Below are 113,198 nucleotides of genomic sequence, written 5' to 3'. Positions count from 1 at the left end.
CGATGCCATCCGGGAGGAATACGAGAACCTGTCGGACCTCATCAGGAAGTACCGGTTCGCGTACTACCAGGACGACGCGCCCCTGGTGTCCGATGCTGAGTTCGACACCCTGTTCCGCCGCCTGGAAGAAATCGAGGCGCTGCATCCGGAACTGGTGGCCAATGATTCGCCCACCCAGGAAGTGGGCGGGGAAGCCTCGGCAGCCTTTGCCGCCGTCGAACACCTGCAGCGGATGTACAGCCTCGAAGACGTCTTCTCCATCGAGGAACTCGAAGCCTGGCTCAACCGGGCCGAAGCCAGCATCGCCAAGCTGGGGGACGGCACCGCCAGGGCCGCCTGGCTGACCGAGCTCAAGATCGACGGACTCGCCGTCAACCTGCTCTACCGCGACGGGAAACTGGTCCGGGCCGCCACCCGCGGTGACGGCACCACGGGTGAGGACATCACCCACAACGTGCTCACCATCAAGGAGATCCCGCAGCAACTGAGCGGTGAAGGCTACCCGTCGGAAGTGGAAGTCCGCGGCGAGGTATTCATCCCCTCCAAGGCGTTCGCCGAATTCAACGAGGCCCTGATCGAAGCCGGCAAGGCGCCGCTGGCCAACCCCCGGAACGCCGCGGCAGGCTCGCTCCGGCAGAAGGACCCGGCCGAAACCGCCAAACGGCCTCTGAAGATGTTCGTCCACGGCATCGGCGCCCGTGAAGGCCTCGAAGCCCGCAGCCAGTCCGAAACCTACGCCCTGCTCAAGGAATGGGGCCTGCCCGTCAGCCCCTACTTCGAGATTTTGGAGGCCCGCGCCGATGTCCTGGGGTTCATCAGCAAGTACGGCGAGCAGCGCCACAAACTCCTCCACGAAATCGACGGCATCGTCATCAAGGTGGACCACTTCGCCACCCAGCGGGCCCTCGGCTACACCACCCGAGTGCCGCGCTGGGCGGTGGCCTACAAATACCCGCCGGAGGAAGTGCACACGAAGCTGCTCGACATCCAGGTCAACGTGGGCCGCACCGGCAGGGTGACCCCCTTCGGCATGATGGAACCGGTCAAGGTGGCCGGCTCCACGGTGGAGATGGCCACCCTGCACAACCAGGACGTGGTCAAGGCCAAGGGCGTGAAGATCGGCGACATCGTGGTCCTCCGCAAGGCCGGCGACGTCATCCCCGAAATCGTGGGACCCGTCCTGGCACTGCGCGACCAGCAGGACCCGCCCGTCCGCGATTTCGTGATGCCCACCGAATGTCCTGCCTGCGGCACGCCGCTGGCACCGGCCAAGGAAGGGGACGTGGACATCCGCTGCCCCAACGGGAAATCCTGTCCGTCCCAGCTCCGCGAGCGGGTGTTCCACCTCGCCGGACGGGGCGGGTTCGACATCGAGGCGCTGGGCTGGGAAGCCGCCATCGCGCTGACGCAGCCCACCGAGCCGGACGTGCCGCCGCTGACATCGGAGGCCGCGCTGTTCGACCTCACCCGGGAAGACCTCGCCGACGTGAAGATCCGGCGGGAGAAGCGGTCCAAGGGGGTTGCCACCGGCGAGTACGAGCTGGTGCCCTACTTCTACAGCAAGGGCACGGCCAAGTCCCCGTCGAAGCCCACCGCCAGCACGGAGAAGCTGTTCAAGGAACTGGAGAAGGCCAAGAGCCAACCGCTGTGGCGGGTGCTGGTGGCGCTGTCCATCCGGCACGTTGGCCCCCGCGCTTCGCGCGCTCTCGCCCAGGCCTTCGGCACCATGGACGGTATCCGGGCTGCCTCCGAGGAAGAACTGGCCCACGTCGACGGGGTGGGACCCACCATCGCTGCCGCGCTGAAGGAATGGTTCGCCGAGGACTGGCATCGCGAGATCGTGGACCGCTGGGCTGCCGCCGGTGTCCGCATGGAGGATGAGCGGGATGAGTCCACGCCGCGCACCCTGGAAGGGCTCACGGTGGTGGTGACCGGCTCGCTGCCCAACTTCAGCCGGGACGAAGCCAAGGAAGCCATCCTGATACGCGGCGGCAAGGCCTCCGGGTCCGTCTCGAAGAACACCAGTTACGTGGTGGCCGGTGAAAGCGCCGGCACCAAGCTGGACAAAGCGGAACAGCTGGGGATCCGCGTGCTGGACGAGGACGGCTTCCGGCTGCTGCTCGACGGCGGCCCCGCCGCGGTGGGGGACACCGCGGAAGCCGACGGCGACGACGCCTCGGAGGAGAGCGCCGCGTTGGAAGAAGAGAACGCAGCAGCAGTGGAGGAGAAGGCATGACCGGGCCGGAGGAGTTCCTGGACGTCGCGAAGGAAGCGGCCCGGGCCGGTGCCCGTGTCCTGTCCGGACGGAACGGCGAAGCACTGGGCGTCAGCAACAAGGGGGCGGCCGGCGACTGGGTCACCGCCTTCGACCTGGCGGCGGAAAATGCCGTGCGGGAGGTCATCACGGCCGCCCGCCCCGGGGACAGCATCACTGGGGAAGAACACGGGACCACCCGCCCCGCGAATCCCACCGGCTACCGCTGGTCCATCGACCCGCTGGATGGCACCACCAACTTCATCCGGAACATCGTCTACTACGCCACCTCCGTGGCAGTGGCCGATGCCGACGGCGCCTGGCTGGCCGGCGTCGTCAACGCCCCCGCCCTGGGCCGCGTCTACTACGCTGCCCGCGGCGCCGGCGCCTGGCTGGAGGAAGGCGGCCGGACCACCCGGCTGGACGGTCCGGTGCCGGGCCGGACGGGCCAGATCCTGGCCACGGGCTTCAGCTACGACCCGGCGGTCCGGTCCCAGCAGGCCGCCCAGTTCGCCGAACTGGCTGACGGCTTCGCCGACGTCCGCCGGCTCGGCTCGGCGGCGCTGGACCTCTGCATGGTGGCCGACGGGACGCACGACGCCTACGGGGAACGGGGCCTGAACGAGCACGACTTCTCGGCCGGTGCCCTCATCGCCGAGGAAGCCGGGTGCTGGGTGCGGCGTCCGCGGCTCACCAGTCCGCTGGACGGCGGCCCTTCAGACCAGGAACGGCTGGACGCCTGGACCTGTGCTGCCGGCCTGGAGCTTTCGGGCAGGTTCCCGCTCTGACCGTGGCACCGGTTCCGGTGGCACGCCCGGACTGGGCGGCATCCGCAGAGTGATAGTTCAATCACGGAAAACGCTGTTTCCGTCCGTCGGCACGCCCGGCAGCACTACCATTGACGGGTGCATCCGCAGATAACCATCCGCAGCGCCGTCGAACCGGATTACGACGCCGTTGCCCGCATCACCCGCGATTCCTACCTCGCCGCCGGCTACTTCGAGGACGCCGCGCACCCCTACATGGTCAAGGTCCAGGACGTCGCGGACCGCGCCGGCCAGGCGACCATCTGGGTCGCCGAACGCGGGGGAGCGGTAGTTGGATCAGTAACCCTGGCGCTGGCGGGCGAGCCATATGCGGACATCGCCCTGCCGGATGAGCTCGAATTCCGGATGCTGGTGGTGGACCCCGCCGTGCAGCGCAGCGGTGCCGGCCGGGCAATGGTGGAGGCCATCATCGAGCACGCCCGGTCCCTTCCCGGGATCAACGCAGTGGCCCTCACCACGGGCCAGACCTGGGAAAGCGCCCACGGCCTCTACCGCACCACGGGCTTCCGCCGGGTCCCCGAACGCGACTGGCTTGTGCCCGGAACCGACATAAAGCTGCTGGTTTACCGGCTGGACCTGTAGCCGCCCTACAGTGGTGCCGACCCGCATTCCACTGTTGAAAGGCCCCGCTATGCGCAAAACCTACGGCACCGGTTCCGTCTGGGAACAGTCCCTCGGCTACTCCCGCGCCGTCCAGGTGGACAACACCCTGTACATCTCGGCCACCGCGGCAAGCGGCGAAAACGGGATCGTGGGCGACGACTTCTACACCCAGACGCAGTTCATCCTGCAGAAACTGGGCGATGTCCTCGCCGATGCCGGGTTCGGCTACGAGGACGTGGTCCAGTCCAAGCTGTACCTGACGGACATCAGTCAGTGGGAAGACGCCGGCCGTGCCCACGGCGAGGTCTTCGGCGAGATCCGCCCCACCCTGTCCCTGGTGCACGTCCTGCCGTTCCTCGACCCGAAGATGCTGGTCGAAATCGAACTGGTGGCCCAGAAAAGCGCCTGAGCTGCCCTGACTGCCGGACCGGTGTCACGCCACCGGCAGGCCGTAGCGGTGCTCCGGCCTGCCGGTGGTCCCGTACCGGAGCTGGATGTCCACGGCGCCATCGTCCGCCAGCGATGACAGGTACCGTTGCGCCGTGGCCCGCGAAACGCCCACCCGCGCCGCGACCTCCGCAGCGGAGTACTGCTGGCCCGGTTCCAGCGAATCCAGCACCGCAGCCTCGGTGGCGGAGCGCGGTTTGGCCGACGGCGTGACGTCGCCCGGGATGAGCGACCTCTTGGCCCGTTCCAGGGACTCCTGGTCCATGGCCCCCGGCTGGGCCAGCAGCCGCCGGTACCTGGCATAGGACCGGAGCTGCTGTGACAACGCATCTGCCGTGAACGGCTTCAGCAGGTAACCCAGGGCGCCGCGGCGGAAGGCCACCCGGACGGATGCGGTGTCTGACGCGGCGCTGAGCATCACGGTGTCCACGTCCAGCTGCTGCAGCAGGTCCAGCCCCGAAGCATCCGGCAGGTAGACGTCCAGCAGCACCAGGTCCGGCCGGAGGCTGTGGATGGCCTGCAAGGCCAGTGACGCAGTCCCCACAGGGGCCAGCGCCAGGAATCCGGCCACCGAGTCCACGTAGGCGGCGTGCAGTTTGGCGACGTGGAAGTCGTCGTCCACGATCAGCACCCGGAAGTCGTCAGCCATTCTGGTCCTTTCCTTCATCGGAAGTCTGTGCGGCAGTGCCCGCGGTGGTGTGCGGCAGGGTGGCCATGAACACCGCGCCGGGCCCGCCGCTGCTGCCGCGGTCCAGGACCGTGACGTCTCCGCCCCGGCGGCGCGCCAGTTGCCGGGCGAGGGCCAGTCCGAAGCCCTGCCCGCCGCCGTTACGGTTGTTTCTGTTCAGCGCGCCCGTGGCGGTGGTGAACCCTTCGGCGAACACCGCCTCCGTGTCCGTTCCCTCGGCCAGCCCGTCACCCGAGTCCGCGACCACGACGTGCAGCGTCCCGCCGTCGTCGCCTGGCTCGTCCAGCACCTCAAGCTCAACCCATTTCTCCGCTGCAGCACCGGCCACGGCCGCGTTAACCGCGTTGTCGATCAGGTTGCCCAGCACCGTGGTGACGTCCTGCGCCTCGGTCACCTGGCCCCGGACCAGGGTTTCCGGACCGATCCGCAGGGACACGCCCCGTTCGTCAGCCTCCACGCCCTTGGCACCCACGAAGGCCTGGAGGTAGGGGTCCTGGAGCAGCTCGGCCTGCTCCACGGGGAACTTCAGCGGCCCGGTGGCGGCCAGGGTGGCGAGGTAGTCGCGTGCCTGCCGGTGCTGGCCGATGCTCATGAACCCTGCCAGCGTGTGGAGCTGGTTGGCGAATTCGTGGCGCTGGGCGCGGAGCGCGGTGGACATGGTGCCCACGGCGTCCAGCTGCCGGGTGAGTTCCTGGAGTTCGGTGCGGTCCCTAAGCATCACCACCCATCCCAGGTCCTCGCGCCCGTGCAGGGCCTTGCGGGCATTGGCCACCAGCACCCGCCCGCCGGCCACCAGCTCCACGGCATCGGCGGCCGGCCGGTCCGGGCTGGTCAGGGAGGTCAACTGGTCCGGCACCGGGGCATCCTCCCAGCGTGTGCCGGCCAGGTCCGGCAGCCCGAGCATGCGCTGCGCCGCGGCGTTGAACACGCTCACCCGGCCGTCTGCGGAGACGCCAATGACACCGTCGTCCACGCCCTGGAGCACGGCCACCTGGTCGTGGACCAGCGTGCTGATCTCCTCCGGTTCCAGCCCCAGCGTGAGCCGCTGCAGCCGGCGGCGCAGCAGGAACGAGCCCAGGATGCCAGCCAGCAGGGCGCCGGCGGCGGTCAGCGCCACGGGGCCGATGTCCCGGGCGACGCTCTGGCCCACCGTTTCCATCGAGTAGCCGACGCTGATCTCGCCCACCACTGTGGAGTTGTCCGCGGCATAGACGGGGACCTTCGCTCCCGCCGATGCCCCCAGCGTTCCGGTGTTCCGGGTGGTCACTTCCTGTCCCGACAGCGCCTCGGACGGATCGGTGCTGACCTTTTCGCCGAGCCGCTGGGGGTCCGGGTGGGCCAGGCGGATGCCCTCTTCGTCGGTGATCACCACGAACAGTGCCCCGGTGCGGGTGCGCGCCGCTTCGGCGGAAACCTGCAGGGGACCGGACGCCAGCTCAGACGCCGGGGGAGTGCCCTCTTCACCGCTGATGGCCAGCACATCGGCGCGCACCTCGGGATCCGAGGCCACCGTGCGTGCCAGCGTCAGGGCCTGGTTTTCCGCTTCGCTGCCCACCCGGTCATAAGTGAGCCAGGTATGGACCGCGGCGCTGAGCAGAACCACCAAAAGCACTACGCCCAGCTGCAACAGGAGGGTCTGGGTGGAGAACCGCAGCGGGGTGCGCGGCACGGAGCGCTGCATGATCCTCCTTGACTGGCACGGGCCTGGCGGCCTTCAACTACGGCGTCTCCTACGCGGGATCTTCAGTATGGATACCGCGTGAGCACAATGAGCAAAATGCTCCCAATAAGCAGTATGCCAATCAATTGAGCCAAAGGCACGGCCGTGACGTCCGCCACCCTACAGTCTGTAGCACGCATCACAACGCTGTGGTGCCGTTCACAAGAAGGAGCCGGCTGTGCTGGTAATACTTGGATTCGCCATGATCGCGGTGTTCATGGTGCTGATCATGACGAAGAAGTTGACGCCAGTGCTGGCGCTGATCATCGTCCCCACCGTTTTTGGCCTTTTCGCAGGTGCCGGCCTCGGCATCGGGGACATGGTCCTGGACTCGATGAAGTCCATGACGTCCACCGCGGCCCTGCTGATGTTCGCCATCATCTACTTCGGCCTGATGATCGACGTCGGGCTGTTCGACCCGCTGGTGAAGTTCATCCTCCGCAAGTTGGGCAACGACCCCGCCAAGGTTGTACTGGGCACCGCCCTGCTGGCCGCCGCTGTCTCCCTGGACGGTGACGGCTCCACCACCTTCATCCTCACCACCGCGGCCATGCTGCCGATCTACCTGCGCCTGAAGATGAGCCCCGTGGTCCTCACCTGCGTCGCCGGCCTCGCCAACGGCACCATGAACATCGTCCCGTGGGGCGGTCCCACGGCCCGCGCCGCCACCGCACTGAAGATCGACGTCAACGATGTCTTCGTGCCCATGATCCCGTCGCTGATCGGCGGCATCGTTGTGGTCCTCGTCTTCGCCTGGATCCTCGGCCTGCAGGAACGCAACCGCCTCCGCAGCACCCAGCCTGAAATCTGGGGCGTACCCGATACCGCAGCAGAGTTCGACGGCGGTGCTCCCGACGGCCCGGCCGCCGGTTCCGGCGCAGGCCGTGGAAGCAAGGGCAACACCCCCGGCGGGGCAGCCCCCGCAGGCGGTTCAGTCGACGGCGGTTCCGTGGCAGTGCTCGAACGCACCGAGACGCTCGTGGACGACCACGACGCCGCCATGGCAGACACTGCACTGGATCCCAACCGCAGCACGCTGCGCCCCAAGCTGTTCTGGTTCAACCTGGGCCTGACCGTGGCCGTCATGGCCATGCTCATCGCCGACCTCGTGCCGCTGCCCTACGTCTTCATGGTGGGCTCCGCCATTGCGCTGCTGGTCAACTTCCCCAAGGTCAAGGACCAGGGCGCCCAGCTCGTGGCACACTCCTCCTCGATCGTGGCCGTGGTCAGCATGGTCATGGCAGCGTCCGTCCTCACCGGCGTGCTCACCGGCACCGGCATGGTGGAAGCCATGTCCGCCTGGCTGGTGCAGATCATCCCGTCCAGCATGGGCCCGCTCATGGCAGTCATCACCGGCCTGCTCAGCATCCCCATGACGTTCTTCATGAGCAACGACGCCTTCTACTTCGGCGTCCTGCCGGTCCTGAGCGAGACCGCCGCGCACTACGGCATCGGCGCCGCCGAAATGGCCCGGGCCTCCATCACCGGTCAGCCGTTCCACATGCAGAGCCCGCTGGTGCCGGCCATCCTGCTGCTGGTGTCCCTGGCCAAGGTGGACCTCGGCGACCACCACAAGAAGGTCCTGTGGCGCGCCGCCGTGGTGTCCCTGGTCATGCTGGGAATCGGCATGCTGACCGGAGCCATCGGGATCGGTTAGTCTGTTGCTGCCTGCGGCTGGCCCTCCGGGGCCGGCCAACGGCAGCGAAAGGTGCCCGTCTGACGCCCGCTGGGGGCCGTCAGACGGGCATCTGCGTTTCCCCACTAGAATGGATCGGAAACCAATCCGAACTTTGCAGGGGAGATCCATGGCTGCGATCAACCGTGACGATGTTGCGCACCTCGCGCGGCTCGCTCACATCGAGATGAGTGCCGAAGAGCTGGACAGGATGGCCGGCGAGCTCGCCGTCATCGTTGATTCGGTCAAGTCCGTCAGTGAAGCCGCCGGAGACGACGTCCCGGCCACCTCGCACCCCATTCCGCTGACCAACGTCTTCCGTGAGGACGTCGTGGGGCACACCTTCAGCGCCGAGCAGGCGCTGTCCGGAGCTCCGGACTCGGACGACAACCGTTTCAAGGTCCCGGCAATCCTGGATGAGGCATAAAGACCATGACTGAACAGAACACCGCTGCCGAGGGCCTGATCCGCCTGTCCGCAGCCGATCTTGCCGAGAAGCTCCGCGCCGGCGAGGTCACCGCCGTCGAAGTCACCCAGGCGTACCTGGACCGGATCGCCACAGTGGACGGCGGGGAACGCGGCGTCAACGCCTTCCTGCACGTCAACGCCGAGGAGGCGCTCGCCGTCGCCGCCGAGGTGGACGCCATCCGTGCCGCCGGCGGAGCGGAAGCCGAAGCACTGCACTACCTGGCCGGCGTTCCCATCGCCGTCAAGGACCTGATCGTCACCATCGGGCAGCCCACCACGGCCGGCTCGAAAATCCTCGAAGGCTGGCACAGCCCGTACGACGCCACCGTCGTGAAGCGGCTGCGGGCCGCGAAGATGCCCATCCTGGGCAAGACCAACCTGGACGAGTTCGCCATGGGGTCCTCCACCGAGCACTCGGCCTTTGGACCCACCCGTAACCCCTGGGACCTGGACCGGATCCCCGGCGGCTCCGGCGGCGGTTCCGCTGCCGCCGTCGCCGCGTTCGAAGCTCCGCTGGCCCTAGGCACCGACACCGGCGGGTCCATCCGCCAGCCCGGCGCCGTCACCGGCACCGTGGGCGTCAAGCCCACCTACGGCAGCGTCTCCCGCTACGGCGCCATCGCCATGGCCTCCTCACTGGACCAGATCGGGCCCGTCACCCGGACCGTGCTGGACTCCGCACTCCTGCACCAGGTCATCGGCGGCCACGATCCCCGCGACTCCACCTCGCTGCCCGAGCCGCTGGCCGACCTCGTCGCCGCCGCAAAGACCGGCAACGTCGAAGGCCTGCGGATCGGCATCATCAAGGAGCTGCACGGCGAGGGCTACCAGGCCGGCGTCGAATCCCGCTTCAACGAATCCCTGGAGCTGCTCAAGGAAGCCGGCGCGGAAATCGTCGAGGTCTCCTGCCCCAACTTCCAGTACGCGCTCGGTGCCTACTACCTGATCATGCCGTCCGAGGCCTCCTCGAACCTGGCCAAGTTCGACGGCGTCCGTTTCGGTTTGCGGGTCCTGCCCACCGATCCGCCGCTCACCATTGAACGGGTGATGGCCGCTACCCGCGCCGCCGGCTTCGGCGACGAGGTCAAACGCCGCATCATCCTGGGCACCTACGCCCTGAGCGCCGGCTACTACGACGCTTACTACGGCTCGGCGCAGAAGGTCCGTACGCTGGTCCAGCGCGACTTCGACGCCGCGTTTGAGCAGGCGGATGTCCTGATTTCCCCCACGGCGCCCACCACGGCGTTCAAGCTCGGGGAAAAGCTGGACGATCCGCTGGCCATGTACCTCAACGACGTCGCCACCATCCCCGCCAACCTGGCCGGTGTCCCCGGGCTGTCCCTCCCGGGCGGCCTCGCGGACGAGGACGGGCTCCCCGTCGGTATCCAGCTGCTGGCCCCCGCCCGCGAGGACGCAAGGCTCTACCGCGTAGGTGCCGTGCTGGAATCGCTGCTGGAAGCCAAGTGGGGCGGACCGCTGCTCGCGCAGGCCCCCGAACTCGCCACGTCCGGCACCCTCGAAACCCAGGAGGCTAAATAATGAGCACCGACACCATCCTGAGCTTCGAAGAAGCCATGGAGAAGTACGATCCCGTCCTGGGGTTTGAGGTCCACGTGGAGCTCAACACCAAAACCAAGATGTTCTCCTCTGCCCCCAACGTGTTCGGCGACGAGCCGAACACCAATGTCAACGAGGTGGACCTCGGTCTTCCGGGCGTGCTGCCGGTGGTCAACCGGACGGCCATCGAGTCCTCCATCAAGATCGGCCTGGCGCTGAACTGCAAGATCGCCGAGTCCTGTACGTTCGCCCGGAAGCAGTACTTCTACCCGGACACCCCCAAGAACTTCCAAACATCCCAGTACGAGGACCCCATTGCGTACGACGGCTACCTGGACATCGAGCTGGCCGACGGCACTGTATTCCGTGTGGAGATTGAGCGCGCGCACATGGAAGAGGACGCCGGAAAGCTGACCCACATGGGCGGCGCGGCCGGCCGGATCCAGGGCGCCGACTTCTCCCTGGTGGACTACAACCGCTCCGGCGTGCCGTTGGTGGAAATCGTCACCAAGCCCATCGAAGGGGCAGGGTCCCGCGCACCGGAACTGGCCAAGGCCTATGTGGCAGCGGTCCGTGAGATCGTCAAGAACCTCGGGGTCTCCGATGCCCGGATGGAACGCGGCAACGTCCGCTGCGACGCCAACGTCTCGCTCCGCCCGCACGGCCGCGAACGGTTCGGCATCCGGTCCGAGACCAAAAACGTGAACTCGCTGCGCGCCGTCGAACACGCCGTCCGCTACGAGATCCAGCGCCACGCCGCCGTTCTGGACGCCGGCAACCCGGTGGTCCAGGAAACCCGGCACTGGCACGAGGACACCCGCACCACCACGTCAGGCCGGCCCAAGTCAGACGCCGACGACTACCGCTACTTTCCGGAACCGGACCTGGTCCCCGTGGTGGCGTCCCGTGAATGGGTCGAAGAGCTCCGTGCCACCCTCCCCGAGCCGCCGGCGGAGCGCCGCAAGCGCCTGCAGGCCGACTGGGGCTACTCTGACCTCGAATTCCGCGACGTGGTGAACGCCGGGGTCCTGGACGAGATCGAGGAAACCATCGCAGCCGGTGCCAGCGCCTCCGTGGCCCGCAAGTGGTGGATGGGCGAGATCGTGGGCCGTGCCAAGGCAGCCGACGTCGACCCCGGCCAGCTGGGCGTCCAGCCCGCCACCATCGTGGAACTCGCGCAGATGGTGGAAGCCGGCAAGATCAACAACAAGATGGCAGCCCAGGTACTGGACGGCGTCCTCGCCGGGGAAGGCACCCCGGCGGAGATCGTGGAGAAGCGCGGCCTCGCCGTCGTGTCCGACGACGGACCCCTGCTGGAAGCCATCGACGCAGCCCTCGCCGCGCAGCCCGACGTCGCGGACAAGATCCGCGGCGGCAAGGTCCAGGCCATCGGCGCGATCGTTGGCGGCGTCATGAAGGCCACCCGTGGCCAGGCCGACGCGGGCCGCGTCCGCGAGCTCATCCTGGAGAGACTGGGCGTCACCGCTTAGTAGCGTCACCCCCCCCAACTGGGTCGCAGTTATTGTCGTTTTGAGCCCTCAAAACGACATCTACTGCGACCCAGTTGGGCTTTAAGGACCCACTCGGGGGCGGTTGGAAAATACCCGTATCCACTGTCGCCGCACGGTCCTACACTGGATCCGTCGGGGCCTGCCGGGCGGCAGGCCGGGTGAAGGAAGTGGCGGACATGGGACCGAAGACCTTGAAAACACGGAAGGCACTCCTGGCGGGGGCCGTTGCCCTTTCGCTGACCGGAGCCGGCGCAGCCCTGGCATGGTCAGCGGATTCCCCCACGCCCGCCCCCACCCAGTCCGCGGCGCCTTCCATGCCCGCTTCTCCTTCCGCGCCCGGCGACGACGGCAAGCAGGCAAGGCCCGACAAAGCAGGGCGATCACAGTTCCAGCACGGCGAGAGCGTCGTGAAAAAGGCGGACGGAACCTTCCAGACCGTCCTCGAACAGCGCGGAACGGTGGAGGCCGTCAGCAGCACGTCGATCACCATTAAGAGTGAGGACGGCTTCACCCAGGCCTACACGGTCACCGCGGACACGAAGGTCACCAGGAACGGCACCATCGCGGACATCGCCACCGGCGACGTGGTCCGGGTCTCAGGTATCAGGGACGGCGGCACCGCAACCGCCCAGCGCATCGCCGAGGGCGGCGGAGACCGCCCTGGTCCGGGCCTGGGACGCGGCCATGGAAACGGGCACGGCGGAAACGGGAACGGACACGGCAAGGGGCATGGGCAGGGCCAGGGAAACCCCTCGGGCTCCGGCGCCTGATCCGCGCCCCTGCACCTGTCAGCCCTGCTTCACCAGCCCCGCCATGATGTCCTGCAGCGCCTCGCAGACCGTCATCACCGATCGCCGCTTCAGGTTTTCCGGGCGCGCCAGCAGATCGATCCGCCGCCGGGTGCTGATTCCCTTCAGCGGCCGCAGCACGATGTCCGGGTGCAGGACGGGGCCGGCGGTGTACCGGGGGAGCAGCCCGATCACGCCGCCGGCAGCCACCAATGCGGCGACGGTGGAGTAGTCGTTGATGCGGTGCACAATGGTCGGTTCCCGGCTGGACACGGCCGCGACGGCGGACAAGACATCGGCGGGGGAGTACCCGGCGTGGCTGGTCACCCAGGCCTCGCCTCCGACGTCGTCCGCTGTGACCGCCGCCTTGTCAGCGAGCGGATGCGCCGCGGGCAGGGCCACGTCCAGGGGTTCGTGCAGCAACGGCACCACCGTCACCCGCTCCGTGGGCCATCCCGGGCTGTGGTCCATCCGGTGGGCCAGCACCAGGTCATACCGGGCGGTGAGCGCGGGAAAGTCCTGCTGCGCCACGTCCTCGTCGGACAGTTCGAGCTGGGGCTGGCCCGGGCCCTCCAGGATCCGGGCCAGGGTGGCGAACACGGCCTGGCCGGCGCTGTGGAAGCCGCTGACGGTGACGCGTCCGCCGCTCGAGCCGTGGTAGCTGCCGATGGCTGCCCGGGCGTCCGCCATGGCACTGACGACGGCGGCCCCGGCGTCCGCGAGCACCTGGCCAGCGTCCGTCAGCACCAGGTTCCGCCCCTCCTTGCGCGTGAGCGGAACCTCCACGGAACGCTGCAGGAGTGCCAATTGCTGGGAGACAGCCGAAGGGGTGACCATGAGGGTGTCGGCCACCGCCTTGACGCTGCCGAGGGCTCCGAGTTCGCGCAGGATTTCAAGCTGGTGGATCTCCATCAGACCAGTCTACGCATTAGCGGTTACTACATCGTCGATTGAGAAAATTCCCATTGTGCTAAAGCGTTGCCGGGTCTCTAATGGGGGAAGGCAGGTTCCTGCCGAGCACGTGACGAAGAAGCGAGGAAGCCGATGAAGGCTCTGTACAAGGCGGGTCCGCAGGCCGGCTTCGAACTGGTTGACCGCCCGGAACCCGAAGCAGGCCCGGCCGATGTGAAGATCCGGGTGATGACCACGGGGATCTGCGGGACCGATCTCCACATCCAGTCCTGGGACGCCTGGGCGCAGGGCATGATCGAAGCCCCGCTCATTGCCGGGCACGAGTTCTACGGTGAAGTGGTGGAGGTGGGCGCCGACGTCCGCGATGTCAGGGTGGGGGACAGGGTCTCCGGCGAGGGGCACATCGTCTGCGGCATCTGCCGGAACTGCCGGGCCGGCCGCCGGCAGATGTGCATCCACACGGTAAGCGTCGGCGTGCAGCGTGACGGTGCGTTCGCTGAGTATGTCGTCATTCCCGAAACCAACGTCTGGGTCCACCACGATCCTTCGGTCACCCCCGAACTTGGCGCCATCTTCGACCCCTTCGGCAACGCCGTGCATACGGCGCTGAGCTTCCCGCTGGTGGGCGAGGACGTCCTCATCACCGGTGCCGGGCCCATCGGGCTGATGGCCATCGCCGTCGCCCGCCACGCCGGAGCCCGCAAGATTGCCATCACCGACGTCTCCAGGCCCCGCCTGGAACTGGCCGCCAAGCTGGGGGCTGACCTCACCATCGACGTCTCCGCCACCCGCGTCCGGGATGCCCAGCGCGAACTGGGAATGCGCGAGGGATTCGACATCGGCATGGAAATGTCCGGCCACCCCTCGGCCCTGCCCGAAATGATCGACAACATGAACCACGGCGGCCGGATCGCCATGCTGGGCCTGCCCAGCCAGGACATCACCATCGACTGGGGCAAGGTGGTCACCCACATGCTCACGCTCAAGGGCATCTACGGCCGCGAGATGTACGAAACCTGGTACGCCATGAGCGCCATGCTGTCCTCCAACCCCGCCCTGCACGCCGGTATCTCCGCCGTGGTCACGGACACCCTCCCTGCCACAGACTGGGAGAAGGGCTTCGAGATCGCCCGCAGCGGCAGCGGCGGCAAAGTTGTCCTCGACTGGACCCGACTCTAAGGAACCCCATGTACACCTCCATCAAGGACCAGCTCCGCGACGAACTGGAAGACATCCGCACTGCAGGGCTCTTCAAGAACGAGCGGAGCATCAGCTCGCCCCAGTCCAGCCACATCACCGCCGGCAGGATCGGTGCGCCCGGCGCGGACGTCCTGAACTTCTGTGCCAACAATTACCTCGGCCTGGCGGACCACCCGGACATCATCGGCGCCGCCAAGCACGCCATGGATGAACGCGGCTTCGGCATGGCCAGCGTGCGCTTCATCTGCGGCACCCAGGACCTGCACCTGGAGCTCGAATCCCGCGTCTCGCGGTTCCTGGGCACCGAGGACACCATCCTGTTCTCCAGCTGCTTCGACGCCAACGGCGGGGTGTTCGAATCGCTCTTCGGCCCCGAGGACGCCATCATCTCCGACGCCCTTAACCACGCGTCCATCATCGACGGCATCCGCCTCTGCAAGGCCCGCCGTTACCGGTACGCCAACCAGAACATGGCCGAACTCGAGGCGCGGCTGCAGGAGGCCTCCGACGCCCGCCGCCGCATCATCGTCACCGATGGTGTGTTCTCCATGGACGGCTTCCTCGCCCCGCTCGAAGCCATCTGCGACCTCGCCGAAAAGTACGACGCCCTGGTGATGGTGGACGATTCCCATGCCGTGGGCTTCATGGGATCGACCGGGGCCGGTACGCCTGAGCACGCCGGCGTTTCCCACCGGGTGGACATCTACACCGGTACGTTCGGCAAGGCACTGGGCGGGGCCTCCGGCGGCTACGTATCCGGCCGCTCCGAAATCGTGGCGATGCTTCGGCAGAAGGCCCGCCCCTACCTCTTCTCCAACTCCCTGGCGCCGGCCATCGTGGCCGCCACCATCAAGGCGCTGGACCTGGTGGAGAACTCGGCGGACCTCCGGAGCAGGCTCTTCGAGAACGCAGCGCTCTTCCGCCGCCGGATGACCGAGGAAGGCTTCGACCTCCTGCCGGGCGAGCACGCCATTGTCCCGGTCATGTTCGGCGATGCCGTCCTGGCCGCCAAGGTGGCCGACCGGATGCTGCAGCACGGCGTCTTCGTCACCGCCTTCAGCTTCCCCGTGGTGCCGCGCGGCGCCGCGCGGATCAGGGTTCAGCTCTCGGCCGCACATTCAGCGGACGACGTCGAAACGTGCGTCGGTGCGTTCGTCGCCAGCCGCGCGGAAACAGCCGCCTAAGGGCCTCTGAATCTTCCGGGTACCGGACGGGGATATCTCTGCAAGGATGATGGCATGGCAGCTCATTACGATGTCCTGATTGTCGGCGGCGGCATTGCGGGCCTATCCCTCGCTTCGGCGCTGGCAGGGAACTGTACCGTGGCCCTGGTGGAGGCGGAGCAGGAACTGGCGTACCACACGTCCTCCCGCTCCGCCCGCCAGCTCATCCCCAGCTACGGTCCGCCGGTGGTTCAGGAGCTGACCGCCCGGACCCTGGAGCTGATGGCCGCCCGCGATGCCGAACTCCCCGAGCCCGTCCTGACCCCGCGCAGCTTCATGCTCATCGGCACTGAGGAAGAGGTGAACGCGGAGGCCAGCGGCTCCATGCGGCCCATCACCCACGCCGAAGCGCTGCAGCTGTGCCCGGCGCTGGTCCCCGGATCCTCTGCCGCCGCCGGGCTGGATAACGGATCCTTCGGCAGCAACGCGCCCCTGCTGCTGGAGGACCACCGCCGGCGGGCCGTGGAGGCCGGCGCGGACATCATCACCGGAGCCAGGGTGCATTCCGCCCAGCACCTCGGTTCGGGCTGGCAGGTGGGTGCCGGCGCCGAGGGGTTCGAAGCCGGGGTCCTGGTGAACGCGGCGGGAGCCTGGGCCGACGAACTCGCCGTTATCAGCGGCGTGGAGAAGCTGGGTCTCCAGCCGTACCGGCGCACCGCCGCGATTGCCGCCGTCGAACGCCCCCTCCCGGAGGGCAGCCCCATGGTGGCGGCAGCGGACAATTCCTTCTACTTCCGGCGCGAAGGCGACGGCGTGCTGATCTCCCCGTCGGAACACGTGCCCAGCGGGCCTGAGGATGCCCGGCCCCGGCCAGGGGACGTGGAGCGGCTGGTGGGCCGGCTGAATGCGGTGACCACGCTGGGTATCTCCGGCATCCGCAAGGCCTGGACGGGGCTGCGTACCGAGGCGGCCGACGGTGTTCCCGTAGCAGGATTCGACGCCGAGGCGCCCGGCTTCTACTGGCTGGCAGGGCAGGGCGGTTACGGCTTCCAGACGTCGGCCGCCATTGCTGAACTGGCCGCGAAGCAGATCCTGGGCAGCACAACGGGCAACCCGGCAGGCCCGGGTCCGGAATCCCGGACAGCGCAGGCGCTCGCAGCCACACGCTGGTCCATCCGGCGCTGAAGAATATAGGCATGAGCATCCTGATCACCAACATCGCCGAGCTGATGACCCAGGACCTGGAGCACCGGGTCCTGAAGGATGCCGCGGTGGTGGTCGAGGGCGAACGCATCTCCTGGATTGGGCCGGCGGCCAGTGCACCCGCTGCTGACGACGCCGTCGATGCGGGGCGGCGCGCCCTGCTGCCCGGCTGGGTGGACTCCCACACGCACCTGTTGTTCGCGGGGGACCGGACGGCGGAGTTCGAGGCACGGATGGCCGGGGAATCGTATTCGGCCGGCGGGATCGCGGTGACCGTCGGCGCCACCCGGGCCACCTCCGATTTCGATCTCACGCGGCTTGCCCTGGGCAGGGTGGCCGAGGCCGTCTCGCAGGGCACCACCTACCTGGAGACCAAGACCGGCTACGGCCTTGACGTGGAGCAGGAGGCGCGCAGCGCCCGGATTGCCTCCACCGCCGCGGACCAGGCCACGTACCTGGGTGCCCACCTGGTTCCCGCCGGCCAGGACGCTGACGCGTATACAGACCTGGTGTGCGGGCCGATGCTCTCGGCGGTCCGGCCGTATGTGCAGTGGGCGGACGTGTTCTGCGAGAAAGGCGCCTTCACCGAGGACCAGTCCCGCCGCGTCCTGCAGGCCTGCAGGGATGCCGGGCTGGGGCTGCGGGTGCACGGCAACCAGCTGGGCGAGGGCCCGGGCGTTCGGCTGGCCGTTGAAATGGGTGCCGCCAGCGTGGACCACGTCAACTACCTCGCGGGCGCCGACATCGACGCCCTGGCCGGAACCTGGACCGGCTGGGACCCGGCCACCGGGTCTGGGACGCGCGGGACTGTGGCCACCTGCCTGCCGGCGTGCGACCTGTCCACCCGTCAACCGCTGGCCCCGGCCCGTGCCCTGATGGATGCCGGCATCCAGGTGGCCCTCGCCTCCAACTGCAATCCGGGCACCTCCTACACCAGTTCCATGGCCTACTGCGTGGCCACGGCCGTGCTGCAGATGCGGCTCAGCGTGCACGAGGCTGTGCGCGCCGCCACCTATGGCGGCGCGCTGGCGCTGCACAAGGATCGCGGCACCGATGCCGACGGCCAACGCGCCGTCGGTTCCATCGCCGTCGGACACCGTGCCGACCTGCACCTGCTGAACGCCCCCTCCGCGACCCATCTCGCTTACCGCCCGGGCATGCCGTTGACGTACGCTGTGTGGCGGGCCGGTGTCCGGCAACGTTAAACAGCGGAAGCATCCACCGCATTTTGACGTTAGATGATTATTTAGGGTCTGTTATGATCATGAAACGTCATCCGGAGCGGTGGCCGTTGTACCGAGAGGCCCCGCATGACCCGCACTGACCGCCTGACCGCCATCCTCGACTTGCTTGCCAGGACCGGCCAGGTGGAAGTGGATGAGATCGTCAACACCCTCGGGGTTTCGCCCGCCACTGCACGCCGCGACCTGGACAGCCTTGCCAAGCGGCGGCTGCTGACCCGCACCCGCGGCGGCGCCACCACCGGCGCCCTCGCCTACGACCTGCCCGGCCGCTACAACCGGGACGACCATGCCGAGGCGAAGGAGCAGATTGCCCGGGCCGCGTCTGCCCTGATCCGACCCGGCGCCGTCATCGGCCTGTGCGGCGGCACCACCAGCACGGCACTGGCCCAGATCCTGGCCACCCGCGAAGACCTGAACGCTCCGTCCAACCAGTCAACGCTGACCGTTGTCACCAACGCCATCAACATCGCCGGGCAACTGGCGGTACGGCCCAATATCAAGGTGATGGTGACAGGCGGCATCCTCAACCCTCGGTCCTACGAGCTGGTGGGCCCGTACACGGACATCATCATGCAGAAGGTGGTCCTGGACATCGCCTTCATCGGCGTGAACGGCATCGACCCCGAGGTGGGCCCCACCAACACGGGGGAGGGGGAAGCCTCGGTGAACGCGCTCCTGGCCAGCCGCGCCCGGGTGTCCTATGTCATTGCCGATTCCTCCAAGGTGGGGGTGCGTGCTTTCGCCACCATGGACGGCTATGACTTCACCCGCCTGATCACGGACGCCGGCATCTCGCCGCGGGACAAGGCCGCCTTCGAGGCCAAGGGCACCGAGGTCATCGTCGCCCCCGTGCCCTGACACGGCGGGGCCATCAGCCGCGGTCCAGAAACTGCGGGCAAGATGGGTACATGCTGGTTCCCTCCCGCCGCCGCCTGGCGTTCGAAGTCTGGATTGTCCTGGGCCTGTCCCTCGGCCAGTCCGCCGTGTACTCGGTAGTGCAGCTCCTGGACAAGATGACCCGGGCACCGCTGGCCGAGGGAACCTCGACGCTCAACCGGTCCCAGAGCACCCGCGAATACTTTGACCTGACCTATCAGCTCCTGGATATCTTCTTCGCCCTCGTCCCGGTCCTGCTGGTGCTGTACTTCCTGGCGGGCTCCAGGCAGGCGGCCTCCGGGGACCTTGGAGCGGGGTCCGGATCAGCCTTCACGAAACTGGGCTTCACCTTCGCCCGTCCGGGCAAGGACCTGCTCCAGGGGGTGGGCCTGGCCGCACTCATCGGCATCCCGTCGCTGGGACTCTACGCTGCCGGACGTGCCCTTGGAATCACCACCGCCATCATCCCCAGCGCCCTGGACGCCTACTGGTGGACCGTGCCGGTGCTGATCCTCTCCGCTATCCGGCACGGGATCGTGGAGGAAGTGATCGTGGTGGGCTACCTGATGGACCGCTTCGGCAAGTTCGGGTGGAGCGTGCCGCTGTCGATTGCCGTCAGTTCGGTGCTGCGCGGCAGCTACCACCTGTACCAGGGCTTCGGTCCCTTCATCGGGAACGTGGTAATGGGCATTGTCTTCGCCTGGATCTACACCCGGACCAAACGCGTCATGCCGCTGGTCATCGCGCACGCGCTGCTGGACATCGTGGCGTTCGTGGGCTTCAGCCTGTTCGGCAAGGCCGTCGGCCTGGGGTAGGCAGGTCTCGCCGGGGGAGTGGATTCGCCGGGAAACGGATTCGGCCGCTATCAGCAGGTGACGCCGTTGTCACAAGCTGATAGCGGCCGAAGCTGGTGCGGACAGGCGTCCGCGTCTGTGGTCCGGTGTGCAACCGGACCACAGGTGGAGGGTCAGAGGGTGACGGCTCCATTGGCGGTTTCGAACGTGACGGACAGGATGCCGGGGGTGCCGTGCGGGGCCACCCATTCGACAGCCACGTCCTCCAGCGGCTTCTCCACCGGCTCGCCCAGCCATTCGGTGACCCGCGAAGCGGAGCCGGCGATGGTCAGGCAGCTCATCTTGAGGCTGCTGTCATAGGCGTTGGACGGGTGCAGCGACGGGTCGCCTTGCCACTTGAGCATGTACGGGACCTGGGGGTCGGCGATGAGTCCCAGGATGCCGATCTGCTTCCACACCAGTTCCCGGCCGTCCGGGAACTTGCGGTTGCCGTTGACGGCCGCGCGGCCCAGGCGCTCCTCGAACGGGGCGAGGTCGTCCACTTCGACGCACCAGCCCATCCAGCCGCCGCCCGCCGCGGAACGGGCCCGTACGGCCTGTCCAAAGGGAGCCTTGTCCGAGGCGGGGTGGTCAAGGACCTCCACCACTTCGAGGTACTTGTGGCCCGCGAGCGGGATGATCATATTCCGGGTTCCGAACCGGGGATGTACCCCGCCTTTCACTGCCTCAACGCCGAGGGCAGATGCAATTCGTTCGGTAGTGGCCGCGAGGCCATCGTGTTCACAGGCGTAAGAGACGTGATCCATGCGCATGCCAACATCTTGGCACTTTGTGATCGGGCTCTCAGCTTAGGGTTGCCTTACTCGAAATTTCCATTTTCTTGGGGATCAGTTTTCCGCCCTGCCGGCAGCCGCGGAGACCATGTTCGTCACAATCCTGTCCGCCGCCGCCAAGGTGTTCCTACACTGGGCGCAGGTCATGAGTGCCAGCGCCAAGCCCCGGCTCGCTGGCCGGCAACCCTCCATCCGCGGTGGGGTGCCCCGGGTGAGGACCTGGTTGTCCGGCAACGGCCGGGCGGCAAGCGCGGCCCGCGGTGCTCACAGCATGCCGGGCCCATGTCAAAGGAGCCTTGAATGTCCAACGGTTGGTCCTTCGAAACCCGCCAGATCCACGCCGGCCAGGAGCCCGATGGCGCCACCGGCGCCCGGGCCCTGCCCATCTACCAGACCACCTCGTTTGTGTTCCCCAGCGCCGAAAGCGCGGCCAACCGGTTCGCCCTGGCGGAACTGGCCCCCATCTACACCCGCATCGGCAACCCCACCCAGGAGGCCGTGGAGCAGCGCATCGCCAGCCTCGAAGGGGGACTCGGCGCCCTGCTGCTCAGCTCCGGCCAGGCCGCGGAGACCTTCGCCATCCTGAACATCGCAGAGGCGGGCGACCACATCGTGGCCAGCCCCAGCCTGTACGGCGGAACCTACAACCTGTTCGCCCACACGCTGAAGAAGTTCGGCATCACCGTGACGTTCGTGGCTGACCCGGACAACCTGGACCAGTGGCGGGACGCCGTGCAGCCCAACACCAAGCTGTTCTTCGGCGAGGTGGTCTCCAACCCGCGCCAGGACGTCCTGGACATCGAAGGCATCTCCGGGGTGGCGCACCAGGCCGGCGTGCCCCTCATCGTGGACAACACCCTCTCCACGCCGTACCTGATCCGTCCCCTGGAATGGGGCGCCGACATCGTGGTCCACTCGGCCACCAAGTACCTCGGCGGGCACGGAGCGGCGATCGCCGGCGTCATCGTCGACTCAGGCAAGTTCGATTTCAGCAAGGACCCGGAACGGTTCCCGGGCTTCAACACCCCGGACCCCACCTACAACGGCCTGGTCTACGGCAGGGACCTCGGGGAAAACGGCCTCCTCGGCGCAAACCTGTCCTACATCCTCAAGGCGCGCGTCCAGCTCCTGCGGGACCTCGGCTCGGCCGTCTCGCCGTTCAACGCCTTCCTGATCGCCCAGGGCCTGGAGACGCTGAGCCTGCGCGTGGAACGCCACGTGGCCAACGCCACCGAGGTGGCCCGCTGGCTGGAACGCCGGGACGACGTCGAATCCGTCGCCTACGCAGGCCTGCCGTCCAGCCCCTGGTACGAGCGCGGCCGCAAGTACGGGCCCAAGGGGACGGGCGCCGTCGTCGCCTTCAACCTTGCCGGGGGAGCCGAAGCGGGGCAGCGGTTCGTCGACGCCCTGGAACTGCACTCGCACGTCGCCAACATCGGCGACGTCCGGTCCCTGGTGATCCACCCTGCCTCCACCACCCACAGCCAGCTGACGCCGGAACAGCAGGCGGTAGCGGGCGTGACCCCCGGCCTGGTGCGGCTGTCGGTGGGCATCGAGCACATCGATGACATCCTGGCAGACCTTGAGGCGGGCTTCCGGGCCGCCAAGGGCGCGGCCGGCTAAGCCAAAGACGTACGACGGCGGGAGGCCGGCCAGGCGGCCGGCCTCCCTTTCCGCCGGTCAGCCGTCCGGGAAAGGCAGCGCGGACCGCCAAGTCACAACCAGTCACATGCTTGGCCATCAGCGGGGGGTGTTTCGTACACTCGAACCAGGTCATGAGTGCCAGTGACAGCCCCGGCTTGCTGGCCGGCAACCCTCCTTCCGCGGCGGGGTGCCCCGGGTGAAGACCTGGCCTGCCGGTAAACGACGGCGGGCAAGCGCGTAGAAGAGGTCTTGCCATGACGGTTACCGTCGCCCGTACAACCGCACCCGAACACGGAATTGTCCGCTATGCCTCCATCGGTGGCCTGCAGCTCGAGGGCGGTGGATTCCTGCCGGACGTCACCCTGGCGTACGAAACGTGGGGGACCCTGAACGCCGATGGCAGCAACGCCATCCTGGTGGAGCACGCCCTGACCGGCAGCACGCATGTGACCCGCGGGGACACCGACGAGGAAGGCTGGTGGGAACACCTGGCCGGGCCCGGCGCCCCCGTGGACACTGACCGCTTCTTCGTGGTCTCCATCAACATTGTGGGCGGCTGCTACGGCTCCACCGGGCCGTCCTCGCCCGGCCCCGACGGCAAGCCCTGGGGTTCCAGGTTCCCCCTGGTGACGCTCCGGGACAGCACGGAAGCTGAAGCCCGCCTGGCGGACCAGCTGGGCATCAGGAGCTGGTACGCGGTGCTGGGCGGCTCCATGGGCGGCGCCCGGGCCCTGGAATGGGCCGTCACGTTCCCCGAACGGGTGCAGCGCTGTGCCGTCATCTCGGTGGGAGCCGCCAGCACGGCCGAACAGATAGCGTTCGCCCAGGCGCAGACCCTGGCCATCCGCCAGGACCCGAACTTCAACCACGGCGACTACTACGACGGTCCCTGCCCCGAGGACGGCCTGGCGCTCGCCCGCCGCATTGCCCACATCACCTACCGGTCGGCCGCCGAGCTGGAGTACCGCTTCGGCCGTGAAGCCCAGGCTTCGGAGTCGCCGCTGCAGGGCGGGGTCCTTGCCGGCAGGGGCCGGTACCAGGTGGAGAGCTATCTGGACCACCAGGGCAGCAAGCTCGTCCGGCGCTTCGACGCGAACAGCTACATCGCCCTCACCGAGGCGCTCATGAGCCACGACGTTTGCCGCGGCCGGGGAAGCCTGGCCGATACCCTCGCCCGGACCACCGCCCGGTTCTTCGTGGCGGCCGTGGAATCGGACCGGCTCTACTTCCCGTCCCAGTCACACGAGCTGGCCCGGGCCCTGCCTGGCGACGTCGAGGTCCACCTCATCCAGGCGCCCATCGGCCACGATGGCTTCCTTACCGAAATCGGCCAGCTGGGCGCCCAGCTCCGGGCGGAGTTCCTGGCCTAGCAGCGCGGCCCGCACATAAAACAGAGGCTTGTCCGCGGATCCGAACCCTCACGGGCAGGTGGCGCGAACAAGCCTCTGATTGATGATCCCGGGGACGTGATGGCGCCCGGAGGCCCTTAGAGGCTTTCTGCGGCGCAGGCTAGCCGTTCATGATTTCGCTGCGGCGGGCCATGTAGTCCTCCATGGACATTTCGCCGTTGCTGTACTTCTGGTCCAGTTCCGCGAGTTTCCGGGCCCGGAATCCCTGCGGGGCCGACGGCGGCGGGGGACTGGCGGGTGCTGCCCGCTGTTCCGGCGCGGGGTACCCGGGCTGCTGCTGGCCGGGCTGCTGCTGGCCGGGCTGCTGCTGGCCGGGCTGGGGCTGGTTGTAGGGAGGCTGGTTGAACTGCTGCTCCCCGTACGGCGGCTGACCGAAGGGCTGCCCGCCCTGGCCGGGGACCGGCGGCTGGCCGTACTGGTAGGGCCCGGGCTGGGGGACGTTCGGTGCCTGCTGGCCGATCTGCCGGAACCCGCCCGAGTAGTAGTCCTGCTGGGTGTAGCCATCGCGCGGCTGCCTGCTCTGCGGCCCGGCGGAACCGGGGAACTGGCCGCCCGGGTTCTGGCTGCCGGGATATTGGCCGGCACCGGGGAACTGCTCGGGGTACCGGCCGGGAAAGCTCTGGTCGTGGTTCCGCTTGGCCACCGATTTCCGGTACATGCGCATGGCCATCGGGATCACGAACGACAGGATGATGATCCAGAAAAACAGGTTACTCACGGTGCTGCGCCTCTCGAGTGGGTCTTTCCAGCTTAACGGTCACGGACCGCATGCCGTTCCGGCGGTCACCGGCAAGCTGCCCCAGACCAGACCAGACCAGACCAGACCAGACCAGACCAGCTCAGCGCCGCACTGCGTCGGCCGTCCCCAGCGGACCTTCCCCCGAACCCAGGGGAACGCCCGGTCCAAAGGCGGGACCCGGCGTCGGACGCTTGGCTGTGATGCCGTCGCCCGAGGACTGGTGGCGCAGGCGCCGCAGCACCCACGGCACAAAGTATTCGCGGGCCCAGACGAGGTCGCCCGTGCGGGCCTCCCGCCAGGTGCTCGGCGGCAGCGGCTTGGGGTGGCGGGGTTCGAGCGTGTGCTTCACGTTCAGGGACTCGAGCACCATGGCTGCGATGGTGTGGTGCCCCAGCGGAGAAAAGTGCAGGCGGTCCTGGTCCCACATCCGGGGGTCGCTGAGCTGCCGCAGGGACCACATGTCTGCAATCACGGCGTCGTGCCGCGCTGCCACGGTCCGCAGGTTCTCGTTATAGATGGCAACCTTGCTGCGGATCCTTCCCAGCACCGACGAGCCGGTATCGGGACCGTTGAACAGCACCACGGTGGCGCCGCCCATGGACAGGATCTGCACCACGGAATCCAGCTTTTCGGCCAGGGCGTCGGGGTCTCCGCCGGGGCGGATCAGGTCGTTGCCGCCTGCGGAGAGCGTCACCAGGTCGGGCTTGAGCTCCAGTGCCGGAGCGAGCTGCTGGTCGACGATCTGCTGGAGCAGCCGGCCGCGGACGGCCAGGTTGGCGTAGGCGAAGTCGGGCAGCGTCCGGCCCAGTTCTTCTGCCACGCGGTCGGCCCAGCCGCGGTAGCCGCCGGGGCTTGAGGGCTCGGGGTCGCCGATGCCCTCGGTAAAGGAGTCGCCCATGGCCACGTACCGGGTCCAGGGGTGGGAACCGGTGTCCGTGATGGGGCTTTGGAGGGGGCTTGCGTCAGTCACGGGTCCTATCCTGCCTTCCGCCTCGCTGCCTACGCGAACGTAGGTTGTTACTTTCGGGTAACTGTAAGAATGGAAACCATGACTGAAGCCGAAGTATTTCCTGCCCCCGTCGTCCTGTGGTCGCACCCTGAAGGCGAGCGGGACGGTAAACCCCTGCTGGTGCTCCTGCACGGATACGGCGCCAACGAGCAGGACCTGCTGAGCCTCGCGGACCTCCTGCCCGGCGGCTTCGCCGTCGCCTCCGTCCGTGCACCGATCGCGATGGGCCCGGGCTTCACCTGGTTCCCGCTGACGGCCTCGATCGACTATTCGCTGGACCGGGTCAAGAAGGCCTCCGCGTACGTCCTGGACTGGATCGACACCATCAGGGAAGGGCACCCCTCGGTGTCCCTGCTCGGCTTCTCCATGGGCATGGCCATGGCCACCACCCTCCTGCGGCAGCGTCCCGCGGACTTCGCAGCCGTCGTCGGACTTTCAGGGTTCGTGGTGAACGCCGGCAGCGACCCCACGTTCAAGGACGCCGAGCTGGACGGCACCGTGCCCATGTTCTGGGGCCGGGACCAGCAGGACCCGGTGATCACGGAGGACAAGATCGACTACACCATGGGCTGGGTGCGCAAGCACGTCAAGCTCACCAAGGTGCTCTACACAGGGATGTGGCACGGCATCAACCAGCAGGAGATTGGCCACGTGGGCGAATTCCTCACCCACGAGGTCCTGAAGAAATAGGACGGACGACGACGGGCGGCGGCCTTAGGCCTCGGGCGCGACCACCCGCACGGTCTGGCCGTTCACGGTGACGGTGTCGCCGTTGTGCAGCTGGCGGCCGCGGCGGTCGTCGATCTCGCCGTTGACCTTCACCAGCCCGTTCTTGATCAGCTCCGCCGCTTCCACGCCGTCCTCCACGAGGTTGGCAAGCTTCAGCAGCTGGCCCAGCCGGATCATGGTGTCGCGGATGGGGACGTCGTCAACGGGGATGCTCATAGAGCAATAATGCCTGACGTAAGGTGGATCCAATGACCTCCCCCTCCCGCCTGCCCGTACTTGCAGGCCTGCCGCTGGCGGTGGGCGCAGGCCTTGCCATTCCCGTCCAGGGCCGGATCAACGGCGCCCTGGGTGCCCGGCTGGACGACGGCATCAGCGCCGCGGTGGTGAGCTTCAGCACAGGACTGCTGGTCATGATCCTCATCTCGCTGCTGCTGCCGCGTGGCCGGGCCGGCCTTGCCCGGATCATTCCCGCCGTCCGCAGCCGGGCGTTCCCGCCCGCCTACGTCCTGGCCGGCGGCATCGGCGCGCTGTTCGTGTTTGCCCAGACCTTCACTGTCGGCATCCTGGGCGTAGCGCTCTTTACGGTGGCCACCGTGACGGGCCAGACGGTCAGCGGCCTGCTGGTGGACCGGCTGGGCCTGGGCCCCGCCGGCAAGAAATCCGTCACCGGCATCCGCATCGTCGGCTGCATCCTCACCATCGCCGCTGTCGCCTGGGCCGTGTCCCCGCGCTTCGCCACATCCGGCTCCGGCGCGGAGTCCGGCGGCGGGGCTGCCGCGCTGCTGCTGCCCCTCCTGCTGCCCGTGGTGGCGGGCTTCCTGATGAGTTTCCAGCAGGCGATGAACGGCACCGCAACCGTGCACTACGGCACCCCGATTGCCGCCACGCTGGTCAACTTCATCGCCGGCTGCCTGGTCCTGTGGACGGTGCTGGCCATCAAGGTGGTGGTGGCAGGCCCCGGAAACCCGCTGCCGGCGGAGTGGTGGTACTACCTGGGCGGCCCCATGGGATGTGTGTTCATTGGCCTGGGCGCCCTCCTGGTCCGGACCCTCGGCGTCCTGGTCACCGGCCTGGGCATGATCGCCGGGCAGCTGATGGGTTCGCTCGCCCTGGATGTCTTCGTGCCTGCCCCGGGCAGTGTGGTGGCCCTTCCCACCGTCCTGGGCACCATCCTGACCCTGGCGGCCATCATCCTGGCAACACTGCCGTGGCCGCGGGGCGCGCTCCGTGGACGTCGGCCGGTAGGCTAGGAAACGCAGCTTTCACGCATCCCTTCATCCGCCCCGCCAAGGCACCGGACGTGCCCCACATCCGGTGCAGTGCGTGGCCTGAAAACCGCGGACCGCACCCAGCGGCCCTGTAGAAATTGGAGTTACCCCCATGGCAGCAAAATCCGTCCTCGACCAGGTCATTTCCCTCTCCAAGCGGAGGGGCTTCGTGTTCCAGGCCGGTGAGATCTACGGAGGTTCGCGTTCAGCCTGGGACTACGGGCCCCTCGGCGCCGAACTGAAGGAAAACATCAAGCGTCAGTGGTGGCAGTCCATGGTCCGCGGCCGCGAAGACGTGGTGGGCCTGGACTCCTCGGTCATCCTCCCCAAGCAGGTCTGGGAAGCGTCAGGCCACGTTGATGTCTTCTCCGACCCCCTGGTGGAGTGCCTGTCCTGCCACAAGCGGTACCGCGCGGACCACCTCGAAGAAGAGTACGAGGAAAAGAAGGGCCGCCCGGCGGAAAACGGCCTGAAGGACATCGCCTGCGCCAACTGCGGCACCCGCGGCGAATGGACCGAACCGCAGGAATTCTCCGGCCTGCTCAAGACCTACCTGGGCCCGGTGGCCAGCGAGGAAGGGCTGCACTACCTGCGCCCGGAAACGGCGCAGGGCATCTTCGTCAACTTCAACAACGTCCTCACCACCTCGCGGAAGAAGCCGCCGTTCGGCATCGGCCAGATCGGCAAGTCCTTCCGCAACGAGATCACGCCGGGCAACTTCATCTTCCGCACCCGCGAGTTCGAACAGATGGAAATGGAGTTCTTCGTCGAGCCCGGAACTGACGAAGAGTGGCACCAGTACTGGATGAAGGAGCGCATGGCCTGGTACACCGGCCTGGGCATCCGTGAAGAAAACCTGCGGTTCTTCGAGCACCCGCTGGAAAAGCTCAGCCACTACTCCAAGGGCACCACGGACATCGAATACCGCTTCGGGTTCCAGGGCTCCGAATGGGGCGAGCTGGAAGGCGTGGCCAACCGCACGGACTTCGACCTCTCCACCCACGCCAAGGCCTCCGGAACGGACCTGAGCTACTTCAACCAGGCCACCAACGAGCGCTACACCCCGTACGTCATCGAACCCGCCGCCGGCCTGACCCGCTCCTTCATGGCGTTCCTGATCGACGCATACACCGAGGACGAGGCACCCAACGCCAAGGGCGGCGTCGACGTCCGCACCGTGCTCAAGCTGGACCCGCGCCTGGCGCCGGTCAAGGCCGCCGTGCTGCCGCTGAGCCGCAACGAGGCCCTGTCCCCGAAGGCCAAGGACCTCGGTGCCCAGCTCCGCAAGAACTGGAACATCGACTTTGACGACGCCGGTGCCATCGGCCGCCGCTACCGCCGCCAGGATGAGATTGGCACCCCGTTCTGCATCACCGTGGACTTCGACACCCTCGAGGACCAGGCCGTGACCATCCGCGAACGCGACACCATGAGCCAGGAACGCGTCTCCCTGGACAAGGTGGAGGGCTACCTGGCCGCACGCCTGATCGGCGCCTAGCCATGGCCATCGAATACCGCGAATGGCGGGACGGTGACGACCTCGCCCTCCTGGAGATCTGGGGCGGCCCGGAAACCGCGCAGGCCCGGCAGTTCCGCAGCGCCCTGGCGCCGTCCTCCAACGGAACCGGCGGCGCGCCGTGGCGGCGCTGCATCGTCGCCGAAGACGTGATCGACGGCGTCGGCATCCCCGTGGCCGCCGGCGTCGTCTATGAAGCGGCGCTGCACCCGGAACGCCTGTGGAGCTACATCGAGGTGTCCCGGGACCACCGGCGCAACGGCATCGGTGCCACGCTCCTGGCCATGCTGCGCCGCGAAGCCGGGAACGCGCCGTCGGGCGTTGCCAGGCTGCGTGCCAAGGTGGAGCCCGGCACCCCCGGCGACGCCTTTGCCGGGGCCGCCGGCCTCGCGCCCATCCAGCGCTCACGCCTGGTGGTTGTGCAGCCGGGCGCGCTGAAACTGCCGGTCTTCCCGGACACGGACCATGGCGGCCGGCCGGTCAGCGGCGAGAACGCCGGCTCCGACGTGGTGATGGACCTGGCCACCGGATCGGTTGAACTGACCGACGTGGTGGGGCGGTACTACACCGCCATCCATGACTGGGATTCGCCCGGAGTGCTGTCCGTCGGCCAGGTGCAGAAACTCTTCCTGGACGAACTCACCGGGGCCCACGGCGCCATCGTCCTCCGGGCGCAGCCCGAATCGGCGTTCGGCCAGGGCGTGGCCCCCAGCAAGAAGGGCCGCATCCGGGCATTCGCCGTCAGCTACGCCGCCCCGGCAACCCCGGACGCGGCGGACGCCGGTGAGGGCCCCGGGGGCCAGGATGCTGCCGCTCCGGGAGCACCCACTGACGTGTTCGTGGGCCATGACCCTGCCCTGGCAGCCGACGATGCCGCCGAGGCCGTCCGGGACATGCTGGCCCTCATTGCGTACCAGCACCCGGTGATGCTGGAACTCGACGATTCGATGGCTGCCTTGCGCGCCGCCGTCGAACCCCTGCTGGAAAGCGGGAAGGCCCGGCTGGCCGCGGCAGAGACCCTGGTGGTCGCTGACTAGCGAATCCCGGCCCGCAGCCCGACGCAGGTAGCGCCAGCTGCCGTTTTGATCCGTCAGAACAGCAGCTGGCGCTACGCGTTTAAGGGAGTGCAGGCCGGCCTGGGCCGGCTACTTTTTGCTGGGACCACGCCGGCGGCCGCGGGCTTCGTCGTCGCTGTCCAGGATTTTCCGTTCGGCGTCGGTAGGGGCGCCCCCGTTCAGGTGCGCAGGCATCCACCATGCCCGGAGCTCTGGCTGCAGCGGAAAGTCGGCGATGCACCAGTCGATCCCGTCCTGGAGTATGTCCCGCAGGGACGCCGTTGCCGCCTCGGCATCCACGTCCGGCGAATAGGCCAACGCGCGGCCCACATGGATCCGCACCGGTGCGCGCCAGGCCCGGCGCGGGGAGAACCCGTGGCCGCGGGTCAACAGGCGGTGCGCGCCCCAGACGGACACGGGAATCACCGGCACCCCGGCCTCGGCCGCCATCCGGACCGCACCGGTCCTGCAGCCGCGCACCGTGAAGCTGCGGCTCACGCCCGCTTCCGGAAAAACGGCCAGGTACTCGCCGGCACGCAGTTTAGCAACGGCTTCGTCGTAGGCTCCGGCCCTGTCGGTGTAGCCCACCACCACATGGCCGCTGGCGCTGACCGCCGGGCCCGCGAACCAGTGGTCGGCCGCACCCTGGTGGATCAGGAACCGCAGCTGCGCCCGTGCCTGTTTCCAGAGCAGCAGTTCGGCGACGGCGAAGTCCAGGTATCCGAAGTGCGTCACGGCAAAGACCGCTCCGGTGCCGGGGACCACCGCACGGGACACCCCGTTCCGCGGCCCCGCTGGAGGCAGGTGCCCGGTTCCGGTACTGATGACCCTGATCCGGAAAGCCCACCGGAGGAACAACCCGGTGCGGACGATCAGCCGGTAGAAGCGGTCATTGGGCGCCGGTCGCCAGGGCATGGCTGCCTCCTTCCGAGGGGATAGGACTGATGGCAGGGGAGGCCCCGTCTCCAGTCCCGTTGACGTCGCTGCGGCTCACAGGGTTACGTGCACGGACCCTTCGGGCAGCAGCTGGCCGAAGGCGCGGGCCGGGCGTACGGCGGCGCCGGTGCTTTCGGCAAAAGCCTGGATGACGAATCCGGTGGCCAGGATGTGCCAGATCCTGACCTTGCGAAGCATGAAGTGGCCAACGCCCTTGAGCGAAACGTACTGCATGCTGGCCGCCTCCGCGGAGGCGCGGCGCGCGAACGCCAACGACTGCCGGGGGCTGGTCATGTGGTCAGTGGTGCCGTGCACGATCAGGACCCTGCGGCCGGCAACCCGCTCGGCCGGCGTTTCCGGGCTCAGCCATGGGGCCAGGGCCACTACTGCCTGAACCTGCGGGTGGTCTGCGGCGCAGACGGCGGTCAGGCCGCCCATGGAGTGACCCACCAGAAAGACCGGAACCCCGGGGTGGCTTTCCTCGATCTGCTGCAGCGCCCACTTCGCATCCTGCAGCGGGGACATGTCGTTGCCGTTCCACCCGCGGACGCTGTTGCGGAGGGACCAGACGGCCAGCCCGTGCTTGCGGCCCGCGCGGTGCAGGTGCCGGGCGAAGGGAACCATCCTGGCGGGACTCAGGTGGCGCGCCTCCACGGGTTCCCTGCTGCGGGCCTTGCCGCCATGCAGCACCAAAGCTACCGCCCTCGTTGGTCCGGACGCCTCCAGGACGCTGAGTACAGGCCGGTGCAGGGGAACCACGGGCCGCTGCCCGGTCTGCACCCCGCCGTTATCCTTCATGCCACGGTTGCCCACGCCGGTACCTCCAAGTCCGAATGGTCCATTTATAAACCCTACGGTGCCCCACGTAGAGTTCAACGTATGAGGTTCAACTGCTGATGGGCGCAGGACACTCCCACGCTTCCACAGATCATTCGGAGCCGACGGTCCAGGCGATGGCTGCCCGCAGGAAGGCCAACCGCATCCTCGCCGCCATCCTGATCCCCATCACGCTGCTCACCCTCGCCGGGATGGCCATGCTGTGGCCGTCCGGAAGCAAGGACGGCATCTCGCTGGCCAACCCCTACTCGACGGCACCCGGGGTGACCTTCGATACAGGGACCATCAAGAACGTGGCAACGGAAAACTGCATGCAGGGCGTGGCCATCCAGGAGCAGGGGCAGGGCGGCCGGCCGCAGCAGGGATCGGGCCAGCAGCCCCAGGGCTCCAACTGCACGTTCGCGTTCACCGAACCGGACAAGGGCGGCAGCCCCGTCAAGGTGGTCATCAACCCGGACGTTGCCACGTCGCACGGCGTCAAGCCCGGCGACCGGATCCGCTACCTCAACCTTTCCAATGCCCAGGGCGCGGCTTCCACGCAGGGCTCGCCGGCGTACATCTTCGTGGACTTCGTCCGGACCCTGCCCATCGTCCTGCTGGCCATCCTGTACGCCTTCGTGGTCATCGCCGTGGCCCGCTGGCGGGGCCTCCGCGCCCTCATTGGCCTGGTGGGCGCCTACTTCGTGCTGGCCAGCTTCATGCTGCCCGGGCTGGTGGAGGGCAAGCCGCCGCTGTTGCTGGCCCTGGTGGGATCCACGGTGATCATGATCGGGGTGCTGTATTTCGCCCACGGTTTCTCCGCCCGGACCTCCACCGCATTGCTCGGGACGATGTTCGGGCTGGCGATCACCGCCCTCCTGGCCTGGTGGGCCACCAGCGCCGCCAACCTCGCCGGGGTGGGTAACCATGACGCCACCACCCTGATCAACACGTCAGCGAACATCTCCATTTCGGGGGTGATTTTGTGCGGGCTGATCATCTCCGGGCTCGGCGTCCTCAACGATGTGACCATCACCCAGTCCTCAGCCGTTTGGGAACTCTACGAACTGGCGCCCAACAGCAGTGCACGCAAACTGTTTACGTCGGCCATGCGGATCGGCCGCGACCACATCGCCTCCACCGTCTACACCATCGCGTTTGCCTACGCCGGAGCGGCCCTGCCCATCCTCATCATCGTCATGCTGTACGACCGGCCGCTGGGGGAAACCCTCACCAGCGCCGAACTCTCCGAGGAAGTCATCCGGACCCTCGTAGGATCGATCGGCCTGGTGCTGGCCATCCCGGTGACCACCCTCATCGCCGTGCTGGTGGTCAAGGCCACCGGCATCCGGCAGGAAGCTCCCGCCGTCGTGACCTCTGGCGTCAACGGTGCGACGGGCACGCCGCGGACTTCGCCGTCCGGCTTCCGGCAGCGCGCAACAGGGGCGTGGACGGACGACGGCGGGGAGTTGCCTTCAGGGGACGAAACCTTGCCCGCCCGCCGGGGCCGCAGGGCCGACCGCGGCTGACGGCTCCTACTGGTAGTCGGCCAGCCAGAGGTCCGGGCCGAACACCTCGTACTGGATGTCCCTGGCCGGTACGCCCAGGCCCACAAGGGCGCTGCGGACCGATTGCATGAAGGCCACCGGGCCGCAAAGGTAGTACTCGGCGTCGGAAGGCAGTTCCACGTCGCGGACGTTCATGAAACCCGTGTGCACGTTGGCGTCGGCCGCGCCGCCGTCCCCGTTCAGGAACCATGCGTTGAGGGACGCGTCCGGCAGGGCCGCGATGTCCGCCGTGACCTGGTTCCGCAGCGCAAAGGTCCCGGGGGAGTCGTCCGCATGCAGGAACGCCACCTTCCGCTGCGAGCCGGCTTTCACCAGGTGCGACAGCATTCCAGCCATGGGGGTGATGCCGATGCCGGCGCTCGCCAGCACCACCGGCCGGTCCGTGTACTCCAGCACCACGTCGCCGAACGGGGCAGACAGGGTCACCTCGTCGCCCACGTTGACGTGATCGTGCAGCAGGGTGGACATCTCGCCGTCCGGTGTCCCGGCCGCTGAGCCGTCGCCGCGGACGCGCTTGACCGCGAACCGCCGGTGCTGGCCGTCGTCGGCCTGGGTGAGGCTGTACTGGCGGGGCTGGAGGACGCCGTCGGGCATCTCCATCCGGATGGTGACGTACTGGCCCGGCAGCGAGGGCTTGACCGCGCGTTCGTCCGTGCGCTCCACGACGAAACTGACCACGTCGTCGGTCTCCAGGATCTTCTCTGCCACCCGCCAGGTGCGCCAGATGGTCTCCGGGCCCATCCGGACTGCGTCGTACAGCCCGCGTTCCTTGTTGATCAGCATGTTGGCCATCAGCCAGTACACCTCGTCCCAGGCCGCGGCCACGTCGGGCGTGACGGCGTCGCCCAGGACATCCACGATGGCCCACATCAGGTTGTCATGGACCACCTGGTACTGGTCCGGAGCCAGCCCCAGGGAGACGTGCTTGTGCGAGATCCGGGACAGCAAATGGTCCGGCAGGTGCGTGGGATCGTTCACCAGGAACCCGGCGAAAGCGGCCACCGAGCCTGCCAGTGCCTGCTGCTGCCGCCCGTCCGCCTGGTTGCCGCGGTTGAACAGGCCGTCCAGCAGTTCCGGATGCTCCTGGAACATATGGGTGTAAAAGCGTGACGCGATCTCCCGGATGTTTTCCCCGACGACGGGCAGCGTCGCCTTGACCACCGGCAGTGAAGTGTCTGAGAGCATCGTTACTCCTCGTGGTTAGCCAGGCCCGGCCGGACCCGTTCGGGGCCACGTTAACACCGCCGGCAGGCCGGCAACAGGACCGATCGGCACTGGTGCCGGCACCCGATTTGGCCGGATTTGCAACAATGGAACAGTGACTGTTGCAGCAACCCCACCCGTCGCCCGGCTGGAACTCCCGCCCCTGAAGCTGGGTCCCCTCACCGTGGACACGCCGGTTATCCTGGCCCCCATGGCAGGGATCACCAATTCCGCTTTCCGCCGCTTGTGCCGTGAATACGGCGGCGGCATGTACGTGGCCGAAATGGTCACGTCCCGCGCGCTGGTGGAGCGGACCCCCGAGTCCCTCCGGATCATTTCGCACGACGACGACGAGAAAGTCCGGTCCGTCCAGCTCTACGGGGTGGATCCCGGCACAGTGGGCGCGGCCGTCCGGATGCTGGTGGAAGAAAACCGCGCGGACCACATCGACCTGAACTTCGGCTGCCCCGTCCCGAAGGTCACCCGCCGCGGGGGCGGTTCCGCCCTGCCGTGGAAGATCGACCTCTTCACCGCCATCGTGCAGACCGCCGTGCGGGAAGCGTCCAAAGGCAACGTCCCGCTGACCATCAAGATGCGCAAGGGCATCGACGATGACCACCTCACGTACCTCGACGCCGGCCGGATCGCCCGCGATTCCGGTGTTGCCGCCGTCGCGCTCCACGGCCGAACCGCGGCGCAGTTCTACTCCGGCCAGGCGGACTGGTCGGCCATCGCCCGCCTCCGCGAAGCCCTGCCGGACATCCCGGTGCTGGGCAACGGCGACATCTGGTCCGCCGAAGACGCCGTGCGCATGGTCCGCGAAACCGGCGTGGACGGCGTGGTGGTGGGCCGCGGCTGCCAGGGCCGGCCGTGGCTCTTCGGCGACCTGCAGGCAGCGTTCGAAGGCAGCGACGTCCGCCACCGCCCCAACCTGCGCCAGGTGGCCGAGGGCGTCTACCGGCACGCCGAACTGATGGTGGAAACCTTCGGTGACGAGGGCAAGGCGCTGCGCGAGATCCGCAAGCACATCGCCTGGTACTTCAAGGGCTACGTGGTGGGCGGCGAACTCCGCACCCGGCTGGCGCTGGTGACCAGCCTCGAAATTCTCCGCGACACCCTCGCCGAGCTGGACCTGGACTCGCCCTACCCCGGCGGCGACGCAGAAGGCCCGCGCGGACGGGCCGGGTCACCCAAACGGCCCGCCCTGCCCAAGGACTGGCTGGATTCCCGGGCGCTGAACGATGCACAGTCGCGGGACATCGCCGCGGCAGAACTGGACGTTTCCGGTGGCTGAGGTTCCCGTAGCTGAAACTCCCGCCGGCCCCGCCCTGGCCGGAGCGTTCTCCGGCTATGGCTCCCGGGACTCCGCCCGCTGGGTGGAGGAGCCGCCCAAGAGCACCTACCGCTCGGACTTCGAACGCGACCGGGCCCGCGTGCTGCACTCCTCGGCCCTGCGCCGGCTGGGGGCGAAGACCCAGGTGGTGGCCCCGGATACGGACGACTTCGTCCGGACCCGCCTCACCCACAGCCTCGAGGTGGCCCAGGTAGGCCGCGAGCTGGGCCGCGCGCTGGGCTGCGACCCGGACGTGGTGGACACCGCGTGCCTGAGCCACGATCTCGGGCACCCGCCGTTTGGCCACAACGGTGAATCAGCGCTCAATGAGGTGGCGCATGCCATCGGCGGGTTCGAAGGCAACGCCCAGACCCTCCGGCTGCTGACCCGGCTTGAACCCAAGGTGCTCACCGCCGGCGGCCATCCCGCCGGGCTGAACCTCACCCGCGCGAGCCTGGACGCGGCGTCGAAATATCCCTGGTCCGCACTCGACGCGCCGGTGATCCACGGCCGGCGCACCAGCAAGTTCGGCGCCTACGAGGATGACCTTCCCATCTTCAACTGGATCCGGGAGGGTGCGCCCGAGCGGCGTTCCTGCCTGGAGGCCCAGGTGATGGACCTGGCCGACGACATCTCCTACTCCGTCCACGACGTGGAAGACGCCATTGTTGCCGGGCACTTCCAGCTGCGGTGGATGGATAACCCGGACCATCGCGCCCGCGTGGTGGGCTACGCCAAGCAGTGGTACCTGCCGCACAACGACCCCGCCGCCATCGACGCCGCACTGGCCCGGCTGGAGGCCACCGACGTCTGGGTGCGGGAAGCGGACGGCAGCCGCAAGTCCATGGCTGCCCTGAAGAACATGACCAGCCAGCTCATCGGCCGGTTCTGCCAGAGCGCCCTCGAAACGACGCGCTCGGTCTACGGGCCGGGCCGGCTCACCCGCTACAGCGCCGAGCTCATGGTTCCGGACGAGACGGTCATGGAGATCGCCGTCATGAAGGGCATGGCCACCACGTTTGTCATGACCACCGAGCACCGGCAACCCATCTATGAACGCCAGCGCGAGGTCCTGCATGCCCTGGTCACGGCCCTGAGCGCCACCGGCGACCGGAACCTGGAGCCGATGTTCGCCGCAGACTGGCGCGATGCCGGGGATGACGGTGCCCGTCTGCGCGTGGTGATCGACCAGGTGGCGTCGCTGACCGACGGGTCCGCCCTGGCCATGTACGAGCGCCTCGTGGGGAGCCTGCCCTCGCTGTGGTGAGCGGAATGATACGAGGGGCCGGGCTGTCAGCGCACGGGACTAGGATTACTCTGTGGCTGGCCTGATCAAACGTGAAGATATCGACGAAGTACGCCAGCGCACGGACATCAAGGAAGTGGTGGACGGCTACGTCACCCTCAAGGGTGCCGGGCTGGGGACGTGGAAAGGCCTGTGCCCTTTCCACGACGAGCGCTCGCCGTCGTTCACGGTCCGCCCGCAGGTAGGCAGGTACCACTGCTTCGGCTGCGGCGAGGACGGCGACGTCATCGCCTTCGTGCAGAAGCAGGACCACAGTTCCTTCCACGAGGCAGTGGAAAAACTTGCCGCCCGCATCGGCTACGAGCTGCGCTATGAGGACGGCGGCACCGGGCCCAACCGCGAGGAAGTGGGGCGGCGCCAGCGGCTGCTGGACGCCCACAAGATTGCCGATGAATTCTTCCGGGCCCAGCTGCTGACCCCCGGCGCCGCCGAGGCACGGAACTTCCTCTTCGGCCGCGGGTTCGACCGCGCTGCCGCCGAGCACTTTGGCTGCGGTTACGCCCCGCAGGGCTGGGACGCGCTGCTCAAACACCTGCGCGGCCGCGGCTTCACCGATGCCGAGCTCAAGCTCACGGGGATGTTCAGCGAAGGCAACCGGGGCATTTACGACCGCTTCCGGGGACGCCTCATCTGGCCCATCAAGGACATCGCCGGTGACACCATAGGTTTCGGCGCGCGCAAGCTCTACGAGGACGACCAAGGGCCCAAGTACCTCAACACCCCCGAGACCACGCTGTACAAGAAGTCCCAGGTCCTCTACGGCATCGACCTCGCCAAGAAAAGCATCGCCAAGGAGCGCCAGCTGGTGGTGGTGGAGGGCTACACCGACGTGATGGCCTGCCACCTTGCAGGAATTACGACGGCGGTAGCCACCTGCGGCACGGCGTTCGGCACCGAGCACATCAAGATTGCCCGGCGCCTGCTCTCCGACGACGGCACCGGGGGAGAGGTAGTCTTCTGCTTCGACGGCGACGCCGCCGGCCAGAAGGCGGCCCTGCGTGCCTTCGAGGAGGACCAGCGGTTCACTGCGCAGACCTACGTGGCTGTGGAACCCACCGGCGCCGATCCGTGCGACCTTCGCCAGGCCCGTGGGGACGCGGCCGTCCAGGCCCTGATCAGCAGCCGCCGGCCGCTCTTCGAATTCGCCATCCGGGCGTCGCTGAAGCGCCACAACCTGGACACCGTGGAAGGCCGCGTCGCAGCGCTGCGGGAAGCCGCTCCGGTGGTGGGGCAGATCCGCGACGCCGGCATCAGGCCCGCCTACGCCCGCGAGCTGGCGGGATGGCTGGGCATGTCCGTCGAAGAGGCCAACAGGGCCGTGGCCGTCGCCATGAAACGCGCGTCTGGGGGCCCACAGGGGGGTGCAGGGACCGCCTCGGCACAACAGGGCGGCCACGCTGCCGGAAGGCCCGCAGAAGCCGGCGGGCCCGGCGTTGCTGCCGGACCGGCGTCGGGCGCCGTCCCGTCCTATCACCGCCCCGACCCGCGGGACCCTGTGGCCTCCATGGAGCGCCAGGCGCTGGAGGTGGCGCTGCAGGAGCCGGCGCTGCTCTCCGGGGCAGTCTGGGACCGCTTCGCCGCCGCCAGGTTTGCCACCCCGGCCTTCCAGGCCGTGCATGACGCCATGCGCGCCACCGGCCCCGGCATGGTGACCGACCCTGCGCGCTGGGTTGAGCACGTGATGCATGAGGTCCCGGAGCCTCTGCGGCCGCTGGTGTCCGAGCTGGCGGTGGTGCCTTTGCCGGCGAGCACTGAGGAAGGTGTGCAGAAGTACTGCCGCGACATCCTGTCGCGCCTGTTCGAGCTGCAGATCACCCGGGTCAAGGCGGACAAGATGGGCCAGCTCCAGCGGCTCGATCCCGCTGCAGACCCTGAGGCGTTCCAGCGGCTCAACCGCGAGCTGATGATGCTCGAGATGGAGCGCAGGTCACTGCGCTCCGATGCCTGACCTGGTGGCTGGCGCGATGCCTGTCCCGATGGCGGTGCAATGCGCCGATTTCGCTTCCAGCCGGGGTGTTTGCTAGGCTAATACCCGCTTCATTCCTCCTTAGCTCAATTGGCAGAGCATTCGACTGTTAATCGAAGGGTTGCTGGTTCAAGTCCAGCAGGAGGAGCTGCCAATCCCCGTTCCGGTCTTCCGGAACGGGGATTTTTTTGGCTCTTTTTCCCTTCCGGAACAGGCCGGAAGGCGGGGGATTCCGCCGATTTCACTTTTGCCGGAATCCTTTGCTAAGGTCGTACCTGCTTCATTCCTCCTTAGCTCAATTGGCAGAGCATTCGACTGTTAATCGAAGGGTTGCTGGTTCAAGTCCAGCAGGAGGAGCTTGCACGGAAAAGCCCCCGTCCTCCACTTGAGGACGGGGGTTTTTGCCTCCTCACACAAAGTCCATTTCAACCTGCAGGAACCTCTCCGCCTCCGCTATCGCGGCCAGGAACGCTTCCTGTTCGGTGGGGGACCTGCGGGGCTGCCGGGGGCTCCATTCATGCGGGGCAGAGTGGATCCGGACGAAGCCCGCATCCGGCGGTGCGTAGAAAATGCCGAACCGCTGCACGGGCCACTCCGGAGAGGTTTCCGGCGCCACCAGCAGCGCGGCTTTGAACGCTGGGTTGAACCATTGGGCGATGGGCCGGCGGCGGTCCTCGGTGAAGAGCCCGGCAGCGTACAGGGCGGCCGACTGCTCACCCATCTGGGCGCACGCCCGGTCCCACCACAGGGGCAGGATCCGGGCATCGCATCGCTGCCATGTGGCCGGTAGCTGGGGTCGATCCTGCCAACTGGGCACGGACACATTTTATCGCGCAGCCAATTGCCCCGGTACAGCCACGCGGCTGCTGCCTCCGGCAATTGCTGCAGGCGCCGTCCCAACCGGGATTCAGCGCCGGTTCCGGCTGCCCGGGTTGACGCGGTAGAGCAGCGCCGCGCCTGCCAGTGAGCCAAGAATGATTCCCATCGCCGGGTTGCCGGCGGCGCGTCCCGCAAAGTAGCCCGCGACGGCGCCCAGCACCGCCCCGAGGAAGAGTCCCCGTCCATTCCGGTGCGGCCGGTGTTTCATGTCCTCATCATGTCAGGTGATGGCCGGGACCGTGCGGGGACGGACCACCAGCCACAGGGCTGCCATGGCCAGCAGGATGCAGACGGCCTGGACCCCTCCCATGCTGGCGCTGCTGATGCCCAGCCACCCGACCACGGGGGAGATGAGCCCGGCCATCATGAAGGTGGCGGCACCCAGCAGGGAAGCGGCGGTGCCCGCCTGCGAGGCATGGTTCGCCAACGCCAGGACCTGCACGCAGGGGAACATGAACCCGGTCCCCAGGATGTAGAACCACAGCGGCACCATCACGCCCCACAGGCCGAAGCCCAGGAGGTCGAACACCACGATCAGGAGGGCCATCAGGAACATCCAGGCCGTGGCTGCGGCGAGAATCCACTGCGGCGGGACGCGCCTGATCAGACGTGAACTGGTCTGTACGCCGGCCACGATGCCCAGCGAGTTGATGCCGAAGAGCAGCCCGTACTCCTGGGCTGAGAAGCCGAACATGCCCTGGAACAGGAACGGCGAGGCCGAGAGGTAGGTGAAGAGTCCGCCGAAGTTCAGGCCGGCCACCATCAGCAGGCCCACGAAGATCCGGTCGCTGAACAGGACCCGGTAGCGCTGCCGGGCCGTCATGCCGCTTTGCCCCCTCTTCTCAGGCGGCAGCGTTTCCCGGACCAGGACCAGCGCTGCCACGATCACCAGGGTGCCGTAGGAGGCCAGGAACACGAAGATTCCGGGCCAGGGCATCACCAGCAGCAGTTGCGATCCGATTACCGGCGCCAGGATGGGCGCCAGGCCGTTGACCAGGGCCATCCTGGAAAACATTTTCACCATGGCATAGCCGGAAAACAGGTCGCGGACCATGGCCATCGCCACCACGCCGCCGCCCGCAGCGCCCACACCCATGAGCACGCGGAAGATCCCCAGGGTGGTGATGTCCGTGGACAGCGCCGCGCCGATCGACGCGGCGATGTGCAGCGCTGTGGCCATGATCAGCGGGTTCCTGCGGCCAAACTTGTCACTGAACGGACCCACCACCAGCTGGCCGAACGCGAAGCCCAAGGTGGTTCCTGCCAGGGTGAGCTGCACCTGCGCCTCGGTAACCCCGAGGCTGGCCTCCAAGGCGGGGAAAGCCGGCAGGTACAGGTCGATGGTGAAGGGCCCCAGGGCGGTCAGGGCGCCGAGGAGGAAGATGTACAAAAGTCTGCGGCGGTGGCTGAGCAGGTCGCCCGGATTGGAAGCAGTGGTCACGGATGTCCATCCTAGGCCCGGCACCCCATGATTTGCAGCGTTGTAATCAGGGCCGCCCGGCAAGCCCCGAAGTTCGCCCTGAACCTGAATGGTAGTTTTGTGGCGGGGACTGTGCCTGTGCACATTTCCCGGGACAAACGATGCCGGATCGAGCACACAAACCAGTTAGGCGGAACCGATGAGCGGACGTCACAGCGGGCAGACCAGACCCGGATTGCGCATCACCGCGCTGCCCGGAACGGTCAAGCTCCTTGCCAGATTGGCGCCCCGCCAGATCAACGACGAGATCGCGTTCGCCAAGATCGAACTCAAGCGCAAAGGCGTGCAGGTGGGCGTCGCTGCCGCCTTCTTCGCCGTTGCCCTGGTCTTCCTGGCCCTCCTGGTGGTCGGACTGATCGTTGCAGCCATCATGGGCCTGGCCACCATCATGCCCGCCTGGCTGGCGGCCCTGCTGGTCTCCGCCGCGTTCCTGCTGATCGCCCTGGTAGGCGGCCTCATCGGCCTGGCCAGGTTCAAGAAGGCCATGCCCCTGCTGCCGGAAGAAACCATCCGGGGCATCAAGCACGATATCGGCGTGGCCAAGGAAGGTTCGGCCTTCAACCCTGCCGTGCTGGACCCGGCAAGCCCTGAGGCCAAGGCCGCGAAGGCAGCCAAGGAAGAGGCCGCTGCCAAGGCGAAGGCCGAGAAGGCTGCCAAGGCCGCCGAGCACGACAAGGAATTCCCGCACGCGTCGGAGCCGGAACTGTCCCGGCGCCTGAGCCAGCGCCGCCAGCACCTCACCGAAGTCCGCGACAACCTGGGAACGGAACTGGACGTCAAGACCCAGGGCAGGTACCTGCTCGCGGTTGCCCAGGACAAGGCCCGGCAGGGCCAGGCATTGGCCGGTCGCGGGAAGGACGCAGCAGCATACAAGCTCGCTGGCCTGTCCGAATCCTCCGGCGGGCTGCAGGACCGGTGGAAGCCGCTGGCCGCACTGGCTGCCGCGGGTACTGTCCTGGTGGTCCTGCTGCGGAAGCTGATCCGCACCTACTAGGACCAACCCGCCGGGCAGGTGCCCGGCAAGCAGCTCCATGAACATTTCGGGCCACGAGGTGGCGGGCGGCTCAGCAAGCGCCGGCAGGCCACTGCCCGGCAGGGACCACGCCGCAGGGCGGCAACAGGAAGGGGGACAGGTGAAGTTCATTGGTGCCGGTTCCCGTCCGGACCGCCCCCAGGTTGACCATGACATCGTATTCACCATCCCCAACCTCCTCACCGTGGTGCGGTTCATGGGGGTTCCGCTCTTCATCTGGCTTGTGCTGGCGCAAAAGGAATACGGCGCCGGTGTGGTGGTCCTGGCGGTCATGGCATGCACCGACTGGGTGGACGGCTACGTTGCCCGCCGGTTCGACCAGGCTTCCCGGCTGGGCCGGGTCCTGGACCCCATCGCGGACCGGCTGGCGCTCCTGGCCGTAGCCGTCACCCTGGTGATTGCCGGCGTCGTGCATTGGCTCTACCTGGCGGCGCTGGTCATTCCGGACGCCGTGCTGCTGGCGCTGACGCTCTCACTCTTCCGCGGCCACCCTGACCTCCCCGTCAGCGCGGTGGGCAAGGTGCGCACCGGCCTGCTGCTCCTCGGCACCCCCATGCTGGTGCTTTCCAGGCTGGACACCGGCTTCTCCCACGCCCTCTTCATCGCGGCGTGGATCGTGCTGGGCCTGGGCCTGGTGGGCCACTGGATTGCCGCCTACAACTATGTCTGGGCCATGCTGCGCAAGGGCAGGGCTCAGACAACGCCCGACGGCGGGACCTCCTGATGATATGGATGGCCGTCCTCCTCGCCGTGCTGGGAGCGTTCTGCCTCGCCCTGGGAGCCCAGCGCCAGGGCAGTGCCGTGAAGGCCGATACCGGGGGACTAGCCCTGAGTTCGAACGGATTCCTGCGCCTGCTGCGGAATCCCCGCTGGGTGTTCGGCCTGCTGCTCCTGTGCGCCGGGATGGCCATGAATGCGGTGGCACTCGTGTCGGCGCCGCTGACCGTGATCCAGCCGATCGGCGCCATCGCCCTGGTGATCACCACCATCGTGAATGCGCGGGACCAGGACCTCACCATCAACCGCGCCACGGTGGTGGCCATTACTGCCTGCGTAACGGGGTCCGCACTCTTCGTCCTCCTCGCGGTCAACGTCACCCAGGAGAACCACCACGTCAGCCCCGAAGACGAGCTGACCATCGTGCTGCTTCTCGCCCTTGCGGTGGGCCTCTTCGGGACCCTGGCGGTGATGTTCCGGCACCGGATGAACGCCTTCATCTACATCCTTGGCGCCGGTGTGCTCTTCGGCTTCGTTGCGGTCCTGACCCGGATCATCGGCAAGCACCTGCTGGACCCCAACGGACTGTTCCTGCTGAACGTGCAGTGGTACTCCGTGGTCGCAATCATCGCCGCCGGTGGCCTGGGGTCCTGGTTCGTGCAGAGCGCGTACTCCTCGGGTCCGCCGGACCTGGTGATCGCCGGCCTGACGGTCATTGATCCCATGGTGGGAATCGCCATCGGCATCATCATCCTGGGTGAACTGCGCCCCGACGTCCACGCCGTCATGGCCATTGCCATGGGAACCGCCGCGCTCCTTGCTATCGTTGGGGTTATCGCCCTTTCGCGGCACCACCCCGAGGTCACCAAGCGCAAGAAGGACGCACGGAAGTCCCCGGGCAGGCCGTCCCACTAGCCCCATCCGCCCACCAGCCATCCAGCCCATGAGGCCCAGCCGCGCCGATGCCGGCGGCCAACCGTGCAGCCAGTCAACGCTGTCCGCACCGTGACCATCAGGAGCCCTCCACGTGACCACGCCAGCCGACCAGCCACTGACCATCCTGATCGCCGCGGACACCTACCCGCCCCACGTGAATGGCGCCGCCCAGTTCGGCTACCGCCTCGCCAAGGGCATGACCGGCAGGGGCCATAACGTCCATGTCCTGGCGTGCCGCGACGGCAAGGGCAAAAGCTACTCCGAGTTCCGCGATGAAGCGACCGTTCACCGGCTCCGCTCGCACAGCGTGCCCACGCACGAGACGTTCCGCATCTGCCTCCCCTGGGAGATCAAGAAGGAAATCAGCCTGCTGTTCGACCAGGTCAAGCCTGATGTGGTGCACATCCAGAGCCACTACATGATTGGCGAGCACGTCCTCTACGAGGCTGTGAAGCGCGGCATCCGGATCGTCGCCACCAACCATTTCATGCCGGAAAACCTCAATCCCTTCCTGCCGTTCCCGCAGTGGTTCAAGGACATCGTGGGACGGATCTCCTGGAAGGACATGGGCAAGGTCATGGGCCAGGCGGACGTAGTCACCACGCCTACTCCGTTGGCAGCCAAGGCAATGCATGAGCACGCGTTCCTTCGCAAGGTGCTCCCGCTCTCCAACGGCATTGACTCCGCCGCCTACGAGCTGCAGCCCGGGGAAACCATTGAACCGCACGCCCACCCCACGGTGCTGTTCGCGGGCCGCCTGGCCGAGGAGAAGCACGTGGACGTGCTGATCAAGGCCATCGGCAAGACCCCGCCGGAACTGAACGTGCACCTGGAAATCGTCGGCGGTGGCGAGGTGCGGCCGGCGCTCGAAGAGCTGGTGCAGCGCCTCGGCCTGGGGGGCCGTGTGAAGTTCCTGGGCCTGGCCAGCGACGAGGACCTGCGGAAGGCCTACATCCAAGCCAACCTCTTCTGCATGCCGGGAACGGCCGAGCTGCAGTCGTTGGTGACGCTCGAGGCCATGTCCGCATCCACCCCGGTGGTCCTGGCAGACGCCATGGCATTGCCGCACCTTGTCCGGGACGGGCAGAACGGCTACCTGTTCACCCCCAACGACAGCGACGACCTCGCTAAGAAGATCACCCAGATCCTGGAGCTTCCCAAGGACCAGCAGGCCGCCATGGGCCAGGCCAGCCGCCAGATGGTGGAACCGCACAGCATCCGGGGCACCCTGCAGACCTTCGAGGACCTGTACCGCGGCGCGCGGTACGAGGACATGGTGGTCTGACAGCACCCCGGCATTTGCTAGAGTGTTCCTGCCCTGCCGCCGCGCCCCGCGCGGAAGGCCCGGGGTATTTTTGGGGCTATAGCTCAGCTGGTTAGAGCGCGGGACTCATAATCCTAAGGTCCTCGGTTCAAGTCCGAGTAGCCCTACTGCGCCGTGAGGAACGGCGGGCAGAAATGCGCAACCGCGGCCGACGATCAACGTCCGGCCGCGGTTTTTGCGTTAACCCGGATTCGTGCGCCGGCCGGCACGTGGGTGCCCGCACTGCCGGGCGTCCCCATGGACCCTGTTCCCTTTCCTAACCGCAGGATCTGCGGTATGTTACTGACCAGTAACATACTGAGCCCGTCATTGGGCTAAGCACGCTGATCCCCGGAAGGCAACCATGTCCACTCCTGCTGCAGACCTCCATGACCTTCCCTACGCGGACGGCGACTTCTACGCTTTCGAACAGCTCCTCTCCGCCAAGGAGCGGGACCGCCTCGCCGAGGTCCGCGACTTCCTGGCCCGCGAGGTCCGCCCCATCGCCACGGACTGCTGGAACAGGGGGGAGTTCCCCATGGACCTCATCCCCAAGCTCGCCGAAGTGGACCTCGTCAGCCCTGTCCGGCGCCAGGGCCACTCCAACCTTTTCGCCGGGCTGGTCCATGCCGAACTGACCCGCGCCGACGCCTCCATCGCCACCTTCCTGGGGGTCCACGACGGTCTCTTCACGGGGTCCATCGAAGCGCTGGCATCCCGGGAACAGCAGGAGGAGTGGCTGCCGGACATCTACGCGCTGAAGAAGATCGGCGCGTTCGGCCTCACCGAACCGCTGGGGGGCAGCGATGTGGCAGGCGGGACCCGCACCACCGCCCGCCGGGACGGCGACACCTGGATCCTGAACGGCGCCAAGCGCTGGATCGGCAACGCCACCTTCTCCGACTGGGTGGTCATCTACGCCCGCGACGTCGCTGACAACCAGGTCAAGGGCTTCCTCGTGGACACCACCCTGCCCGGTTTCAGTGCCACCAGGATCGAAAACAAGATCTCCCTCCGGACTGTGCAGAACGCCGACATTGTCCTCGAGGACGTCGTGGTGCCGGACTTCTTCAAGCTCGCCAACGCGAACAGCTTCCGGGATGTCAACAAGGTCCTGAAGGTAACGCGGCTGGCTGTCGCGTGGCAGGCTGTGGGCCAGCAGCTGGCGGCCTTCGACGTTGCCAGAAGCTACGCCGTGGAGCGCAAGCAGTTCGGCCGTCCGCTCGCATCCTTCCAGCTCATCCAGAACCAGCTGGTGCAGATCCTGGGCAACGCCGTCAGCTCGATGGGGATGATGGTGCGGCTCGCCCAGCTCGAAGATGACGGCCTGGCCAAGGATGAGCAGTCTGCCCTGGCCAAGGCCTTCACCACCGAACGGATGCGCGAGAGCGTGGCCCTGGGGCGGAGCATCCTTGGGGGCAACGGCATCGTCACTGACTATGGCATGGCGAAGATCTTCGCCGACGCGGAGGCGATCTACTCCTACGAAGGCACAGCCGAGATCAACACCCTGGTCACCGGGCGCGCCATCACCGGTATCTCGGCCATCGTCTAGGGCGTTCCGTGCAGCGGCAGCAGGACTGAAGGCCTCAGGTCCAGGACAAACTGCAGGGGATTGACGTACTCCTCGCCTTGCCGGACGCCCCAGTGGATACAGCCGGCGGCGGGGCAGTGGCCGGGGAGGGCGGTGCCGATGACCTGCCCCTGCGTCACCGCGGCGCCGACCGCCAGGGGGCTGTCCACGGGCTCGAAGCTGCTCCGCAGGCCGGCACCGTGATCTATGGTGATCACCGGCCGGTCCACCACCACGCCCACGAAGCTGACAGTTCCGGCCGCCGGCGACACCACTTCCGCCGCCGGACCTGCCGTCTCCAGGTCCACTCCCCGGTGGCCGCTGAGCCACGGTTTGGGCGGCGGATCAAAGCTGCGCAGTACCCGCGGGCGGGGTGACAGCGGCCAGTCCCACGACGGGCGGGCAACGGAGGCGCCCACGTCTTCCGCCGCCGTCGGAAGCGCCTGGAGCGTTGCCGCCGCGGGGACCGGCCCCCGCGGACTGAGGGACAGCGGCTCGGGAATGTATGAGACCGACGCAGGAAGCAGCAGCAGTGCGGCAAGCAGGACCGGTGGTTTCATGTGCCCAGCATGCGCCCGTCAAAACCGCGCGGTCACGGGCCTCCCGCGCCTATGTGGAAAAGCCCCGAAGGCACCCGCCGCGCGTCCCGTGGGCGGTGGTCCCTGTAGTACTATTGACGGAGCAGTTTGCTGCGCCCTCAACGCGTCCGCCCCGGCAGTCCACCTTTTCGGTGATGCTGCCTGTCCAGGTTGCGTCGGCACAACTCATTCAGGAGTGTGGGGGAGCGGCCGGCTGACTACGCGCATCCAGCCCTCCAACGGCATGGCCCCGGCCACACCAATGGAGGATCGCGCCTCCTGCGGTCCGTCCAACAGTACGGATGGGAAGCGCGATGGATGCCAGGAGCACGGCCCAATCCGGGCCACGCTAATCAACCGTCAACTATTGGCAGGGTAAGAAGCCTCGCGGCTATCTCATGAATGACCTGCCGGAAGGAGCGTCGGCATGCCCGTCGTAACTATGCGCCAGCTGCTTGACAGCGGCGTCCACTTTGGACACCAGACCCGCCGTTGGAACCCGAAGATGAAGCGCTTCATCTTCACCGAGCGCAACGGCATCTACATCATTGACCTTCAGCAGTCGCTGTCCTACATCGACCGCGCCTACGAGTTCGTGAAGGCCACCGTTGCCCACGGCGGCACCGTACTCTTCGTCGGCACCAAGAAGCAGGCCCAGGAAGCAATCGCTGAGCAGGCCACCCGCGTGGGCCAGCCCTACGTGAACCAGCGCTGGCTCGGCGGCATGCTGACCAACTTCCAGACGGTCGCCAAGCGTATCCAGCGTATGAAGGAACTCGAAGAGATCGACTTCGACGACGTTGCTGGTTCCGCTTACACCAAGAAGGAATTGCTGCTCCTCAAGCGCGAGCTCACCAAGCTCGAGTCCAACCTGGGCGGTATCCGCAACCTGACCAAGGCACCTTCCGTGCTCTGGATCGTGGACACCAAGAAGGAACACCTCGCCGTTGACGAGGCCAAGAAGCTGAACATCCCGGTTGTGGCCATCCTGGACACCAACTGCGATCCCGACGAAGTCGATTTCCCGATCCCGGGCAACGACGACGCCATCCGCTCCGTGAACCTCCTGACCCGCGTTGTTGCCGACGCCGTCGCCGAGGGCCTGATCGCCCGCAACAACCGCGGCTCGGGCACCACCGAAGCTCCCGAAGAGCCTCTGGCTGAGTGGGAGCGCGAGCTCCTCGAAGGCAGCAAGGCCGAGGAAGCTGCTGCGGCTGCTCCGGCAGAAAACGCTGAAGCCCCGGCTGCTGCTGACGCTTCCGCCGAGGAAGCCCCGGCTGCTGCTGACGCTTCCGCCGAGGAAGCCCCGGCTGCTGCCGAGGCTCCCGCCGAAGACGCCAAGTAACACAGCTAAATCCGGATTCTCCGTGCTGTCCGCAGCCGGAGCTGCTGACAGGATGGCCGCCCGCACCGCGGGCAGCCATCCTGTCAGTCCGTACACCACAACAAATTTCTAGACAGAGGGGTTCACATGGCGAACTACACTGCCGCTGACATCAAGGCCCTGCGCGAGCGCACCGGCGCCGGCATGATGGACGTCAAGAAGGCTCTTGACGAAGCCAACGGTGATGCCGAAAAGGCCATCGAAATCATCCGCATCAAGGGCCTCAAGGGCGCCACCAAGCGCGAAGGCCGCTCCACCGCTGAGGGCCTCGTTGCCGCCAAGGTCAGCAACGGCGTCGGCGTCATGATCGAGGTCAACTGCGAGACCGACTTCGTTGCCAAGGCTGACAAGTTCATCCAGCTGGCCGACAAGGTCCTGGCCGTCGCCGTCGAGTCCGGCGCTGCCGACCTCGAAACCCTCCTCGCCACCGATGTCGACGGCAAGCCGCTGTCCGAGGTCGTCATCGAAGAAGGCGCTGTCCTGGGCGAAAAGGTCGTCGTCCGCCGCATTTCCCGCATCGAGGGTGCAACGGTTGATGCCTACCTGCACAAGACCTCGAAGGACCTCCCGGCCCAGGTCGGCGTCCTGTTCGCTGTCGACGGTGAAAGCGAAGCCGCTGCCACCGCCGCGCACGACGTCGCCGTCCACATCGCCGCCATGGCCCCGAACTACCTGACCCGCGAGGACGTTCCGTCCGACCTGGTCGAGTCCGAGCGCCGCATCGCCGAAGAGACCGCAAAGGCCGAGGGCAAGCCCGAAGCCGCCCTCACCAAGATTGTGGAAGGCCGCGTTACGGGCTTCTACAAGGGTGAGGTGCTGGTTGACCAGGCCTTCGCCAAGGACGCCAAGAAGTCCGTGGCCCAGATCCTCGAAGAGGCCGGTGTCAAGGGAACCGCGTTCGCGCGTTTCCGCGTCGGCGCCTAGTCGAACACGTAAGGGGGTGGCCACTTCGGTGGCCGCCCCTTTTGCATGCGCACGGTTTGTGCCCAGAGTTGTGCGCCGGGCGCCGGGCACCGGGCATCACTGGTTCCGGCCACCGGTTCCGGCAGGATAACCTTTTTTCGAACGTCACCAACGGGAAGGCACCATGGAAGCCGTCAATACTGTAATGCAGCAAGAGAAGAGCCGACGGCGGGTCCTCCTGAAGCTCTCCGGCGAGGTCTTCGGCGGCGGGAAGCTGGGTGTCGATCCCGAGACCGTCCGCAACGTCGCCAAGCAGATTGCCGCGGCCGTCCCGGACGTTGAAGTGGCCATCGTGGTGGGCGGCGGAAACTTCTTCCGCGGCGCCGAACTGTCCCAGAGCGGGATGGACCGCTCGCGGGCGGACTACATGGGCATGCTCGGCACGGTCATGAACTGCCTCGCCCTGCAGGATTTCCTGGAGCAGGCGGGCGTGGAGACGCGCGTGCAGAGCGCCATCACCATGGGACAGGTGGCTGAGGCCTACATCCCGCGCCGCGCCATCCGCCACATGGAAAAGGGCCGCGTCGTCATCTTCGGTGCCGGTGCCGGCCTGCCGTACTTCTCCACGGACACCGTGGCCGCCCAGCGCGCCCTTGAAGTCCACGCGGATGTTGTCCTCATGGCCAAGAGCGGCGTTGACGCCGTCTACACCGCGGACCCCAAGAAGGATCCCACCGCCGAACGGCTGGAGACCCTGAGCTACGACGACGCCCTGCGGCGCGACATCCGTGTCATGGACCAGACCGCCATGACCATGTGCAAGGACAATGACCTGTCCATGGTGGTCTTCGGCATGGAAGGCGAAGGCAACGTCACCCGCGCCATCCGTGGAGAGAAGCTGGGCACCCTGGTCTCCGCCTAGCTCCGGCTAGGATGTTTTCAGGACAGTTCCGCTGCCGCTCCCGGGCGGTGGCGGAAGCAGCGACAGAGAACCACGTGTGCATGGAACCGGCCCCCCGGACCGCACCAGAACCCCAGGAGAGACCGTGATCGAAGAAACCTTGCTCGAAGCCGAAGAGAAGATGGACAAGGCCGTAGAGGTTGCCAAGGAAGACTTCGCTTCCATCCGCACCGGCCGCGCCAACCCCGGCCTGTACAACAGGGTCCTGGTGGACTACTACGGCTCACCCACGCCCCTGCAGCAGCTCGCCTCGTTCGCCATCCCGGACGCCCGCACCATCCTGATCACACCGTTCGATAAGACCGCCCTGCGGGACATCGAACGTGCCCTGAGCGATTCCGAGGTGGGAGCCAACCCGTCCAACGACGGCAACGTCATCCGGATCACCATCCCGGAACTGACCAAGGAACGCCGCAAGGAATACGTCAAGATCGTGAAGACCAAGGGCGAGGACGCCAAGGTGTCCATCCGCAATATCCGCCGCAAGGCAAAGGAAGCCCTGGACCGCCTGGTCAAGGACGGCGAAGCCGGCGAAGACGAGGGCACCCGGGCCGAAAAGGAGCTGGACGGCCTGACCAAGGCCCACGTGGACGGCATCGATGAGCTGCTCAAGCGCAAGGAAGCAGAGCTGCTCGAAGTCTGATGGGCCAGGCAGATCAGGCCCCCGCACCACGGGCGCGCATACGGGGGAAGCAGCCCAGGAGCAACCCAACGCCCAAGGCCGGCCGGAACCTTCCGGCGGCCGTTGTGGTGGGCCTGGCCATGCTGCTCGCCGTGCTTGGCGGGCTGCTGTTCCTTCCGCTGGGTTTCGTGGCGGTCACCACCACGTTCGCCATCTTCGGTGTCTGGGAGATTTACCGTGCCCTGGAGGCCAACGGCACCAGGATGCCCATCGTTCCGGTAATGACCGGCACGGTGGCCATGCCGTTCGTGGCGTACCTCGGGGGCGTCGAAAGCCTGCTCTTCGCGATGCTCCTCAGTTCGGTGGCTGTGCTGCTCTGGAGATCCATCGACACCGCCGCAGGCTCGGCCAACAGCATTTTTGCCGGGGTCTTCACCCTGGGCTGGGTGCCGTTCTTCATCAGCTTCGCCGCGTTGCCGCTGCACGCCGCCGGGGGTGCGACGCCACTGGGCCTCTGGCCGGGAGGTGCCGTCCCGGAAGGCGCCTGGCAGATCGCCGTCATGCTGCTGCTGGTGGTGTCCAATGACACGTTCGGCTACCTGGTGGGGGCATCGCTGGGCAAGCACCCCATGGCACCAAAGATCAGCCCCAAGAAATCTTGGGAAGGCTTTGCCGGCTCAGTGGCCGGCGCCGTCCTGATCGGCGTCCTGGCCTGCCTCTTCATCCTGGACAAGCCCTGGTGGGTGGGCGTGGTCCTCGCCGTCGGCACCGTGGCGGCCTCCACAGCCGGTGACCTTGCGGAGTCCATGGTGAAGCGCGAACTTGGCGTCAAGGACATGAGCAGCATCCTGCCAGGGCATGGAGGGGTCATGGACCGGCTGGACTCCATAGTGTTTGCGTCCCCGCTGGTCTACGTCCTGTACGGGTTTGTCACCGGAAGCTGGTAGGCCCGCCTAAGCACAGTCCTGACAGGGCAGCATCATCCCGGCACCAATAGACTGGTGCCACAGCGCTACGGCTGAAGAGCATTGAAGGAACCAACAGTGGCATTGGATATTCATCGGCAGATCCCTGCGTCATTTGAGCGTGTGCAGCGCAGTGAATACGGGTACAACGCCAAGCAGGTGGACCAGTTCCTCCAGCGGGCACGGGTGTCGCTGGAGTCACCACACGACGCCGAGCAGCCCATCAACAGCTCTGACGTCCGGGCTGTCTCCTTCGATCCGGTCAAGGGTGGCTATTCCGCCGCCGTGGTGGATGCGGCCTTGGACCGGTTGGAAGACGCTTTCGCCCGCAGGGAGCGCGATGAACTGATTGCGGCCAGCGGCGAGGAAGCCTGGCTGCGCGAAATCGGCAAGCTCTCGGGGATCCTCCGCGGACGCCTCCACCGCCCGGACGGGGAACGTTTCCGCCGGCCCGCCAAGAACAAGGCCCGCAGCTACAACACCGACGATGTGGACCGGCTCTGCCATGAACTCGTGGCGTACCTGGAACATGACAAGCCGCTCAGCGTGGACAGCGTCCGCCGCGCCGTTTTCCGCCCGGAGACCGGACGCGACGGCTACGAAGAAGCCCAGGTGGACGCCTTCCTGGACCGCGTCATTGAACTGATGGCTGCCATCGACTAAGGCCGTGCTGGGGATGCCTTAGCTTCGCCTGTACTTATTCCGCCTCTACTTGATCCGCCCCTGGCGTAGAAGGGGAGAGCGGCGTGAACCGGCTCCAGACGTCCCGGTAGCTCCGGTAGCCGTTCAATGCCGAGACGGCCAGGAACGACAGCCCGCATGCACCGCCCACCAGGAGCGCCGCAACCGTTCCGGCACCCAGCAGGGTCAGAAGCAGCCCCGCCAGGATGGCAATCAGGGCGCCGTTCGCCGTCGACATGAAAATCATGCTGCTGCCGGCCACATGGCGGAAGTTGCCGCGGTTGCCGAAGAAGTAGTAGGTCTGGACGGAACCCGCCTCGTCATCGTGATGGGCCGCCATCAGGTATGGGGCGATGCCCGGATCCAGGTCCACGTAGGCTGCCCGCAACCGGTTCATGGCCGTGACGTACATCAGGTCCTCGTGGGCAATGTTCATGACCCGCAGCTGGGTCAGCAGCCCCATGGCCACGTCGATGAACAGCACCACCACGGCCAGCAGGACAAACGAATCCGAGAATCGGGTGGCCTGCCCCACCAGCGCCACGCTCACCAGGCCCGCCGAGGTGAAGGTCAGGAACATGCTGATCCTTGTCAGCACCTCACCCTGGGCCGTGCTCCGGGAAGCCAGCAGGCCCCAGTGCTCCGTGGCGAGCAGCTGCGCCCGCACGGAGGGCGGAACCGGCTCCGCTGCCGGGTTTTCGTCCCGGGTGGACATGGCGTAATTGTCCACCCAATCAGCGTCCGGTTGCCAGCGGCCTTTCCGGGGTGTGCAGCCGCGTCATGACGCGGACCAGCGTTTTTGGTACCCGGCCTGCCGTGGCCCGGGACACCAGCACCATGACGGCGAAGGCCGTGGGAACGGACCAGGCCGCGGGCTGGGCGAGCCACGCGGGTGTGCTCGCAGCCCCTGCCAGCGAGCCGGCGATCATGGCACCGCCGCACAGTACCCCGCCGGTCACCATGCCGGCGATGGCTCCGGTGTCGGTAAGTCCCCGCCACCAGATGCCCAGCAGGAGGACGGGGCAGACGGTGGAGGCGGTGAAGGCGAACACCAGTCCCACGCTGCCGGCCAACGCCAGGGAGCCCGTCATCAGGGCGAACCCCAGCGGCACGACGGCGGAGACCACCGCTGCGAGGCGGAAGCCCCCCACGCCGGCGCCCAGGACGTCCTGGCTGATGACGCCGGCCAGGGACACCACCAGCCCGGACGTGGTGGACAGGAACGCGGCGAACGCGCCGGCCACCACCAGCGCCGAGAGCAGGTCCCCGGCGGGGCCGCCGATGAGTTCACGGGGCAGCAGCAGGACCATGGCGTCGGGCTGGCCCGAGCGGGCAAGGTCCGGCGCGAACATGCGGCCCACCAGGCCGTAGGCGGTGGGGAACAGGTAGAACACGGACAGCAGCCCCAGCACGATCAGCGTGGTCCGCCGCGCGGACTGTCCGTCCGGGTTGGTGTAGAACCTGACCAGGACGTGCGGCAGGCCAAGGGTCCCGAACAGCAGTGCCACGAGCAGCGAAACGTTGGTGTACCACCCCGCGGGGGCAAGGCCGGTGGGGTTTTCGGCCGGCGCGGCCAGGGCCGGCGTCCCGCTGCCGGCAAGCATGAAGACGATGAAGAGGATGGGTACCGCCAGGGCGGTCAGCTTCAGCCAGTACTGGAACGCCTGGACGAACGTGATGGACCGCATGCCGCCCGCCACCACTGTCAGACAGACAACAACCACAACGGCTACCGACCCCACCCAGGACGGCAGCCCGGTGGTGATCCGGATGGTCAGGGCTGCCCCGTGGAGCTGCGGAACGATGTACAGCCAGCCCACCAGCACCACCACCAGGCTGGTGACCTTGCGGACCGCCCGGGAGTCCAGCCTGGCTTCGGTGAAGTCCGGTATGGTGTACGCCCCGGAACGCCGAAGGGGCGCAGCGACGAAGAGCAGCAGCATCAGGTACCCGGCCGTATAACCCACAGGGAACCACAGGGCGTCCGTTCCTGAGAGCAGCAGCAGGCCGGCGACGCCCAGGAAGCTGGCGGCTGAAAGGTATTCGCCGCCGATCGCGGAGGCATTCCACCATGGCCGCACGGTCCGGGACGCCACGAAGAAATCGCCGGTGGTCCGGGAGATACGCAGGCCGTAGAACCCGATGACCGCGGTGGCCACGGACACCACGGCGAGGGCCGCAGCTGCAACACCCGGGTTCACGCCAGGCTCCGGTTCACCGTGTACCCGCGGCGATCATGGGTCACCGGCCAGGTCCCGGTAGCGGGCTTCGTTGCGGGCAGCCGTCCTGGTGTACAGCCAGGCGCTGAGGCCGATCACCGGGTAGATGCCCACGCCCAGCAGGATCCAGTCGAACGGAATACCGGCAATCGTCGTCTCGGCCAGGCCGGGGACGGCGGCCAGCAGGAGGGGAAAAGCGCCGAGGATGACCAGGAACCCGCCGGCCACCACCAGGGCCAGGCGCAGTTGCGACCTGATGAGGGACCGCACGAATACCTGGCCCACATCGGATTCCTGCGCCGCTTCCCGGGATTCCGTGACCGGATGCGCGGCCGTGGCGGGGGCCGTCACCCGTACCCTCGTCATGCGTTCGGCCTGATCCGGTTTGCCTGCAACCGCTCCCGCACGGTGGGCAGGTGCCGGCGGCTGATGGGCAGCCCGGCGCCCGCCACGGTGACCCGCGGGCCGTCTGCCGCAAGCTTCATGGAGGAGATGTGCTTCAGGGCCACCAGGTATGAGCGGTGCGTCCTAATGAACCCGGCATCGGCCCACTGCTGTTCCAGATCCGCCAGCGGAACCCTGATCAGGTAGCTGGCGTCGGCGGTGTGGAGCCGCGCGTAGTCTCCCTGCGCCTGGACGTACGTGACGTCGTCGCGCCTGATCATCCTGGTGGTACCGCCCTGGTCCACGGTGATCATCTCCGGCGTGCCGCCGCCGTCGCGCAGTTCGCTGATCCGGCCCACGGAGCGTGCCAGCCGCTCGGCCCGGATGGGTTTGAGGAGGTAGTCGACGGCGGCCAGTTCAAAGGCCGCCAGGGCGTGGTCCTCGTCAGCGGTCACGAAGACCACCGCAGGCGGATGGCTGCCGGCGGCAATGGCTCGGGCGATTTCCAGCCCCGAGACGGCAGGCATGTGGATGTCCAGGAAGACCGCGTCCACCTGTGCGGAGGCGAGGGCGCGGAGGGCTTCGCTGCCGGAGGTCGCCCGCAGGACCTTGCTGATCCGCTCGTCCCGGCCCAGCAGGAAGGCGAGTTCTTCCACGGCCGGCAGCTCATCATCAACGACGAGGACGTTAATCATGCTCCAAGGGTAGCTTTCCGCGGGCACGCAGCAGGCCAGCGCCGGGAATCAGGCATCATGGCCGGGCTGCGATTTGGGCACCTTCATGGTGATGAGGGTCCCTTCGCCCGGTGCGGTTTCGATGACCAGCCCGTGGACGTCGCCGTACACCTGCCGGAGGCGGGCATCGACGTTCCGCAGGCCCACGTGCTCGCCGTCGATATGTCCCGCGAGCATCGACTGCAGCTGCTCCGGGTCCATCCCCACGCCGTCGTCCTCGATGGTCACCTGCGCGTAGGCGCCGGCGTCGTCGGCCGTGATGGTGATGTGCCCTGGCCCCTCCTTCGCTTCGAGGCCGTGCCGGACGGCGTTCTCCACCAGCGGCTGCAGGCTGAGGAACGGGATGACGGTACTCAGGACCTCCGGCGCGACCCGGAGGCTGACCTGCACGCGCTCGCCGAAGCGGGCCCGCTCCAGCAGCAGGTATCGGTCGATGCAGCGCAGTTCCTCGGCCAGGGTGGTGAAGTCGCCGTGCCGGCGGAAGGAATAGCGGGTGAAGTCGGCAAACTCCACCACCAGTTCGCGTGCCCGGGCCGGATCGGTGTTGATGAAGGACGCGATGGCGTTGAGCGAGTTGTAAATAAAATGCGGGCTGATCTGGGCGCGCAGTGCCCGCACTTCGGCTTCCATCAGCTGGGTCCGCGAGGCATCCAGCTCGGCCAACTCCACCTGCACTGCCACCCAGTCCGCCACCTCGCCGGCGGCCCGCACCAAGCCGGACCCTGCCAACGGAGCGAAGGCGGCGACGGCGCCCACCACGCGTGAGCCGGCCCGCACGGGTGCTATGACAGCCGCCAGGGCGCCGCCGGTCCCGTCCGGTCCCGGCGACAGTACGGCCGTCCGCCCGCCGGCCAGGACCTCAGCGGCCAGTTCCATCAGCCGCGGCTTCAGGTCCTCCGCCGCCCCGTCCCAGGCGAGCACACCCGAGGTATCCGTGATGGCCAGCGCGTCACAGCCAAGCAGCGTGCGCAGGTGGCGGCTTGCCTTCGAAGCGCCGGCGGGGTTGAGGCCGCGGCGCAGGTGCTGGCCCGCCTGCGAGGCCGCGTGCAGGGTGTGGTAGGTGGCGCGCTCGGCGTCCGTGCCCAGGTCGCGGAAGGATCGGAGCACCTTCAGTCCCACGCCAACGACGACGGCGATGGCCATGGCGATCACGGCCACGGCCGCGGCGGTCAGGAGGGGGGAGTCCGGCATGGGCCCAGCGTAGCTGCGGGTGCCGTTTGTCGCAGCATCCCGACCGTTGAGCGACCACAGCAGCGGTGGGGCTGGAAGTGGCTGCCGCGACGCAGCAGAGTGATTGCTGTCACACCAGCGGCGTTTCCTTATCCGGGCCTGCCGTCCAGTGTGTACCGGCATGTCTCAATGAGGAGGAACCATGGGTAACGATGCCCAAAGTCCGGACGCTGCGGCGTCCGTCGACTTTGAACAGGTCCAGTCGACCGAGCAGTTCCAGGAACTGCGCAAGCGCCACCGCAGCTTTGTTTTCCCCATGGCAGTGGCCTTCCTGCTGTGGTACTTCGCCTACGTCCTGCTCGCGGACTACGCGGTGGAATTCATGTCCACCAAAGTCTGGGGAAACATCAACATCGGCCTGATCCTGGGCCTGCTCCAGTTTGTCTCCACCTTCGCGATCACCGGATGGTATGTCAGTTATTCCAACAGGAAGCTGGACCCCATCGCCTCTGAGATCCGGAACGAGATCGAGGGCCACGAATTCGACAAGCACGGCAACCGGGTGGGTGGAGCCAACAAATGATTACTATCGCAACCGCAGTGGACGTGGCCGCGCTCAAGGACACCACCCTGCTGAACATGGGCATCTTCGGCCTGTTCGTGGCCGTCACCATGGTGATCGTGTTCCGCGCCAGCCGGAACAACAAGACTGCCGCCGACTACTACGCAGCCGGGCGCTCCTTTACGGGATCGCAGAACGGCACCGCCATCGCCGGTGACTACCTTTCCGCAGCCTCGTTCCTGGGCATTACCGGCGCCATCGCCATCAACGGGTATGACGGCTTCATGTACTCCATCGGGTTCCTTGTGGCCTGGCTGGTGGCGCTGCTCCTGGTGGCTGAACTGCTCCGCAACACCGGCAAGTTCACCATGGCCGATGTGCTGTCCTTCCGGCTCAGGCAGCGGCCCGTCCGCATTGCAGCCGCCATCTCCACCCTGGCGGTGTGCTTCTTCTACCTCCTGGCCCAGATGGCCGGTGCAGGCAGCCTGATCTCCCTGCTGCTGGGCATCAGTGACTGGGGCGGACAGGCCCTGGTCATCATCGTGGTCGGCGCCCTCATGATCATGTACGTCCTGATTGGCGGCATGAAGGGGACCACGTGGGTCCAGATCATCAAAGCCATCCTGCTGATCGCCGGTGCCGCCGTCATGACCATGTGGGTCCTGGCCATCTACGGGTTCAACCTTTCGGCCCTGCTGGGCGGTGCCGTGGAAACGGCCAACAACCCCGCGGTCCTCAACCCGGGCCTGCAGTACGGCAAGAGCGAAACCTCCAAGCTGGACTTCATGTCACTTGGCCTCGCCCTCGTGCTGGGAACGGCGGCCCTGCCGCACGTCCTGATGCGCTTCTACACGGTCCCCACCGCCAAGGAAGCCCGCAAGTCGGTGGTCTGGTCCATTTGGCTGATCGGCCTGTTCTACCTGTTCACCCTGGTCCTCGGCTACGGTGCTGCCGCGCTGGTGGGTGCCGACACCATCAAGTCCGCTCCCGGCGGCGTGAACGCGGCGGCTCCGCTGCTGGCCTTCCACCTCGGCGGCCCGCTGCTGCTGGGCTTCATCTCCGCCGTCGCCTTCGCCACCATCCTGGCAGTGGTGGCGGGCCTGACGATCACCGCCGCCGCCTCGTTCGCCCATGACATTTACGCCAACGTGATCGCCAAGGGCAAAGCGGACGCCGCAACGGAAGTCCGGGTGGCCCGCCGCACGGTGGTGGTGATCGGCATCCTCGCCATCCTGGGCGGCATCCTGGCCAACGGCCAGAACGTGGCGTTCCTCGTGGCACTGGCCTTCGCCGTGGCTGCCTCGGCCAACCTGCCCACCATCATCTACTCACTGTTCTGGCGGCGGTTCACCACCCAGGGCGCTGTGTGGAGCATGTACGGCGGACTCGGTGCAGCCATCATCCTGATCATCTTCTCGCCGGTAGTGTCCGGCGGGGCCACCTCGATGATCAAGGACGCGCACTTCGCCATCTTCCCGCTCAGCAACCCCGGCATCGTTTCCATCCCGCTGGCGTTCTTCCTGGGCTGGCTCGGTACGGTGCTCGACAAGAAGCGCGAGGACCCAGCCAAGCAGGCAGAGATGGAGGTCCGGTCCCTCACCGGTGTTGGTGCCGAGAAGGCAGTGGACCACTAACGCCGGACCCGGCAAGGCACTCAAAAGGCCCCCGCCAACGTGGACTGTCCACGTTGGCGGGGGCCTTTGACTTGTGTTGCTAGGCGGCGGGCCGCAGCTTGATGTTCGTCATTTTCAGCTCGTCCGTGCCCTCGAACCGGTAGGCCAGGTCAACCTTCTTGCCCTCGCAGGTGATGACTCCTCCCACGTCCGCCGACTTGACGCCGTTCTCGGTGGCAACCTTCATGCTGTTGTAGGCGGGCGTGCAGGTACCGTCCATTTTCAGGCTCTCGACGCCGGAGATGAAGGTCTCCTTGGACAGCTGCTCCTGCAGTGCCGGGTCCAGGTAGTCGTCGTACGCTTTGGAGCTGTCGCCGGCAATGACGAGCTTGGTGAAACCGTCAGCCAGGTCTTTGGCGTGGTTGGTGGCGCTGCCGGCCACGTTGACCAGGATGACGATGCCCACCACCACGAGCAGCAGCACGCCGCCGATGGCCGTCAGGATGATCCACAGCCGGGGCCGCTTCCTTGCCGGCGGCTCCCCGCCCGGGAGGCCGAACGGACCTGCGCCCCGGTACTGCCCCGGTTGCTGCTGGCCGTACGGATTGTTCGGGTTCCCGGGGTCTTGGGTGCCTGGATACGGGCTGCCCTGTTGCGGCTGGCCGTAAGGGGGATTCGGGGTGGGGCCGGGGTATCCGGCGGGGGGCTGCTGCGGCGGCTGTGGCAGCTGCCCGGAGCCGGGGTGTCCGGGCTGGTACGGTTCCTGGGGATTGCTCAAAGTGGAGCCTTTCCGGATGTGGTGCCTGGCACCGCCTGGTGCGGGCCTGTTGAGGCGCCGCACGGATAACTGCCACAAGCCTATAACCCGTGCCGCCGCCGTCGGACTTCGCCTCCGGCCGCTCCGGCCACAGAGCGAGTCAGCTTCCCTGCGGACCCCGCTCGAGCAGCGGTTGCACGCGGAAGGGGATGAGTTCGCCCATGGCCAGCGCCGTGTCCGCCCGTTCCACGCCGTCGCACGCAAGGATCTTGCCGTTGATGCGGAAAAGGTCCTCGGCATCCTGGGCCACCACGCGCAGCAGCAGGTCTGCGGATCCGGTCAGGCCGTAGCCCTCCAGGATCTCCGGGATGGCCGCCAAATCTTGTGCCAGCCGGGTGAGCTTCTGCTGCTGGACGTGCACAGAAATGAAGGCCATCAGCGGGTAGCCCAGGGCGGCAGGGTTGATCCTGCGTTCGAAGGACAGGAAGACATGCTTTTTCTCGAGCTGTGCCATCCGCGCCTGGACAGTGTTCCTGGACAGTCCCAGTTTCTGGGCAAGGGCCACCACGGTCCTCCTGGGGTCCTGGGCCAGTGCCGAAAGCAGGCGGGTGTCAGTGCCATCCAGAGCTTGCATAATGCGCAACGGTAGCACGGTGCAGGTGACCGCCACAGGGCATTCTGCTCAATAAATGCCCCGGTGGTTGTACCCCCTGAGCATTGTGAGTAGGGTCACAGTATCCGGGCGAAGGGGCCCGGAAGGCCGCGGTTGCAGGACCACAAGTCCCAGCTCCGCAGGTCACCGACGACAGAAGTTGCGGGGCTATCGTGTCTACAGACGAAACGGGCCAGGGCGGCGCACAAGCCCATGAGGGCGCCGGGGAATTCCAGGAACCGGTGTCATCCGGCGAACCGGCTCAAAAGCTGGTCCAGCTGATCACACCGTCGGGGGAGCGGGTGAGCCACCCCGAGTTCGATCTCTGGGTACAGGACATCACGGACGAGCACCTTTGCTCGCTGTTCGAGGACATGACCGTCATCCGGCGCATCGACGTCGAGGCAACGGCCCTCCAGCGCCAGGGCGAACTCGCCCTGTGGCCCCCGCTGCTGGGGCAGGAAGCAGCACAAATAGGCTCCGGCAGGTCCCTGCGCAGCGATGACTTCGTCTTCTCCAGCTACCGCGAAAACGGTGTGGCGTACTGCCGCGGCGTGGACCTCACGGACCTCCTGCGGGTGTGGCGCGGCAACGCGTCCGGCGGCTGGGATCCGTACGCCTTCAATATGGCAACGCCCCAGATCATCATCGGCGCCCAGACCCTGCACGCCACCGGCTACGCCATGGGCATTCAGAATGACGGCGCAGATTCCGTGGCCGTGACGTACTTCGGCGACGGCGCAACGAGCGAGGGCGACGTGAATGAAGCCATGGTCTTCGCAGCCAGCTTCCAGGCTCCCGTGGTGTTCTTCTGCACCAACAACCACTGGGCCATTTCCGAGCCGGTCCGGCTCCAGTCGCACATCCAGCTCGCGGACCGCGCGGCCGGCTTCGGGATCCCCAGCCTGCGGGTGGACGGCAACGACGTCCTCGCCGTCATGGCGGCCACCCGCGTTGCCCTCGACCGGGCACGGCGCGGCGGCGGCCCCACCTTCATCGAAGCAGTCACTTACCGGATGGGGCCGCACACCACCGCCGATGACCCCACCCGCTACCGCGACGCCAACGAACTTGAGGACTGGGCCGCGAAGGACCCCATCAGCCGGGTGGCGGCGCTGCTGGAACGCAAGGGGCTGCTGACCGACGAACTGCAGGACCACGTCAGGAACAGTGCCGACACCGTGGCCCGCGAGATGCGGAAAGGCTGCACCACCATGCCGGACCCGCAGCCCATGGAGGTCTTCAAACACGTATACAGCGCACCGAACTCGTGGCTGGACCGCCAGCAGGACCACTACGCCCGTTACCTGGCCTCCTTCGGCGACCCCGCAGGTGCCGTTTCAGAAGAAGGTGCACGCTGATGACTTCCATGACCTTTGCCCGCGCCATCAATGCGGGGCTGCGGAAATCGCTCGACCATGACCCGAAGGTGGTCCTCCTCGGTGAGGACATCGGCGCCCTCGGCGGCGTGTTCCGCGTGACCGACGGGCTGCAGAAAGACTTTGGCAAACACCGCGTGGTGGACACGCCGCTGGCCGAATCCGCCATCGTGGGTGCCGCCGTCGGCCTTGCCTACCGCGGCTACCGCCCCGTGGTGGAAATCCAGTTCGACGGCTTCATCTACCCCGCGTTCGACCAGATCGTCAGCCAGGTGGCCAAGCTGCATTACCGCACCCGCGGCGCAGTAAAAATGCCCATCACCATCCGGGTGCCGTTCGGCGGCGGCATTGGCTCGCCGGAGCACCACTCCGAGTCGCCGGAAGCCTACTTCACGCACACCTCCGGCCTCCGGGTGGTCACCGTGTCGAACCCGCAGGATGCCTACACGGTAATCCAGCAGGCCATCGCCAGCGACGACCCCGTCCTCTACTTTGAGCCGAAGCGGCGGTATCACGACAAGGGTGAAGTGGATGAGGCTGCCGGGCTGGACGCCGCAGATCCCATGGGGCAGGCCAGGGTCCTGACCGACGGTACCGACGTCACCCTGGTGGCCTATGGCCCGCTGGTGAAGACCGCCCTGGACGCCGCCTCGGCCGCCGCCGACGAAGGCATTTCCATCCAGGTCATCGACCTGCGCTCGCTGGCACCGGTGGACTACGACACCGTAGTGGCCTCGGTCCGGAAGACCGGCCGGCTGGTCATCACGCACGAGGCCGGGCAGTCCGGCGGGCTGGGAGCCGAAGTGGCCGCCAGCATCACCGAGAGGTGCTTCTACCACCTGGAAGCCGCGCCCGTCAGGGTTACCGGGTTCGACATCCCCTACCCCTACTCGAAACTCGAGATGCACCACCTGCCGGGCCTGGACCGGATCCTCGATGGCGTGGACCGTGCCTTGGGGCGGCCGAATTCACTGAGCGGGCTGGAAGGATGAGCGTCACCATGATCAAGGAATTCCGGCTTCCCGACCTCGGGGAAGGGCTCACCGAGTCAGAGATCCTCAGCTGGAAAGTGGCCGTGGGGGACACCGTCAGCCTGAACCAGGTCATTGCCGAGGTGGAGACAGCCAAGGCGGTGGTGGAGTTGCCGTCCCCTTTCGCCGGCGTCATCAGGGAACTGCACGAGCAGCCCGGCACGGTTGTTGAGGTGGGCAAGCCCATCGTCTCCTTCGAGGTGGCGGACGACGCCGGGCCGGCACCGGCGGGGTATGCCGCACCTTCGCGTGGCGTTACGCCAGCCGGCCAGCGGGCGCCGGGGGAGGAACCGGCGGCGCCGAAACGGGAACCCAACCTCGTGGGGTATGGCGCCGTCGTCGAAAGCTCCGGCCGCCCCGCGCGCCGGCCTCGGAACCTCCCGCCGGTGGAGAGATCTGCCGACACGACGCCTGCAGGCGCGGCGCCTGTCCGCATTGAACCTGCCGAAACCACAGTCATCGAAGCCAGGGCCGGCGTACCCTCGGGTGACCGGCCCCGCTCCACGCCTCCGGTGCGCAAGCTGGCCAGGGACCATGGTGTTGACCTGGCGCTGGTTACCGGCACCGGTCCGTCAGGCCTGATCACCCGGGAGGACGTGCAGGAGTTCCTGCGGCAGGGCAGTGCCGGCCAGGCTGCCGCACCCGCCGGCCAGAAACGTGCCGGGGGCCAGGGGGAGCGGGAAACCCGGACACCCATCAAGGGCGTCCGCAAGCACACGGCAGCCGCGATGGTCTCCAGTGCCTTCACCGCTCCACACGTCACCGAGTTCCTCACCGTGGACGTCACCCCCAGCATGGAGTTGCTGGCGAAACTGCGTGGCACCCGGACGTTCGCAGGCCTCAAGCTGACTCCGCTGACGCTCGCTGCCAAAGCCGTGCTGATCGCCCTGAGCCGCAACCCTTCGCTGAACTCCCGCTGGGACGAGTCGAACCAGGAGATCGTTACCTTCAACTACGTGAACCTGGGCATCGCGGCGGCCACCCCGCGGGGACTGACGGTGCCGAATATCAAAGATGCGCACGCGCTGACCCTGGAGCAGTTGGCGGAGGCGCTGGCGTTGCTGGCGGACACCGCGCGGTCCGGGAAAACGGCGCCGGCGGACCTGTCCGGCGGGACCATGTCCATCACCAACATCGGCGTTTTCGGCATCGATGCAGGCACTCCCATCCTCAACCCCGGCGAAGCCGCCATCCTGGCGCTGGGTGCCGTGCGGTCCATGCCGTGGGAGTACCGCGGTGAGGTGGCCCTGCGCCAGGTGATGACCCTGAGCCTGTCCTTCGACCACCGCCTGGTGGACGGTGAGCAGGGCTCCCGGTTCCTGGCCGACGTCGGAGCAATCCTGGCCGAACCGGGAATGGTCCTGACGATGGTCTGACCCGGCCCGGAAACCCGGACGTTAGCGCGCTTGCGGGCTGTCCACCGTCAGGGCGGCGAGCGCCATCTCCTCGAGCAGCGGCCGGGCCGCGGCTGCCATCCGGCGGCCGTGGCTCCGGACCGAGTGCGGGGTGGAGTTGATCAGCCCGAAGGTGGCGTGCGCCCGGGTCCGGAGTTCGGCGGCGTCCGTGCCGGGGTGGAGCCTGGACAGGACATCCACCCACACCTCCACGTAGCTCCGTTGCAGTGCCCGCACGGCTGACTGGTCCTGTTCGGAGAGGTTGCTGAGGTCGCGGTCCTGCACGCGGATCACTTCGGGTTTGCCGAGGGCGAAGTCCACCTGGAACTCCACGAGCCGGCGCAGTGCCAAGCGGGGATCGGAGTTCTCTGCCACCACCTTCCGCCCGCCTTCCAGCAGGTCCCGGCTGACGGTGGCCAGCAGGTCCGCCAGGACGGCCTGCTTGCCCGGGAAGTGCCGGTAGACGGCCGGTCCGCTGACCCCCGCCGCGGCACCGAGGTCTTCGAGGGAAACACTCTTGAACCCGTTGGCGGCGAACAGGGAAGCGGCCGCGGCGAGCAGTGCCTGGCGGCGGTCTTCCTTGGCTTTGCTGCGCTGGGTTGCCCCGGCGGGCCGGGCGGCGGGGGCATCCGCCCCGGCGCTGTTGCCTTCATCGGTTGTGGGCACATTTCCTCCTCAAACCCGCAGAGTCTAACAAGGCAACGGCCTGTGTTGGACATCACAGTTAATAGAGACTAACCTGAATTTCAGTTACTGGGCACTAACCGAGTCCGTTGTTTAGCGGCCATGCGAACTGCATTTTGCTACCGGATCCGGCTACAGGATCCGCCGAGAGAACAGGAAGCGTCGATGGAGACCCTTGCCAGCAGGCTGGACCCCGCCAGCGGAGCTTTCGCCGCCAACAGGGATGCGCAGCTGCAACTGGTGGAGGACCTCCGGAAACGGCTGGCGGATGCTGCCCTGGGGGGCCCGCAGAAGTCCCGGGAACGCCATGTGGCCAGGGGCAAGCTCCTGCCGCGGGAACGCATCGACCAACTGCTGGATGACGGCAGCCCGTTCCTGGAAATCGCCCCGCTGGCCGCCAACGGGATGTACAACGATGACGCGCCGGGTGCGGGAGTGATCGCCGGCATCGGCCTGGTGCACGGCCGCCAGGTGCTGGTGATCTCCAACGATGCCACCGTCAAGGGCGGCACCTACTACCCCATGACGGTCAAGAAGCACCTGCGCGCCCAGGAAATTGCCCTGGAAAACCACCTGCCGTGCATCTACCTGGTGGATTCGGGCGGAGCGTTCCTGCCCAAGCAGGACGAGGTCTTTCCGGACCGGGACCACTTCGGGCGGATCTTCTACAACCAGGCACGCCTGTCCGCGGCAAAGATCCCGCAGCTCGCCGCCGTGATGGGCTCCTGCACCGCCGGCGGTGCCTACGTACCGGCCATGAGCGACGAAACCGTGATTGTCCGGAACCAGGGCACCATCTTCCTGGGCGGGCCGCCCCTGGTGAAGGCCGCGATCGGAGAGATCGTCACCGCCGAGGAGCTGGGCGGCGGTGACGTCCACTCCAGGATCTCCGGAGTGACGGACCATCTGGCCGACAATGACGAACACGCGCTGCAGATCCTTCGCGACATCGTGGCCACCCTGCCGCCAGCCGCGGCGCCCGCCTGGCAGGTGGATCCCGCCGTCGAACCCGTTGCCGATGCCGGTGAGCTCTACGGTGCCGTCCCCGTGGACGTCAACGCCCCGTACGACGTCCGTGAGGTAATTGCCCGGCTGGTGGACGCCAGCAGGTTCCACGAGTTCAAGAAGGACTATGGCACCACCCTGGTCACCGGCTTCGCCAGGATCCACGGGCACCCGGTGGGGATCGTGGCCAACAACGGCGTACTCTTCAGCGAGTCCTCGCTCAAGGGCGCGCACTTCATCGAGCTGTGCGACCAGCGGGGGATTCCACTCCTCTTCCTGCAGAACATTTCCGGTTTCATGGTGGGCCGGGACGCCGAGCAGGGCGGCATCGCCAAGAACGGCGCCAAGATGGTCACAGCGGTAGCCACTGCCCGCGTACCCAAGCTGACGGTGGTGATCGGCGGATCGTTCGGCGCAGGCAACTACTCCATGTGCGGCCGCGCCTATTCCCCTCGGTTCCTCTGGATGTGGCCCGCGGCAAGGATTTCGGTGATGGGCGGGAACCAGGCAGCCAGCGTGCTGGCCACCGTCAAACGCGACCAGTACGAGGCCGCCGGGGAAGGCTGGCCGGCGCAGGACGAAGAAGAGTTCAAAGCCCCCATTCGCCGGCAGTACGAGGACCAGGGGAGCCCCTACTACTCCACTGCCCGCCTCTGGGATGACGCCGTCATCGATCCCGCCGACACCCGGACCATCCTGGGCCTTGCCCTGGACGTTGTCTCCCGCACGCCACTGCCGGAGACCTCCTTCGGCCTTTTCAGGATGTGAACCGGAACATGACCACGCCTTCATTGACCTCCACAGCAACCGCTTCCACCGCCGGCACCACGGCAGGCAACCAGGAGTCCGGCCGGCCGCTGTTCGGCACCGTCCTGGTGGCGAACCGGGGAGAGATTGCCTGCCGGGTGATCCGGACCCTGCGCGCACTGGGAATCCGCTCCGTGGCCGTCTACAGCGATGCCGACGCCGGCGCCCGGCACGTGCGCGAGGCTGACACGGCCGTGCGGATCGGCCCCGCCGCCGCCACCGAAAGCTACCTCAACATCGGCAACATCATTGCCGCCTGCCGGGAGTCCGGCGCCGAAGCCGTGCACCCGGGCTACGGGTTCCTCAGCGAAAATGCCGACTTTGCCCGCGCCCTGGATGCTGCGGGGATCGCGTTCATGGGCCCAGGGGTGGAAGCGCTCAACATCATGGGCGACAAGATCCGCTCCAAGAACCACGTGGCCGGCTACGGCGTCCCGGTGGTACCCGGCGTTGCCAGGCCCGGCATGACGGATGCGGAACTGATCGAAGCAGCCCCCGCCGTCGGCTTCCCCCTGCTGATCAAGCCGTCCGCCGGCGGTGGCGGCAAGGGCATGCACGTGGTGGAGAAACCCGAAGACCTTCCGGCCGTCCTGGCCACTGCCCGGCGCGTGGCCGCCAGCGCCTTCGGTGACGACACCCTGTTCCTGGAGCGCCTGGTCACCACCCCGCGCCACATCGAAGTGCAGGTGCTGGCAGACAACCACGGCAACGTCATCCACCTGGGCGAACGCGAGTGCTCCCTGCAGCGCCGGCACCAGAAAGTGATTGAGGAGGCACCGTCGCCGCTGCTCGAGGGACTGCCCCACGGGGCCGACGTCCGGGCCCGCATCGGCGAAGCCGCCTGCAATGCCGCGCGCAGCGTCAACTACGCCGGCGCGGGCACCGTGGAATTCCTGGTCTCCGACGACGCGCCGGACGAGTTCTTCTTCATGGAGATGAATACCCGCCTCCAGGTGGAGCACCCCGTCACGGAAATGGTCACCGGAACGGACCTCGTGGAATGGCAGGTGCGCATCGCCGCCGGCGCGGAACTCACCGTCCGGCAGGCCGACGTCGAACTTTCCGGCCACGCGGTGGAGGCGCGCGTCTACGCCGAGGTGCCGGAGAAGAACTTCCTGCCGTCCACCGGAACCGTGTACCTGCTCGACGAGATGCCAGGGGACGCCGGCGGCCGGATCCGGGTGGACTCGTCCCTGGTGGAAGGGCTCCAGCTCTCCTCCAGCTACGATCCCATGCTGTCCAAGGTCATCGCCTGGGGCGCGGACCGGGCCGCCGCCCTGGACACTCTGGACCGGGCGCTCGCCGGATACACGGCCCTGGGTGTTGAAACCAACGTCGAATACCTGCGGCTCCTGATCAACGATCCCGAGGTCCGGGCCGGCCGGCTCGACACAGGACTGATCGCCCGGAAGCTGCCGGACCTTGCGTTCCGCCACGTGGGGGAGGCCGAGCTTGTGGCCGCGGCGCTCTCCTCCGTGGCAGTCACTGCAGCGTCCGCCACGGCAGCGTCCGCCACCCCGGACGGCAATTCCGCCGGAGGCCCGTGGCAGGCACGCAGCGGCTGGCGGCTGGGAGCACGGGCACCGCGCCGGGTGAGCCTTGGAACGCCCGACGGCGGAGTGGCCACCATAGGTGTCTACGGGGACCCCGCGTCCGGCCCGGTAGGGGTAACGGTCGACGGCGGCACGCGCCACAGAGCCGTGCTGCGCTTTTCCGGGCCCGGCCACGTGGAGCTGACCCTCGACGACGAGGTGCACCGCTACTCCGTGGCGCCGGCGCCGGAAGCCCCGGCGCACATCTACTTCGGCAACGGCGGCTGGTCCTGCCGGCTTGAGGTCCTGACCCGGGAGGCGCGGCTGGAACGGGTCCGGGCAGCCATCCAGCGGGACGAAGGCGACGCCGATCCCGCCGTGCGCTCGCCGATGCCGGGCACGGTGGTTTCCGTCCCGGTCAAGGACGGCGACGCCGTCGAAGCGGGCCAGGTCCTAGCATCCGTCGAAGCCATGAAGATGGAGCACCAGCTGGTGGCGCCGCTGGCCGGGACCGTGCACCTGGCCGCAAAACCCGGAGACCTGGTCAAGGCGGACCAGGTCCTCGCCACCATTCATCCCGCACAGCAGCCACAGGACAACAGCACGAACGGTTAAACCACCAACGGCGAAGGAGCCCAGTAACATGTCCGGTTTTGAACTCAGCGAGGAATACCAGGACCTCAGCGACACCGTCCGGGATTTCGCGGACAACGTGGTGGCCCCGGTGTCGGCCAAGCACGACGAGGAACACAGCTTCCCGTACGAAGTGGTCAAGCAGATGGCGGACATGGGCCTCTTCGGCCTCCCCTTCCCGGAAGAGTACGGCGGCATGGGCGGGGACTACTTCGCCCTCGCCCTGGCTTTGGAACAGCTGGGCCGGGTGGACCAGTCCGTGGCCATCACCCTGGAAGCCGGCGTGTCCCTCGGCGCCATGCCCGTCTACCGGTTCGGGACCGAGGAACAGAAGCAGCTCTGGCTGCCCCAGCTGGCCTCGGGACAGGCGCTCGCCGGCTTCGGCCTGACCGAACCCGAAGCAGGTTCGGACGCCGGCGGGACCAAAACGCACGCGCACCGGGAGACCGTCGGGGACAGGACCGAGTGGGTGATCAACGGCAACAAGGAATTCATCACCAACTCCGGGACGGACATCACCAGGCTGGTCACCGTCACCGCGGTCACCGGGCAGCATGAGCGCGGGGACGGCACTGTCCGGAAGGAGATCTCCACCCTCCTGGTGCCCACCGACACACCCGGCTTCAAGGCTGAGAAGGCGTACAACAAGGTGGGCTGGAACGCATCGGACACCCACCCACTGACGCTGAAGGACGTCCGGGTCCCGGAAGCGAACCTGCTGGGCGAGGAAGGCCGGGGCTACGCCAACTTCCTGTCCATCCTGGATGAGGGACGCATCGCCATCGCCGCCCTCGCCACCGGAGCTGCCCAGGGCTGCGTTGACCTGTCCGTCCGGTACGCCAGGGAACGCAAGGCGTTCGGCCACGAAATCGGCAAGTACCAGGCAATCTCGTTCAAGATCGCCCGCATGGAGGCGAGGGCCCACACGGCACGCCTCGCCTACTACGACGCGGCCGCCAGGATGCTCGCCGGTAAGCCGTTCAAGACCCAGGCGGCCATCGCTAAGATGGTCGCAGGTGAGGCGGCCATGGACAACGCACGGGATGCCACCCAGGTATTCGGCGGCTATGGCTTCATCAACGAGTTCACCGTGGCACGCCACTACCGCGACTCCAAGATCCTTGAAGTGGGGGAGGGCACCACGGAGGTCCAGCTGATGCTGATCGCCCGCGAACTGGGCCTGTAGCGGCCGGTTCGCCGCACCCGGGACTGTAGCCGGCCTGAAAGGATCGATGATGATTGACAAGGTTGTTGCAAGCGCCGACGAGGCTGTGGCGGACATTCCGGACGGCTCTTCGCTGGCTGTGGGCGGGTTTGGCCTCTGCGGCATACCAGTCACCCTCATCGATGCCCTTCACCGGGCCGGCACGTCCGGGCTGGAAACCGTCAGCAACAACTGCGGGGTGGACGACTGGGGGCTGGGCATCCTGCTCCGCGACGGCAGGATCCGGCGCACCATCAGCTCCTACGTGGGCGAGAACAAGGAGTTCGCCCGCCAGTACCTCGCCGGCGAACTGGAAGTGGTGCTGACCCCGCAGGGCACCCTGGCCGAGAAGCTCCGGGCCGGCGGCGCGGGCATCCCGGCCTTCTACACCAAGGCGGGCGTGGGCACCCAGGTGTCCGACGGCGGCCTGCCGCAGAAATACGACGCCGACGGCGGCATTGCGGTCGCCTCAGCACCCAAGGAGGTCCGCCCGTTCGGCGGCGTGGACTACGTGCTGGAGGAAGCCCTGACACCGGATTTCGGTCTCGTCCACGCCTGGAAAGGCGACCGGCACGGCAACCTGGTGTTCCACGCCACGGCCATGAACTTCAACCCGCTCTGCGCCATGGCCGGAAGGATCACCATCGCCGAGGTGGAGGAACTCGTGGAGCCCGGTGAACTGGACCCCGAACACATCCACACCCCCGGCATCTTCGTGCAGCGGGTCGTCCTGGCCCCTGACGCCGAAAAACGCATCGAAAAGCGGACTGTTGCCATCAGCCGGGAGGCAGGAGCATGAACGCGCAGGAGAACAGGGTCCAGAGGGAACAGAGCACCGGTACGGATCCGAACAGCCCCGACGCGCCGCGGCCCGAAGCCGTCCGCCACGAGTACCGCCGCTCGGCTTCCCAGCCGCACGCTGGAGCCGGTTCCACGGCACCGGCGGACAGCAAGGGCTGGACGCGCAATGAGCTGGCGGCCCGGGTGGCCAAGGAGCTCCGTAACGGCCAATACGTGAACCTCGGGATCGGCATGCCCACGCTGATTCCCAACTACATTCCGGACGGCGTGGAAGTGGTGCTCCACTCGGAAAACGGCATCCTGGGCGTCGGACCCTACCCGGCAGAAGACGCCATCGATCCGGACCTGATCAACGCCGGCAAGGAGACCGTCACGGTCAACAAGGGGGCTGCGTTCTTCGATTCGGCGGCGTCCTTCGGCATGATCCGCGGCGGGCATGTGGATGTCGCCGTCCTGGGTGCCATGGAGGTAGCGGCCAACGGGGACCTCGCCAACTGGATGATCCCGGGCAAGATGGTCAAGGGCATGGGCGGTGCCATGGACCTGGTGTTCGGGGCCAAACGGGTGATTGTGATGATGGAACACGTGGACCGGAACGGCAACCCCAAGATCGTCCAGCAGTGTTCGCTGCCGCTGACAGGCAAGGGCTGCGTGGACCGGATCATCACTGACCTGGCCGTCATCGACGTGGTCCGCGACGACTCCGGTTCCCGGCTGGTCCTGCAGGAGCTGGCGCCGAACGTTTCCGTGGAGGATGTCATCGCCGCCACCGGCGCGGAACTTTTCGAGGAAGACCGGGAACTGACGGTATGACGGCGGAGGATCCCCGGGTTATTGAACAGCGCGGGCTGTACTACGACGAACTCGAAGAGGGAGTGGTGTACGCCCACCGGCCCGGCCGGACCGTGACCGAAGCGGACAACGTCCTGTTCACCACCCTCACCATGAACACCCAGGCCCTCCACCTCGACGCCGCCTGGAGTGCCACCCAACCGTTCGGCCAGCGCCTGGTCAACTCAATGTTCACGCTGGCCACCCTGGTGGGCCAGTCCGTCACCCAGCTGACCCAGGGGACCATCATCGCGCAGCTGGGCCTGACCGACGTGTCCTTCCCGCACCCGCTCTACCACGGGGACACGCTCTATACGGAGACCGTTATCAGCGGCAAGCGGCCTTCGGGCTCCCGGCCGGGGCAGGGAATCGTCACCATGGAACACACCGGCCGGAACCAGGACGGTACCGTGGTGGCCCTGGCCACCCGCAGCTGCCTGATGTGGACCCGTGCCGCGCACGCCGAAGCGAAGCACGGAAAATAAGCCCGGCACGAAAAAATCATCGGAGAATGGCTGTATGACCTTTGCGATGGGCCCCGCCCTCCTCTTCTGCCCCGCCGACCGTCCCGAGCGGTACCGGAAAGCCGCCGCCCGCGCTGACGCCGTCATCCTTGACCTCGAGGACGCGGTGGCGCCGGCGGACAAGCAGCGCGCCCGCGGCGCCATCCTTGCCCAGGTGGGTTCCGCAGGGGAGGAACCCGAGCTTGATCCCAGCCGCACCATTGTCAGGATCAACCCCGCGGGCACCGAAGAGTTCGAAAAAGACCTCCACTGCCTGGCGCACACGCCCTACCGGACGGTGATGCTGGCCAAAGCCGAAAGCGCGGACCAGCTCAAGGCGCTGGCGGGCTACCAGGTGGTGGCCCTGTGTGAAACGGCACTGGGCGTCCTGAACGCTCCCGCCATTGCCGCTGCCCCCAACGTCGTGGCGCTGATGTGGGGTGCCGAGGACCTGCTCGCCACCCTGGGCGGCACCTCCAGCAGGACGGACGACGGCGGCTACCGGGCCGTCGCCCTCCACGCGCGGTCAACGGTCCTGGTGGCTGCCCGGGCCTTCGGGAAGCACGCGGTTGACGCGGTGTTCGTCAACATCCCGGACACTGACGGCCTGGCCGCCGAAGCTGCCGACGCCGTCGCGTCCGGATTCAGCTCCAAAGCCTGCATCCACCCCACGCAGGCCGCCGTGGTGCGGGAAGCCTTCGCGCCGTCCGACGCCGATGTCGCCGCTGCCGCAGAGCTGCTGGACGCTGCCGCGGAGGCCGGCTCGGGCGTCTTCCAGTATCACGGGAAAATGATCGACGGGCCCATCCTCAAGCACGCCGAATCCATCCTCCGGCGGGCCGGCCAAAAGACCTGACGGTCCGCTGCCTCCTTGCGTCCTTGCGTCCTGCGAACTGGCAGGCCAGTTGCGTTGCTAGCCCTGCCGTCCCTGCGGGCGCCGCAATGACACGGGCGGGATCGGCTCGGAAAGAAACGTTCGCATCCAACGGTTCCCGGACGCGCGGAACTCCGCCCGGGTGGCGAACCGGTAGTGGTACCGGCGGACGCGCACCCAGCGCGGCGCCCCGCCGTCGAACGGGTCATACCGGAGCAGCCGCAGGGTGGTCCGGTCCGCCTCCAGCAGCTTGCCGAGGAAGGCATGGAACCATTCCTCGTGCACGGTCCGCAGCGGCAGGAACCACATCAGCCAGTCCAGCCGCAGGTGGTACGGTGCCCACTGGCGCGGTATCCGGCGCAGGTCCCCGGGCTTGCCCTTGAACCCGTACTCACGCCAGTCGGCGGAGTCGTCCGGGTCATCGTCGAAGGTCCCGGCCACCACGATCTCGACGCGTTCCCGGGTCACCGTTCCGAAGGCACCATAGGCGTTGACCAGCTGCCAGCGGTTGAAGCTGGCGTTCATCAACTGCCGTCGCGAGAAAAGGTTGCGCAGCGGCTGATAGCTCAAGGCAAGCAGCAGGGCGGTGGCCGCCAGCGTGACGGCCAGCCACCACAGCGGCGTTTCACGGCCGGCCTCCCCGTGCCAGTCCAGCGGGATCACCGGCAGGACCGCGTGCGCCACGGGGTCACTGACGGCGGCGAACGCCAGCACAATGGCGATCCAGTTCAGCCAGGCGAAGTTCCCGGACGCCACCAGCCAGAGCTGGGTGGCAATGATGACGGCCGCTGCCGCGCTGGCAACGGGCTGGGGTGCGAACAGGAGGAACGGCACCACCAGCTGGGCGAAGTGGTTGCCCACCACTTCCATCCGGTGGAGCGGCTTGGGCAGCAGGTGCGCCTGCCGGCTGAGCGGCCCCGGCATGGGCTGGGTTTCATGGTGGTAGTAGAGGGCAGTGAGGTCCCGCCACTCGCGGCCGCCACGGATCTTGATCATCCCCGCACCGAATTCGAGCCGGAACACCAGCCACGCCACCAGGATCAGGATGGTGCGCGGCGGATCGGTCTGGTCCGAACCCAGGAAGGCCACGGTGAAGCCGGCCTCCAGCAGCAGCATCTCCCAGCCGAAGCCGTAGAAGGTCTGTCCCACGTTCACGATCGACATGTACAGCAGCCACAGGGCCAGGAAAGCGATCAGCGGCACCCACGGCGGTCCCAGCTGCGGAATGCCGGCTACCAGGAGGGCCGAGACCACCAGCCCTGTTGCACAGACGCCCCGCAGCAGGCCGTCCGAATAGCGCCAACGGAACAGCGTGGGCCGGCGCAGCCGGCTGAAGCCGGACAGGTAGTCGGGCACCGGAAGCAGCCCGCGCTCACCCAGCAGCGCCGGGAACTGGTTGAGCGAGGACAGGAACGCCACGAAGAACAGCGCGGCCACTCCCCGCTGCAGCACCTGCCGGGCGAACTCGTAGTCCGCCGCATCGAACCAGGAAAGCCAGTCCACGAAATCCACGTTACGCCCGGCCGCGGCGGGGTCAAGGCGTGCACGCCGCGGCGCACCGGACCGCATTGGTGCGGGATACTTAACCCATGCAGCCACGCAGAATCGCCATCCTCGGATCCACCGGTTCCATCGGCACCCAGGCGATTGACGTCGTCGACGGCGCCCCGCATCGTTTCGAGGTCGTGGCACTGAGCGCCGGGGGCGGCAACCTCAAGCTCCTGGCCCGGCAGGCCGTCCACACGGGTGCGGCGGCCGTCGGTATCGCCGCCGGGGACGCCCGCGAGCTTGCCGTGCTGATTGACGAAGCAGCCGCCGCAGCGGGCCGCTCCGGCTACCGCCCGGAGATCATCGCCGGACCGGATGCCTCCACGCGCATCGCAGAGATTAATGCGGATGTGGTGCTCAACGGCATCACCGGGTCCATCGGCCTTGCACCCACCCTTGCCGCGCTGAAGTCCGGAGCCACACTGGCGCTGGCCAACAAGGAATCGCTGATCGTCGGCGGCTCGCTGGTGAAGGCAGCCGCGCGCGACGGGCAGATCGTTCCCGTGGACTCCGAACACTCCGCCATCGCCCAATGCCTGCGCTCGGGCAGCGCAGCGGAAGTGGACAAGCTGGTCCTTACCGCCTCCGGCGGGCCCTTCCGCGGCCGGAGCCGGGAAGAACTGCACGGGGTCACCCCACAGGAAGCCCTCGCCCACCCCACCTGGGACATGGGGCTGATGGTCACCACCAACTCCGCCACCCTGGTCAACAAGGGGCTCGAAGTCATCGAAGCCCACCTGCTGTTCGACATTCCGCTGGACCGGATCGACGTGGTGGTCCATCCCCAGTCCGTGGTGCACTCCATGGTGCAGTTCGTGGACGGCTCCACCATTGCGCAGGCCTCCCCGCCGGACATGCGGCTGCCCATCGCGCTGGGGATGGGGTGGCCGGACCGGGTACCCAACGCGGCCACGCCGTGCGACTGGACCAAGGCCGCCACCTGGACCTTCGAGCCGCTCGACGCAGCAGCCTTTCCCGCCGTGGACCTTGCCAAGGACGCGGCGAAGCAGGGGAGCACCTTCCCCGCGGTCTTCAACGCCGCCAACGAGGAAGCCGTCACGGCCTTCCACGCGGGGCGGATCCGCTTCACGGACATCGTGGACACCGTGGATGCGGTCCTCAGCGAACACACAGGTTCCTCCCGGCTGACGGTGGAATCCGTGCTGGATGCTGAGAGCTGGGCACGGGCCCGCGCACACGAACGTTTAGCAGTCAGCAGTCTCTAGGGAAGCAGCAGCACCTCCATGACCCCCGTTCTTCTTTTCATCCTCGGCGTCGTCTTCGTAGCCATCGGTATCGCCGCGTCCATCGCGCTGCACGAAGTGGGACACCTGGTACCCGCCAAGCTCTTCAAGGTGCGCGTCACCAAGTACATGATCGGTTTCGGTCCCACCCTGTGGTCCAGGCGGAAGGGCGAAACCGAATACGGCGTGAAAGCCATCCCGCTGGGCGGCTACGTGTCCATGATCGGCATGTACCCGCCCAACAAGGAGGACGGTTCCGTCCGGCCCTCCAGCACCGGGATGTTCCAGACGCTGGCCACCGAGGCACGCTCCATGGCGCATGAGGAAGTGGGGCCCGGGGACGAAAAACGCGTCTTCTACCGCCTTCCGGTGTGGAAGAAAGTCATCGTCATGCTGGGCGGGCCAGCCATGAACATGATCCTCGGCGTCCTCCTCATGGCAATCCTCCTCATGGGCTTCGGCACGGCCACGGCAACCACCACCATCTCCGATGTCTCGAAATGCCAGGTTGCCGCCGGCGAAACCGTGGACCCGGATTCTGCTGACTGCCAGCTCACCCCGGCGGCCGCGGCCGGGCTCCAGCCCAACGACACCGTCACGTCCTTCGACGGAAAGCAAGTCACCAGCTGGGACCAGCTGACCGAATGGATCCGGGCCTCTGCAGGCCGGGAAGTGGCCATCACGGTTGAGCGCGGCGGGTCTTCGGTGTCCACCACTGTCACCCCCGTCCTCTCCGCCCGGCCCATCATCGGCGTCGACGGCCGGCAGGAAACCGACGCGTCCGGCACCCTGCGCTACCAGGACGTGGGCTTCCTCGGCATCGGGTCGCAGACCGAACTGGTGCCGCAGCCGGCGTCGTCCGTCCTGCCCATGGCGGGGGAGAACATCAAGCAGGTGGCAGGAGTGATCTTCAACCTCCCGGCCCGCGTGGTGGGCGTGGCGAAGGCCGCCTTCAGCGAGGAACCACGCGATCCCAACGGACCCATCAGCGTGGTGGGCGTGGGGCGGGTAGCCGGCGAGGTAGCTGCCATGGAAGAGATCCCGGTGCAGTCCCGTGTGGCCACCCTGGTGGGGCTGCTGGCCGGACTGAACTTCGCCCTGGCTGTCTTCAACCTGGTTCCGCTGCTGCCGCTCGATGGCGGCCATGTGGCCGGCGCGCTGTACGAGGGCGCACGGCGCCAGGTGGCGAAACTCTTCGGGAAGCCGGACCCCGGCGCCTTCGACATCGCCAAGCTGCTCCCGGTGACGTACGTGGTGGCCGCCCTGCTGATGGGCATGAGTGCGCTGCTGATCTACGCCGACATCGTCAAACCCGTGAACCTCTTCGGCTGACCGGCACCCATCAAAGAGGTCCTGTAGCTTCCAACGGCTGAATGCTGATAATCAGCTAAATGTAGCTGATATTAAATAATCAGCTGTTTATGATTGATTATTGAGTATCACCCGCATACGGTTGAGGCATGTACGTATTGACCATCGACCAGCGCGGCAGCACCTCCGACGTTGACCGCGTGCCCCACCTGATCGAGGAACTGCACAGCCTCACCGGTGCGCGCTTCGAACGCTCCGTCGGCGACGAACTCCAGGGCACAGTGGGCGACGCCCGGGACGTGGTGGACATTGCCCTGCACGCCTTGCGGAGCGGGCACTGGTACGTCGGTATTGGCATCGGTGACGTCCGCCTCGAGCCTGGCCGGAGCCCGCGCGAAGGGACCGGAAGCGGCTTCGTGGCGGCCCGCGCCGCAGTGGAAATCGCCAAGGGCGCGGCCGGCCATGTTCCGTTGTCGGTGGTGGCGGGCACCATGGACAGTGTCAAAGGCGCACCCCGGAATTCCCGGGAAGGGCCCACCGGCACAAACAACGGAGCCACTGCTGGAACGAACGCCGAACCGACTGCCGCAATCGATGCAGCGAGTGCAGCCATGAACGCCGCAGCCAATGCCCAGGCCGTCCTGCGCCTCATAGGACGCCTGGTCCAACAGCGGACGGAAGCGCAGTGGCGGGTGGTTGACCGGCTGCGGGCAGCGGGCGGAGGGGGCAGGCATGGCAGCCAGAAGCCCGTGGCCCGGGAACTGGGAATTACGGAGCAGTCGGTGAGCCGCGCCGTCCTTCGTTCCGGGTGGCAGGAAGAATGGGCTGCCAGGCCGGCAGCAGCAATGCTCCTGGATTACGCCCTTGCCCATACCAAAGGAGACCGGTGACCGCATTGTGGATCGCTGCCGCACTGCTGGCGGCAGGATTTGGCGGCTGGCCCGTCACCGCCCTCGTCTTCCGGCTGGCCCGGACGATCGACGACAAGGCGGACGCAGCAACCAAGGCACGTGACACTGCAGAGGATCCCGCGGCCGACGTCACGGTGGACGTCCCGGCCCCGGACAACACCGGCCAGGCTGTCAACGGTGAGCTGACGGCGCATACCGGCCAGCCGGCGTCGGACGTTCCCGCCGCACCCGTCCAGCGGATCCTCCGCGGCGGTGCCATCATCGGGGTCCTCGAGCGACTCGGCGTCTGCCTGGCCATCCTCGCGGGCCAGCCCGTTGCCATCGCGTACATCGTCGCCATCAAGGGACTGGGCCGGTTCGCCGAACTCAAGGAAACCCCCGTGGCCGCCGAGCGGTTCATCATCGGCACCCTGGCGTCCATGCTGTGGGCCGCCGGGATAGCGGCCGCCGTGAAGGTGATTTTCCTGGCCTAGGCCGGCGGAGCGATAGGGTAGCGCTATGACAGTTTTTGCCGTTGAGTACGTTTACGCCGCCGATTCCACCGAAGCCCGAAACGAGGCACGGCCCGCCCACCGCGAATGGACCGGCGGCCTGGCCGAGGACGGCGTGATCCTTGCCAGCGGACCCTATGGAGACGGCGCCGGAGCGCTGCTGATCTTCAAGACGGACAACGAAGCATCCCTCAACTCGGTCCTCAAGCAGGATCCGTTCGCCGCTGCCGGGGTTATTGCCGGCATCCGCGTCACCGAATGGTCACCCGTGACCGGCATGCTCGCCGGCCTCGCAGCCTAAGCCGTTTCCCCTTCACCTCTAGGAGTCCACGTGACCTCGGTCAGCCTGGGAATGCCCGCAGCACCGCCGCCCGTCCTTGCCCCGCGCCGCAAGACGCGCCAGATCAAAGTCGGTTCGGTGGGAGTCGGCTCGGATTCCCCCATCAGCGTGCAGTCGATGACCACCACGCCCACCACCGACATCAACGCCACACTGCAGCAGATCGCGGAACTGACCGCCTCTGGCTGCGACATTGTGCGCGTTGCATGCCCGTCGGCCGATGATGCCGAAGCATTGCCCATCATTGCCCGCAAGTCCCAGATTCCGGTCATCGCGGACATCCACTTCCAGCCCAAGTACGTCTTCGCTGCCATCGAAGCCGGCTGCGCGGCCGTCCGGGTCAACCCCGGCAACATCCGCAAGTTCGATGACCAGGTCAAGGAAATTGCCGCGGCCGCCCGGGACCACGGAACCTCCATCCGCATCGGCGTCAACGCCGGCTCGCTGGAACCGGGAATCCTCAAGAAGTACGGCAAGGCCACCCCCGAGGCCTTGGTTGAATCCGCCGTCTGGGAAGCCTCCCTCTTCGAAGAGCACGGCTTCCACGACTTCAAGATCTCGGTCAAGCACAACGACCCCGTGATCATGGTGGCCGCCTACGAGATGCTCGCCGAAAAGGGCGACTGGCCCCTCCACCTCGGCGTAACCGAGGCCGGTCCGGCATTCCAGGGAACCATCAAGTCCGCCACCGCCTTCGGCGCACTGCTCTCCCGTGGCATCGGCGACACCATCCGCGTCTCCCTCTCGGCCCCGCCCGTTGAGGAAATCAAGGTGGGCAACCAGATCCTGCAGTCACTGAACCTGCGGCCCCGCAAGCTCGAAATCGTGTCCTGCCCGTCCTGCGGACGCGCGCAAGTGGACGTCTACACGCTCGCGGAGCAGGTCACAGCCGGCCTGGAAGGCATGGAGATCCCGCTGCGCGTTGCCGTCATGGGCTGCGTGGTCAACGGGCCGGGCGAAGCACGCGAAGCCGACCTCGGTGTGGCTTCCGGCAACGGCAAGGGACAGATCTTTGTGAAGGGTGAAGTCATCAAGACTGTGCCGGAGAGCCAGATTGTTGAGACACTGATCGAAGAGGCCATGCGTATCGCGGAAGAGATGGGGGAGGCCGATGGCGAAGATGCTGTCAAAGGTGGCCCCGTGGTTAGCGTCTCGTAAAGACGAGCCGGACCCGCCGGGGATATCCGTCCGCACCCTGGACGGCGGCGACACCGCCGCGCTCAGGCACCTGGCTGAGCAGGACCGCGTGGCCAACGTATTCATCCTCGCGCATTTACGCACTGCCGGTACTGCCGCTCCCACCAGCGGCGGTGCCGGCATCGTCGGAGTTTTCGACGACGGCACCCTGGTAGGTGCCTGCTGGGCGGGCGCCAACCTGGTCCCCATCCAGCTCGACCCGGGCTTCGCGCCGCTCGTGGCCGAAGCCGCCAACCGCTCCGGCCGGCGCTACGCGTCCGCTTTCGGGCCCGCAGATGCGGTGCTGGCCCTTCACACCGAACTCGCTGAACTGGGCCACCGCGCCCACGAAATCCGCCCGGACCAGCCCCTGATGGTGATCGACGGGCTGGCCGACGTTCCACCCAACCCTGGATTGGGGCTGGGCGACCTGGCAGACTTCGAGCGCATCCTGCCCGCCTGCGCCGCCATGTTCGAAGAAGAAGTGGGCTACTCGCCGTTCCTGGGCGGCCGGGAGTTCTACAGCCGCCGGGTCGAAGGCCTGATCCGGCAGGGCTATTCGCTGGTCCACCTGAACGAAGCCAAGGAAGTGGTCTTCAAAGCCGAACTCGGCGCCGTCACCGCCGAGGTCACCCAGGTCCAGGGGGTCTGGATGAATCCGCAGTACCGCGGGAAGGGGCTGAGCTCCGGCTACATGTCCGCCGTCGTGGAGCAGGCGCAGAAGATCGCGCCGCTGACCAGCCTTTACGTCAACGGCTTCAACGTCAGGGCCAGATCCACCTATGAACGTGTCGGCTTCCGCCAGGTGGGCACGTTCGCTACAGTTCTCTTCTAGCGGCCCGACGCAGGGCAGCATTTGGACTTGGGGGAAAATTGAAGAATTCTGTGCTGGGTACGTTCGCGGTGTCTGCGGTTCTGGTTACCGGTGTTTCAGCCTGCGGGGGCACCTCGGCGCCCGGGGGAGACGCTGCGTCGGCGGGGAGCTCCGCGTCAGCCGGAACATCGGCGGAAACCGCCACTCCCTCGCCCACCCCCACACCGGACAAGGTGTACACCAGCGAGGAGCTGGCCGGAGTTGTCCGCGAGGTGCGGGACTCGGCAGACCGCCGGCTGACACCGGTCCCCAGTGACCAGTTGGCCAGCACGTTGCAGCAGTCCAAGGACATGATGTCCTCCATCGAGGTTGAGCCGGCCGCATGCAAGGAACTGGCGGCCTCCGGCCAGGTACCGTCCCTGGACGGAGCGGCAATTGCCATGGGCCTCAGCACGGACGCCTCCTCCGGTATGGTCACCGCCCTTTCCCTGATGTCGGGACTGGACCAGGCCGCTCTGGCGAAGGTTTCCGACCCCTCTGAGCAGCTGGAGAAGTGCTCGAACATGGTCATGACGGTGGCGGGCGTCAAGGTGGCGGTTGCCATCACCCGCATCGACGGCGTCAGCGGGGTAGCGGAAACCACCGCGTTCCGCACCGAAACGACGCTGCCCAACGGCCAGGTCCAGTCGGTGACCACCGCCCAGGCTGTCCACCACGGCGTGGTGCTGACCGCCGTCGCATCCGGCGGAACAGACGGTGCGGGTGCCCAGGAACAGGCAGGTTCGCTCCTGGATTCTGCGGCAGCCCTCATCAAGTAGCCCGCCCGCATGACGCACGCACCCCGGTCAGGACAGTGTCCCGGTCAGGTACCGCTGCACATTCGGGGCGACTGACCGGACCACGTCTTCGGAGGCAGCGGAGGCCAGCGGCTCCAGCCGGACCACGTACCGCACCATCATCAGGCCAACCATCTGCGTAGCCACCAGGCTCCCGCGGAGGGCAACTTCATCGGCTGTCCCCGGGATGCCGGCCATCGCCCTGCTGATGATGGTGCGTGCCACCACGTCACGCAGCATTGCCGTCTTTGCCTTTGACCCCAGAGTTCCCCGCAGGAAGGCCAGCAGGCCGGGCTGGGCAGGGCCCTCCCAGAGGCGGAGCACTGCGCGGACCAGCAACTCTCCGCGTAGCCCCGGATCGGTGTCCGCGACGCCGGCAAGCACCTGCCCGGGGTCCGCGGGGAGTTCCACGCAGAGGGCAAAGAGTTCGTCCTTGCCGCTGAAGAAGTGGTGCACCATGGCGGGGTCCACTCCCGCAGCCCGCGCAACCTGGCGGAGGCTTGTTCCCTCGAATCCGTGGTCGGCGAACATCCGGCGTGCCGTTTTCAGGATGTGCTCCCGGGATGCCGTGCTGCCGCCCCGGCGTCCCCGCCGCAGGGGAGCCGCGGAGTCCCGTGCCGGTAGAGGTTCCACCCGCTCCTGCGGAGTCGCGCCGGGCTCCGGCGGCGTCCTTCCATGCCCTGCCGGCGGCTTCATGCCCTGAAGCGGCGGGTCATGCGCTGCGCCTGCGCAGGGTGAGGGCGGCCAGCAGCAGGACGCCGAGGACTATGGCCGCCATGATTGCGGTGTCCTGCCACAGTTGGCCCGTCGCTTCGCTGTTGGAGGCGATTTCCTGGAGTGCATCCACCGAGAACGTCAGCGGCAGCACATTGGAGATCGCTTCCAGGACACCGTTCATCCGGTCTCTCGCAACGAAAAGGCCGCAGAGCAGGATCTGGGGGACCACCACCACCGGCATGAACTGCACGGCCTGGAATTCGGTCCTCGCGAAGGCGGAACACAGCAGGCCCAGTGCCACGCCCAGGACGGCGTTGATCACCGCTATCAGCATCACCAGGCCTGGTGGGCCTTCGATGTTGAGGCCGAAGACCCAGTAGGCCACGGCGGTGGCCACCAGGGACTGCAGCGCGGCCATGATGGAGAAGGCCAGGCCGTAGCCGAAGAGCAGGTCCGCCTTGTGGACCGGCGTGGTGAGCAGCCGTTCCAGCGTGCCGGACGTGCGTTCGCGGAGCATGGTGATGGACGTGACCAGGAACATCACCACGAAGGGAAAGATCGCGAGCATCATCAGTCCCACGCGGTCGAACGTACGGGGTGCCCCCGGCGGGAGGGACTCGTTCTCGTACAGGTAATAGACCGCCGCCAGCAGGAGGGCGGGCACCACCAGGATCATGGCGATGCTCCGGTGGTCATGGCGGAGTTGCCCCAGGACCCGGCGGGTGGTGGCCAACAGCATCCAGGCATCCATTACCGCATCCTCCTGCCGTGCCATCCCGCGGAGTGTGCGCTGCGTGCCGGGATCCCGCCGTCGTGGTCTTCCTGTTCCGTGATGATGGTGAGGAACGCCTGCTCCAGGTCGATGCTGCGCCCGCGTTCTGCCAGTTCCGAGGGCGTCAGCTGCGCCAGGAGCTTGCCCCCGCGCAGCAGCAGCAGGCTGTGGCAGTGGCTGGCTTCCTCCATGACGTGGCTGGAGACCAGGAGCGTGGTGCCGGCCTCCGCGAGGGACCGGAAACGGTTCCACAGGTCCGCCCTCAGCACGGGATCCAGGCCCACGGTGGGCTCGTCCAGGACCAGCAGTTGGGGGCGTGCCACCAGCGCGCAGGCCAGGGAAGCGCGGCTGAGCTGGCCGCCGGACAGGTCCGCGGCCTTCTGCCGGGCCTGGGGCACGAGTCCGACGGCGGCAATCGCCTCCGCTACGTCGGGTTTGCCCTTGCGGTGCATGGCGCCGAAGTACCGCACGTTGGCTTCGACCGTCAGGTCCGGATAAACACTGGGCGATTGCGTCACATACCCCACCAGGTGGCGCAGCATCGGATGGCCTGCGAGGCGGCCCAGCACCTGCACGGAACCGGACGCCGCCTGGACGCCCACGATGGTGCGCATCAGGGTGGTTTTGCCGCTCCCGGACGGGCCAAGCAGACCCGTGATCCGGCCGGCCGGAATGGAGAAGTCAACATTCTGGAGCACAGTGTCCCGGCCCCGCCTTACCGTCAGTCCGGAGACGGACACTGCAGCACCCGCCACGGGGTTGGAACTGTCCGGGACAGGACCGCTCCCTGCGAATCCCGGAGTGGAAGGGGACATGGCGGCCTCCGCGTGGAGCAGGCGTCGCGGGCTGAAGGCCCGAAATTCATCACCTGGTGAATTCAAGGTAAGTCCGGCTTTCCGCCCGGTCAATAGCCCTCCACGGAAGAAATTACTTGTCAACGTGCCCACCATCACATAGGTTCGATCTAGCTGCGCTGAGTGGAGTGGGCGGTCTCACCAGTCCTCACCTGTAATAAGGCGATAACGGCGTTGAGCCACGCCCGGATGCAATGACCAGCCCTATTGGGGGGCCAGGGGCTTTGCAATCGGGCGTGGCTCTACTGTTTCCAGGCGAGTGGTGCTGTGCCGGTAGATTAGTATGCAGACGAATTTGTCCGGCCCTGCTGATCCAGCACTTTTCCAGAAACGGATACCACCCGTGGTCCTTAGAATGTCCCAGCTTTTCCTGCGCACCCTGCGTGAAGATCCCGTCGATGCAGAGGTGGCCAGCCACAAACTGCTGGTCCGCGCCGGCTACATCCGCCGCGCGGCTCCCGGGATCTACACCTGGCTGCCGCTGGGACTGAGCGTACTCCGCAAGGTGGAGCAGGTCATCCGTGAGGAAATGACCGCCATCGGTGCCCAGGAAGTCCACTTCCCGGCCCTGCTGCCGCGTGAACCCTACGAGGCAACCAACCGCTGGACCGAGTACGGCGAGGGGCTGTTCCGGCTGCAGGACCGCAAGGGCGCCGACTACCTCCTGGCCCCCACGCACGAGGAGATGTTCACACTCCTCGTGAAGGACCTGTATTCCTCCTACAAGGACCTGCCCCTGAGCCTTTACCAGATCCAGAACAAGTACCGCGACGAGGCGCGTCCCCGGGCAGGCCTCCTCCGCGGCCGCGAGTTCATCATGAAGGATTCCTACTCCTTCGACGTGGACGACGCCGGCCTGGACGCCAGCTACGCGGCCCACCGGTCCGCCTACCTCAAGATCTTCGCGCGGCTCGGCCTCGAGGTTGTCCCCGTGGCAGCCACCGCCGGCGCCATGGGCGGCTCCCGGAGCGAGGAGTTCCTGTTTCCCACGGAAATCGGCGAAGACACCTTCGTCCGGTCTGCCGCAGGCTACGCAGCCAACGTCGAAGCCGTCACCACCGTGGTGCCCGACGACATCGACTTCACGGGCGCGCCTGCCGCGCAGGTCCTGGACACCCCGGACACACCCACCATTGAGACCCTGGTCAACGCATCCAACCAGATCGCGCCCCGGGCAGAGGCCGACGGCGGCGCCTGGACTGCCGCTGACACGCTGAAGAACGTTGTCCTCGCCGTCACGCTGCCCACCGGTGAACGCCAGCTGGTGGTCATCGGCCTTCCCGGCGACCGCGGCGTGGACCTGAAGCGCGTCGAGGCCAACATCGGCGTGTTCCTGCCGATGGCCGGCGAGATCGGACTCGAGCAGGCCGGCGAAGAGGACCTCAAGAAGCAGCCCCTGATCGTCAAGGGTTACCTGGGCCCCGGCCTGTCGCTGGACGCACCGCTCCTGGGCTCCGAAGGAACCACCAAGCTGCTGTACCTGGTGGATCCGCGGGTTGTCAGCGGCACCAGCTGGATCACCGGCGCCAACGAAGCCGGCAAGCACGTCTTCGGCCTCGTTGCCGGCCGCGACTTCACCTGGGACGGCGTCATCGAGTGCACCGAGGTCCGCGCTGGCGACCCCGCACCGGACGGTTCCGGCCCCCTGGAAACGGCACGGGGCATCGAGATGGGCCACATCTTCCAGCTCGGCCGCAAGTACGCCGCAGCCCTGGACCTCAAGGTGCTGGACCAGAACGGCAAGCAGGTCACGGTCACCATGGGTTCCTACGGCGTCGGCGTCACCCGCGCGGTGGCTGCCCTGGCCGAGGCCAACCACGATGCCAAGGGCCTCACCTGGCCCCGCGCCGTGGCACCTGCAGACGTCCACGTGGTCGCGGTGGGCAAGGGCGAGGACATTTTCGCCGCCGCTGAGCAGCTGTCCCAGGGCCTCGAAGCCGCCGGCCTCGACGTCATCTACGACGACCGCTTCAAGGTGTCCCCGGGCGTGAAGTTCGGTGACGCCGAACTGTTGGGCGTGCCCACCATCCTGGCCGTCGGCCGCGGGCTGGTGGACGGCGTCGTGGAGATCAAGGACCGCCGCACCGGAGAAGCCGAGAACGTCGCGGTGGACAAGGCCGTTGACTACGTGGTCAACGCCGTCCGCAATAGCTGATCCCGGGCGTGGACTTTGGTCTTGAGCACCTCCAGCTGACCACCCTCATCCTCATCGTCCTGGCTGGCTTCGGTGCCGGCTGGGTCGATGCGGTGGTGGGCGGGGGAGGGCTGATCCAGCTGCCCGCGCTGCTGCTGGTCCCGGGCATCACCCCGGTGCAGGCGCTGGCAACCAACAAACTGGGCTCTATCTTCGGGACAACCACCAGCGCGGTCACCTACTACCGCAGGGTGGGGCCGGACCTGAAGACGGCGCTGCCCATGGCGGTGATTGCCCTCGCGGGGAGCTTCGGCGGCGCGATCCTGGCGGCCAACCTGCCCGCCAGCGTCTTCAAACCGATCATCGTCGCCGCGCTGGTCGCCGTCGCGCTTTTCACGGCCCTCAAGCCCAACGTCGGGGACATTACGGCGCTGCGGCACGACGGCCACAAGCACTACGTCGTGGCCTGCCTGATCGGTGCGGTCATCGGTTTCTATGATGGCCTGATCGGTCCGGGCACCGGGTCATTCCTGGTCATCGCGCTGGTATCGGCCATGGGCTACGCGTTCCTGGAGGCCAGTGCCAAGGCCAAGATCGTAAATATGGCAACCAATGCCGGTGCCCTCATGTTCTTCCTGCCGCACGGCTCGATCCTGTGGGGACTCGGGCTGCTGCTGGGAGTTGCCAACATGGCGGGCGGCTACCTTGGCGCACGGACTGCGGTCAAGCAGGGAAGCCGGTTCGTCAGGGTGGTTTTCCTCGTGGTGGTGGCCGCCCTGATCGTCAAACTCGGGTTTGACGTGTGGCAGGAAAACTTCGCCTGACCGGCCCTGCCCCGGCATGGTCCGGACCCCGCGGTGGCACCCCTCGTCGCCGCCCGGGTCAGCGCGTAGCATGCAGGTATGTCACACGGCGACGACGCCTACGGGCCAGCCCTGGAAGCGGCGGCAAGGCACGCCACGGCCTGGCTGGACAGCCTTCCCGGCAGGCATGTGGGCCCGGCCGTCGAGGCGCATGACCTCACGGACGTGTTTGGCGGAAGCCTCCCGGACCAGGGCCTCCCTGCGGATGGCGTGGTGGACTTGCTGGCGCGGGCTGCCGAGCCCGGCCTCATGGCCATGCCCTCCGGCCGTTTCTTTGGCTGGGTCATCGGCGGAACCCTGCCCGCGGCGCTGGCCGCGGATTGGCTGGTCAGCGCCTGGGACCAGAACGCCGGGCTGCGCTACGCCACCCCGGCCATGGCCGCCATCGAGGAAGCCGCCGGGACCTGGCTTTTGGACCTGCTGGGATTGCCGGCGGCGTCCGACGTCGGGTTCGTCACCGGGGCCACGATGGCAAACTTCACCGGCATGGCCGCCGGCCGGTGGCGGCTCCTTGCCGACGCCGGCTGGGACCTGGACCGAGACGGCCTGGCGGGCGCGCCGCGGATCCGCTGCTTCGTGGGCCGTGAGCGGCACGACACCGTGGACCTGGGACTGCGCTACTTGGGGCTGGGCCAACCGGCCGTAGTCGAGGCCGACGGCCAGGGGCGGATGGTTCCTGCCGCCCTGGACGCGGCACTGGGAGCCGGCAGCGGCCCGGCGCTCGTCTGCCTGCAGGCCGGGAACCTTCATTCCGGTGCATTCGACCCCTTCTCCGAAGCCATCAGGGTTGCCAGGAAACACGGCGCCTGGGTGCACATCGACGGTGCCTTCGGACTGTGGGCCGCGGCGTCGCCGGAACTCCGCCACCTGACGGATGGATTCGACGGCGCCGATTCGTGGGGGACCGATGCCCACAAGACCCTGAACGTCCCCTACGACTGCGGCATCGCCATAGTCCGTGACGCGCCGGCCCCGCGTGCAGCCATGGGGCTGCATGCGAGCTATCTGGTGCATGACGCCGAGGGGCCGGGTGACCCGTTCGAGAAAGTGCCGGAACTGTCCCGGCGGGCCCGGGGCGTCCCGGTGTGGGCGGCGCTCAGGAGCCTGGGCAGGGACGGCGTTGCCGCACAGGTCAACGGGCTGGCCCGTGCAGCCGCACGGATCGCTGCCGGGCTGCGCGGCATCGACGGGGTGGAAGTACTCAACGATGTGCAGTACACCCAGGTCAGCCTGGCTTTCGGCGACGACGACACCACCCGGGCCGTGACCGCCCGTATTATCGCGGACGGCAGGGTGTGGATGTCCGGCTCCCGGTGGCAGGACCGTGACATCCTTCGCGTCTCCGTCAGTAACTGGCGGACCGGTGCCGACGACATTGAAATTGCAGTGGACGCTGTCAGGTCCGCCCTCGGGGCCGTGCGGGCGCACTAGCGGCTGGCCTGCAATCCGGTGAGGGAACCGGCCGCTCAGCGGCGCGTTCCGGACCCACTGTCCTGCCCCGGTTCAGGCAGCGAACGGGCCGGCGGCAGCCCGGGAAGCGTCCGTCCCGCCAGCGTACTGGCCACCCAGAGCGACCGGGCAAGATCGCCCTGATGGTGCGGTTCGGCCGCGTACCAGAGGGCATTCGCCACCTCCCGGGCGACCGCCCACTGCCGCGCTATCTCCGGGTCCAGTCCTGCAGCGGTACTGAAGTCCGCACAACGGCGCCGCAGCGCCGCCTCCGGACCTTCCTCCGGCAGGTCGTACAGCCGATTCCACAGCAGCGGAGCCACGGCGAACTCGGCCTCGCCGATCAGCGGCTGTGGATCGATCGCAACGTACCGTCCGGAGGGCTGGGCGTTTCCGGGCCGCCCGGGGTCAGGACGGGCCAGGATGTTCAGGAAGTGCAGGTCCGCATGGACCATGACATCACGGGCGGAGCGGCGGCCCACGGCACCGCGGGTCTGGCAGACCTCCAGGGCAGCCTCGAGCAGCCACCGCGGAAAGGGCCGGCCCAGCTGGTCCCAGTCCGCGGGAAATTCATCGCTCCACTGCTCGGCGCGGGCCGCGATGTGTCCGAAGGCGCTCCACTCCGGCCGGGCGTCGGGCACCAGGCTGAGCTGCCGGACCAGCCCCCCCCACACTGCTGCCGCCTCGTCCAGCGGCACGTCGTTGAGGGAGGCGCCCGCCTCCAGCCGTTCCAGGAGCATGGAGCACGTTTGACCATCCCGCTCCAGCAGACCCACGGCACCGCGACCGGCCCACAGGGCCAGGGCGTGGGGCTCGCCGAGGGCTTCGTCATGGGGGTAGGCAACCTTGAGGGCGGCCGGCGTGCCGTCCTCCCTCAGCACAGGCACCACCACAGCGCCATGGCCACTCCAAGGCAGGGCGCCCGGAAGGAGGCCGGACGCCAGGTTCCACTGTTCCATCCGGCCGGCAATCAGGCCGGGCAGCGAGGCAAGCCACGCCCGCCCGGAACTGCTGCGCCGGTACCTGGCGTCGAGTTCGGACGGGATGGGCACGCTCGTTGCTGGAGTCATCGGCATCAGCCTAGTGTCTGCAGGGCGGGCTAACCGCCGGCCGGCAGCGCGGGCAACATGGCGGTATCCAGGACGATGCCCGGCACCGGGCCCGGGTCGGCGCCCCAATGGGCGGTCCGGGTAACAGCGGATTCAAGCAGCGAGAGGGCCCATGCCCGGTCCGTTCCCTCGGTCAAGGCAACCAGGTCGGCGTAAACGGGCAAGGCAGCTGCCTCGAGCGTGCCCAGACCGGTGGCCGGCGCGCTGAGGAAATCTGCGTCCAGGGCGTATCCCGCCGGTTGCGGCCGGGGCAGCTGGCACGCCAGCCGGAGGCGGTTTTCAGATTCCTCCGCGGCGGCCCGGTGCTGCCGGAGGAATTCCGACGCCGGCCCGGCATCTTCCGCGGCGAGGCGCGGTATGGCTGCCTGGTAGCCGTAGGCCGCCTTCTGCTGAGCCTGCAGGACGGACGCCAGCGCGGCCCCGGCGGTTCCCGCCCCGGGAGTATTTCCGGCCGCACTCTCCGCGGACAGGCTGCCGCCTGCGGGCGGGCCTCCTCCCGGCGTGGAGCCCAGGGGCGCAGTGGTGGTGTCGGGCGCCGGGAACGGGCAATCCGCCGGCGATGCAGTGGGGGCGGAGCCAACCAGCGGGCCGGAACCTGCGGTCGCGTCCGCCTGGTCCGTGGCAGCCCCCGTGACTGCGCCGGGCTCGCCGGCGGCTTCGGCCAGTTGCCGGGCGGCCAGCAGCTGTGCGGTCCCTGCGCCCGCGAGCAGGCGCGCCATTCCGCCGTCGGCCTCCTGGGCATCCTTGAGCCGCCGGGAACCGCTGGCGGCCAGGGCCTTGGCCAGCTCCACTTCACTGGGAGCGGCAGCAGGCGCCGGGGACGCTGACGCCGTCGGGTCGGATGTCGCGGCCGGGGCGGGCGGCGCGGACGGACTGTCCGACGGTGAAGCCGGCGAACCCGCAGGGAGGAAGGCGCGGGCCTGGAGAGTCAGCAACGTCACAACCGCCTGCGTGGGATGCCCAGCAGCGGTGCCACCTGCCGCCGTGGCGGCAAGGTCCAGCCCTGCGGCCCGCAGTGCGAGGGCGTCTTCCAGGGCAGCGGCACGGGCCTGATCGGTGAACGTCGGCGGGGCTGGAGCGGGCTGCTCGCCCGGAATGACGGCAAATCCGAGGCTGAGGACCAGCAGGGCTGCCAGCGAAATGACGGCGTACCGGGCGTAGCGCATCCGCGGTTTTCTATCCTGGCTGTCGTCTTCCACAACAGACCATGGTGTCACGGCGGAGGGGGATCCCGGTGCACCACTGGACCGGTAAAATGGCTACGCTAGTACACACCACATCATCTATAAGGGAGGCGGCCGGCATCGTGAGCAATGCAGAAGCCCAGGCTTCATCAGACCACACCGCACCGGGGAAGGCTGATTCCGCCCCGGCCCACAACCCGGAAGCCGACCGGCTCCGGGCCCTCCTTGAACCGTCCGTCCTGGCCAACCGGCTGTACCTCGAGGACATCGCCATCAACGTTGCCGGCTCCCACCGGGTGCTCCACGTCGTGGTGGACCTGCCGCAGGACGAAACCGGCGGCGTCAGCCTCGATGTCATCGCTGACATCTCGAAGGTGCTCTCGGATGTCCTGGATAACGACCCCGGCGCCGACACCCGCCCGTACGACCTCGAAGTCTCGTCGCCCGGCGTCGGACGTCCCCTGACGGAACCGCGCCACTGGCACCGCGCCAAGGGCCGGATTGCCAGCGTCAAGGTCATCCAGGGTGAGAACATCACCGGACGCATCCAGTCGGTGGATGACGGGGGAGTCACCCTCGTGCCCGAAATCGCCGTCAAGAAGGGCATGAAGCCCAAGCAGGGCGATCCCGTAAAACTTCCTTTCGACAGGATCCGCAACGGAAAAGTCGAGATCGAATTCAGCCACCTTTCGGAAGATGGCCTGGAACCAGAACACAATGGACCTTCCGAGGAGGCCTGATGGATATTGACATGAGCGCACTGAGACTTTTGGAGCGTGAGCGTGAAATTCCGCTGGACCTCCTGATTCCCACCATCGAGCAGGCGCTGCTGGTGGCCTATCACAAGTCGCCCGGCGCCTTCGAAAAAGCCCGCGCTGAGCTTGACCGCAAGAGCGGCCACGTCACCATCTGGGCTGTTGAGATTGACGACGACGGCGCCCCGATCGGCGAATTCGAAGACACCCCGGCGGGCTTCGGCCGCATCGCTGCCAGCACCGCCCGCCAGATCATCCTGCAGCGCCTGCGCGACGTTGAGGATGACAACGTGCTGGGCGAGTTCAAGGGCCGCGAAGGCGAGCTGGTGTCCGGCACCATCCAGCAGGGCAACAACCCGCACATGATCCAGGTGAACCTCGGTTCTCTGGAAGCGCTGCTGCCGCCGCCCGAGCAGGTGCCGGGGGAGAAGTACGTTCACGGCAACAGGCTCCGTGCCCTCGTCATCGACGTCCACCGCGGCACCAAGGGTCCCTCCGTCACGCTGTCCCGCTCCCACCCGGGCCTCGTCCGCAAGCTGTTCGAACTGGAGGTCCCGGAAATCGCGGACCACTCAGTGGAGATCGTGGCGCTGGCCCGCGAAGCAGGGCACCGGACCAAGATCGCCGTAAAGGCCAACGCATCCGGCATCAACGCCAAGGGCGCCTGCATCGGTGAGATGGGTTCCCGCGTCCGCGCCGTCATGACGGAGCTCAACGACGAAAAGATCGACATCGTGGACTTCAGCGAGAACCCGGCGACGTTCATCGCCAGCGCCCTCTCGCCGTCGCGCGTGAATTCCGTCACCATCACCGATGAAGCCACCCGCTCCGCGCGGGTGGTGGTCCCCGACTACCAGCTGTCCCTGGCGATCGGCAAGGAAGGCCAAAACGCCCGCCTCGCCGCCAAGCTGACCGGTTGGCGTATCGACATCGTTTCCGACGCCGCTGCGCCGAAGGAAAACTGAAGCACTTTCAGCGCCCCGTCCCAGGTGGTCTGCCACACCGTGGCAGGCCACGGGTTCGGGTAGAACGGCCCGAAGGGGCTAGAATAGATAGGTCCGCGCCTAACGGCCGGCAGTAGTGCGCCTTCGCGTGCCCGTTCCGCAACAGCGGCACAGGACCTGCGGGGGCCGGCAGATATGAACGTCAGGACGATCACCGTGGCAGCAACACCTACCAGCGGAAATCGGCCGGAACGTACCTGCATCGGCTGCCGGAAGAAAGGTCCGCAGACTGAGTTACTCCGGCTCGTCGCCGGGGACAGCGGTTCGTCCGCTGTCCTGGTGGATGAACGACGCCGGATGGCTGGCCGGGGTGCATGGCTGCATCCCAGCGAATCGTGCCTTGCCCTGGCGCTCAAACGGCGGGCATTCGGGCGGGCCCTGCGGGGCGCGACCGAAACCGCCGACGTCGAACGCCGGATCAAGCCAGGCCCGACCGCCGCAGGCGCCCCGGTGGCTGCAGCACCAACCGTCCAACCTGAAAGCGGGTCAGAAGTCTGATGGAAACCCGATGAGTTCCCAGCGATGAGTGCGTAACGATGACAACTTTGTTGCGCTCTGCAATGGGCCCTTCCGCACCATCCGCGGCCAGGGCCCGCAGTAAGAAGTAGACGGTTCGTACCTGGCTCGGTGCGGACCGAGACAGGAGAAATGTGGCCAAGGTCCGCGTACATGAGCTCGCCAAAGAGCTCGGTATCACTTCCAAAGATGCAGTAACAAAACTGCAGGAACTGGGCGAATTCGTTCGCTCCGCCTCTTCCACCATTGAGGCCCCCGTCGTACGGAAGCTGCGTAACGCCTTCCCCGACGCCGCCAACAAGGCTGCGGCACCTGCCGCCCCCAAGGCACCCGCCCCCGCGGCAGAATCACGCCCGGCAGCTCCGGCTCCCGGCCCCGCCGCGCCCAAGGCTCCGGCCCCCAAGGTCGAGGCACCAGCCCCCGCTGCTCCGGCAGCTCCGGCAGCTTCCGCTCCGGCGGCACCCCAGGCGTCGGCTGCGGCACCCGCGGCGCCGTCCACGGGCGCCAAGCCCGGCGCGCGTCCCGGCCCCAAGGCTGAGACCCCCGCCCCGGCACCCCGCCAGGGCGGCTCCTCACAGGGTTCCTCGGCACCCCGTCCCGGCGGCCCCCGTCCGGGCAACAACCCGTTCGCCACCTCGCAGGGCATGCCCCGCGGCCGTGGCGGCGACGGCGACCGTGCACCCCGCCCGGGCAACAACCCCTTCGCAACTTCCCAGGGCATGCCCCGTCCCGGCCGCAACGACGGAGAACGCCCCGGCGGTCCCCGTCCGGCGGCAGGCGCCGGTGGCCCCCGCCCCGGTGGTCCGCGTCCCGCTGCCGGTGCAGGTGGGCCCCGTCCCGCAGCAGGCGCCGGTGGCCCCCGCCCCGGCGCACCGCGTCCCGGTGGTCCCCGTCCCACTCCGGGCATGATGCCCAACCGCACTGAGCGTCCCGCACCCGCCGGTGCAGGACGTCCGGGCGCCGGCGGACGCGGTCCGGGACGCCCCGGCGCACCCGGCACCGGTGGTCCCGGTGGCGGCGGCGGTGCTCCCGCCGGCGGTGGCTTTGGCAAGGGCGGCCGCGGTCGCGGCGGTACCCAGGGTGCCTTCGGTAAGGGCGGCGCAGGCCGCGGCAAGCAGCGCAAGTCGAAGCGCGCAAAGCGCCAGGAACTTGAGCAGATGAGCGCACCGTCGCTGGGTGGCGTGAGCGTACCCCGCGGCGATGGCACCACTGTGATCCGCCTGCGCCGTGGCTCGTCCATCACGGACTTCGCCGACAAGATCGAGGCGAACCCCGCCGCACTGGTGACCGTGCTGTTCCACCTCGGTGAAATGGCCACTGCCACCCAGTCGCTGGACGAAGACACCTTCGCGCTGCTCGGCGAAGAACTGGGCTACAAGCTCCAGGTCGTTTCCCCCGAGGACGAAGAGCGCGAACTGCTCTCCACGTTCGATATCGACGTCGAGGCCGAGCTTGAGGCCGAAGGCGACGAAGAACTCGAACCGCGTGCCCCCGTGGTTACGGTCATGGGCCACGTTGACCACGGTAAGACGCGGCTCCTGGACGCCATCCGCAACTCGGATGTCGTGGCCGGCGAACACGGTGGCATCACCCAGCACATCGGTGCCTACCAGATCAGCCACGAACACGAAGGCGTCGAGCGCGACATCACCTTCATCGACACCCCGGGCCACGAGGCGTTCACCGCCATGCGTGCCCGTGGTGCGAAGGTCACCGACATCGCCATCCTCGTGGTGGCAGCCGATGACGGTGTCATGCCGCAGACCGTTGAAGCACTCAACCACGCCCAGGCGGCCAACGTGCCGATCGTCGTGGCAGTGAACAAGATCGACAAGGAAGGCGCCAATCCTGACAAGGTCAAGGGCCAGCTGACCGAGTACGGCCTGGTTCCCGAAGAATACGGTGGCGACACCATGTTCGTTGAGGTCTCTGCCCGCCAGAACCTCAACATCAACGAACTGATCGACGCTGTGCTGCTGACCGCAGACGCCGCACTGGACCTCCGGGCCAACCCGGACAAGGCCGCCCGCGGTATCGCGATCGAAGCCAACCTGGACAAGGGCCGCGGCGCGGTTGCCACCGTCCTGGTGCAGTCCGGAACGCTGGCAGTCGGCGACACGATCGTGGCAGGCACGGCCCACGGCCGCGTCCGCGCCATGTTCGACGAAGACGGCGAAGCACTCGACGTGGCACTGCCGTCCCGCCCCGTCCAGGTCCTCGGCCTGTCGAACGTGCCGCGCGCCGGTGACACCTTCCTGGTGACCTCCGACGAGCGGACCGCCCGCCAGATCGCCGAAAAGCGTGAAGCAGCTGACCGCAACGCCCAGCTCGCCAAGCGCCGCAAGCGCATCAGCCTCGAAGACTTCGACCAGGCAGTGGCCGACGGCAAGATCGACACCCTCAACCTCATCCTCAAGGGTGACGTGTCCGGTGCCGTGGAAGCCCTCGAAGACGCCCTGCTCAAGATCGACGTCGGCGAAGGCGTGCAGCTGCGCGTCATCCACCGCGGTGTGGGTGCCATCACGCAGAACGACGTCAACCTGGCAACAGTGGACAGCGCCGTCATCATCGGCTTCAACGTCAAGCCCGCCGAGCGGGTTGCCGACCTGGCAGACCGCGAAGGCGTCGACATGCGCTTCTACTCCGTCATCTACGCAGCAATCGATGACATCGAAGCAGCGCTCAAGGGCATGCTCAAGCCGGAATACGAAGAATTCCAGCTTGGCACCGCCGAGGTCCGCGAAGTGTTCCGCTCCTCCAAGTTCGGAAACATCGCCGGCTCGATCGTCCGCTCCGGCATCATCCGCCGCAACACCAAGGCACGGATCAGCCGCGACGGCAAGATCATCGGCGACAACCTCACCATCGAGACGCTCAAGCGCTTCAAGGACGACGCCACCGAGGTCCGCACGGACTTCGAATGTGGTATCGGTCTTGGCTCGTACAACGACATCACCGAAGGTGACATCATCGAGACCTTCGAGATGCGCGAAAAGCCGCGCGTCTAAGGTTCGTTGCGACACAGGTGGGGCCGCTGGGATTTTCCCGGCGGCCCCGCCCCTTCGCTGGGCGGCCAACGTCTTACGACGTCGGCCGCCCAGCTTCGGCAGCGGAACTGGCCTTCCCCACCCTCGCAAGCTCGGGTCGGGGCCCTCGGCCAGCTCCTTGGATGCCACTCCCGGGCCGCCGGGAAAATCCCAGCGGCGTCCGTCGTAGACTCGCCTTTGGTGCGTGGCACATAACTGAAACGCTCGACGCCGGCCTAGTGCCGCCGTCGTACGTCCCAAATTTTTCAGGAGGTTGTAATGGCTGATCCGGCACGTGCTGCCAAGTTGGCGCAGCGGATTAAGGTTGTTGTTGCTGAGGCTCTTGGCCGCAGGGTCAAGGATCCGCGGCTTGAGGGCGTCACCGTGACCGATGCCCGCGTGACGAACGACCTGCAGCACGCCACGGTGTACTACACGGTCTTCGGTGACGAGACCGCCCAGGCCGACGCTGCCAAGGGGCTGGAGAAGGCCAAGGGCGTTCTGCGCCAGGAAGTCGGCCGCAACATCACCGTCCGGCTGACGCCGACCCTGGAGTTTGTCGCCGACCAGATCCCCGTGGTGGCTTCCAACCTGGAGGAACTGCTGCGGGAAGCCAAGAAGCGCGACGCCGAGGTGGCCGCGCTGGCTGCCACCGCCAAGCACGCAGGCGAAGCTGATCCCTACAAGAGCGATGCTCCCGAGGATGTTGACATCGACGAAGACGACTTCGACGAAGAGGACCTTGACCTCGCCGGCGACGACGACATCGATGAAGACGCCAACAAGGACGCGGACAGCACCAAGTAAGGCGTGACCGCAGCAGCAGGCCCGTACTGACAACCAGCGTCAGTCCGGGCCTGCTGCGCTTTCAGGAACCCTGATGCCTGCTTAGCGGATGCTGGCCTTGATGAGCTTCCCGGTCGCCGGCGGGGGACCGGCAGGGGGTTCAGGTCCCAGCATTGCCGGCAGCACGTCCGTGGTGGCGTACAGGGTCCGCCCCTGGATCTCAACATCGGCCGGCTGGTTGACCGTGAGGAACTCCGAACGCTCGCCCTTCCAACCGCTGAACTTCAGGATCTTCCCGCCGAACAGCGAAGCCACATAGACGTCACCGTTGTCCGCAATGGCCAAGCCGGTGGGGCTGAGGATTTCGTCCGCCCACACCTTCGCCCTGCCGTTCCACGGGTTGATCCGGAAGATCGCACCGCGGTCCCCAAGGGCCGGGCTTTCCGGACCGCCGGGCAGCGACGTCACGTACAGCCAGCCATCCTGGCCAATCTCCACATCGGTGGGAACCGGCTCGAAGGCGTACTCGTGTCCCGCGACGCAGGCCGGCACGCCGAGCCCGCCCTCCGCCTCCGGACGGGCAGCTGTTTCAGGAATGACCGCCGGCCGCGGCGGCAGGACGGCCAGGGTGGAAATCTCGCCCGACCGCAGGTTGACGGTGAGGATGGCGTTCATCCCGGCGTCAGCCACGTAGGCGGTATTGCCCTGGACAGCCAGCGCGTAGGGATGCGAATCGACCGTACCCGTATAGCGGGCAGGAGCCGGGGACTCCTTGGGCCACTGCTGCAGGCACGCGTCACTGACATCGTCGCCGAAGCCGTACTCCTGGTCGCCGTCGGGGTTGTTTTCCCGCTCGTAGTCGGCGAAGTTTGCGATGGTCCTGACATCCCCGTTCGGGCTGATGGCCTTCAGGTAGCCCTCAAGGTTCTCCGGCGTGCCCAGCCCGGCACCTGTGCTTTCCAGGAAGAACGTTGTGGCCCCGCGGGTGTCCACCCCTGCTACGTCCCACCCGGGCTTGGGACTGGTGTAGACATCTTCGACGGTGCCGTCCCGGTTGACGCGGCTCAGCTTGCCGGCAAAGTCCTGGCTCACGTAGACGGATTTCGCTGTCCCGAGGGCCAGGTGCAACGGCGTGGCAAGGCCGGTGGCAACTTCTTCCGATTTAGCGTCGTCATGGCCCTTATCCGACGCTGTCGACGGGCTGGCTGGGGCAAAAGCCACCACAGCCGCCACCAAACCAATAATGGTGATCTTTTTCTTCATTGTGGGTACTCCGGGTGCGTGCCCTTAGCGGGCCGGATAGGAAGCCTCCCAAGAGGCAAAAAATGCAGACCCCCGCGGGCAAGGATATGCCTGCAGCGCCAGGATGTCATCGGTACTTTCCCCCTAAAACCGACCCCATCTGCGTCCCCCCAACAGCCGGCCACATGGCTAGGATCTAGCTATGACCACGGCGCCTGAGCAGAACAGCCCTTCCCGCTACCTTCAGCAGGCCGTGGGCCTGGCAACGGAAAACGTGGACCGCGGCGGCGGCCCCTTCGGCGCAGTGGTGGTGACCGCGGGCGGGCAGGTCTTCGAAGGCGTCAACCGGGTCACCCGCGACAACGACCCCACCGCCCACGCCGAAGTAGTGGCCATCCGTGCCGCAGCTGCCGGAACGGCGAACTTCAACCTGCAGGGCGCGGTCCTCTACGCGAGCTGCGAGCCGTGCCCGCTGTGCCTCGCGTCCGCCCTCTGGGCCAGGATCGACCGCGTCTTCTTCGCAGCAGACCGCCACGGCGCGGCCGCGGCCGGCTTCGACGACGCCCTGTTCTACGAGTACTTCGACGGGTCCCGCACGGACCTCATGCCTGTAACCCGTGGTGACCTCCCGGCGTCGGATGCCCCCTTCAAGGCGTGGGGCGCCAACAAGGAACGGACGGAGTACTGACGTGGAAACCACACTCATGGCCTGTCCCGCATGCGGCAAGACCAACCGGATTCCGGCGCAGGCTGCCGGCAGGCCCCGCTGCGGCAGCTGCAAGGCCGGTCTGCCCTGGATCGTGGACGCGGGCGATGCCGATTTCGGCAGTGTCGCCGAAGCGTCACCGGTGCCCGTACTCGTGGACTTCTGGGCCGAATGGTGCGGCCCGTGCCGCATGGTCAGCCCTGCCCTGGACAAGCTCGCACGGGAACGGCCGGGCGCGATCAAGCTCGTGAAGGTGGACGTGGACAAGTCGCCGGCGCTGTCGCGCAGGTTCGACGTGCAGGCCATCCCCACGCTGATGGTCCTGGTGGACGGCAACGTTGCTGCGCGCCAGGCGGGGGCCGCTCCCGCCGATGCGCTGCGGTCCTGGCTGGACAAGGCCCTTTCCGGAGCGGGCCGCTAGCCGGCCGTCGTGCCGTCAGCCGCACGCGCCGGGAGCCTGGACAGACCTTCCATCAGATCCTGCTGCCTGCCGCAGAGCGCTATCCTGACCCAGCCTTCGCCGATGGAACCGAACGCTGTGCCGGGTGCCAGCGCAACACCGGAATCGGCCAGGAACCGGCGGGCCCATTGCCGGACGTCCCCGCCGCTGACGTGGGACATGTCCGCCCACAGGTAGAACGCACCCTGCGCCCGCAGGTACGGGATGTTCTTGCCGTCCAGGACTGCGGAGGCGGCGTCCCTGTTGTTCCGGTAGTGCCGGTGGGCGTGCTGCACATAGTCCTGCGGCCCGGTGAGCGCCGCAAGCGCCGCGTACTGGGAGGGCGCGGCGACGCAGGACACGATCGATTCCATGACGTTGTCCATCTGCTGCTGCAGCCCGGGCGGGCAGACCAGGGCGCCAATCCGAAGCCCCGTCAGGCCATACGTCTTGGACAGTGTCAGGGAGGTGAAGACACGCGCCTCACGCTGCGTGCCGGCGTCGTACCGTGCCGGACTGACGTGCTCCACATCGTAGGTGAACGCCTCGTAGCATTCGTCCGAAATAACCCACAGGTCGTGGCGGCGGGCGAGATCCATCAGTTCCCGGACCGAGTCCTTACTGAGGACGGCACCGAGGGGGTTGGAGGGGGAGTTCAGGACCAGCACCCTGGTCCTGGTGGTGATCAGGGCCTCGATGTCCGCCGTGCGGGGCTGGAAGCCGTGGTCCGGGTACAGCGGATAGCCCACCGGAACAGCGCTCAGGAGCCGGCTGGTCATCGCAAAGGTGGGGTAGCCGGGATTGGGTATCAGGATCTCATCGCCGGGGGACAGCAGCAGGCTCATGGCAAAGTGCAGGCCCTGCTGGGCCCCGGAGACCACGTAGACCCTGTCGGCGCCGACGTCGACGCCCTGTTCTTCGCGGAACCTCGCCGCGAACGCCTCCCTGAGGGCGGGAAGCCCCGCGTTCGGCGTGTAGTTCGTCTCGTCCCGGTCCAGGCAGGCCATCCCGGCATCCAGGACATGGCGGGGGAGCGCGAACCCGGGCTCGCCGATGCTGAGCACCAGCGCGCCGGGGGTGCGCCACGCGGCCTCGGTGATTTCCCGGATCTGGTTGACGGGCACGTCGCGGACATGGGCGGCAAGCTCAGGCATGCCAGCCATCCTAGCGCTGCCACCGGGCCGGGCCGGGCGTGCGCGGTGCCCCCAACCAGCGCCGATATACTGGTAGGCGTGCTTTCTGGACTGGTGATAGTGGACAAGCCGCAGGGATGGACCAGCCATGATGTGGTTGGCCGGATGCGGCGCATCGCGGGGACCCGGAAAGTGGGCCACGCCGGCACGCTTGATCCCATGGCCACGGGGGTGCTGGTGGTCGGCATCAACAAAGCCACCCGCCTCCTCACCTACATCGTGGGAACGTCCAAGACCTACACGGCCACCATCCGCCTGGGCCAGTCCACGGTGACGGACGACGCCGAAGGGGACGTGGTTGCCTCGGCCGGTACATCTGCGGTGGCGGAGCAAGCCATCCACGACGGCGTCGCAGCGCTCACCGGCGGCATCCAGCAGGTGCCCAGCAGCGTCAGCGCCATCAAGGTCAACGGCGAGCGCGCCTACGCCCGGGTGCGCTCCGGTGAGGACGTCAAGCTCGCCGCCCGGCCCGTCACCATCCACAGGTTCGAAGTCCACGGCATCCGGCGCGACACCGGGGCCGACGTGATCGACATCGATGTCACCGTCGAGTGCTCCTCGGGAACCTACATCCGCGCCCTCGCACGTGACCTGGGCAACGGCCTGGGGGTGGGGGGACACCTCACGGCCCTCCGCCGGACCCACGTCGGCCCATACTCCCTGGACCAGGCCCGCACGCTGGAACAGCTCGCCGAAGAGTTGGACGTGCTGGAAATGTCGCAGGCCGCCCGGGCCCTCATGCCCAACCGCGAGCTGAGCGCCGAGGAAACCACGGAAATTTCCTATGGCCGCCGGATTGCCGCCGGTGCGGCCCCGGGAAGCCCGGGCGCCGCGACCGCCGACCACCCGGTAGCCGCCTTCGCTCCCGACGGGAGCCTGGTGGCCCTGCTGGCGGACAGTGGCAACTACGCCAAGCCGGTCCTGGTGTTCGCACCCGGCAACGGCAATTCCGCCGCGGCTGGCGGGGAGGCCTGAGTGGACGCGTATTTCTGGATCATCCTGGCCGTTGGCCTCCTCTCCACCGTCATCTGCCTGGCCGCGGGCATCATGAAGAAGGCACCAGACGACGCCACCATCCTGTCCGTCGCGGCAGTGGAGGTGGCCCTGGTGGTCTACCTGGTGGGGTCCATCATCAGGGTCATCGCCGGCGAAACCATTGCCGGCGAGGCCTGGGAGTTCTGGGGTTACCTGGTGACTGCCATGCTGCTGCCCCCGGCCGCCGTCTACTGGTCCATCCTGGAACGGACCCGGTGGAGCAATTTCGTCCTTGCCGCCGTCGGCGTGACCGCCCTGGTGATGGCCGCCCGAATGAACCAGATCTGGTACTGAAGTGGAAGAAGCACGCAACGTGAATGACCAGCACCCCCAGTCCGCCGACGCAACGGCGGGAGACCACGGCAGCACGAACACGGCGCGCACCGGTACCGGCGGCAACACCCGCAATACCGGCCCGGGCCGGCTGCTGATTGCCGTGTACGCCGTCTTTGCCATCTCGGCCACAGCCCGCGCCGGGTACCAGATCCTCACCAAGTTTTCCGACGCCCCCGTGGCCTACCTGCTGTCCGCCTTCGCAGCCCTGGTGTACGCCGTGGCCACGGTGTCGCTGGCCAAGGCGGGGAGCACCTGGTTCAAGGTCTCCGTGGCGGCAGTCCTGGTCGAGCTGGTAGGCGTTCTGGTGGTGGGTTCACTCAGCATCTACGATTCCGTGGCGTTCCCGCACGAAACCGTCTGGTCCCTGTTTGGCCGCGGCTACGGTTTCATCCCGCTGATACTCCCCGTCCTCGGCTTGGTATGGCTGTACAGGCGGCGGCCTTCGCTGGGAAAAGCAGGCCGCTGAATGCGGGTAACCTTGAAGAATTCCGCGGCCGGATGGCCGCGGATCATTGATGCTGCAGGCAGTTTAAGGCGAGGGTGATGGTCTACATCTGGAACGATCCGTCCGAGGTCCCGGCGGACTTTGGCCCATCCGTTGTCACCTTTGGCAACTTTGACGGCGTTCACCGCGGGCACCAACAGGTCCTGTCCCAACTGATCCGCTCCGCCAGGCTGACGCACTCCAAGGCCGTTGCCGTCACGTTTGATCCGCACCCGGCCGTCATCCACCGCCCGGAGAGCGCCCCCCGCCTGATCATGGGCCTGGAGGACAAGCTCGAGGCCCTCGGCGAGCTGGGCCTGGACGCCATCCTGGTGGTGAAGTATTCACTCGACCTCGCCAGCCTCACGGCGGAGGAATTCGTGGAGCAGTACCTGGTGGACTGCCTGCACGCCAGCCACGTTGTCATCGGTCACGATGCCCGGTTCGGCCGCGGCAACTCCGGAGACCTGGAAACCATGAAGGCCCTGGGCGGGAAGTTCGGCTTCGAAGTGCAGGTCATCAGCGAGTTCGGCTCCGAGGGGTACCCGCTGCATGACGACGACGGCACGGACCGCCGCTGCTCGTCCACCTGGGTGCGCGAAGCACTGCAGGAAGGCGACGTTGCCACGGCAGCGGAGGTGCTCGGCAGGCCGCACCGGATGCGCGGCGAGGTTGTCCACGGCGCAGCCCGCGGCCGCGCCCTCGGTTTCCCCACGGCGAACCTCGCCAGCAACTCCACCGGCCTGATTCCGGCAGACGGCATCTACGCCGGCTGGCTGGTGGACGAGGCCGGCAAACGCTGGCCGGCAGCCATTTCCGTGGGCTCGAACCCCACGTTCGACGGCGTCAGCCGGCAGGTGGAGGCCCACGTCATCGACCGGCCCCGGGAAGCCGTGGAGGACTTCGATCTGTACGGCCAGACAGTGATCGTGGAATTCCTGGCGCGCCTGCGCGGCATGGTGGCCTACCGTGGTCCCGAAGCACTGGTGGACCAGATGAAACTGGACGTGGTGCAGGCGCACCAACTGCTGGCACGGCACTAGGGCCACCCAGGAAGCACGCGAAAGGCTGTACGTGTCCGTCGAGAAGAACACCCGCAAGCTGGACAAGGGAATTGTCCGCGACTTCAGCTCCCGGATGAGTTACGGCTCGTACCTGCAGCTGCCCACCCTGCTGAGTGCCCAACAGCCGGTCAGCGAGCCCGAACACCACGATGAGCTGCTGTTCATCATCCAGCACCAGACCACGGAGCTGTGGCTGAAGCTGGTGCTGCATGAGCTGCGCAGCGCCGCGGCGTGGCTGCGGGCCGATGATCTCGGCTCGGCGCTGAAGGGCATCGCCCGCGTCAAGCACATCCAGAAGACCCTCACCGAGCAGTGGTCCGTCCTCGCCACGCTCACGCCTACCGAGTATTCCCAGTTCCGCGGGTTCCTGGGGAACTCCTCGGGGTTCCAGTCGGCCCAGTACCGTGCGGTGGAGTTCGTGCTCGGCAACAAGAACCGCAAAATGCTCCCGGTCTTCGAGTCCGATCCCGAAGCGCACACGATGCTGGAGGCACTGCTCGCGGCTCCCAGCATCTACGACGAATTCCTGGCCTACCTTTCCCGCCAGGGCTTCGAGGTACCCGCATCGGTCCTCGCCCGGGACGTCACCCGCGCCCATGAATTTACGCCCGAACTTGTTCCGCTGTTCAAGTACATCTACGAGCACGCGGCGGAGAACTGGGGTGCCTACGAGGCCTGCGAAGAACTCGTGGACCTCGAAGACAACTTCCAGCTCTGGCGCTTCCGCCACCTGCGCACGGTGCAGCGCACCATCGGGATGAAGACGGGCACCGGGGGCTCCAGCGGGGCGGCGTTTTTGCAGAAGGCCCTGGAGCTGACGTTCTTCCCGGAACTATTCGCTGTCAGGACGGAGATCGGACAATGAGCATCCACCAGCAAGGCGCCGGGCACACCGCAGTGCCGGCGGACGAGGGACTCCGGGAGCGCGCCGCCGAACTCGACCGGGAAGACCCGCTGGCGCATTACCGGGAACTGTTCATCGGAACGGACACGCCCCTGTCCTACCTGGACGGCAATTCCCTGGGAAGGCCGCTGAAGCGCACGGCCGGGGACATCGCGGCGTTCATCAGCGACGAATGGGGTGGCCGCCTCATCCGCGGCTGGGACGAGAAATGGCTGGCCCTGCCGCAGGCCATTGGCGACCAGCTGGGCCGTGCCGTCCTCGGAGCGGCCCCGGGCCAGACCATCATTGCCGACTCCACCACCGTGGTCCTCTACAAGCTGATCCGTGCCGCCCTGGCAGCGGTGGATGACCCGGACCGGAACGAGCTCGTCCTCGACACCGGAAACTTCCCCACGGACAGGTACCTTGTCGAGGGCATCGCCCTGGAAGAGGGCCTCACCCTGCGCTGGATCGAAACGGACCCCGCGGCGGGGGCGACCGTTGACCAGGTGCGCCAGGCCACCGGGCCGCGCACCGCCGTCGTACTCCTCAGCCAGATCGCCTACCGCTCAGGGCACCTCGCAGACCTCCCGGCGATTACCAAAGCAGTGCACGACGCCGGGGCGCTGGTGGTGTGGGATCTTTGCCATTCCGCGGGCTCGGTGGAGATCGCCCTGGATAGTGCCGGCGTGGACTTCGCCGCCGGCTGCACGTACAAATACCTCAATGGCGGTCCGGGGTCGCCGGCCTTCGCCTACGTCAAAGAGCGCCACCTGCCATCACTCAACCAGCCCATTTGGGGGTGGATGGGCCGCAAGGATGCCTTCGAGATGGCTGCCGGGTATGAACCTGCGCCGGGCATCCGCGGCTTCCTGAGCGGAACGCCTGCTGTCTTCGGCATGCTGGCCATGCGGGGCACCCTCGACCTCATTGAAGAAGCGTCGATGGCAGCCATCCGGGCCAAGTCTGAGAAACTTACGGCGTTCGCCGTCGACATCTTCGAGGCCCTGCTGGCGCCGCTCGGCGCCGAGCTGGCATCGCCGCGTGATCCGGCGCAGCGCGGCAGCCACATCACTGTGGACCACGCTGACTTCACCAAGGCCACGGTCGAGGCCCTGTGGGACGGGGACGTGATCCCGGACTTCCGGGCGTCCCGCGGGCTCCGGGTGGGGCTGTCCCCGCTCAGCACCAGTTTCGCGGAAGTCCTGCACGGCATGGCCGCCATCAGGGACAGGCTCGCCGCCTGACCCATTCCGGCGCTGACCGGGCGCCGGGCCGCCGCCGGCCCTGTTTCGACAACATTGGGCCGCGGCCGGTAAACTGGACGATGGATCCGGCTGCAGTCCGTGGCGGCTGGGTCCTGCTGCGTACGGCCGCACCCGGTTTGACCGGTTGGCCGCAGCGGCAGACCCGGCAGTGAATTACTGATCCGGGCCCTCACGGCACATTTCCAAGGAGTTATTGTGGCACTTGACGCCGCTGTAAAGCAGTCAATCATCAAGGAATACGCAACCGGCGAAGGCGACACCGGTTCGCCCGAGGTCCAGGTTGCAGTCCTGACCCAGCGGATCAAGGATCTGACTGAGCACATGAAGGAGCACAAGCACGATTACCACACCCAGCGCGGTCTGCTGGGCATGGTCGGTCGTCGCAAGCGCATGCTTGGCTACCTGAAGAAGACTGACATCAACCGCTACCGTGCGCTCATCGAGCGCCTCGGCCTGCGCCGCTAGTCGGACTTTCGGGCGGCCCTGTCCCATTCGGGATCGGGCCGCCCCGCTCCACCTAAAAAACTAAACAGGAGGATCAACCGCATCACGCATTCGCGGTCCTCGGTAGTGATCCCCGGGAACGGCAGCATCGAATGGCTGCCCCGGCCCGTGGGTCTCGATCGACGACCGGGTGCAGGGTCAGTCGACATATGCTGGCCTGGGTTGATGTGGCTGGACTTCCGTAAAACAGAAACGGAGGTGACTCTCTATGGAGGGTCCCGAAATCCAGTTCTCAGAAGCCGTCATTGACAATGGCCGCTTCGGCAAGCGTGTAATCCGCTTCGAAACCGGCCGCCTCGCCAAGCAGGCAGCCGGCGCAGCCATGGTGTACATCGACGAAGACACTGCGCTGCTTTCCGCCACCACCGCAGGCAAGCACCCGCGCGAAGGCTTCGACTTCTTCCCCCTGACGGTTGACGTCGAAGAGCGCATGTACGCTGCCGGCCGCATCCCGGGCTCGTTCTTCCGCCGCGAAGGCCGCCCCTCCACTGAAGCCATTCTGGCCTGCCGCCTCATGGACCGTCCGCTGCGCCCCGCCTTCATCAAGGGCCTGCGCAACGAAGTCCAGATCGTGGTGACCGTCCTGGCCATCAACCCCGACGAGCTCTACGACGTGGTGGCCATCAACGCCTCCTCCATGTCCACGCAGCTTTCGGGCCTGCCGTTCTCCGGCCCCATCGGCGGCGTCCGCGTTGCCCTGGTCGCCGACGAGCACGGTTCACAGTGGGTTGCTTTCCCCAAGCACTCCCAGCTGGAAAACTCCGTCTTCAACATGGTTGTTGCCGGCCGTGTCGCCGGTGACGACGTCGCCATCATGATGGTGGAAGCCGAAGCAACCGACAACTCCTGGAACCTCATCAAGGAACAGGGCGCCACCGCCCCCACCGAAGAGGTTGTCTCCGAGGGCCTCGAGGCTGCCAAGCCGTTCATCAAGGCACTCTGCGACGCGCAGGCCGACCTCGCCGGCCGCGCCGCGAAGCCCACGGTCGAGTTCCCGGTCTTCCTGGACTACCAGGACGACGTGTACTCCGCTGTTGAAGCAGCTGCTGCCGACAAGCTGGCCGCTGTCTTCCAGATCGCCGACAAGCAGGAGCGCGACGTTGCTTCTGACGCCTTGAAGGACGAGACCGTTGCCTCCCTGGCCGGCCAGTTCGAAGGCCGCGAAAAGGAACTGTCCGCAGCGTTCCGCTCGGTCACCAAGCAGGTTGTGCGCCAGCGCATCCTGAAGGACCAGATCCGCATCGACGGCCGCGGCCTGACGGACATCCGCCAGCTCACCGCCGAGGTTGAGGTCCTGCCCCGCGTGCACGGTTCGGCCATCTTCGAACGCGGTGAAACCCAGATCATGGGTGTCACCACGCTGAACATGCTCAAGATGGAACAGCAGATCGACTCGCTGTCGCCCGTCACGCGCAAGCGCTACATGCACAACTACAACTTCCCGCCGTACTCCACCGGTGAAACCGGCCGCGTGGGTTCGCCCAAGCGCCGCGAAATCGGCCACGGTGCCCTGGCAGAACGCGCCCTGGTGCCCGTACTGCCGTCCCGCGAGGAATTCCCCTACGCCATCCGCCAGGTGTCTGAAGCCCTCAGCTCCAACGGTTCGACGTCGATGGGTTCCGTCTGCGCCTCCACCCTGTCCATGCTGAACGCCGGTGTGCCCCTGAAGGCAGCCGTCGCCGGTATCGCCATGGGCCTGGTATCCGACCAGGTTGACGGCCAGACGCGCTACGCCGCGCTGACCGACATCCTCGGCGCCGAAGACGCCTTCGGCGACATGGATTTCAAGGTTGCAGGTACCTCCGAGTTCGTCACGGCCATCCAGCTGGACACCAAGCTCGACGGCATCCCCGCCTCCGTCCTGGCAGCGGCACTGAAGCAGGCCCGCGAAGCCCGCCTCCACATCCTCGAGGTCCTCAACTCGGCCATCGACACCCCGGACGAGCTCTCCGAGTTCGCGCCGCGCGTCATCGCCGTGAAGATCCCCGTGGACAAGATCGGCGAGGTCATCGGCCCCAAGGGCAAGATGATCAACCAGATCCAGGAAGACACCGGCGCCGACATCTCCATCGAGGACGACGGCACCGTCTACATTGGCGCCACCAACGGTCCGTCTGCTGACGCAGCACGCTCCGCCATCAACGCCATCGCGAACCCGCAGGTTCCGGAAATCGGCGAGCGCTACCTGGGTACGGTCGTCAAGACCACCACCTTCGGTGCCTTCGTATCGCTGACCCCGGGCAAGGACGGCCTCCTGCACATCTCCGAGCTCCGCAAGCTGGCCAACGGCAAGCGCGTGGACAACGTTGATGACGTGGTTTCCGTGGGCCAGAAGGTCCAGGTGGAAATCACCAAGATCGACGACCGTGGAAAGCTGTCGCTCTCCCCGGTTGTGGCCGAGGAAGAAGGCGCAGAAGGCGCCGAACGCGCCCACGCCACGGAGCCTGCTGAAGGCGTCGAGATCTAACCGTTCCCTGACAGGAACACCAGTATGAAACGGCGGGGCCGGTGGGATGATCCACCGGCCCCGCCGCTGTTACGATGACAGCCAGATCCGGCTGCACCACCTGAAAGGCCTCAATGACTGTTGTACCCCTGCCCCTTGAGCAGAACCACCTCGGCGACACCCTGGTCCACGGCTCCGACGGCGGCTCCGAAGTCCGCCGGTCAGTGCTGCCCGGCGGCGTGCGGGTTCTGACCGAAGCGATGCCCGGCCAAAGGTCGGCCACCATCGGTTTCTGGGTAGGCGTGGGGTCCCGCGACGAGGCCCACGGACAACACGGCTCCACCCACTTCCTGGAGCACCTGCTCTTCAAGGGCACCAAACGGCGCACCGCCCTGGAGATCGCCTCGGCCTTTGACGAGGTGGGCGGCGAATCAAACGCCGCGACGGCAAAGGAAAGCACCTGCTACTTCGCCCGCGTCCTGGACACGGACCTGCCCATGGCCATCGATGTCATTGCCGACATGATCACGGGCGCCGTCCTCGATCCGGACGAGATGGAGCAGGAACGGGACGTCATCCTTGAGGAAATCGCCATGGACAGCGACGACCCCACGGATGTTGCCCACGAGCACTTCGTTGCTTCCGTTCTGGGCAGCCACCCCCTGGGCCGCCCCATCGGCGGAACCCCGGACGCCATCCGCGCCGTTGCCCGCGATTCCGTCTGGGAGCACTACCGGCGCTACTACCGTCCCGACGAACTGGTCATCACAGCTGCCGGCGGGCTGGAGCACGACGTCGTCTGCGGCCTCGTGGTGGATGCCCTTGAGTCTGCAGGCTGGTCGCTTGAGGCGAACGCGTCGCCGGTCGATCGCCGGTCCACCGAGCGGGCCCTGATCACCGGAACCGCCGGACTCCAGGTGGTGAAGCGTGCCGTTGAGCAGGCCAACATCATCATGGGCTGCCCCACCATTGTTGCCACGGACGAGCGCCGCTACGTCATGAGTGTCCTCAATGCCGTCCTCGGCGGCGGCATGTCCTCCCGGCTGTTCCAGGAGATCCGGGAAAAGCGCGGCCTGGTGTATTCGACCTACTCCTTTGCGTCGTCCTACGCAGACGCCGGCTACTTTGGCATGTATGCAGGCTGCACGCCCTCCAAGGTGCGGCAAGTCCTTGAACTGCTGGGTATCGAGCTGGACAAACTCGCCGAGCACGGCATCTCCGAGGACGAACTGCGCAAGGCAGTGGGGCAGCTGTGCGGCGGGATCGTGCTGGCCCTGGAAGATACCGGCTCCCGGATGTCACGCCTGGGCCGGGCCGAACTGGTGTCCGGCGAATACCAGGACATCGACGAGACCCTGCGGCTTATCAAGTCCGTCACCGCCGAACAGGTGCAGGAACTGGCCGCCGAACTGGCCGCCGCGCCCCGCACCGTCACAGTGGTGGGACCGTTCGACGAAACCGAGACCTTCGGGCTCTGAGCCATGGACGTGGGCGGCGGTTGCTGACCCTCGCCGGGTGAACGCTGCCGGACTACGATGATGCCATCTGAATCCGCCATGTGGTGAAGGGTGGAAGGCATGGAGGTACGCCCGCCTGGCCATGATGGCGACCACGATCTGCCGCGCCCTGGGCTGCCGGGAGGCATTCATCCTGCACTGGCGGGCCTTCTCGGGTCCTGGCGGGGGACCACTGAATTCGCCTCGGGTCCCTGGGGGCCGGCGCGGACTGTTGATGCCGAAGTGACGTACCGCAGGGCGGCAGGGGGATTCGCCGTGGTGCAGAGCTATCGGCACGTGGAAGCCGACGGGTCCCATTTCGAGGGCCATGGGATGTTCACACTGGATCCGGACCACAGTGACGTGTTCTGGTATTACGTGGACAGCACCGGAGCATCACCGGGTACCCCGACGCGGTGCACCTGGCACGACGGTGTCCTGCGGGTGGAGCGCCGCGCCGGTGCCGGCTGGACACGTCACAGCATCAGCCTGACGCACGCCAGCCCGCCTACCGCCGGTTCCCAGGACGTGCCGGTCTCCGGCGAGGCGCTACTTCATGTCACCGAACTCCGGATAGCTTCCCTGTCCGACGCCAGCGACGCATCCACTGCCGGCGCGAACGGTAAACGTCCGGCCTACGCGCTGGTTATGACCTCCACGTTCCGGCGGTCGTGACGACGGGACTGTCCGATAAGCCGTGTGTTGCGCAAAAGTCGTCCCAGGCGGGATCGTCGGGATACTGATCCGCTGCGTCAAAGGCCTCCTCCGCAGGTGGTTCGTCATCGCCCGGCAAGCCGTCCATGAGGAATTCCGGGAACACGACATTGCCGGAGAGGATCTGATCCTCGAGCGACATCGGGGGTTGGTCCCGGCAGGCAGTCGGAATGGGCGGGTTGGTTGGTACCGAACGGCTTACAGGCGGCAAGTCTGCCCGGGGGGTGACTGGTGGCGGCGCGTCGGATTTCCCTCCAAAGTCTCCTTCCAGGAGTCGGGGTGGCCAGTGGGGTGGTTGGGGGTCGGGGTGTTGTGCTGGGTAGTGCCGGCCGGTGGGTGAGGTCCAGCCGGGTGGTTCGGTCGCGGTGGCGGGTGTGGGGCTCCAACTGCTGTTGTGTTTGAGCCGGTGATGTTTGGGGCAGAGCTGTGCCAGGTTGCTGACTCCTGTTGTGCCGTGGTGCTGCCAGGCGGTGAGGTGGTCGGTGTCGTTGTCCGTGCTGGGGTTGGTGCAGCCGGGAAAGGTGCAGTGCCCGTCGCGCATCCTGATCCAGCGTTTCATCGCTTCCGACAACCGGTAGCTGGTCCGGCCGATCTCGAGCGGTGCGCCGGTACGGGGGTCGACGAGGACCCGGTAGAACGAGGTCGCCCCGTCGGCGACGAGTTTGCGGGCCATGGCTGCCGGGATGGGCCCGTACCCGTCGAGGTCTGCCGGTTCGTCCGTGCGGCCCAGCATGGTGAAGATCGGCACGGTGACCAGGACGATAGCTTTCGGAGCTGGGATGTTGCTGAGGTCAACGGCGTAGGGGCCAGCGCCGGTGCCGGTGCTGGTTCCGGTCTCACCGGCCCAGGGAACCCCGTGGGTAGCGGTTACGTCGCCGGGCTCTTGGCCATCGTCGGTGCGGCTAGTCGCATCGCCACCGGCCTGGGCGCCGAGCAGGAGCGCGGCGGCGACGTCCGGCCGCAACTGGGTAAGGGTGCGGGTTTCGCCGGGGCCTTGGAGGCCGCGGGCGATTGCTGTGGTTTTGTTCCAGATGGCGCAGGCGGTGTCCCCGGGCAGGATCAGGGTGATCGAGGCCATCCCGTCGGCGTCGGGGCGGTATTCCATCCGCCGCTCCGCCACACACCTGACGTGCCGTTCCTGGACTGAGGCGGGGTAGGTGCGTTCGCGCCAGGTCCGGACTTTCCGGCGGAACAGGTGCGGCACCAGGTCACCCGGCGCAGACCCGCGGGCCGGGTTCGGGGCGTCCGGGTCGAAGAAATGCGCTACCAGCGCCTCAGCATTCTCGGGGGCGAGGCAGTCGGTTTCGTCGGCKACGATCACCGCGTGCCGCCACGACATTGATCCAGCAGCCAGCGCAGCCGCGACCGCCGGCATCGCACAGATTTTCCGGGACTGGCTGATGAATGCTGCCGCCGCGCCCGGGCTAAGCGTCAGGACTCCGGCGAGCTCCGCCGTCGTGGACATCTCAACGAACGCCCGCTCCGACCCTGTGGCATCCGGCGG

Annotated in this window: 107 protein-coding genes, 3 tRNA genes and 2 riboswitches (1 of these 112 running past the window's edge); of the genes, 79 read left to right on the top strand and 31 right to left on the bottom strand. The window is 67.2% G+C overall.

The window, feature by feature from the left end; genetic code table 11:
• The 4 genes from ligA to AC1DBN_RS14845 all read left to right on the top strand — a co-directional run.
• Nucleotides 1–2,236: the 3' portion of an NAD-dependent DNA ligase LigA gene (ligA, locus tag AC1DBN_RS14860; RefSeq protein ID WP_477723527.1), read on the top strand. The gene continues 77 nt to the left of window position 1, outside the view; 2,236 of the gene's 2,313 nt are visible here — the last part of the coding sequence; its start codon lies beyond the left edge, outside the window; it ends in the stop codon at nt 2,234–2,236.
• Complete coding sequence (locus AC1DBN_RS14855) at nt 2,233–3,042, top strand: inositol monophosphatase family protein (protein ID WP_056083611.1); 810 nt, start codon at nt 2,233–2,235, stop codon at nt 3,040–3,042. Before ligA ends, AC1DBN_RS14855 begins: the two co-directional genes overlap by 4 nt.
• A 117-nt stretch (nt 3,043–3,159) precedes the next feature.
• Nucleotides 3,160–3,663 carry a GNAT family N-acetyltransferase gene (locus tag AC1DBN_RS14850; protein ID WP_091719143.1) on the top strand — a complete coding sequence of 168 codons (504 nt, stop codon included), beginning with the start codon at nt 3,160–3,162 and terminating at the stop codon, nt 3,661–3,663.
• 49 nt (nt 3,664–3,712) lie between these two features.
• Nucleotides 3,713–4,093: a RidA family protein gene (locus tag AC1DBN_RS14845; protein ID WP_314215148.1), complete on the top strand. Its 381-nt coding sequence runs from the start codon at nt 3,713–3,715 to the stop codon at nt 4,091–4,093.
• Between the two features lie 24 nt (nt 4,094–4,117).
• Here the strand turns inward: AC1DBN_RS14845 and AC1DBN_RS14840 are convergent, their stop codons facing one another.
• Together AC1DBN_RS14840 and AC1DBN_RS14835 are read right to left on the bottom strand one after the other, a co-directional pair.
• Entirely contained in the window at nt 4,118–4,780 is a 663-nt protein-coding gene (locus AC1DBN_RS14840) for a response regulator (protein ID WP_314215150.1), read from the bottom strand.
• The gene (locus tag AC1DBN_RS14835) at nt 4,773–6,500 is read right to left on the bottom strand and encodes a sensor histidine kinase (RefSeq protein ID WP_314215152.1); all 1,728 of its coding nucleotides are present in this window, start codon (nt 6,498–6,500) and stop codon (nt 4,773–4,775) included. The genes AC1DBN_RS14840 and AC1DBN_RS14835 overlap by 8 nt, the downstream gene beginning before the upstream one ends.
• A 217-nt stretch (nt 6,501–6,717) precedes the next feature.
• On the opposite strand from AC1DBN_RS14835, the gene AC1DBN_RS14830 reads away from it, so the two are divergent.
• From AC1DBN_RS14830 to AC1DBN_RS14810, 5 genes are all read left to right on the top strand, one after another.
• Nucleotides 6,718–8,196, top strand: a complete 1,479-nt coding sequence (locus AC1DBN_RS14830; protein WP_477723526.1) for a CitMHS family transporter — start codon at nt 6,718–6,720, stop codon at nt 8,194–8,196.
• Nucleotides 8,197–8,344: 148 nt separating this feature from the next.
• The gene (gene gatC / locus AC1DBN_RS14825; RefSeq protein WP_091719147.1) at nt 8,345–8,641 is read left to right on the top strand and encodes an Asp-tRNA(Asn)/Glu-tRNA(Gln) amidotransferase subunit GatC; all 297 of its coding nucleotides are present in this window, start codon (nt 8,345–8,347) and stop codon (nt 8,639–8,641) included.
• A 5-nt stretch (nt 8,642–8,646) separates the two neighbouring features.
• A complete protein-coding gene (gene gatA / locus AC1DBN_RS14820) occupies nt 8,647–10,221 on the top strand; it encodes an Asp-tRNA(Asn)/Glu-tRNA(Gln) amidotransferase subunit GatA (protein ID WP_477723525.1) in 1,575 nt (524 codons plus the stop codon).
• The gene (gene gatB, locus AC1DBN_RS14815) at nt 10,221–11,729 is read left to right on the top strand and encodes an Asp-tRNA(Asn)/Glu-tRNA(Gln) amidotransferase subunit GatB (protein ID WP_314215157.1); all 1,509 of its coding nucleotides are present in this window, start codon (nt 10,221–10,223) and stop codon (nt 11,727–11,729) included. Before gatA ends, gatB begins: the two co-directional genes overlap by 1 nt.
• Before the next feature lie 197 nt (nt 11,730–11,926).
• Nucleotides 11,927–12,520, top strand: coding sequence for a DUF5666 domain-containing protein (locus tag AC1DBN_RS14810; protein ID WP_314215158.1), 594 nt, complete (start codon nt 11,927–11,929; stop codon nt 12,518–12,520).
• 18 nt (nt 12,521–12,538) lie between these two features.
• On the opposite strand, the gene AC1DBN_RS14805 is transcribed toward AC1DBN_RS14810, so the two are convergent.
• Complete coding sequence (locus tag AC1DBN_RS14805; protein ID WP_314215159.1) at nt 12,539–13,450, bottom strand: LysR family transcriptional regulator; 912 nt, start codon at nt 13,448–13,450, stop codon at nt 12,539–12,541.
• A 132-nt stretch (nt 13,451–13,582) separates the two neighbouring features.
• Here AC1DBN_RS14805 and tdh point away from each other — a divergent pair, with 132 nt between their 5' ends.
• The 6 genes from tdh (at nt 13,583) to AC1DBN_RS14775 (ending at nt 19,951) form a co-directional block, all read left to right on the top strand.
• Nucleotides 13,583–14,629: an L-threonine 3-dehydrogenase gene (gene tdh, locus AC1DBN_RS14800; RefSeq protein WP_314215160.1), complete on the top strand. Its 1,047-nt coding sequence runs from the start codon at nt 13,583–13,585 to the stop codon at nt 14,627–14,629.
• 8 nt (nt 14,630–14,637) lie between these two features.
• Nucleotides 14,638–15,834, top strand: coding sequence for a glycine C-acetyltransferase (locus AC1DBN_RS14795; protein ID WP_314215162.1), 1,197 nt, complete (start codon nt 14,638–14,640; stop codon nt 15,832–15,834).
• A 54-nt stretch (nt 15,835–15,888) separates the two neighbouring features.
• Complete coding sequence (locus AC1DBN_RS14790) at nt 15,889–16,998, top strand: NAD(P)/FAD-dependent oxidoreductase (RefSeq protein ID WP_477723524.1); 1,110 nt, start codon at nt 15,889–15,891, stop codon at nt 16,996–16,998.
• A gap of 11 nt (nt 16,999–17,009) precedes the next feature.
• On the top strand, nt 17,010–18,221 hold the full coding sequence (locus tag AC1DBN_RS14785; RefSeq protein WP_091719161.1) for an amidohydrolase family protein: 1,212 nt from the start codon (nt 17,010–17,012) through the stop codon (nt 18,219–18,221).
• Nucleotides 18,222–18,326: 105 nt separating this feature from the next.
• Nucleotides 18,327–19,118 (top strand): DeoR/GlpR family DNA-binding transcription regulator, encoded by a 792-nt coding sequence (locus tag AC1DBN_RS14780; protein ID WP_091719162.1) that lies wholly within the window; start codon nt 18,327–18,329, stop codon nt 19,116–19,118.
• A 50-nt stretch (nt 19,119–19,168) separates the two neighbouring features.
• Nucleotides 19,169–19,951 carry a CPBP family intramembrane glutamic endopeptidase gene (locus AC1DBN_RS14775; RefSeq protein ID WP_091719164.1) on the top strand — a complete coding sequence of 261 codons (783 nt, stop codon included), beginning with the start codon at nt 19,169–19,171 and terminating at the stop codon, nt 19,949–19,951.
• A gap of 152 nt (nt 19,952–20,103) precedes the next feature.
• Here the strand turns inward: AC1DBN_RS14775 and AC1DBN_RS14770 are convergent, their stop codons facing one another.
• Nucleotides 20,104–20,742 carry a VOC family protein gene (locus AC1DBN_RS14770; RefSeq protein ID WP_091719165.1) on the bottom strand — a complete coding sequence of 213 codons (639 nt, stop codon included), beginning with the start codon at nt 20,740–20,742 and terminating at the stop codon, nt 20,104–20,106.
• 162 nt (nt 20,743–20,904) lie between these two features.
• Nucleotides 20,905–21,020, top strand: a riboswitch (SAM riboswitch).
• 43 nt (nt 21,021–21,063) lie between these two features.
• Here AC1DBN_RS14770 and AC1DBN_RS14765 point away from each other — a divergent pair.
• A complete protein-coding gene (locus AC1DBN_RS14765) occupies nt 21,064–22,386 on the top strand; it encodes a bifunctional o-acetylhomoserine/o-acetylserine sulfhydrylase (protein ID WP_091719167.1) in 1,323 nt (440 codons plus the stop codon).
• Nucleotides 22,387–22,534: 148 nt separating this feature from the next.
• Nucleotides 22,535–22,649: riboswitch (SAM riboswitch) on the top strand.
• 12 nt (nt 22,650–22,661) lie between these two features.
• The gene (metX, locus tag AC1DBN_RS14760; RefSeq protein WP_477723523.1) at nt 22,662–23,777 is read left to right on the top strand and encodes a homoserine O-acetyltransferase MetX; all 1,116 of its coding nucleotides are present in this window, start codon (nt 22,662–22,664) and stop codon (nt 23,775–23,777) included.
• A gap of 139 nt (nt 23,778–23,916) precedes the next feature.
• On the opposite strand, the gene AC1DBN_RS14755 is transcribed toward metX, so the two are convergent.
• Both AC1DBN_RS14755 and AC1DBN_RS14750 read right to left on the bottom strand, forming a co-directional pair.
• Entirely contained in the window at nt 23,917–24,534 is a 618-nt protein-coding gene (locus AC1DBN_RS14755; protein ID WP_477723522.1) for a hypothetical protein, read from the bottom strand.
• A gap of 121 nt (nt 24,535–24,655) precedes the next feature.
• Nucleotides 24,656–25,525 carry an SGNH/GDSL hydrolase family protein gene (locus AC1DBN_RS14750; protein ID WP_091719173.1) on the bottom strand — a complete coding sequence of 290 codons (870 nt, stop codon included), beginning with the start codon at nt 25,523–25,525 and terminating at the stop codon, nt 24,656–24,658.
• 78 nt (nt 25,526–25,603) lie between these two features.
• Between AC1DBN_RS14750 and AC1DBN_RS14745 the strand changes: the two genes are divergently transcribed.
• Nucleotides 25,604–26,254: an alpha/beta hydrolase gene (locus tag AC1DBN_RS14745; RefSeq protein WP_477723521.1), complete on the top strand. Its 651-nt coding sequence runs from the start codon at nt 25,604–25,606 to the stop codon at nt 26,252–26,254.
• Between the two features lie 24 nt (nt 26,255–26,278).
• Here the strand turns inward: AC1DBN_RS14745 and AC1DBN_RS14740 are convergent, their stop codons facing one another.
• Nucleotides 26,279–26,509 carry an RNA-binding S4 domain-containing protein gene (locus AC1DBN_RS14740; RefSeq protein WP_091719177.1) on the bottom strand — a complete coding sequence of 77 codons (231 nt, stop codon included), beginning with the start codon at nt 26,507–26,509 and terminating at the stop codon, nt 26,279–26,281.
• A 32-nt stretch (nt 26,510–26,541) separates the two neighbouring features.
• Between AC1DBN_RS14740 and AC1DBN_RS14735 the strand changes: the two genes are divergently transcribed.
• The 3 genes from AC1DBN_RS14735 (at nt 26,542) to AC1DBN_RS14725 (ending at nt 30,114) form a co-directional block, all read left to right on the top strand.
• Nucleotides 26,542–27,543, top strand: a complete 1,002-nt coding sequence (locus AC1DBN_RS14735) for a DMT family transporter (RefSeq protein ID WP_477723520.1) — start codon at nt 26,542–26,544, stop codon at nt 27,541–27,543.
• 130 nt (nt 27,544–27,673) lie between these two features.
• Nucleotides 27,674–29,059 (top strand): glycine--tRNA ligase, encoded by a 1,386-nt coding sequence (locus AC1DBN_RS14730; RefSeq protein ID WP_091719181.1) that lies wholly within the window; start codon nt 27,674–27,676, stop codon nt 29,057–29,059.
• A gap of 2 nt (nt 29,060–29,061) precedes the next feature.
• Nucleotides 29,062–30,114: a GNAT family N-acetyltransferase gene (locus tag AC1DBN_RS14725; RefSeq protein WP_477723519.1), complete on the top strand. Its 1,053-nt coding sequence runs from the start codon at nt 29,062–29,064 to the stop codon at nt 30,112–30,114.
• A 108-nt stretch (nt 30,115–30,222) separates the two neighbouring features.
• Here AC1DBN_RS14725 and AC1DBN_RS14720 read toward each other — a convergent pair whose 3' ends face one another.
• Nucleotides 30,223–31,047, bottom strand: a complete 825-nt coding sequence (locus AC1DBN_RS14720) for a lysophospholipid acyltransferase family protein (protein ID WP_477723518.1) — start codon at nt 31,045–31,047, stop codon at nt 30,223–30,225.
• A gap of 75 nt (nt 31,048–31,122) precedes the next feature.
• Nucleotides 31,123–31,866 carry an alpha/beta hydrolase gene (locus AC1DBN_RS14715; RefSeq protein WP_091723905.1) on the bottom strand — a complete coding sequence of 248 codons (744 nt, stop codon included), beginning with the start codon at nt 31,864–31,866 and terminating at the stop codon, nt 31,123–31,125.
• A 155-nt stretch (nt 31,867–32,021) separates the two neighbouring features.
• On the opposite strand from AC1DBN_RS14715, the gene AC1DBN_RS14710 reads away from it, so the two are divergent.
• Nucleotides 32,022–33,413, top strand: coding sequence for a YibE/F family protein (locus tag AC1DBN_RS14710; RefSeq protein ID WP_477723536.1), 1,392 nt, complete (start codon nt 32,022–32,024; stop codon nt 33,411–33,413).
• A 6-nt stretch (nt 33,414–33,419) separates the two neighbouring features.
• Here the strand turns inward: AC1DBN_RS14710 and AC1DBN_RS14705 are convergent, their stop codons facing one another.
• Nucleotides 33,420–34,637, bottom strand: coding sequence for a globin domain-containing protein (locus tag AC1DBN_RS14705; protein WP_477723517.1), 1,218 nt, complete (start codon nt 34,635–34,637; stop codon nt 33,420–33,422).
• A 133-nt stretch (nt 34,638–34,770) separates the two neighbouring features.
• Here AC1DBN_RS14705 and dusB point away from each other — a divergent pair, with 133 nt between their 5' ends.
• From dusB to AC1DBN_RS14680, 5 genes are all read left to right on the top strand, one after another.
• Nucleotides 34,771–35,949, top strand: a complete 1,179-nt coding sequence (dusB, locus tag AC1DBN_RS14700; protein ID WP_091719191.1) for a tRNA dihydrouridine synthase DusB — start codon at nt 34,771–34,773, stop codon at nt 35,947–35,949.
• Nucleotides 35,942–37,255, top strand: a complete 1,314-nt coding sequence (locus AC1DBN_RS14695) for a deoxyguanosinetriphosphate triphosphohydrolase (protein ID WP_407681238.1) — start codon at nt 35,942–35,944, stop codon at nt 37,253–37,255. Before dusB ends, AC1DBN_RS14695 begins: the two co-directional genes overlap by 8 nt.
• A gap of 52 nt (nt 37,256–37,307) precedes the next feature.
• The gene (dnaG, locus tag AC1DBN_RS14690; protein WP_477723516.1) at nt 37,308–39,242 is read left to right on the top strand and encodes a DNA primase; all 1,935 of its coding nucleotides are present in this window, start codon (nt 37,308–37,310) and stop codon (nt 39,240–39,242) included.
• A gap of 93 nt (nt 39,243–39,335) precedes the next feature.
• Nucleotides 39,336–39,408 (top strand) — tRNA-Asn (locus AC1DBN_RS14685).
• A 136-nt stretch (nt 39,409–39,544) separates the two neighbouring features.
• Nucleotides 39,545–39,617: transfer RNA gene (locus AC1DBN_RS14680), tRNA-Asn, on the top strand.
• 52 nt (nt 39,618–39,669) lie between these two features.
• Here AC1DBN_RS14680 and AC1DBN_RS14675 read toward each other — a convergent pair.
• From AC1DBN_RS14675 to AC1DBN_RS14665, 3 genes are all read right to left on the bottom strand, one after another.
• Nucleotides 39,670–40,077: a hypothetical protein gene (locus AC1DBN_RS14675; protein WP_091723908.1), complete on the bottom strand. Its 408-nt coding sequence runs from the start codon at nt 40,075–40,077 to the stop codon at nt 39,670–39,672.
• 90 nt (nt 40,078–40,167) lie between these two features.
• Entirely contained in the window at nt 40,168–40,347 is a 180-nt protein-coding gene (locus AC1DBN_RS14670) for a hypothetical protein (protein ID WP_091719195.1), read from the bottom strand.
• Between the two features lie 12 nt (nt 40,348–40,359).
• A complete protein-coding gene (locus AC1DBN_RS14665) occupies nt 40,360–41,580 on the bottom strand; it encodes a multidrug effflux MFS transporter (protein ID WP_091719197.1) in 1,221 nt (406 codons plus the stop codon).
• Between the two features lie 178 nt (nt 41,581–41,758).
• Between AC1DBN_RS14665 and AC1DBN_RS14660 the strand changes: the two genes are divergently transcribed.
• From AC1DBN_RS14660 to AC1DBN_RS14635, 6 genes are all read left to right on the top strand, one after another.
• Nucleotides 41,759–42,613 (top strand): phage holin family protein, encoded by an 855-nt coding sequence (locus tag AC1DBN_RS14660; RefSeq protein ID WP_314215181.1) that lies wholly within the window; start codon nt 41,759–41,761, stop codon nt 42,611–42,613.
• A gap of 139 nt (nt 42,614–42,752) precedes the next feature.
• The gene (locus tag AC1DBN_RS14655; protein ID WP_314215241.1) at nt 42,753–43,376 is read left to right on the top strand and encodes a CDP-alcohol phosphatidyltransferase family protein; all 624 of its coding nucleotides are present in this window, start codon (nt 42,753–42,755) and stop codon (nt 43,374–43,376) included.
• On the top strand, nt 43,376–44,284 hold the full coding sequence (locus tag AC1DBN_RS14650; RefSeq protein WP_091719201.1) for a DMT family transporter: 909 nt from the start codon (nt 43,376–43,378) through the stop codon (nt 44,282–44,284). The genes AC1DBN_RS14655 and AC1DBN_RS14650 overlap by 1 nt, the downstream gene beginning before the upstream one ends.
• Before the next feature lie 112 nt (nt 44,285–44,396).
• Nucleotides 44,397–45,590 carry a glycosyltransferase gene (locus AC1DBN_RS14645; RefSeq protein WP_314215183.1) on the top strand — a complete coding sequence of 398 codons (1,194 nt, stop codon included), beginning with the start codon at nt 44,397–44,399 and terminating at the stop codon, nt 45,588–45,590.
• 72 nt (nt 45,591–45,662) lie between these two features.
• A tRNA-Ile gene (locus AC1DBN_RS14640) sits at nt 45,663–45,736 on the top strand.
• Between the two features lie 236 nt (nt 45,737–45,972).
• Complete coding sequence (locus AC1DBN_RS14635) at nt 45,973–47,163, top strand: acyl-CoA dehydrogenase family protein (RefSeq protein WP_091719205.1); 1,191 nt, start codon at nt 45,973–45,975, stop codon at nt 47,161–47,163.
• Here AC1DBN_RS14635 and AC1DBN_RS14630 read toward each other — a convergent pair.
• Complete coding sequence (locus AC1DBN_RS14630) at nt 47,160–47,741, bottom strand: M23 family metallopeptidase (protein ID WP_091719207.1); 582 nt, start codon at nt 47,739–47,741, stop codon at nt 47,160–47,162. The genes AC1DBN_RS14635 and AC1DBN_RS14630 overlap by 4 nt on opposite strands.
• Before the next feature lie 445 nt (nt 47,742–48,186).
• Between AC1DBN_RS14630 and rpsB the strand changes: the two genes are divergently transcribed.
• The 6 genes from rpsB to AC1DBN_RS14600 all read left to right on the top strand — a co-directional run bounded on the left by rpsB (nt 48,187) and on the right by AC1DBN_RS14600 (nt 53,257).
• A complete protein-coding gene (gene rpsB / locus AC1DBN_RS14625) occupies nt 48,187–49,104 on the top strand; it encodes a 30S ribosomal protein S2 (protein ID WP_477723515.1) in 918 nt (305 codons plus the stop codon).
• A 126-nt stretch (nt 49,105–49,230) separates the two neighbouring features.
• The gene (gene tsf / locus AC1DBN_RS14620) at nt 49,231–50,067 is read left to right on the top strand and encodes a translation elongation factor Ts (RefSeq protein ID WP_056083491.1); all 837 of its coding nucleotides are present in this window, start codon (nt 49,231–49,233) and stop codon (nt 50,065–50,067) included.
• Between the two features lie 163 nt (nt 50,068–50,230).
• A complete protein-coding gene (gene pyrH / locus AC1DBN_RS14615) occupies nt 50,231–50,968 on the top strand; it encodes a UMP kinase (protein WP_056083488.1) in 738 nt (245 codons plus the stop codon).
• Between the two features lie 124 nt (nt 50,969–51,092).
• A complete protein-coding gene (gene frr, locus AC1DBN_RS14610; RefSeq protein ID WP_015936600.1) occupies nt 51,093–51,650 on the top strand; it encodes a ribosome recycling factor in 558 nt (185 codons plus the stop codon).
• Nucleotides 51,650–52,576 (top strand): phosphatidate cytidylyltransferase, encoded by a 927-nt coding sequence (locus AC1DBN_RS14605; protein WP_056083484.1) that lies wholly within the window; start codon nt 51,650–51,652, stop codon nt 52,574–52,576. The genes frr and AC1DBN_RS14605 overlap by 1 nt, the downstream gene beginning before the upstream one ends.
• Before the next feature lie 96 nt (nt 52,577–52,672).
• Nucleotides 52,673–53,257 (top strand): DivIVA domain-containing protein, encoded by a 585-nt coding sequence (locus AC1DBN_RS14600; protein WP_056083480.1) that lies wholly within the window; start codon nt 52,673–52,675, stop codon nt 53,255–53,257.
• 34 nt (nt 53,258–53,291) lie between these two features.
• Here AC1DBN_RS14600 and AC1DBN_RS14595 read toward each other — a convergent pair whose 3' ends face one another.
• From AC1DBN_RS14595 to AC1DBN_RS14575, 5 genes are read right to left on the bottom strand one after another with little or no spacing between them, the layout of a single operon-like run.
• Complete coding sequence (locus tag AC1DBN_RS14595) at nt 53,292–53,990, bottom strand: hypothetical protein (RefSeq protein WP_261619608.1); 699 nt, start codon at nt 53,988–53,990, stop codon at nt 53,292–53,294.
• 19 nt (nt 53,991–54,009) lie between these two features.
• A complete protein-coding gene (locus AC1DBN_RS14590) occupies nt 54,010–55,476 on the bottom strand; it encodes a sodium/solute symporter (RefSeq protein WP_268158371.1) in 1,467 nt (488 codons plus the stop codon).
• 33 nt (nt 55,477–55,509) lie between these two features.
• A complete protein-coding gene (locus tag AC1DBN_RS14585; RefSeq protein WP_056083476.1) occupies nt 55,510–55,860 on the bottom strand; it encodes a DUF485 domain-containing protein in 351 nt (116 codons plus the stop codon).
• The gene (locus tag AC1DBN_RS14580) at nt 55,857–56,573 is read right to left on the bottom strand and encodes a LytR/AlgR family response regulator transcription factor (RefSeq protein ID WP_477723514.1); all 717 of its coding nucleotides are present in this window, start codon (nt 56,571–56,573) and stop codon (nt 55,857–55,859) included. Before AC1DBN_RS14580 ends, AC1DBN_RS14585 begins: the two co-directional genes overlap by 4 nt.
• A 48-nt stretch (nt 56,574–56,621) precedes the next feature.
• Nucleotides 56,622–57,803: a sensor histidine kinase gene (locus tag AC1DBN_RS14575; RefSeq protein ID WP_261619609.1), complete on the bottom strand. Its 1,182-nt coding sequence runs from the start codon at nt 57,801–57,803 to the stop codon at nt 56,622–56,624.
• A gap of 181 nt (nt 57,804–57,984) precedes the next feature.
• Here AC1DBN_RS14575 and AC1DBN_RS14570 point away from each other — a divergent pair, with 181 nt between their 5' ends.
• Together AC1DBN_RS14570 and AC1DBN_RS14565 are read left to right on the top strand one after the other, a co-directional pair.
• The gene (locus AC1DBN_RS14570) at nt 57,985–58,365 is read left to right on the top strand and encodes a DUF485 domain-containing protein (protein WP_045730980.1); all 381 of its coding nucleotides are present in this window, start codon (nt 57,985–57,987) and stop codon (nt 58,363–58,365) included.
• Nucleotides 58,362–59,978: a solute symporter family protein gene (locus AC1DBN_RS14565; protein ID WP_477723513.1), complete on the top strand. Its 1,617-nt coding sequence runs from the start codon at nt 58,362–58,364 to the stop codon at nt 59,976–59,978. The genes AC1DBN_RS14570 and AC1DBN_RS14565 overlap by 4 nt, the downstream gene beginning before the upstream one ends.
• Nucleotides 59,979–60,057: 79 nt before the next feature.
• Here AC1DBN_RS14565 and AC1DBN_RS14560 read toward each other — a convergent pair whose 3' ends face one another.
• Nucleotides 60,058–60,735 (bottom strand): hypothetical protein, encoded by a 678-nt coding sequence (locus AC1DBN_RS14560; RefSeq protein WP_314215193.1) that lies wholly within the window; start codon nt 60,733–60,735, stop codon nt 60,058–60,060.
• A gap of 139 nt (nt 60,736–60,874) precedes the next feature.
• Nucleotides 60,875–61,348: an Lrp/AsnC family transcriptional regulator gene (locus tag AC1DBN_RS14555; protein ID WP_045730983.1), complete on the bottom strand. Its 474-nt coding sequence runs from the start codon at nt 61,346–61,348 to the stop codon at nt 60,875–60,877.
• A gap of 191 nt (nt 61,349–61,539) precedes the next feature.
• Here AC1DBN_RS14555 and pdhA point away from each other — a divergent pair, with 191 nt between their 5' ends.
• The 3 genes from pdhA to AC1DBN_RS14540 are packed head-to-tail and all read left to right on the top strand — an operon-like array spanning nt 61,540 to nt 65,152.
• Complete coding sequence (pdhA, locus tag AC1DBN_RS14550) at nt 61,540–62,727, top strand: pyruvate dehydrogenase (acetyl-transferring) E1 component subunit alpha (protein WP_477723512.1); 1,188 nt, start codon at nt 61,540–61,542, stop codon at nt 62,725–62,727.
• Nucleotides 62,727–63,737, top strand: coding sequence for an alpha-ketoacid dehydrogenase subunit beta (locus AC1DBN_RS14545; protein ID WP_056083458.1), 1,011 nt, complete (start codon nt 62,727–62,729; stop codon nt 63,735–63,737). Before pdhA ends, AC1DBN_RS14545 begins: the two co-directional genes overlap by 1 nt.
• An 8-nt stretch (nt 63,738–63,745) precedes the next feature.
• Complete coding sequence (locus tag AC1DBN_RS14540; protein WP_477723511.1) at nt 63,746–65,152, top strand: dihydrolipoamide acetyltransferase family protein; 1,407 nt, start codon at nt 63,746–63,748, stop codon at nt 65,150–65,152.
• Nucleotides 65,153–65,173: 21 nt separating this feature from the next.
• Here AC1DBN_RS14540 and AC1DBN_RS14535 read toward each other — a convergent pair whose 3' ends face one another.
• Entirely contained in the window at nt 65,174–65,836 is a 663-nt protein-coding gene (locus AC1DBN_RS14535; RefSeq protein ID WP_477723510.1) for an SACE_7040 family transcriptional regulator, read from the bottom strand.
• A gap of 183 nt (nt 65,837–66,019) precedes the next feature.
• Here AC1DBN_RS14535 and AC1DBN_RS14530 point away from each other — a divergent pair, with 183 nt between their 5' ends.
• The 7 genes from AC1DBN_RS14530 to AC1DBN_RS14500 are packed head-to-tail and all read left to right on the top strand — an operon-like array spanning nt 66,020 to nt 74,026.
• On the top strand, nt 66,020–67,627 hold the full coding sequence (locus AC1DBN_RS14530; RefSeq protein WP_477723509.1) for a carboxyl transferase domain-containing protein: 1,608 nt from the start codon (nt 66,020–66,022) through the stop codon (nt 67,625–67,627).
• An 8-nt stretch (nt 67,628–67,635) separates the two neighbouring features.
• Complete coding sequence (locus AC1DBN_RS14525; protein ID WP_477723508.1) at nt 67,636–69,813, top strand: acetyl/propionyl/methylcrotonyl-CoA carboxylase subunit alpha; 2,178 nt, start codon at nt 67,636–67,638, stop codon at nt 69,811–69,813.
• A 28-nt stretch (nt 69,814–69,841) separates the two neighbouring features.
• The gene (locus AC1DBN_RS14520) at nt 69,842–71,017 is read left to right on the top strand and encodes an acyl-CoA dehydrogenase family protein (RefSeq protein WP_477723507.1); all 1,176 of its coding nucleotides are present in this window, start codon (nt 69,842–69,844) and stop codon (nt 71,015–71,017) included.
• 49 nt (nt 71,018–71,066) lie between these two features.
• Nucleotides 71,067–71,834, top strand: a complete 768-nt coding sequence (locus AC1DBN_RS14515; RefSeq protein WP_056083438.1) for a CoA transferase subunit A — start codon at nt 71,067–71,069, stop codon at nt 71,832–71,834.
• Nucleotides 71,831–72,649: a CoA transferase subunit B gene (locus AC1DBN_RS14510; RefSeq protein WP_091719240.1), complete on the top strand. Its 819-nt coding sequence runs from the start codon at nt 71,831–71,833 to the stop codon at nt 72,647–72,649. Before AC1DBN_RS14515 ends, AC1DBN_RS14510 begins: the two co-directional genes overlap by 4 nt.
• Nucleotides 72,646–73,152: a MaoC family dehydratase gene (locus AC1DBN_RS14505; protein WP_477723506.1), complete on the top strand. Its 507-nt coding sequence runs from the start codon at nt 72,646–72,648 to the stop codon at nt 73,150–73,152. The genes AC1DBN_RS14510 and AC1DBN_RS14505 overlap by 4 nt, the downstream gene beginning before the upstream one ends.
• Nucleotides 73,153–73,186: 34 nt before the next feature.
• A complete protein-coding gene (locus AC1DBN_RS14500; RefSeq protein ID WP_091719243.1) occupies nt 73,187–74,026 on the top strand; it encodes an HpcH/HpaI aldolase/citrate lyase family protein in 840 nt (279 codons plus the stop codon).
• Nucleotides 74,027–74,083: 57 nt separating this feature from the next.
• On the opposite strand, the gene AC1DBN_RS14495 is transcribed toward AC1DBN_RS14500, so the two are convergent.
• Nucleotides 74,084–75,547: a lipase maturation factor family protein gene (locus tag AC1DBN_RS14495; protein WP_091723914.1), complete on the bottom strand. Its 1,464-nt coding sequence runs from the start codon at nt 75,545–75,547 to the stop codon at nt 74,084–74,086.
• 86 nt (nt 75,548–75,633) lie between these two features.
• On the opposite strand from AC1DBN_RS14495, the gene dxr reads away from it, so the two are divergent.
• The 8 genes from dxr (at nt 75,634) to AC1DBN_RS14455 (ending at nt 82,697) form a co-directional block, all read left to right on the top strand.
• On the top strand, nt 75,634–76,818 hold the full coding sequence (gene dxr, locus AC1DBN_RS14490; RefSeq protein ID WP_091719245.1) for a 1-deoxy-D-xylulose-5-phosphate reductoisomerase: 1,185 nt from the start codon (nt 75,634–75,636) through the stop codon (nt 76,816–76,818).
• An 18-nt stretch (nt 76,819–76,836) separates the two neighbouring features.
• A complete protein-coding gene (locus tag AC1DBN_RS14485) occupies nt 76,837–78,168 on the top strand; it encodes a M50 family metallopeptidase (protein ID WP_314215212.1) in 1,332 nt (443 codons plus the stop codon).
• Between the two features lie 128 nt (nt 78,169–78,296).
• On the top strand, nt 78,297–79,037 hold the full coding sequence (locus tag AC1DBN_RS14480) for a MarR family transcriptional regulator (protein WP_477723505.1): 741 nt from the start codon (nt 78,297–78,299) through the stop codon (nt 79,035–79,037).
• Nucleotides 79,034–79,531, top strand: coding sequence for a hypothetical protein (locus tag AC1DBN_RS14475; protein WP_091719251.1), 498 nt, complete (start codon nt 79,034–79,036; stop codon nt 79,529–79,531). The genes AC1DBN_RS14480 and AC1DBN_RS14475 overlap by 4 nt, the downstream gene beginning before the upstream one ends.
• Nucleotides 79,532–79,556: 25 nt before the next feature.
• Entirely contained in the window at nt 79,557–79,850 is a 294-nt protein-coding gene (locus AC1DBN_RS14470; protein ID WP_314215219.1) for a YciI family protein, read from the top strand.
• A gap of 30 nt (nt 79,851–79,880) precedes the next feature.
• Nucleotides 79,881–81,047, top strand: a complete 1,167-nt coding sequence (ispG, locus tag AC1DBN_RS14465) for a flavodoxin-dependent (E)-4-hydroxy-3-methylbut-2-enyl-diphosphate synthase (protein ID WP_015936629.1) — start codon at nt 79,881–79,883, stop codon at nt 81,045–81,047.
• Entirely contained in the window at nt 81,010–81,900 is an 891-nt protein-coding gene (locus tag AC1DBN_RS14460; protein WP_477723535.1) for a GNAT family N-acetyltransferase, read from the top strand. Before ispG ends, AC1DBN_RS14460 begins: the two co-directional genes overlap by 38 nt.
• Before the next feature lie 38 nt (nt 81,901–81,938).
• The gene (locus AC1DBN_RS14455) at nt 81,939–82,697 is read left to right on the top strand and encodes a hypothetical protein (RefSeq protein ID WP_477723504.1); all 759 of its coding nucleotides are present in this window, start codon (nt 81,939–81,941) and stop codon (nt 82,695–82,697) included.
• Nucleotides 82,698–82,724: 27 nt separating this feature from the next.
• Here AC1DBN_RS14455 and AC1DBN_RS14450 read toward each other — a convergent pair whose 3' ends face one another.
• The 3 genes from AC1DBN_RS14450 to AC1DBN_RS14440 all read right to left on the bottom strand — a co-directional run bounded on the left by AC1DBN_RS14450 (nt 82,725) and on the right by AC1DBN_RS14440 (nt 85,019).
• Nucleotides 82,725–83,348 carry a TetR/AcrR family transcriptional regulator gene (locus tag AC1DBN_RS14450; protein ID WP_477723503.1) on the bottom strand — a complete coding sequence of 208 codons (624 nt, stop codon included), beginning with the start codon at nt 83,346–83,348 and terminating at the stop codon, nt 82,725–82,727.
• Between the two features lie 79 nt (nt 83,349–83,427).
• Nucleotides 83,428–84,183, bottom strand: coding sequence for an ABC transporter permease (locus AC1DBN_RS14445; protein WP_390896695.1), 756 nt, complete (start codon nt 84,181–84,183; stop codon nt 83,428–83,430).
• Nucleotides 84,183–85,019 (bottom strand): ABC transporter ATP-binding protein, encoded by an 837-nt coding sequence (locus AC1DBN_RS14440; protein WP_477723502.1) that lies wholly within the window; start codon nt 85,017–85,019, stop codon nt 84,183–84,185. The genes AC1DBN_RS14445 and AC1DBN_RS14440 overlap by 1 nt, the downstream gene beginning before the upstream one ends.
• A gap of 382 nt (nt 85,020–85,401) precedes the next feature.
• Between AC1DBN_RS14440 and AC1DBN_RS14435 the strand changes: the two genes are divergently transcribed.
• The 3 genes from AC1DBN_RS14435 to AC1DBN_RS14425 all read left to right on the top strand — a co-directional run bounded on the left by AC1DBN_RS14435 (nt 85,402) and on the right by AC1DBN_RS14425 (nt 89,486).
• On the top strand, nt 85,402–87,213 hold the full coding sequence (locus tag AC1DBN_RS14435; protein ID WP_477723501.1) for a proline--tRNA ligase: 1,812 nt from the start codon (nt 85,402–85,404) through the stop codon (nt 87,211–87,213).
• Between the two features lie 8 nt (nt 87,214–87,221).
• Complete coding sequence (locus AC1DBN_RS14430) at nt 87,222–88,016, top strand: sulfite exporter TauE/SafE family protein (RefSeq protein WP_091719263.1); 795 nt, start codon at nt 87,222–87,224, stop codon at nt 88,014–88,016.
• A 78-nt stretch (nt 88,017–88,094) separates the two neighbouring features.
• Nucleotides 88,095–89,486, top strand: a complete 1,392-nt coding sequence (locus AC1DBN_RS14425) for a pyridoxal phosphate-dependent decarboxylase family protein (RefSeq protein WP_477723500.1) — start codon at nt 88,095–88,097, stop codon at nt 89,484–89,486.
• Between the two features lie 35 nt (nt 89,487–89,521).
• On the opposite strand, the gene AC1DBN_RS14420 is transcribed toward AC1DBN_RS14425, so the two are convergent.
• Both AC1DBN_RS14420 and AC1DBN_RS14415 read right to left on the bottom strand, forming a co-directional pair.
• On the bottom strand, nt 89,522–90,574 hold the full coding sequence (locus AC1DBN_RS14420) for an aminoglycoside phosphotransferase family protein (protein ID WP_091719267.1): 1,053 nt from the start codon (nt 90,572–90,574) through the stop codon (nt 89,522–89,524).
• Nucleotides 90,575–90,603: 29 nt separating this feature from the next.
• Nucleotides 90,604–91,779, bottom strand: coding sequence for a DUF4439 domain-containing protein (locus AC1DBN_RS14415; RefSeq protein WP_477723499.1), 1,176 nt, complete (start codon nt 91,777–91,779; stop codon nt 90,604–90,606).
• Nucleotides 91,780–91,919: 140 nt separating this feature from the next.
• Here AC1DBN_RS14415 and AC1DBN_RS14410 point away from each other — a divergent pair, with 140 nt between their 5' ends.
• The 5 genes from AC1DBN_RS14410 to rbfA all read left to right on the top strand — a co-directional run bounded on the left by AC1DBN_RS14410 (nt 91,920) and on the right by rbfA (nt 97,905).
• Nucleotides 91,920–92,537: a ribosome maturation factor RimP gene (locus AC1DBN_RS14410; protein WP_477723498.1), complete on the top strand. Its 618-nt coding sequence runs from the start codon at nt 91,920–91,922 to the stop codon at nt 92,535–92,537.
• On the top strand, nt 92,537–93,517 hold the full coding sequence (gene nusA, locus AC1DBN_RS14405; RefSeq protein WP_091719273.1) for a transcription termination factor NusA: 981 nt from the start codon (nt 92,537–92,539) through the stop codon (nt 93,515–93,517). The genes AC1DBN_RS14410 and nusA overlap by 1 nt, the downstream gene beginning before the upstream one ends.
• Before the next feature lie 174 nt (nt 93,518–93,691).
• Entirely contained in the window at nt 93,692–94,054 is a 363-nt protein-coding gene (locus AC1DBN_RS14400; RefSeq protein WP_091719275.1) for a YlxR family protein, read from the top strand.
• Between the two features lie 152 nt (nt 94,055–94,206).
• Nucleotides 94,207–97,080, top strand: a complete 2,874-nt coding sequence (gene infB, locus AC1DBN_RS14395; RefSeq protein WP_091719277.1) for a translation initiation factor IF-2 — start codon at nt 94,207–94,209, stop codon at nt 97,078–97,080.
• A gap of 297 nt (nt 97,081–97,377) precedes the next feature.
• The gene (rbfA, locus tag AC1DBN_RS14390) at nt 97,378–97,905 is read left to right on the top strand and encodes a 30S ribosome-binding factor RbfA (RefSeq protein WP_314215924.1); all 528 of its coding nucleotides are present in this window, start codon (nt 97,378–97,380) and stop codon (nt 97,903–97,905) included.
• Nucleotides 97,906–97,986: 81 nt separating this feature from the next.
• Here the strand turns inward: rbfA and AC1DBN_RS14385 are convergent, their stop codons facing one another.
• On the bottom strand, nt 97,987–99,147 hold the full coding sequence (locus tag AC1DBN_RS14385) for a ScyD/ScyE family protein (RefSeq protein ID WP_091719281.1): 1,161 nt from the start codon (nt 99,145–99,147) through the stop codon (nt 97,987–97,989).
• Nucleotides 99,148–99,328: 181 nt separating this feature from the next.
• Here AC1DBN_RS14385 and AC1DBN_RS14380 point away from each other — a divergent pair, with 181 nt between their 5' ends.
• The gene (locus tag AC1DBN_RS14380) at nt 99,329–99,814 is read left to right on the top strand and encodes a nucleoside deaminase (protein ID WP_091719283.1); all 486 of its coding nucleotides are present in this window, start codon (nt 99,329–99,331) and stop codon (nt 99,812–99,814) included.
• 16 nt (nt 99,815–99,830) lie between these two features.
• A complete protein-coding gene (gene trxA / locus AC1DBN_RS14375) occupies nt 99,831–100,253 on the top strand; it encodes a thioredoxin (protein ID WP_390896706.1) in 423 nt (140 codons plus the stop codon).
• Here the strand turns inward: trxA and AC1DBN_RS14370 are convergent.
• A complete protein-coding gene (locus AC1DBN_RS14370; RefSeq protein WP_314215923.1) occupies nt 100,250–101,425 on the bottom strand; it encodes a pyridoxal phosphate-dependent aminotransferase in 1,176 nt (391 codons plus the stop codon). The two genes, trxA and AC1DBN_RS14370, sit on opposite strands and share 4 nt — an antisense overlap.
• A gap of 78 nt (nt 101,426–101,503) precedes the next feature.
• On the opposite strand from AC1DBN_RS14370, the gene truB reads away from it, so the two are divergent.
• The 10 genes from truB to AC1DBN_RS14320 all read left to right on the top strand — a co-directional run bounded on the left by truB (nt 101,504) and on the right by AC1DBN_RS14320 (nt 111,655).
• Nucleotides 101,504–102,439 (top strand): tRNA pseudouridine(55) synthase TruB, encoded by a 936-nt coding sequence (gene truB / locus AC1DBN_RS14365; protein WP_314215922.1) that lies wholly within the window; start codon nt 101,504–101,506, stop codon nt 102,437–102,439.
• Nucleotides 102,440–102,793 (top strand): hypothetical protein, encoded by a 354-nt coding sequence (locus AC1DBN_RS14360; protein WP_314215921.1) that lies wholly within the window; start codon nt 102,440–102,442, stop codon nt 102,791–102,793. It begins immediately after the preceding gene.
• Nucleotides 102,794–102,812: 19 nt separating this feature from the next.
• Complete coding sequence (locus tag AC1DBN_RS14355) at nt 102,813–103,301, top strand: hypothetical protein (RefSeq protein ID WP_231994481.1); 489 nt, start codon at nt 102,813–102,815, stop codon at nt 103,299–103,301.
• A gap of 77 nt (nt 103,302–103,378) precedes the next feature.
• Entirely contained in the window at nt 103,379–104,362 is a 984-nt protein-coding gene (locus AC1DBN_RS14350; RefSeq protein ID WP_091719293.1) for a bifunctional riboflavin kinase/FAD synthetase, read from the top strand.
• 31 nt (nt 104,363–104,393) lie between these two features.
• Entirely contained in the window at nt 104,394–105,248 is an 855-nt protein-coding gene (gene kynA, locus AC1DBN_RS14345) for a tryptophan 2,3-dioxygenase (RefSeq protein WP_477723497.1), read from the top strand.
• A complete protein-coding gene (locus AC1DBN_RS14340; RefSeq protein WP_477723496.1) occupies nt 105,245–106,513 on the top strand; it encodes a kynureninase in 1,269 nt (422 codons plus the stop codon). The genes kynA and AC1DBN_RS14340 overlap by 4 nt, the downstream gene beginning before the upstream one ends.
• 216 nt (nt 106,514–106,729) lie before the next feature.
• Complete coding sequence (gene rpsO / locus AC1DBN_RS14335) at nt 106,730–106,999, top strand: 30S ribosomal protein S15 (RefSeq protein ID WP_056083357.1); 270 nt, start codon at nt 106,730–106,732, stop codon at nt 106,997–106,999.
• 247 nt (nt 107,000–107,246) lie between these two features.
• On the top strand, nt 107,247–109,505 hold the full coding sequence (locus tag AC1DBN_RS14330; RefSeq protein WP_477723495.1) for a polyribonucleotide nucleotidyltransferase: 2,259 nt from the start codon (nt 107,247–107,249) through the stop codon (nt 109,503–109,505).
• A 113-nt stretch (nt 109,506–109,618) separates the two neighbouring features.
• Entirely contained in the window at nt 109,619–110,962 is a 1,344-nt protein-coding gene (locus AC1DBN_RS14325) for a M16 family metallopeptidase (RefSeq protein WP_477723494.1), read from the top strand.
• Nucleotides 110,963–111,061: 99 nt separating this feature from the next.
• Nucleotides 111,062–111,655 (top strand): DUF1579 family protein, encoded by a 594-nt coding sequence (locus AC1DBN_RS14320; protein WP_477723493.1) that lies wholly within the window; start codon nt 111,062–111,064, stop codon nt 111,653–111,655.
• On the opposite strand, the gene AC1DBN_RS14315 is transcribed toward AC1DBN_RS14320, so the two are convergent.
• Nucleotides 111,627–113,198 (bottom strand): HNH endonuclease signature motif containing protein (locus AC1DBN_RS14315; protein ID WP_477723492.1); only part of this gene is annotated, 1,572 nt, incomplete at its 5' end. The genes AC1DBN_RS14320 and AC1DBN_RS14315 overlap by 29 nt on opposite strands.

Source organism: Pseudarthrobacter sp. 10T415 (assembly GCF_056394175.1).
The sequence above is the reverse complement of the archived record's forward strand: the minus strand, read 5'-3'. Positions and strand labels throughout refer to the sequence as shown.

Bases quoted from the DNA above. Each gene is read 5' to 3' on its own strand.
- AC1DBN_RS14855 (WP_056083611.1), top strand. From the start codon at position 2,233: ATGACCGGGCCGGAGGAGTTCCTGGACGTCGCGAAGGAAGCGGCCCGG.
- AC1DBN_RS14845 (WP_314215148.1), top strand. From the start codon at position 3,713: ATGCGCAAAACCTACGGCACCGGTTCCGTCTGGGAACAGTCCCTCGGC.
- AC1DBN_RS14840 (WP_314215150.1), bottom strand. From the start codon at position 4,780: ATGGCTGACGACTTCCGGGTGCTGATCGTGGACGACGACTTCCACGTC.
- AC1DBN_RS14835 (WP_314215152.1), bottom strand. From the start codon at position 6,500: ATGCAGCGCTCCGTGCCGCGCACCCCGCTGCGGTTCTCCACCCAGACC.
- gatC (WP_091719147.1), top strand. From the start codon at position 8,345: ATGGCTGCGATCAACCGTGACGATGTTGCGCACCTCGCGCGGCTCGCT.
- gatA (WP_477723525.1), top strand. From the start codon at position 8,647: ATGACTGAACAGAACACCGCTGCCGAGGGCCTGATCCGCCTGTCCGCA.
- gatB (WP_314215157.1), top strand. From the start codon at position 10,221: ATGAGCACCGACACCATCCTGAGCTTCGAAGAAGCCATGGAGAAGTAC.
- AC1DBN_RS14810 (WP_314215158.1), top strand. From the start codon at position 11,927: ATGGGACCGAAGACCTTGAAAACACGGAAGGCACTCCTGGCGGGGGCC.
- AC1DBN_RS14805 (WP_314215159.1), bottom strand. From the start codon at position 13,450: ATGGAGATCCACCAGCTTGAAATCCTGCGCGAACTCGGAGCCCTCGGC.
- tdh (WP_314215160.1), top strand. From the start codon at position 13,583: ATGAAGGCTCTGTACAAGGCGGGTCCGCAGGCCGGCTTCGAACTGGTT.
- AC1DBN_RS14795 (WP_314215162.1), top strand. From the start codon at position 14,638: ATGTACACCTCCATCAAGGACCAGCTCCGCGACGAACTGGAAGACATC.
- AC1DBN_RS14790 (WP_477723524.1), top strand. From the start codon at position 15,889: ATGGCAGCTCATTACGATGTCCTGATTGTCGGCGGCGGCATTGCGGGC.
- AC1DBN_RS14785 (WP_091719161.1), top strand. From the start codon at position 17,010: ATGAGCATCCTGATCACCAACATCGCCGAGCTGATGACCCAGGACCTG.
- AC1DBN_RS14780 (WP_091719162.1), top strand. From the start codon at position 18,327: ATGACCCGCACTGACCGCCTGACCGCCATCCTCGACTTGCTTGCCAGG.
- AC1DBN_RS14775 (WP_091719164.1), top strand. From the start codon at position 19,169: ATGCTGGTTCCCTCCCGCCGCCGCCTGGCGTTCGAAGTCTGGATTGTC.
- AC1DBN_RS14770 (WP_091719165.1), bottom strand. From the start codon at position 20,742: ATGCGCATGGATCACGTCTCTTACGCCTGTGAACACGATGGCCTCGCG.
- AC1DBN_RS14765 (WP_091719167.1), top strand. From the start codon at position 21,064: ATGTCCAACGGTTGGTCCTTCGAAACCCGCCAGATCCACGCCGGCCAG.
- metX (WP_477723523.1), top strand. From the start codon at position 22,662: ATGACGGTTACCGTCGCCCGTACAACCGCACCCGAACACGGAATTGTC.
- AC1DBN_RS14745 (WP_477723521.1), top strand. From the start codon at position 25,604: ATGACTGAAGCCGAAGTATTTCCTGCCCCCGTCGTCCTGTGGTCGCAC.
- AC1DBN_RS14740 (WP_091719177.1), bottom strand. From the start codon at position 26,509: ATGAGCATCCCCGTTGACGACGTCCCCATCCGCGACACCATGATCCGG.
- AC1DBN_RS14735 (WP_477723520.1), top strand. From the start codon at position 26,542: ATGACCTCCCCCTCCCGCCTGCCCGTACTTGCAGGCCTGCCGCTGGCG.
- AC1DBN_RS14730 (WP_091719181.1), top strand. From the start codon at position 27,674: ATGGCAGCAAAATCCGTCCTCGACCAGGTCATTTCCCTCTCCAAGCGG.
- AC1DBN_RS14725 (WP_477723519.1), top strand. From the start codon at position 29,062: ATGGCCATCGAATACCGCGAATGGCGGGACGGTGACGACCTCGCCCTC.
- AC1DBN_RS14720 (WP_477723518.1), bottom strand. From the start codon at position 31,047: ATGCCCTGGCGACCGGCGCCCAATGACCGCTTCTACCGGCTGATCGTC.
- AC1DBN_RS14715 (WP_091723905.1), bottom strand. From the start codon at position 31,866: ATGAAGGATAACGGCGGGGTGCAGACCGGGCAGCGGCCCGTGGTTCCC.
- AC1DBN_RS14710 (WP_477723536.1), top strand. From the start codon at position 32,022: ATGGCTGCCCGCAGGAAGGCCAACCGCATCCTCGCCGCCATCCTGATC.
- AC1DBN_RS14705 (WP_477723517.1), bottom strand. From the start codon at position 34,637: ATGCTCTCAGACACTTCACTGCCGGTGGTCAAGGCGACGCTGCCCGTC.
- AC1DBN_RS14670 (WP_091719195.1), bottom strand. From the start codon at position 40,347: ATGAAACACCGGCCGCACCGGAATGGACGGGGACTCTTCCTCGGGGCG.
- AC1DBN_RS14660 (WP_314215181.1), top strand. From the start codon at position 41,759: ATGAGCGGACGTCACAGCGGGCAGACCAGACCCGGATTGCGCATCACC.
- AC1DBN_RS14650 (WP_091719201.1), top strand. From the start codon at position 43,376: ATGATATGGATGGCCGTCCTCCTCGCCGTGCTGGGAGCGTTCTGCCTC.
- AC1DBN_RS14635 (WP_091719205.1), top strand. From the start codon at position 45,973: ATGTCCACTCCTGCTGCAGACCTCCATGACCTTCCCTACGCGGACGGC.
- AC1DBN_RS14630 (WP_091719207.1), bottom strand. From the start codon at position 47,741: ATGAAACCACCGGTCCTGCTTGCCGCACTGCTGCTGCTTCCTGCGTCG.
- rpsB (WP_477723515.1), top strand. From the start codon at position 48,187: ATGCCCGTCGTAACTATGCGCCAGCTGCTTGACAGCGGCGTCCACTTT.
- tsf (WP_056083491.1), top strand. From the start codon at position 49,231: ATGGCGAACTACACTGCCGCTGACATCAAGGCCCTGCGCGAGCGCACC.
- pyrH (WP_056083488.1), top strand. From the start codon at position 50,231: ATGGAAGCCGTCAATACTGTAATGCAGCAAGAGAAGAGCCGACGGCGG.
- AC1DBN_RS14605 (WP_056083484.1), top strand. From the start codon at position 51,650: ATGGGCCAGGCAGATCAGGCCCCCGCACCACGGGCGCGCATACGGGGG.
- AC1DBN_RS14595 (WP_261619608.1), bottom strand. From the start codon at position 53,990: ATGTCCACCCGGGACGAAAACCCGGCAGCGGAGCCGGTTCCGCCCTCC.
- AC1DBN_RS14585 (WP_056083476.1), bottom strand. From the start codon at position 55,860: ATGACGAGGGTACGGGTGACGGCCCCCGCCACGGCCGCGCATCCGGTC.
- AC1DBN_RS14580 (WP_477723514.1), bottom strand. From the start codon at position 56,573: ATGATTAACGTCCTCGTCGTTGATGATGAGCTGCCGGCCGTGGAAGAA.
- AC1DBN_RS14575 (WP_261619609.1), bottom strand. From the start codon at position 57,803: ATGCCGGACTCCCCCCTCCTGACCGCCGCGGCCGTGGCCGTGATCGCC.
- AC1DBN_RS14570 (WP_045730980.1), top strand. From the start codon at position 57,985: ATGGGTAACGATGCCCAAAGTCCGGACGCTGCGGCGTCCGTCGACTTT.
- AC1DBN_RS14565 (WP_477723513.1), top strand. From the start codon at position 58,362: ATGATTACTATCGCAACCGCAGTGGACGTGGCCGCGCTCAAGGACACC.
- AC1DBN_RS14555 (WP_045730983.1), bottom strand. From the start codon at position 61,348: ATGCAAGCTCTGGATGGCACTGACACCCGCCTGCTTTCGGCACTGGCC.
- AC1DBN_RS14545 (WP_056083458.1), top strand. From the start codon at position 62,727: ATGACTTCCATGACCTTTGCCCGCGCCATCAATGCGGGGCTGCGGAAA.
- AC1DBN_RS14540 (WP_477723511.1), top strand. From the start codon at position 63,746: ATGATCAAGGAATTCCGGCTTCCCGACCTCGGGGAAGGGCTCACCGAG.
- AC1DBN_RS14530 (WP_477723509.1), top strand. From the start codon at position 66,020: ATGGAGACCCTTGCCAGCAGGCTGGACCCCGCCAGCGGAGCTTTCGCC.
- AC1DBN_RS14525 (WP_477723508.1), top strand. From the start codon at position 67,636: ATGACCACGCCTTCATTGACCTCCACAGCAACCGCTTCCACCGCCGGC.
- AC1DBN_RS14520 (WP_477723507.1), top strand. From the start codon at position 69,842: ATGTCCGGTTTTGAACTCAGCGAGGAATACCAGGACCTCAGCGACACC.
- AC1DBN_RS14515 (WP_056083438.1), top strand. From the start codon at position 71,067: ATGATTGACAAGGTTGTTGCAAGCGCCGACGAGGCTGTGGCGGACATT.
- AC1DBN_RS14510 (WP_091719240.1), top strand. From the start codon at position 71,831: ATGAACGCGCAGGAGAACAGGGTCCAGAGGGAACAGAGCACCGGTACG.
- AC1DBN_RS14505 (WP_477723506.1), top strand. From the start codon at position 72,646: ATGACGGCGGAGGATCCCCGGGTTATTGAACAGCGCGGGCTGTACTAC.
- AC1DBN_RS14500 (WP_091719243.1), top strand. From the start codon at position 73,187: ATGACCTTTGCGATGGGCCCCGCCCTCCTCTTCTGCCCCGCCGACCGT.
- dxr (WP_091719245.1), top strand. From the start codon at position 75,634: ATGCAGCCACGCAGAATCGCCATCCTCGGATCCACCGGTTCCATCGGC.
- AC1DBN_RS14485 (WP_314215212.1), top strand. From the start codon at position 76,837: ATGACCCCCGTTCTTCTTTTCATCCTCGGCGTCGTCTTCGTAGCCATC.
- AC1DBN_RS14480 (WP_477723505.1), top strand. From the start codon at position 78,297: ATGTACGTATTGACCATCGACCAGCGCGGCAGCACCTCCGACGTTGAC.
- AC1DBN_RS14470 (WP_314215219.1), top strand. From the start codon at position 79,557: ATGACAGTTTTTGCCGTTGAGTACGTTTACGCCGCCGATTCCACCGAA.
- AC1DBN_RS14460 (WP_477723535.1), top strand. From the start codon at position 81,010: ATGCTGTCAAAGGTGGCCCCGTGGTTAGCGTCTCGTAAAGACGAGCCG.
- AC1DBN_RS14445 (WP_390896695.1), bottom strand. From the start codon at position 84,183: ATGGATGCCTGGATGCTGTTGGCCACCACCCGCCGGGTCCTGGGGCAA.
- AC1DBN_RS14440 (WP_477723502.1), bottom strand. From the start codon at position 85,019: ATGTCCCCTTCCACTCCGGGATTCGCAGGGAGCGGTCCTGTCCCGGAC.
- AC1DBN_RS14425 (WP_477723500.1), top strand. From the start codon at position 88,095: ATGTCACACGGCGACGACGCCTACGGGCCAGCCCTGGAAGCGGCGGCA.
- AC1DBN_RS14420 (WP_091719267.1), bottom strand. From the start codon at position 90,574: ATGACTCCAGCAACGAGCGTGCCCATCCCGTCCGAACTCGACGCCAGG.
- AC1DBN_RS14415 (WP_477723499.1), bottom strand. From the start codon at position 91,779: ATGCGCTACGCCCGGTACGCCGTCATTTCGCTGGCAGCCCTGCTGGTC.
- nusA (WP_091719273.1), top strand. From the start codon at position 92,537: ATGGATATTGACATGAGCGCACTGAGACTTTTGGAGCGTGAGCGTGAA.
- AC1DBN_RS14400 (WP_091719275.1), top strand. From the start codon at position 93,692: ATGAACGTCAGGACGATCACCGTGGCAGCAACACCTACCAGCGGAAAT.
- rbfA (WP_314215924.1), top strand. From the start codon at position 97,378: ATGGCTGATCCGGCACGTGCTGCCAAGTTGGCGCAGCGGATTAAGGTT.
- AC1DBN_RS14385 (WP_091719281.1), bottom strand. From the start codon at position 99,147: ATGAAGAAAAAGATCACCATTATTGGTTTGGTGGCGGCTGTGGTGGCT.
- AC1DBN_RS14380 (WP_091719283.1), top strand. From the start codon at position 99,329: ATGACCACGGCGCCTGAGCAGAACAGCCCTTCCCGCTACCTTCAGCAG.
- trxA (WP_390896706.1), top strand. From the start codon at position 99,831: ATGGCCTGTCCCGCATGCGGCAAGACCAACCGGATTCCGGCGCAGGCT.
- AC1DBN_RS14370 (WP_314215923.1), bottom strand. From the start codon at position 101,425: ATGCCTGAGCTTGCCGCCCATGTCCGCGACGTGCCCGTCAACCAGATC.
- AC1DBN_RS14350 (WP_091719293.1), top strand. From the start codon at position 103,379: ATGGTCTACATCTGGAACGATCCGTCCGAGGTCCCGGCGGACTTTGGC.
- AC1DBN_RS14340 (WP_477723496.1), top strand. From the start codon at position 105,245: ATGAGCATCCACCAGCAAGGCGCCGGGCACACCGCAGTGCCGGCGGAC.
- AC1DBN_RS14330 (WP_477723495.1), top strand. From the start codon at position 107,247: ATGGAGGGTCCCGAAATCCAGTTCTCAGAAGCCGTCATTGACAATGGC.
- AC1DBN_RS14325 (WP_477723494.1), top strand. From the start codon at position 109,619: ATGACTGTTGTACCCCTGCCCCTTGAGCAGAACCACCTCGGCGACACC.
- AC1DBN_RS14320 (WP_477723493.1), top strand. From the start codon at position 111,062: ATGGAGGTACGCCCGCCTGGCCATGATGGCGACCACGATCTGCCGCGC.